This window comes from Paenibacillus sp. MAHUQ-45 (genome assembly GCF_058133325.1).
On the sequence record NZ_JBYUPV010000012.1, the window covers coordinates 115,344 to 218,547 of the forward strand.

Here is a 103,204-nt window from a genome sequence, read left to right on the forward strand (position 1 = left end):
ATGCATCAGCTTGGCGGCATCAGGAGGCGAATGCGAGAGGCAATATTGATTTCCGCCATTTTGTAAAGCTGGCACAAACGGCGGAGAGAGGGAAGCTCGACATGGTTTTTATTGCTGACGCTTTGGCCGTGGGACGCAGCCGTTCGTCCATTGGACATAACCTGGGCGGCGCACTGGAGCCCTTTAGCTTATTGTCGGCTTTAGCCTCTGTCACTGACAAGATCGGTTTGGTCGCAACCTCCTCTACGACCTACAACGAGCCTTTTCATACAGCCCGCAAGCTTGCTACATTGGATCATATAAGCGAAGGCCGTGCTGGCTGGAACATCGTGACGACCGGCACCGAAGCCGAAGCTCATAATTTTGGGCGAGAAACGAATCTGGCCCATGATCTACGTTACGACCGTGCGGATGAGTTTGTTCATGTCGTTAAGAAGCTATGGGACAGCTGGGAGGATACGGCGCTAATTGCGGATCAGCGCTCAGGCGTCTACACGGATCTAGACCAGGTCCGTGAGATTGACCATAAGGGGAACTGGTTCACTGTCAAAGGGCCGCTGGATGTGCCGCGTTCTCCTCAAGGTTACCCTGTTCTTATACAAGCCGGCTCTTCGACTGCGGGTCAGGCTTTTGCCGCACGGACGGCTGAGGTGGTATTTACAGCACAGCAGACAATAGAGGATGCGAAGCAATTTTATACGAGCGTGAAGGGACAGATGGCTGCTTTCGGTCGTGCCGAGCATGAGCTGTTAATTATGCCCGGCATCTCGCCGATCCTTGGAGAAACGGAGCAATTAGCGAGAGAAAAGCAGCATGAGCTTGATGCCTTGGTGCTTCCGCATGTAGCGATAGCTCAATTATCCGGTTTGTTGAATTATAATCTAGCTTCATTCGATCTGGATGGTCCATTGCCTGATATTCCGCTACCTGAATCTTCAACCAGCGGGGTAATCAGTCGAATTAAGATGCTCATAGGCATAGCTGAGAAAGATAACTTGACTATTCGTGAATTGAGTCAGCGCGTCATTGGAGCACGTGGTCACAAAACCTTCGTAGGAACACCTGCACAATTGGCGGATATGATGGAGGAATGGTTTTTGCAGGGGGCCTGCGACGGCTTTAATCTGATGCCGCCTTTGTTGCCAAATGGACTGGAGGAATTCGTAGACAAAGTGGTGCCGGAGTTGCAAAAAAGGAATTTGCTGCGCACTCGTTATACTGGAGTAACGCTTCGCGACCACTTAGGGTTGAAGCGTCCTTTAAATTCTTATCTTTGATAAAATGAAATCGGAAACGGCATGGATAAGTGCCGTTTGTTTTTTTAGGCTTTAGCCAGTTGAGTTGAGTGCGAGAAACGCGCGAAACAAAAAAACCACCCGGGTGGCATGTGAACCGGATTATGCTACGCTGCAGATTCTAACTACTGCTTCACGGGGAAATTCGCCTGCGCCTACGTTTGAGCTTAAGAGGGGGAATAGCAGGAAAAGATACCGTTAATTGTTTCCTTACCCTTTATTTATCATGAATAAAGGGATTTTGTCCTGTTAAAAAGCTCTTTTATCCATAGGTTGGGCAGGAATGAGATAATTAACGGGGGTTTTTATAATGGCTTTCGTTATTTTAGATCCAGAAGCAGCAGCCGTTATGTTCGAAGTGTACAGTATCCTCCAGCTATAGGTGTATAATCTTTGAAAGCTCAAGCACCGGACATTTTTAACTCATTCTCGGGCTTTTTAAATTCTTATTGGAAAAGTGGGATTTATATATTGAATATCTAAAATTAGCATGATATTATCTAATTGCAATAATTCATTACCTATATTTGATATTATTTTAGAAGGAGGAGAGTACACATGTCTAATAAGAAGAAATTGCAGTTTGATTCAAATCCAAGACGAGTAAGAGTGGAGTTTGAAGGGACAACGATTGCGGATAGCAAGAATGTGATCACGGTTCATGAGAGAGGGCATCTTCCGGTTTATTATTTTCCTGAAAGTGATGTTCGCAAGGATCTGTTCGTTGAATCGGAGCATCATTCCCATTGCCCATGGAAAGGTGCAGCATCATACTGGAGTATTCAGGTTGGGGATCGAATTGCAGAAAATGCAGTCTGGAGTTATCAGGATCCTATTCCAGAGAGTGAGCCCATCAAAGGATACATTTCATTCTATTGGAATCAAGTAGATGCCTGGTTCGAGGAAGATGAAGAAATCTTTGTTCACCCGCGTGATCCCTATAAGAGAGTAGATGCACTGCAGAGTTCTCGGCATATCCAGGTAGTGATTGATGGTGTAACGGTAGCAGATAGCAAACGTCCGATCATTGTGTTTGAGACAGGTGTTCCTGTTCGTTATTATTTACCGAAGGAAGATGTGAAGCAAGAGTTCCTGCAGGCAAGCGACTTGGAAACAAGATGCCCTTATAAAGGTAAGGCTTCTTATTGGTCCGCTGAAGTGAATGGTAACGTTCATGAGAATATTGTGTGGAGTTATCTTAATCCGATTCCCGAAATCCCTAAGATTAAGGAATATCTCTCCTTCTATAATGAACGTGTAGAGACTTATATTGACGGCGAGAAAGAAGGAGAGACTTCTTGGTATCGCTCTGCACTAGATTTTTTTAATGCCAATGAGATTAAACCGACGCTTGTTGAAAGTAATTAATTCTAATTCATTCATAGGAATAACTGTATAGTATACTCATATGGCTGACCTGTTCACAGGAGGTCTTTTTTTATGCCTTATAACATAAATCCTCCCCTGATCTGATCGAAATCCTTCCATTACTCAGAGCTAAATAGTACTATGAAAAAGAAAATTTAAATCCGATATGTTTACTTGTTTTTAATGATTGACAAAAAATTATACGTAATATAATATTGCATTAAAGTATTACATTACAGTATTGAATTATCGGATGTTAATAATATAAGAGGCTAACCTGACAAACGGAGGTCTCATTTCCCTTGCAATTATAAGTGGGAGATGTGATCTTTTTTTATACCTAAAAACCAACTAAATAAATGTAATAAGTTGGTTTATATTTTAGAAAAGGAAGAGTGATGGATATGGGGGCTGGCGTAGCCGCAGTAGAGTTCAAGCAAGTGACCAAAAACTATGGTTCAGGCAATGTGTTGGAGAATTTTGATCTAACCATACCTAGTGGTCAAATCGTTACGATTATCGGACCGTCAGGTTGCGGGAAGACAACCCTGCTTAAAATGATCAATCGACTGATTGAGCCGGAATCTGGCTCTGTGTTGGTAGAAGGTCAGGAAGTCAGCACGCTTAATCCGGTGGAGCTGCGGCGGAATATTGGTTATGTCATTCAACAGATCGGACTATTTCCGCATATGACCATTGAACAGAATATCTCTATCGTTCCAAGGCTTAAGGGTGAGAAGAAGAAGGATTTGGTTCATCGCACAGAAGAACTTCTGCAACTGATTGGTCTTGATCCGAAGCAATTTCGCAGCCGTTACCCACATGAGCTAAGTGGTGGACAACAACAGCGCATCGGTGTAGCACGTGCACTTGCTTCTAACCCTTCTATTATTCTCATGGATGAACCTTTCAGCGCATTAGACCCTATTAGCCGAGTACAGCTACAGAAGGAGCTTATTAAGCTGAATGAGAAAGTGCAGAAGACGATTGTGTTTGTAACGCATGATATCGATGAGGCACTTAAAATCGCTGACCAGGTCATTCTGCTGAAGGATGGTTTTATTGTTCAGACTGGAACGCCTGCGAATCTACTTGAGGAACCCGCTTCTGACTTCGTTCGTGAATTTCTCGGGGCAGAGCGGTTTGAACAATATTCAATTTGATCTTGATTATGAATGAAGGGCGTGGTTATGGGTGGATCAATTTTGGAATACCTTGCTAGCAGATTGGCCTATGATTTTGCAAAAGACAGGAGAGCACTTCAATCTGTCACTGATCTCGGTTGTGATTGCTTGCTTGATTGCAGTACCGACTGGAATTATTCTTACTGCCTATAAACGTGTAGCGAACGCGGTCATAACAACGGTATCTGTGATTCAAACCATTCCCAGTCTTGCGTTATTCGGATTTATGATCCCATTTCTGGGTATTGGAACAAAGCCTGCGATTATCGCGTTAACGCTGTATGCGTTACTTCCGATTCTTCAGAACACCTATGTAGGTATTGGAGGGGTGAATCAGGCCTTAATTGAAGCCGGCACGGGGATGGGAATGACCAGATGGCAGATTCTGTGGATGGTTCAACTTCCCATTGCGCGTAGCGTTATTATGGCCGGTGTAAGGCTAGTTGCGGTGCAGACGATCAGTATGGCTACTATTGCTACTTATATTGCTGCTGGAGGACTAGGCGATATTATTACCAGAGGGATCGCGATGATCAATACGGTAACTATTATGGAAGGTGCAATCCCAGTATCGTTACTCGTTATTATTGTTAATTTATTGTTGCTTGGATTGAATAAGTTGCTTACGCCAAAAGGCCTGCGTCAGTAAATCAGAAATTAAGGCAAACCAAGAGAGTGAGCGAATCTTGAATAGGCTCCTTAGAAACTTATGACATCGTGAAAGAGAAACTCAAAGCATAAAGGATGGTGTGTAGAGATGAGTAATAACAAACGACAAATGGCGCTGGGAGCTATGATGTTCTTTCCAGCAGGTGAGCATATCTCCAGTTGGAGACATCCAGAATCGGATGCGGCTGCTCTGCTTGATTTTAATTACTACAAGCATATTGTTCAGACTGCTGAGCGTGGGAAATTTGATATGTTCTTCTATGCAGATGAATTATATGTCTGGGACAGATTTCAGTCAGGGATTAGCGCGGCAAACAGCATTCGTCCAGAGCCATTCACCCTATTATCTGCGCTATCCGCGGTCACAGAGCGAATTGGTCTTGCAGCTACCGTATCCACGACGTATAACGAGCCGTATCATATTGCCCGAAAGTTAGCCACACTGGATTATTTAAGCAATGGACGTTCGGGATGGAATATTGTTACTTCGACGGCTGATGAAGAAGCCCGGAACTTTGGTAAAGATAAGCACTTGGAGCATGAGAACCGTTATGGAAGAGCTGGCGAGTTCGTCGATGTGACCCAGGGGCTGTGGGACAGTTGGGAAGATGATGCCATTGTGCTGGATAAGGCGTCAGGCATTTTTGCAGATAAAGATAAGCTTCATAATCTGAATTATAAGAGTGACGAGTTTCAAGTTCGGGGTCCGTTGAATGTATCCCGACCTCCGCAAGGGTATCCTGTATTGATTCAAGCAGGGGCTTCGGAAGCAGGCAAGGAACTGGCAGCTGCATCGGCAGAAGTTGTATTTGCACCTGGTACAGCCTTCGGACCCTTTGGAACCGTTGAAGAGGGAATTGAGCTTTATGAGGATATCAAATCAAGACTAGCTAAATACGGTAGATCACGTGATGATCTGAAGATTCTGCCGGGCTTTATGCCTGTTATCGGACGGACAGAGGAAGAAGCGGCTGAGCGGTTGGCAATTGTGGAGGATCTCACGCCTGAGAAGCTGGGACTGGATCTGCTCTCTCATTACTTGGGGCATGATGTATCACAGTATCCACTTGATGAGCCATTGCCGTTCACACCAAAGCTGGAGGGCTTCAATCAGAGCAAGAGCAGTCTGGCCAAAATCATTCAATTGCTGGAGCGGGAGACCCTGACTATTCGCCAGCTCTATAAACGTCTAAACTCACGCGGAATAGCCGGAACACCTACGCAAATTGCTGACCAGATGGAAGAATGGTTTGTTCGCGGCGCAGCGGATGGTTTTAATGTGATGTTCCCGCATTTGCCTGGCGGACTGGATGACTTTGTGAACTTGGTTGTCCCTGAATTGCAGCGGCGCGGGATCTTCCGCGAGGATTATGAAGGAACGACCCTTCGTGATCATTTGGGACTGCGTCGCCCTGCTAATCGTTATAGTGTGATCACTGCACGTTAATCTAGTATATAAAAGATTAACAAAAGAGAGTAACAAAAAGCGAGAAGGAACGAAGGGGGAAGTTTGGAACTGTAGGAGCGCAGCGTTCGCCTGAAAGCTTTCCGAAGGAAAGCTCGCATCGGAAGCACAAGCTGTTCCCAGATTTCAACCGCTAAAGGCGGTTTATAAAGAAGAAATCTGGCGACAACAGCGACCGGAAGTCCAAACATTCCACCGCAGTGACGACCAAGCTTTAAGTTGAAATCTTATGTTTATCTTATTTAGAAGACAATATTATACGAATAGATGGGAGATGAATTAGGATGACACATTATGACCCGCAATGGAATCTAAATGATGAATTTGATGGGGATTGGCAGATTCGAGCTGAAGTGAGTCCGAAATGGATTCGTGTAAAAATAGGCGAGACATTCGTGGCCGATAGCAAACGTGTGCTGATCGTTACGGAGACCGGCAAGCTGCCGGTGTACTATTTTCCCAAGGAGGATGTTCGGACCGAGTTCCTTCAAGAATCCTCTCATCGTAGAGAAGATCTACACAAAGGGGAAGCCGTCTATTGGAATATTGGAGTCGAGGATACGCTTGTAGAGAATGCTGTCTGGAGTCATCTGAGTCCGCCCGGGCCCAGTGCGATTATTGCAGGATACATTACGTTTATCTGGAAAAATAAAGAGATTAGATGGTTTGAAGAAGAGGAAGAGGTCATTAACCATGCCCGTGATCCTTATTCGAGACTGGATGCCATTCCTAGCTCCAGACATATAAAAGTAATCGTAGGCGGAAAGGTTGTTGCAGACAGTGATGATCCGGTTATCCTGTTTGAGACAGGATTGACGCCACGCTTTTATTTGCCAAAAGAGGATATTAACTTTGATTATCTAGTGCCAACAGATACAGTGACAACCTGCCCTTATAAAGGAGAGGCTACGTATCATTCGTTCAATAGTGACGGAGTGATTGCTGAGAATGTGTTGTGGAGCTATCAGAAGCCACTGCCCGAGGTTCATGAAATAGCGGGTAGATATAGTTTTTATAATGAAGAAGTTGAGGCGATCTACATTGATGGAGAGAAATGGTCCCTGCAGGAGAAAGACCGTCTGCCTTATAAATCAATCGCTCATAAGCAATGATATGTGCTTCTTCAGTTAATGTAGGGGAGTGCAGGTAATGTCGAGTTATAGATCGGCTATTGTTGGACTTATAGGGGCAACTCTGTGTTGGGGAATAAGCTATATCATGAGTGCGTATCTGATAAATTTTTTCTCTTCTTCATTTCTATCCTTTATACGCATGACTTTGACATGGCTGATTGTCCTATTGTTGCTGTATCGCGTGGGAAAATTAAGATGGCCAACCCGGCGGGAATGGTTGCTTTTGACGGCTAGTTCGTTGTTTGGCACTTTGGTTCAACAGCCACTCTATTTTTCAGGTCTCAAGCTGTCCTCAGCAGCCAACGCTTCCTTAATCTATGCAGTAGCACCATTGGTAGCCATCTTCATGGAGCGTCTATTCTATAAGGTATCGTTGACTGCGGGGAAGCTGGTTGGAGGCCTGCTTGGTGTAGTCGGTGTCGTTATTATTATCAGTTTTGGTGGAGGAAAGTTCAGTCTATCGTTAGGTGATTTGTATTTGGTACTGGCGATGCTGGGGATGACGATCGGTATGATGTTCACGCCACTGCTGGTAAAGACGATGTCACTATCAGCTATTAATATTATTTCTGGTGGCTTAGGCGCTATTCTGATATCGCCTATGGTAGCCATAGAGTCGTATAATGGTGGTTTGATAGCAACAAATGATGTTTATATCTGGTTAATGCTACTTCCGTTAGCCTTGATTACAGCAACCTCGGGGATATGGTGGACAAGGGGCGTAGCGGTCACAGGGCCTGGGACAGCTTCCATGTTCATGAACATCCCACCGTTTATCTCGCTGATCCTAGGGCATTTTTTGTTAGGAGATGAGATATACGTCAGTCAATTGCTTGGTGGAGCCCTGATTCTCATTGGAGTATTCATCTCTAATCGCAATGCTTCCAAAAATGTTACGCAGGTGAATGAGCCAACGACTACAACTTAAACTACGATTGAAGCTACAACATAAAGGAATCGAAATCCCTTCCTAAGTATCTTGCTAAGGAAGGGATTTTTGTTTGGAATGATTATATGGTGGGTGATATCGCTATGTCGCTAGTACGACTCATCATTAATTTATAACTTCAAATAATTCGAGCTTGTGATCACTATGTGCGCAATTCCAAAAATTACGGATGGAATCAGAACGACATAGTTCTTCATCCAAAGCCCGACAAAGAAGAAGTACAAAGGCGGCATGGCTGCAATCCCGATAATGAGTAACCACGGAGCAACCACCCCGTTGTAGTATAGGACCCATGCGATATAGTAGCCGATCAAAAACAGCAGCGCTAATCCGAGATAGATTGCACTATTTCTCTCGCTGCTTTTGTTTATCAGCAAGATCAATAGAGCAACAGTCATAATCCCAAAGACTTGTTCTGTTATGTTCAATATTGGATAGACAGAACTGTTCTTCGTAAGCACATTGTTGGCAGGCGGTGACAGCATCCATACAATATTGGGGAGTAGCTGTAATGCGTATAATAAAAGGCCTGTTAAAGAAAATCCGAGCACATAATTCTTCATCCTTTTCCCACCTTCATATTTTATAAAAGCGCTGGAAGTAGGAGTCGATAGTTGATGAGATTTTAGCATGAAACGCAAAAGAAGACGTTCCAAAATCGCACATTGGAGCGTCTTTTTTGTGATTTAGCACAGTGCTGTTCGATATTCGTGTAACTCGGATTTTCATAGTTTCTTCAGACGTTAACCTTAAACGGGCTTGACGGAGTCACGTATGACCAAACTTGTAGGCAACATGACTTTCTTATTACCGTAAGACGAGCCTTCGGCAATCTTGAACAACAAATCTGCACTCTCATAGCCGAGGACATCGAAATATTGCTTCACTGTGCTCAAGGCGACCTTGGCGAACTTGGCGCTCTCGAAATCGTCAAAGCCCATTAGTGATAATTGGTCGGGGATACGAATGCCAAGCGCGGTCAGCTGTTCGAGCGCTTCGAGGGCTCGTTTGTCGTTCGCGCAGAACAGCGCGGTCACCTCTCCGTTGTGTACAAGGCGTGCAAGCGCAGCATAATCCAATTTCTTCTCCAGGAACAAGAGCGAATCCTGTATTGGCACGGATGAATTCGACATGGCGTTGCAATAACCGTTGTATCTGTCGACCTCCGGACTTAGGTGGTAGTCGTAAGCTGCAAATGCGATCTTTCGATGACCTTGCTTTATCAAGTATTCTACGGCTTCATAGGCTCCGTCATGGTTGTTACACGTAACGACATTGACCGGATATCCGGAAGGGGAACGATCGAGCATGACGAATGGAATCGATTTACTGCGAATCTCCCCGAGATAGCTCTTTGCAGCGTCAGGATCAGAGGAATAGATGAGTAATCCTCTTAGTTCACTTTGAATCAGCTTCAGAACGAGCTCGCGTTCCTGTTCGAAGTCGTTCTCCACGAATTCTACGATCAGCTTGCAGCCATGCTTGCCCAGAAAGGACTGTATGCCCCTCATGATTTGCATATACGAGCTATCGTACAGGTCGACACCGGAGATGACGAGGGCCACCAGATTTGAGGTCTTCTCTGAGACGGCTGCTTGGCTGGCGACAAAGCTTCCCCTTCCCCTCACGCGATAGATCACACCTTCATTCACCAGCTCTGACAGTGCTTTACGCACAGTGATGGAGCTGACATCCAGCAGCTTGGAAAATTCCGATTCGCTAGGAATCCGATCGTCTATTGTAAATTCCTGATTCTCGATCTGGGATAAGACATAGTCTTTTACCATCTGGTACTTTGGCAGAGCCAAGTCTTTCTTGCTCAAGTAGATCCACCTCGTTTCAACATTTCTTCAATTGTAGCGCATTTCGCTTTAAAAAGTATACGTACTTGCAGCGCATTTCGAAAAAAAATTTGTCGGATAGGTGGGTAATTTTCAGGAATTTAGCAGGAATGAAGCGAAAATATATAAAAACTTTGAATTTTATGAGAGTCTGTATTATTATGGAGTCAAATAAAGTATGTGTTTTAATTTGCTTATCATAATAACTTCAAGGAGGAGTACTGTGCAAAATGAAGGGTACTAACCCACGGCGTAATGTGACATAAAAATGAGCCGCTGGGATAACCCAGCAGCTCGATGTTTGGTATTTTATCTAGAAGGTTACAATGGCGCCTTCACTTTCGAACGGGTAGTCGATGACGATGCGCCCAGCTTCTGTATCGCCGATACCGCTGTACAGATTAACCTTGCCGTCAGTACGCATTTCAATGCCAGCGGTGAACGCACAGTCGGCCAGATGTGCCTTCTTGGCAGGGCCATCCGGATAACAAGGACGGGTGCCGATGATTTTCAAATCCGAGAATTGATTGGTTTGCGGATCGAGTACGAATGACATGTTCATATAGGTTGCTTGATCTCCTTGAGCGTAGCAGATATGGCCGATGACGCCGATCTTTCCGCTCTCGAGCAAGTATGCCTGGTTGCAGCCGCCCCACTCATCCTTACGGAACAGTCCATTGATATTCGGTGCGTTCTCAATGACTTCCGGAGACAGTTCGTCCAGGCTGTCAATGACTGTGAATCCCACTAAGGATTCGCTTCCATATTGCTTGCGTATTTCTTCGCCCCGTGGTCTTGAGAAGACGCCGATCTTGCCGTCTCGAAGCTCTACGAGCCGAATGTCCTTCATATAATCCGGACCGGTCGTGAAGTAGAAGAGATCATGAAGATCATGCCCTTTGTAGAAATAACCGTAGAACGTATCGAGCTGTTCTTGCTTAAAACGAACATGTGTCCCGCCTAATACGAGCTGTTTGTTGATCACGCTAATGTAAGGATCTTCAAGCTGATAAATCATCGTATCTGGCACAGCTGTCCACTCATCCGGGCCGCTTTGCTCGAACAGGCGAACCCAAGATCTCGCCCACTCATCGCGTTTTTCCACGCGTCCATAAATGTAGTGCTTGCCGTTCCATTCGAACGGAATGGAAGGGTTGTAGACGTCGAAGTCTTCGACTCCGCGGAAGACAAGCTTGGCGCTCTCATAAATGCGTTTGTTTACTTCGAATTGCTGACGCAGTTCCAATAAGTTCATTTGTGGTAAATCTCCTTTCAGGCTTCAGTAACAACTCTATCCTAATCAAAAGTCTTGCTCTAAATCTTGCTCCATTTTTGAATGCATTATGGTATTTTGACATCGAATTATTGTACAAAACTAGGGAGGGATTGTATATGTTGAAACTTCTTGCGGCGGACGGTATTGATTCTGAGATTCAGGCTCACTATCGACTGATCGCTTCGGTGCGCGATACGATCGGCATGCATACTCACGACTTTTTTGAGTTGTTTCTTATCCTGAAGGGTAGCGTTGTGCATATCATTAACGGCAAACGGCAGCTGTTGCAGGAAAATACACTCGTGTTCATAAGGGATCGGGACGTTCATTACTATGAACAGACGACGGAAAGCGATTGTCAGTTCATCAATTTATCGTTCAATCGGGAGGTCCTGGACGATCTGATTGCTTTTTTGGGAGAAGGGTTCCCAAGCGAAAAGCTGCTTGAGCCGGTCATGCCGCCGTCGACTGTACTGTCCAAAATGGAAAAGGAATATGTGCGGTACCGGCTGGACCAGATTAGTTTGATTCCGCAGGAGAAGAAGCTGGCTGTTAAGGCGGAGGTAAGAGCGATCTTGACAGATCTGTTCTCCCGGTACATCAAGGCTGAAGCCGATCCGATTGAACTAACCGGACAGCCTGAATGGTTTAAGGATCTATGCAGAGAGGCGAGGAAGAAAGAGCACTTCACGCGGGGGGCAGCTGCGCTTGTTGAGCTGTCGGACAAATCGCATGCTTACATATGCAGAATGTTTAGAAAGCATCTCAGGATATCCCCGACCCAGTACATTAACGAATTGAGAATGTCCTATGCCGAGAATTTGCTGCTAAATACGGATATGGAAATCGTGGAAATCAGCTTAGAGATCGGACTCGATAACGTCAGTTACTTCTACGATTTATTCAAGCGGAGACATAGCTTAACGCCTCATCGGTATCGCCAGTTCGGGATCGTTCGAAGATAGTATACTAATTATTTTAGAATTTTGTGTATTGACGGATTAAATAGTATGTGTTATTTTTTTGCCTAGCATAATAACTTTTAGACACCAAGAGCATCAGATTTGTCTGGAACAGTAGCCAGAAGCTATTGCGTATCCGACGAACGAAAAAAAATATACTTTGGAGACGGTGGTGAATGCGCTTACATATAATGCGAATCAAATAACCAGGTTCATGTGTCTACGGGCAAAATATCGGCCGTAACTGATCTCGGGCATGTTAACAGTCAGGAGGTGCTTCTTTGAACGTAAGCAGTAACAGGCTAGTGGCCAGAATCCTCAAGCACCGTTATCTCTATCTTATGGTGCTTCCCGGCTTTCTGACAGTGTTAATCTTTAGTTATTTTCCCATGTATGGAATTTTAATCGCTTTCAAAGATTTTAACGCTTCTAAAGGGATATGGGGAAGCGAGTGGGTGGGATTAAAGTATTTCACTTCTTTCTTTAACGATCCCATGGCGTTTAGAGTTTTGAAGAACACATTGCTTCTAGGTGTGTATACCTTGTTTTGGTCATTTCCGGCGCCAATTATATTGGCTCTACTGTTTAATGAACTGAAAAACAAGCGTTTTAAGAAGGTTGTGCAGACGGTTTCTTATTTCCCGCATTTTATATCGGTCGTCATTGTTGCGGGGATGCTTAAGGAATTTACAGCGAGAGACGGTTTGTTTAATAGTATTGTCACCTTCTTCGGCGGAGATCCGGTGATGTTCCTTCTCGAGCCGAGCTTTTTCCGGACCATATTCATCTCTTCTGGCTTATGGCAGGGCGTCGGGTTCGGTACGATCATCTACCTTGCTGCATTAAGCGGAATAGATCCTACGTTGTATGACGTAGCCGAGGTAGACGGCGCAGGCCGATGGAAGAAGGTTGTACATGTCACATGGCCGTCGCTCAAGTCTACCTCCATAATTTTGCTGATTTTTGCCGTGGGAGGAATCCTCGGGAGCGATTTCCAGAAGATTATTCTGCTCTATTCGCCTGAGACTTACGAAGTAGCAGATGTCATCGGATCCTATGCTTATCGTCAAGGGATATTGGGCGCCCAATACGAGTACACAACGGCAATTGGATTATTTATGTCGGTTATATCATTTATTATTCTTTACTTGACCAATTGGATGAGCCGAAAAGTTTCCGAGACGAGTTTGTTTTAGGTGGTGAGATGTTGAAAAAGGATAGCATAGGCTCCAGAGCTTTCGACGTTGTAAATATTGTTTTCATGATATTTATCCTGATTGTGGTACTGTACCCGATTCTAAACATTATCGCGACATCGCTAAGTGGCGCACGTTACATTTCCTCTGGAAGCGTGACGATTTGGCCTAAGGGATTTAATCTGGAAGCGTACAAGACGGTATTTCAAGATCCATACATTTTTAAAGGGTATCTCAACTCAATTATTTATGCGGTCGGTTCTACGGGCATCATGCTGCTGTTTACTGCTCTGATGGCGTATCCGCTAACGATTCCCGGATTTGCGGGTAAGAAATTTTTTACCCTTTTCCTAATGATTACGATGTTTTTCAGCGGTGGCTTAATCCCGACCTATCTGCTTATGCGTAGTCTGCACCTGTTAGATACAGTATGGGTTATGATTCTCCCCGGCGCGATTAGTGCCTATAATGTGTTCCTGTTTCGAACATTCTTTCTGAATATTCCTTCCGAGCTGAAGGACTCCGCTTATATCGATGGAGCGAATGATGTGGTGGTTCTTTTCCGGATCGTACTGCCGTTGTCGAAGGCGCTGTTTGCGACCTTTGCTCTATTCGGTCTGGTCGGAAGCTGGAATAGTTGGTTTGATGCTTTGATTTATTTGCGGGATCAGGATAAATATCCTTTGCAGATGGTATTAAGAAACTACCTGTTCACCTTGGATACGACTGCGATTCAAGGACGGGTAGGCAGCGGTGCGGTTGCCATTAATGCTCCGGGGGCAGCGCTTGATCCGCAGGCGGTACGAATGAGTGTCATTATTATTACGATGTTTCCGATCATGTGTATCTATCCGATCTTCCAGAAGCATTTCACCAAAGGGATATTCGTAGGCTCTATCAAAGGCTAAGCTGCGGATAGCCGGTGAATAAGGTGAGTGGTAGAGAAATCATGATAGGTATTGAATAGTAGATTTGGAAAAGTAGTTCATTGAGCTAATTGGGGGGACGTTGAATGAACAAGCTGGCAAAAATGCTTGTCCTTGGGTTGGTCATGCTGATGGTTTTTTCTGGATGTTCGAATAATTCTAAAAATTCCGTTTCCAATGAAAATGATTCAGAAGTAATGCGCTTCTCGGTGACACTACCTGCGAGCGGTGTGGATAATCCGAATAGTCTGGTAGGCAAGGAATGGCACAAGCGTATGGAAGCCTATATGGGTAAAAAAGTAGAAATTAAATATAACTATATTCCGGCTTCTGAGTATGACGAGAAGGTCAAGCTCATGATTGCAAGTGCCGATCTGACAGACTTTTTCATAACGCCGTTATTTTATGATGTGAGCCAAATGGCCGGGCAAGGCCAGCTTCTTGAGCTAGCCCAATATAAAGATTTAATGCCGAACTATATGAACTACATTAGCAAGGTAAAGGACGGAATGAAGCGGGTAACGAATTCCGACGGAGAGATGTACGCCTTTAAAGAAACATCCACGCCTAGGTTCCCTGAGGATCGAGGCATGCTTATTCAGAATACAACGTCTTACCGCTATGATGTGTTCAAGGAACATAATATCAAAATTCCGGAAACGCTCGATGAATTTTATCAGGCTGCCAAAAAAGTTAAAGAGCTTTACCCTGACAAATATCCCGTCGCAACAAAATTTAATAGCCTGAGATCGTTGTTCTCTGCGAACCACATCCGGGATGAAATCTTCTGGGACGGAGAGAAGTATGTATACGGGGTTCTGGAAAAAGGATATAAAGATGCGCTCCAATTTGCGAATAAGCTCTATTCGGAGAAGCTGTTAGATCCGGAGTACACGATTGATACAGATGATACGGTGAAAAGAAAAGCACTGAATAGCGACAACTTCATGTGGCTGACTCAGTGGTTTACGACTCCGGCTGAGTACACAAGAACGGCTGACGATGGCAAGATTTTTGCAGTGTCGCTGTATCCCGACAATCCGGATTATGGGAAGGCTTGGCAGGAGGTTGTGAACGCCAATACCCCTGATTTGGGATGGGGGGCTTATGCTATTAACTCTAAAGTCAAAAATCCTGAGGAATTGATTAAATTCATCGATTATCAATATTCAGATGAAATGATCAGGCTCATCACTTGGGGTATCGAGGGTACGACCTATACCATCGGGGAAGACGGCCTTCCGACCTTTGTTGACTCGTTGAAAAATGCCAAGGATCCGTGGTTGGAAGGTGATAAATACGGCATGCGCGCAAGTCGAAACTATAACCCGGGACTACAAATGGTTAGTGACTCAAGAGCGTTCGTAGACTTTGCCGCGACAGACTATACGGTATTTAACGGCAAATACGAAGAGGTGCCGATTGAGAAGTCGGAATTCTTGACGAATCTGCCATTGCATGACAACGACTATATTCCTTCCTGGTTGAGCGAGCCGTCGATTCAACTCACGGGCAACGAAAGCCAGCGGATCTCGGAGATTATGAATCCGGTTAAGACGTTCGTTACCGAAGAGCAGGCCAAATTCGTAGCAGGCAAGAACAGCTTCGATAATTGGCAGGCATTCATTGATAAGGTGCAAAAAATGGGAGCCATTGATGAAGCGCTGAAAATTTATAACGATGCTGCACAAAGAGCAACAGCAAACTAATAGAGATCGTCCTTCGTGGCCGACCGCCACGAGGGCGGTATATCACATAGCGATAGGGTCAAAGATTATGAAACCATAGGATGTGAGAAGAACCTTGAAAGAGAAAAAAGAGATTTTATTCCATGTTGAAAAGCTGCTAAATAAAAGAGATCAATTTATGATTACAAAGCTCTCTTCAATCGATTTTTCCGGTTTTATGACCAAGGAACAGCTGTTCATTCATGAAATGGATGGACAACCTTTCCAAAGCATTACCCCGGGCCAACATTGGGGAGAAAAATGGGGATACGGCTGGTTTCACTCGACAGTTGTTGTTCCAGAAGAGGCCGAAGGCAAACGGCTTGTGGCTATGCTCGACTTTGGATCTGAAGCGACCGTGTATATTAACGGCATCGTGAGCGGTGCAAAGGACCTTAACCATCATTACCTAACTTTAACCCGTTCAGCGAAAACAGGTGAACAATTCGAAATTGTTGCAGAAGCGTACGCTGGTCATGCGGATTCCCAGCCGATATTTGGAAATTCGCAGCTCTGTATTTTTGAAGAGGAAGTGTACCAATTTTTCATCGATTTGGAATGCTTGTACGATCTGCGCAATCATCTTGATCCCAAATCCCTCCGCGTTGCGGAGATTGACCGTGGTCTGACTCAGGTGTTTGCGACGATCGACCTGACCCTGCGCCAGGACTTGTTGGGAGAGAACGTAAAGCAGTGCCGACTAATTATGGAGCCGCTTTTGGCCTGTGTGAACGGTTCAACGGCGCCAACGTTGTACCTTATGGGACAGTCTCACTTGGATATCGCCTGGCTGTGGCCGATTGCGGAGACGGAGCGGAAGATTGCACGGACGATGTCTAATCAGCTTGCACTCATGGACGAATATCCCGAGTATCGCTACACCCAGAGTCAGCCGTATTTGTTCCAGACCGTCAAGACATTGTATCCGGAGCTGTATGATCGCATTAAACAAGCGGTGAAGGAAGGTAAAATCATTCCTGAAGGTTCGATGTGGGTGGAGCCCGATACGAATTTACCGAGCGGTGAGAGCCTGATTCGCCAGGCGTTGCACGGTAAGCGTTTCTTCAAGGAAGAATTCGGTGTGGACAACGAGATGCTATGGCTGCCTGACGTATTCGGCTATGCCGGGAACCTGCCGCAAATTATGCAGGGTTGCGGGATCAAGTATTTCGCGTCTACAAAATTGTTCGGTACTTACGACAATATAGCAGATCCGTTCCCGCACAATACGTTCATGTGGGAGGGGATCGACGGTTCGCAAGTTTTGACCCATTTGATGAACTACGGTGATTACTACCCGATTCGCATCAATCCTTCGTTCTTAATCGATCAGTGGAACGATCGCGTTCAGCTTGAAGGCATTTCTACGCGGCTTACTCAGTTTGGGCACGGAGACGGGGGCGGAGGCTCTAATCGGGATGATATAGAGTTCATGCGCAGGCTCGGTGATTTAGAGGGCGTTCCCAAGACGAAGCATGGATCGCCGATCGAATTTTTTGAGGATCAGATTGAAAAGGGTATACCTGATGTGAAATATGTAGGAGAGCTCTATTATCCAGCTCACCGCGGGACTTACACGACGCAGGCAATCATTAAAAAGTTGAACCGGAAGGCGGAAATTGCTTTCCGCGAGGCGGAGCTTTGGGAAACTGCGGCGGCATTGCTAAATAACCGGACCTACCCTCACGAGGAACTGGACCGTCTATGGAAGATTCTGCTGCTGCATCAATTCCATGATATTTTGCCGGGCTCATCGATCCACCGCGTTCATGAAGAGGCGCAGATTGAGCTGAAGGAATTAAATAAGAACGTGTACGACATGGCTTCAGACGCAAGAGATGCGCTCACGAACGACGATGTCTCCCGCGTTACCGTCTTTAACTCGCTCTCCTGGGCAAGAAAGGAACTGGTCGCGTTACCAGCTGGCGTTCAGGGGATAGCGAACGAGAACGGAGACGTTCTGCCGGTGCAATTGCACGAAGGTATTCATTATACCGAGGTTGAGGCTCCTTCTATGGGCTGGTCAACGTATAAGGTAGAACCGGAAGTGGCGGATGTTCCTGCTGCGTCGACAATCATTGCCACAGAATCGCATTTGGAGAACGAGTGGATTTCAATCGAAATTAACGAACAGGGCGAGTTTACACGTATTTTTGACAAAGAGACCGGCATGGAATGGGCGGCGGACCGCTGCAACGTCATGCGGATGTATCGGGATCAGAATTCGGATTTTGATGCTTGGGAGATCGATCGGCGCTATCGCTTGGCACCTATCGAGTTGAACGCAGCTGCCAAGGTATCTGTTACCGCAAACGGCCCACTCTTCGCGAATATTCGGGTTGAGCGTGAATTGAACCATTCGACTATGATCCAGGATATCCGGCTACGTGCCGGCAGCCGAAGAGTTGAATTCCATACGACGGTTCACTGGCGCGAGAAGAATAAGCTGCTAAAAGTGGATTTCCCTGTCCGTGTTCATACGAACGAGTCGTTGCAGGAAATTCAGTTCGGTTACGTCAAGAGACCGAATCATGCTTCGCGTCCACATGATGCGGATCGTTACGAAGTGGTTCAGCACAAGTGGTCTGCGCTTGCAGAGGCGAATCGCGGCTTCGCGTTGCTGAACGATTGCAAATACGGCATATCGGTCAATGATAACACGATGAGCCTAACGCTGCTGCGGGCTCCGACATGGCCGGATGAGACATCCGATCAAGGAGAGCACCATTTCACCTATGGTTTTACGTTCTGGAACGGCGCGTTCATGGACAGTCCTGTTGTGCAGGAAGCCTATGAGCTTAACTATCCTGTAAGTCTCGCATCAGGAGGAAGCCAGGAGGGACAATCGCTGCTCAGTATCGATCAAGCCAATGTGATCGCGGAGACAGTCAAAATTGCCGAAGACGGATCGGGCGACTTAATCGTACGTCTGTATGAGAGTAAGGGAGCCTCTGTAGCTAGTAAGCTTCATATCGGGTTGACTGTTGCGGTGGTTCGTGAGGCAGATATGTTAGAGGAGAAGATTGGGGAATTATCTTACGAGGGCGAAGATGTATTGCTTCAGTTCCGTCCGTTCGAAGTGAAAACAATTCGTCTCCAACTGAATGGGAGGAATAAAGGATGAAGCTAGAAGGAGGACAACGCCTGGTCATGATCGGCGATTCGATCACGGACTGTGAACGTAGATATCCTTACGGAGAGGGGTTGTTCCAAGGTGTCGGTAAAGGATATGCCGCACTTGTGGAAGGAATGCTGCAGGTGGCATATCCGGAGCTCAACATTCGTGTGACCAATATGGGTATCGGCGGCAATACGGTTCGGGATTTGAAATCCAGATGGCAGAGTGACGTACTGGATCTGAAACCGGATTGGCTAACGGTCATGATTGGCATCAACGATGTATGGCGGCAGTTTGATCAACCCGCGATACCAGAATCACATGTGAATCTTGAAGAATATGAGCAGACCCTGGAAGAGCTGGTGCGTTCGGCCCTCCCTGGTCTGCAAGGACTCGTGATCATGACGCCGTTCTATCTGGAGCCGAATGCCGAAGATCGCATGCGGAGCCGGATGGATGAGTTCGGACTTGCAGCCAGAAGGGTTGCGGAGCGTACAGGTGCGTTGTTTATTGATACGCAGGCGGCTTTTGCCAGCCAATTTGACTACGTCCATCCTACTGCGCTGGCGTCCGACCGGGTGCATCCTAACTTGACCGGTCATCTATTGATCGCACGCGCGCTGCTGGAAGAGATCGGCTTTGATTGGTCGCGCATGCGTGTCGGCTCCTGATGTCAGTTGTCTTATTTGGTAGTATTGCTACTTCATCTTGGAAGGAACGGAAGAATTGTTACTTCCTACATTAGCGTAGTGCAGGTTGTCCGCAGTATGTATGCCGGGATCGGCGTGAGGTTCTTCGAACTTCGCGCCGAAGCGGACCTGTCTTGAGCGAGAAAGTATGATTCATGTGAACATCCGTGCAGTTTGTACGGATGTTACACATAAAGAATAATGTATACGCTTACATAAAAGTATCTACTTGTCTATCTTGATCCTTAACATCTTTGTATCACTCTTTATGCTTTTGAAAGGAGGTGGTTAGAAGGGGACTCTTTAACGACGAAGCCGTCGGCCCCTGCTATTGCATCTTGTTGCGAAATTGAAGAGTAGTCTCAGGCAAGAACTATCGTTTGGACAAGTGGTGACCGGTAGAGCAACGATTTCATGCTATGTAATACGACAAAAGCCGGGAGGTAAACGAATGGGAATGAAGCAGTGGAAAAGAGCAGGGATATGGACTAGCATCATGCTAATGGTTATGACGGCGCCTGGTGCCACGTTCGCAGCGCAGGCGGGGGAGAGCAATGCCAAGCAGAATGTGAACAGCGCAATGAAAATGACCCAACAGCCATTCAAGATCAAGGTCGTGGATGCCGAAACGGGCCGGGGTATTCCCCTGGTTGAGCTGAAGACGACGAATAACATCTTGTATTACACGGACAGCGCAGGTGTCGTGGCCTTCAACGAGCCCGGCCTGATGAATCAGTCGGTCTTCTTCCATCTATCGAGCGACGGCTACGATATTCCCGCAGATATGTTCGGCAACCGTGGACAGGCCGTACAGATTTCACCCGGGGGCAACATTACGATCGAGATGAACCGGGTTAATATCGCCGAACGGCTGTATCGGATTACAGGCCAAGGTATCTATCGCGACAGCGTGATGCTTGGTCTGAATGCGCCGATTCAGGAACCGCTGATCAACGGTCTGGTCATGGGGCAGGATTCTGTGCAGATGATCAAGTATAACAATCGGCTGTACTGGTTCTGGGGCGACACCGACAGGCCGGCTTATCCGCTGGGAAATTTCCGCGTGACAGGAGCGACTTCTAAATTGCCGCAACACGGTGGGTTGGATCCGGACGTAGGTGTCAATCTGAACTACTTTACGAATAACGACGGTTTCGTCAAAAGCTTGGTACCGCAGCTACCTGACGGTGCCGGAATCGCCTGGGTGTTCGGTTTAATGACCGCCAAGGATAACACCGGACATGAGCGCTTGCTCGCCGGCTACAGCACGCATAATCCCGCACTCAGTGCCTTTGGCATTCTTGTCTTTAACGACAATACTAAGGAGTTCGAGCAAGTCGTCCAGTTCCCTTCCAAAGACGATTGGCGCCATCCAGGTGGTCAGGCGACCTATTACGAGGAGAACGGGTTGGGTTACTGGCTCTTTACGGAACATCGGATGCCGAATTTACGCGTTGCTGCCAGCTATGATGCTATCATCGACTATACTAAGTACGAATCGTTTACTTGCCTGACTCCGGGAACGACATACAACGGGGCTCAAACGTCGTTGGAACGAGACGCGAACGGAAAGCTCGTATGGGGCTGGAAAAAGAACACTCCACCGCTTAGCCAGAGTCAAGAGAAGGAACTGATCGATTTAGGTCTGATCCAAGGTGGTGATCCCCGCTATTATCAATTGAAAGATGCTGATACCGGCGAAGATGTTGAAATTGCCTCAAGCTCCATCGAATGGAACGATTATCGGCAGCGGTACGTGATGATTGGGCAGCAGGTGAAAGGCAAAACTTCGTTGCTGGGTGAAATCTGGTACGCAGAAGCTCCTGCGCCTCAAGGCCCTTGGAGCACTGCCAAAAAGATCGTAACGCACACCGATTATACGTTTTATAACGTGGCACAGCACAAAAACTTCAGCAAGTATGGCGGTCGGGTTATCTACTTCGAAGGAACTTATACGAATACGTTCACGAATCATGTTCCAACACCACGCTATAACTACAATCAAGTTATGTATAAACTCGACTTGGCAAATCTGCAGTTAGGGCTTGAGCCGGTTCAAGGAACGATTGGTAAATAGAGTATCAGACCATTTTTAATACCGAAAAAGACCTTTCCGAAAAGCGCTGTAGGGCTTTACCGGAAAGGTCCTCTTTGACTTGAGTGTGTTCCTGCTCGATAGCGTCCTAACCCCTCGCTTCTCCATGACTAGCTGGGAAGGGCTAGAAGGAGTCCCCGTGGATTTCGCGATATTGCTTCGGGGTAAGATTCGTAAACTTCTTGAATGCGGAGAAGAAGTGTCCTTTGGATAAGAAGCCGCATTGATCCGCAATCTCTAGCACCGAGAGCTGGCTGGATACCAGCTTCTCCTTCACTCTTTCGATTCGTTCCTGAAGGATGTACTCGGACAATGACATGCTCATAATCTCCTTGAATAACTGCCTTATGTAGCTCACAGAGAAGGAGAAATTGTCGGCTACCTGCTCGATCGATAATTGCGCATCCTGCAAGTGGTTGTCCACGTATTCTTTGATCTCCAGAACCATCTCTTCCTTGCGGTTTGAAGATTTCGGAGCTTCGGTCTCGGATGCGAGCATCGTGACGATACTCTCCAGCCACGCTTGAAACTCGGACAGTGTGCTGTACCGCTCCAGCAGTTGATGGATGCTGCTGATTTCATGCAGAACGCTGGATTTGTTAAAGCCTTTGAGCAGATCGTAGGTAAAATAGGTCAGGTTAAGCTTCCAGTCACGATAAGGCAGCTCATGGATGCGGTTCATCTGTTGGCGTAGCAGAACGACAGCGCTCTCCGGGCGGCCGCGGCGGATCGACTTGATGATCTCGGTCGTCTCCAGTGCATCGGACGCTGAAGGATACCCGGCCATAAACTCTTCATAATCGCTCTCCAGAAAAATTTGCTTTTCTCCGTTAAGAAATCGCAGCATCGTCAATTCGTAGATATGATCATATACGTTTCGGATATTTGCGCCGAAATCATAGGCATTGCTAACTGCGATGGTTGTGTCGACGCTCAGAATGCGTGCTACCTGATTGTGCGTCTCTTCCAGAAGGTGTTGTAGTTCGAGCCCCTCCAGTTCATGGGCGCCGATGATCAGGATGAGATGGTCGCCACCCATATCCAAGCCTTCGGCTGCATAAGCGCCGGTGCCAATCACTTCTTCGCTAATATTGCGTATAGCGTACTTAATCAATTTCCGGGAAGGGAAATCGTAACGTTCGCAAAAGCCCGTATATGCTTCGATCCGCAGGACGGCCAAAAACAGAACTTTACAGGAAGCCAGCTTGGTTCGAGTCTGAATATATTCGTAGCTCTTGGTGCCCGGCGTCCCGTGCAGTACCCATTGGGCGAGAAACTCTGTTCGAACAAGCTCGGATTGATTTCGCATGGATACATGAAGCTGTTCCACATTGTTTAGCAGCATATCAATGCCATCGTTGATCCACTGGATATCTGGCTTGGCATCAGCCGTGGAGCCCGCCATTGCAATCTTCATCTTCATCTTATCCAACATAAAGGTGATGGGACGCAAGGAGTGGCGCGAGCTCCAGAAGAACAAAGCTGATAGAATTCCCAATAGTAGAGATGTATACGCTATCAATTTTTGCTGGAATGAGGTTATATGGCGAGTTAAAGTATGATACTCGTTCGAGTAGTATACCGACCAATTTTCGGTTGTCAGCGTGGCTGTATTGACGAACCATCTTTGATGTGGGAGTCGAAGCTGAAAATCGTTGCCTTGCTGCTCTCGCCCCGCTTGATAAAGCTGTTCGTTCAAAGTAGGATTTGACGCCCCTAATAAGAGTTGCCCATGCTCGTCCAGAATCCGAATGTCTTGTTCCGCGGAGACGGTTTGACCGAACAGAAGCTTCGACAGGAGCGGCTTATCAATCAGAAGTACTAGATAGAAGTCAGACGGCTTCTCGGGAGTTGCAGGCAAAATAAGGGCGAGGCGGTCTGAACCATCCAGCGAATGATTAATGAAGCGCAAATATTGGCGTTGGAATGATTTTACCCGCTCCAGCATGCTTTGGTCGGCAAAGGATTCATCACGGACGATTCCAGCTTTGGAGTCGACGACAAGATTGTTCTTCAAATTAATCAGATAGGATCGCTCGATGAGTGATTCGGTAGACATGAAGTTAGACTGAGCGACGAGTGCAGCATGGTCGATGAGCGGATCTTTGTTTGTATTGAAGAACCAGTTTTGAATATTCTGATCGGCGTACATGCTGAGCCCGTAAGCTTTCAAATTGCCAAGGATCATTTCGGTCTTCGATGCCAGGTTATTGACTTCGTTCTGCGAATTGCTGCGTACCTCTAGCATGGTGTATTTCGCGAATTCTGCAGACAGCAAATAGACGAAAGGTATAATTGAACAGATCAGAACAGTGGTGAGTAATAGAAAGGTGCGAAAATATGTTTTCTGTAATATCGGTTTGAACTTCATAATTCCAGAACCCCTTGCTTATTGATTGTCTGTTTAAGGGTATACCCTAACTGCATTACATAGAGAAACTAACCGGGACCTCCTTACTCAATCATATCCTGACCTTCCTGTGAAGTCCTGATTTTGACAAACTACAATTTAAGACAATACTGGAAGTTGAATTACCGCGCAATCCTTAAGTTTAGTACTCCCAGTGACACAATGAAGACTATTCCGGAATTATCTATCCACACATAATAGACACTGTCAGAACATGACCGCATCAAACAGAACAGATAGAAGGGAGTGATATATCATTGAGAATGCTGAAGGATTTATTCAAGAATCGGAACTTGTATTCGATGGCGATACCAGGAATCATCTTTCTGGTTGTCTTCTCTTACATTCCTCTGGTCGGACACCTGCTGGCGTTCAAGGACTTCCAGATCAGCAAGGGCATATGGGGTAGTGATTGGGTGGGGCTGGACAACTTTCGCTTCTTTTTCTCCAATCGGGATTGGATTCAAGTTACGGTCAATACAGTTTATTTAAATGCGCTGTTCATTATTTCCGAGCTGTTCTTTGCACTTATCATCGCGCTTCTTTTGAATGAGATTCGCCTGAAATGGTTTAAGCGTACGATCCAATCCGCCGTCTTCCTGCCTTATTTTATTTCATGGGTCGTCGTAGGGTACATGGCGTTCATTCTCTTCAACAACACGGACGGTCTGATTAACCGTGTTCTGGATATGAGTGGGCTTAACACCGTCGATTGGTACCAAACCCCATGGGTATGGCCGATTATTCTAACCTTAACACGGATCTGGAAGAGTGCCGGTTATTTCTCTATCATCTTGCTTGCTGCCATTACCGGTTTCTCCGCCGATTATTATGAGAGCGCACGCTTGGACGGAGCTACCAGGTTGCAACAGATGAGATTCATTACACTGCCATTGCTGAAGCCACAAATCATCATACTCGTACTTTTGGGGGTTGGACGAATCTTCTACGGGGATTTCGGCATGATCTACGGAATTATCGGAGATAACGGGATTCTATTCCCAACGACCGATGTCATCGATACATATTCATATCGGGCGTTAAGGCAGCTTGGCAATTTTAGCATGTCATCTGCCATCGTATTCTATCAGTCTATTATGGGGCTTATCGCCGTTGTTTCGTTTAATGCACTGGTTCGGAAAATCGATAAGGACTCTAGGTTATTTTAAATTCAGGGAATGTAAAGGGAGGTGAATTTTCTATGAATCGTCCAGTTGCTATGATTCCGTCCGCACAAATCCGCCAGAAAAGCGGTTTCCCCGATAAACTGGTGATGCTGTTGTTCGGGCTGTTTCTAATTCTATTTGCGCTGGTGTGTTTGCTTCCGTTCTGGCTGATGGTCATCAATTCGTTCGCCAGCACCCGAAGCTTGGCGCTCAACGGATACTCCATATGGCCCAATGAGTTCACGTTGGAGTCGTATCGCTTTCTCCTTCAAGGCAAGCAAATGTTTACCAGCTATGGCATCACCATTGCTGTAACCGCTATCGGAACCGTTATTGGTCTCGTTGTCACCATGTTGTTTGCTTACGTGCTGGCCCATCCGAAGAACCGATATGGCGGCTTCCTCTCGTTCATGACTTACGTGCCGATGGTATTCGGCTCGGGGCTCGTTGGCTTCTATCTTCTAGTCGTTCAGTGGCTGCATCTGAAAGATTCGCTATGGGCGCTTGTGCTCCCCTATGTCATGAATCCATTCTTTGCATTTATCTTAGTCTCGTTCTATCGCTCTCTGCCGTATGAGCTGAACGAGTCGGCTAATATTGACGGTGCTGGAGAGTGGACGATCTTCTTCAAAATTATCCGACCGATCTCAACGCCGGTTATAGCGACGATTAGTTTGTTCTATGCGCTGCAATATTGGAATGATTGGTGGCTGTCGCTTCTTTTTATTGATAATAGTGATATGTACCCGCTCCAGCTGCTTCTTCGGCAGCTTATGTCACAGATGCAGCTCACGTCGCTCAATCAAGGCAACGTACTGACACTGCCGCCAGCGGAAGGGGTCAAGCTGGCCACAATATGCCTGACCATCGGCCCGATTATATTGGTGTATCCGATGGTCCAGAAGTATTTTGTCAAAGGTCTGACCCTCGGCTCGGTGAAAGGTTGAATAAGGTCTGATATGTATTGCTGCACGTATCGTTATAGACTGGCTGGTTGCTTAATAAGATGACTATTTGAAGGGAGTAATTTATATGGCCAAATTAAAACGCAACTTCTTGGTGGTTGCATTGCTCGGAGTAGCAGTCACTTTATCCGGGTGCTCCGGCGCTGGCGGGGATGCTTCCGCTCCTAGCGATTCTGCAGGAAATGGCGGTGCATCCCTTGAACCGGTTACGTTGGAGGTTGTTATTCCAGGCGCGAAGGGGGCTAACTTCAACGAGGTACTGGCAGAAGTCAACAAGAGGCTGCAAGCCGAGATCAATACCCAGGTTAAATTTACAGTCATCGACTTTGCCGATCTAAGTCAGAAGACCAACGTGATGCTGGCTTCGGGGGAGAAGGTGGATTTGATTTTTGATGCCCCTTGGTTGCATCTGGAGACGATGGCTGCTCAGGGCTATTATGAGGAATTAAGTGGACTTCTGGATAAATACGGTTCCAATGTGAAAAAGACAAGACCGGAACAAATGTGGGATGCAAACAAAATTAACGGCAATATCTACGGCGTTCCCCTGGGAAGCGCCTATACCCAGCAGAGATCCGTCTTCATCCGGAAGGACTTGAGAGAACAACTGAACCTGCCGCCCGTGAAGACGTATGAGGATCTGAAAGCATATCTCTACGCCGTTCGTGACAGTAACTCCGGTATCACACCGCTTCTCGCAGGCGCAGACGACGTCACCTATAGTTGGGTCAACTGGTTAATTCGGGACGATACCAGCGTCAACATTCGTCCAACGAATTTTGCAGGAGCCAGCCTGATGCTGTATTACAAGGGGAATGACGGGAAGGTCTACAATTTCTTTGAAACCAAGGAGCCTAAGATCTGGTCCAACATTCAGGATGTCCGCAAGCTGTTCGTGGACAAAGTCATGTCGCAGGACGTGCTGACGAATAAAAGCGGTCCGGGGGAAATGCAGCTCCAGAACAAAGTTGCCGCCACGCCGCAAATGGTCTTTGGTGTTCCGAAATCGTATAATGACCAGTTGAAGCAGGTTGTACTTAATGGAGAGCTGGAGGCTGTTCGTCTATTCGATATGACCCCTGGTAAGAATCTTTCCAACTTTAAGATGGATAATTTCATTAGTATTGTAAAGACAAGCAAACATAAAGACCGTGCGATGATGTTCCTCGATTGGGCAAACCGGCAGGAGAATTATGATCTGCTAGAGCACGGTATTGAAGGTGTTAACTGGAAACCAGTCGGCGAGCATCAATACGAAACACTGAACAACGATGGCGGTATTGTCTCGTTTCAGCTCATACTGAACCCGACATTAGAACGGGAGTGGGTCGGCACGGACACTGAGACTCAAGAGTACAGTCAATTTATTACGCAAGCCGACAACTTCACGAAGGATGTTATGACCGGCTTTACCTTCGATCCCACTCCGGTGAAGAACGAAGTGGCCCAGTTCTCGACCATTCAAGCGAAGTATTATAGTGGATTATTTAATGGCGCGCTTGAACCGTACGACTATTTTGCCAAGTTCAAAGATGAAGGCGAAGCAGTGCTCAAGAAAATTCAGAATGAGTTGCAGAGCCAGGTAGACGCCTTCTTGGCCAAATAAAATTGTAGCTGTTCATCTGAACTACAACCCGCACAAAAAAAGGACTGATTCTTTTGAATCGGTCCTTTTGTGCGGGGATGTTATATTCTAACGACTAACGGAAAATGATGAATCGGATAGGGAACAAACTTGGCGGATCGTCTCGGCTAATTGCTCGGCCATTTGCTGATGCTTCTTGATGGAGGGGTGTCCACTGCCCCCCATGCCTTCTTCCAGTCGTTGAATGAGCGGAAATTCCACAAAATGAATGTGGGCATCGCCTTCTTCGTTGAGACTGTTTATTAGAGCCTTTAAATAGGGACTAGGATCAAGGGTCATCGGACCAATTGCACAGAATAATTCAGCAGACGGGTATCTTCCGCGAATAAAATTCGTCAATTTACGATACTGTTCCATATAATCCGAAGGCTGGATAGGCGCAGACCAATCATTGGTGCCGAGATTAATGACAATAATTTCAGGTTGGAAGAGATCCATTGCTTCTTGATCGAGATAAGGACAGATGGTTTCCATAAAATAATCCGACATGCGACCTTCCTTGCCACCGCCGAAATTCTGATAACAGCCAGTGCCCGACGCGCCCACGATCAAAGTTTCGGCATTCAAAAGTTGGCCTGTTAGCGAGCTGTAAGCAAGTGCGATATTTTCGCGTGAAGCATCGCAATCGCAGGGAATCTGAGCTTCGTTACCGAAGCCGCACGTGATCGAATCGCCGATGACGAGCAGCCGATGCGGAAGAGGCGCTGGCGGGCTCAGAAAAGTTCCGGTTTCTGTCTTCAAATCGGTAAATTTAATACTGCCAAATGCCGCTTCCGTGCGTTTCTGCAGTGTTAACGTATGAGGTGCGTCCTCAAGGTCATCTGCAAGCTGGTATAGCCTTTTTTCCGGATCTATTCTCATCACCCGGACCGGAAGATCATCGATATAGACGTTAACCCAGCTTTTTCCCTCACCGTTGATATCCTCGATTTCGGCATAAATTTCCCGCCCTTGAAAGCGCACGGTTATCGCACTTCCAGGAAGGAAACAGGAGATGCCATCCTGCTCTTGATGGAAAAGTCCGTGTCTCAAACTCAAATTCAAAAAGTCGAATTTCATAAAGTCTTACTTCCTTTCAATGATGAAATTGAGTAAACATTATGCGTAAGGGTTCTCACATGTAGACTCCCGGAGCACCAAAGAAACACCAGATAATATTTTCGAATTGCCTCCATAATTTTTGCCTTGAATAACCTGATTCAGTAAATTCGCAGCATTTCTGCCGATTTCCTCAAAGTTTTGCCGAACGGTAGACAATCCGAGCGACAGGTTACTAGAATGGTCCCAATCATCGAATCCCATAATGGATACATCCTGGGGGATGTTAACGCCGCGGTTGGTCAGTTGCTCGATCATTTCAATGGCAAGCTTGTCATTGGAGCAAAACAAAGCCGTGATATCCCGCTTCAAAATGCTGCCCGCTAGTCGGTCATAATCCATATGGGTCAATAAATGTTCATCGGTTACAGATAGCCCTGCCTGACGCATGGCGTTGGAAAACCCTGCGAACCGCTCCTGCTCGGATTGAAGGAAAAATTGAAAGCTGGCAAATTTTATTTTGGTATGCTTCAGGCGGATCAGCTCCCGGGTAGCCAAGACCGCTCCGTCGTAATTATTGCATCCGGAAAAATAGCACGGATGATCCACGTTATATCGATCAACCAACAGATAGGGGATATTGTTCTGTTCAATTAATAGGAAGTTATCCTTGCTTTGGATTGGATCGAATGGATAGATCAAGATTCCGTCGACTTTCCGGTCTAGCATTTTCTGAATGGATGCTTGTTCAACGGCCAAGTTTTCGTTGCTCCACTCCACGATTAAGGAGTAATTGAAGTCGGCGGCCACCTGTTGGGCGCCTTTGATGATTTTCATATACGACACATCGAAATTATCCTCTGCGGATAAGATGAATGCGATCAAATGACTCGAATTGTCCGCTGCTTGAACTCCATTTACAAAAGAGCCCTTCCTTTTAATGCGGGTTATTGCGCCCTCGTTGGCCAGTTCTGTCATCGCTTTTCGTACCGTTATTCCGCTTACATGAAATTGCTTCATAAGATCTTCTTCAGTGGGTAGTTTATCGCCAGGACGAAGCTTGCCAGCTTGAATCTGATGCAGCAGCGCTTGTTTAACCGTCTCGTATTTCGGCTCGTTCACAATAATTCTCCTCTATTACAGTCTGGTGGTAAAAATAGAACGACTCTCATTCTTTTTATAAAAGTATACTTTATTATTTGGTTTAAATCAAACTATTAACCTTAAAATAGATAATAAAAGTATAGTTTATCTTTTAAAACCCTCGTTTCAATTGACTTGATGTATATGTAATGATATCATAAATATAGATTTAAGATTAAATAAAGTATACTTTATTTACGTTTATTTTTGCGAAATTTCAGTAGTTTACGAGAAGCTGGAGGAGGAATTGCCTTGGAATTTAGCTTTACCAAATATGCCAGACTGATGGGGAGATTTGATCTAACCGAGAAAGAGTCTCCGAAATGCGGATGGGTTAACAGTGCTGTTTTTCTTACCTTCCGTGGTACAGCCATCTCTATGACGGCTGAGGATTCGGGCGGTCAGGATTATGTTGAAATCGTATTGGACGGTGTGGCCCGTAATTGGATTAATCTGAAGCAGGGGCTGCATGAGTACGTAATTGAACAGGGGCTATCTGATGGTGAGCACACGTTAGAAATCCATAAGCGAACGGGTATTCTAACCGGAAGTATTGTATTCCATTCTTTTTCTCTGCCTGAAGGTGGAGCCTTCCTCGCCCCACCAGCGGCAAAGCCTGTCCGGCTTGAATACTTTGGGGATTCCATTACCGATGGAGCAGGGATCGGCCATCCGCATGTGCTCGCTGAAGCTCCGGATCTTGACGACGGATACATGTCCTATGTCGGAATCAGCGCCAGAATGCTGAATGCGGAATATCACACGATGGCCGTTTGCGGAATCGGCGTTTGGCAGGACGCGATAGGAGGCAATCAAAGATTGCCGGAACATTTTTATGGAACGCTGGGTAAAGGGACAGAGCCATGGGATTTTTCCCAGTATACCCCTGATGGAGTGGTCATTAATTTGGGCCAGAATGATTATTCGACGCCAATTGATGATGAGGAGTATATAGCAGCTTATATCGAATTCATCCAAGCTATTCAAGAAAAATATAATGATCCCTATGTCTTTTGCTGTGTTGGAACGATGAATAATAACTATCTGGCCAGTGTGAATAAGGTGGTATCCTATTTCAATCAAAAAGGAAACTCGAAAGTGCTTGTGGTCGATCTAGGATTGATCCATCCAGAGGTAGAAGGGTGGGGCGGCCGATACCACCCGGGCTATCAAACGCATTACCGAATGGGGTCGGAACTTGCTGGTTTTATTTCCGCCAAGACTGGCTGGGAGCTGCTTAAGCGCCCATTGATCGCAACAGAATGTGTATTTTAAAATCAGTGAGCAAGAGACCTATATAAAAGTTAAGAGTGTCTGAACCTGTCATGGGTCAGGCACTCTTTTGCGTAAAATACACGCTTCTCAATATTATCCCACCATTTAAGAAGCCCTTATAATCATGGATTTCTTAAAAAAGAGTCTTTTTAGGTCACTACTCTCTGTATTTACCTCCATCTCATACCGATAATGTATAAATATATTATTAATAAAATTTGTTCTATATTCGGCTATATGGGCAATATTGGGATTGTTTATTATGATCTTATAATTCAGATTACAACAAATAACTGGGGGAAATAGCGATGAGTGTTGATCAAGGAATCATGTTTACAGCTATGGAACAATCACTTGCGATGATTGCTTTTGATACCTACGGAAAAGTGCTATGGGCGAACCCTATTTTCGCAGAAGTAATGGAACATGCAGTGGATGCTTTGCCAGGGATGCAGCATAGTAGTTTTTGTCCTCCTGAATTTGCAAGGAGCCAGGAATATGCAGACTTTTGGGGTAATCTACGCAATGGAGTAGCCTTTCATGACAAGGTACAGCGGGTGACACGAAGTGGAAGAGTACTCTGGCTGGAGGCTTTTTACACACCGGTATTAGATGAAGAAGGGCGCGTACAAAATGTGGTCAAAATTGCTACAGACATTACGGCCCGCCAACAGGTGCTGGTGGATAGTTCAAGTGAATTTATGTCGGTTGTTACGGCAATGACTGCACGGACGAATGAAGTGCATCATGCCTCACAAGGTATCGTTAATGATATAGAAGTTCTTAATAAAGAGTCACAGGTTGTGAAAAACAACGTGGAAACGATAAGCTCTGTAGCTGCTTTAGTCAAAGAGATCGCCACTCAATCGCATATGCTTGGACTGAATGCGGCTATTGAGGCGGCCCGGGCGAATGAATATGGGCGTGGTTTTGCTGTAATTGCTGAGGAAGTTCGCAAAATGGCGAATACCAGCAAAAATTCAGCGAATGAAATTTCTAATCAGCTAGATGAGATTTTGAAATCGTTATCTGTTATGATGAATATGGTAAATAATGTGACTGAGAAGATAGGGAATAACTGCGACTCTATTAACCAACTCAAAGATTCCTATGAGCATATTGTTCAGACTGCTGAGAAGCTCTCAGCTATTGTTTGATGATTATAAATGCATAAGTAAGAGTGCGAGGAGGTGATTCTATGAAACCAAAAGTAGTTTTCATTGAAGGTTTACCCGGCTCAGGGAAAACAACAACGGCCAGGCTTATTCAAGAAATTCTTATGGAGATGAATGTGAAGTCCCAGCTTTTTTTGGAGGGGGATTTGGATCATCCGGCAGATTATGATGGTGTGGCCTTCTTTGAGAATAACCAATGGGATGAATTATTGAGCACCAATGAAGAGTATAGAGCGTTACTGAGCCGTCATGGGATTCAACAGGGTGACGATGGTGTTTTTCTGGAATATCGCAAGTTAAAGAATACATACGGATCTGACTTCCCTGACGAGCTATTCAACATCGTGTTCCGAAATGATGTATACGAGTTGCCGCTAGAACCACATAAGAAGCTGATTGCAAAGCGATGGAAGTCTTTTGTGGACAATGTTCTGGGTGTATCGGATACCTTTGTGTTTGATTGTTGTTTTATTCAAAACCCTGTGACAATGGGGATGATTAAGTACGGCGCTGAGAAAGAAGAGGTTATAAGTTATGTTACGGACCTGAGTACCATCGTAGATCGTCTGGATCCATTGCTGATTTACGTGGAGCAGGATGACTTGGAGCATTCGTTCCGCAAGGCGATTCAGGAAAGACCGAAAGAATGGTCTACAGGATTTGTTGAATATTATACCAACCAAGGCTTTGGGCTGAAGAATGGATATAAGGAATTGGAAGGTACGCTACAGGTTTTAAAGGCAAGGCGTGAATGGGAGGAAGACATATTTAATAGATTACCTATCGCCAAGCACAAGGTGAATAACTCTTCGTATGCGATAGATCAATACAAGCAAGTGTTGGCGGGGATTGTATCGCAATATTTTAGATAACAGGCACAGAGTGACTTTTATTCGCTGCAGTGCAAGCTAGCTCTTACCTGCGCATAAGCTGTGGGGCAAGGGCTATTTTGTATATTGTAAATACGATGAAGCAAAAAAGGAGAAGTGGGACCATTATGAGAGTAAAGAGAGCGCAGAGCTCCGAACTAATCGTATGAGGGATAATGAGCAAGATAGAATGGACCATGTCGTTCAATATATCAAGGAGAACAGCCATAAGAAGCTCAATCTGGAGCTATTGGCGGGTGTTTCGCATTTGTCGAAGTATCATTTTTCGAGAATATTTACAGCCAAAATCGGTATGACCCCGGTGGCATTTGTAAATCGAGAACGCTTACATAAAGCTGTTCAGTTGCTGGCTGAGGGCAGCCATAAGACGATTCTGGAAATCTCAATTCAGTGTGGGTTTGAGTCGGTATCGACGTTCAATACGCTCTTCAAAAGACATTATGGGCAAACGCCAAGCGAAGTTCGTAGTCGTGCCAGGAAGAATAGCAATTATTCAGTAATCCTTAGCAATAAGCAGGCAGAATTACCTCCTGTGCAAAGATACAATAACCATAACACTGGTAATCAACTACTCAAGAGGGTTTGGGATAACATGATCACTACTCGTGTATTGCCGGGATATGAGGTGGCGTATGTTAGGCATGTCGGGAGCTATCTGGATACGCGGGATGCATGGGATAAGCTGGGGCAATGGGCAAGTGAACAAGGACTGGTACCAGGACAGCACTCTTTTATCGGCATATCTTTAGATGACTCGATTTTCATAGATGAAATGGCCTGCCGGTACGATGCCTGTGTCACATTACCCAGCGGATTTAAGCAGCAGCACGGACATGCCCTGCACATCCAATTCCAGACGTTATCTGGTGGACTGTATGCGGTATATCCCTACTACGATACTGTAGAAAAGTTTGTGCTGGCTTATCAAAATGTGTTTAGCCTCTGGTTGCCTAATAGCCAGTATGAGGTCGACGATCGCCCCTGCCTGGAGTTCTGTCTGAATGATCCTGCACAGGACCCGGAAGGGAAGGTGAAGGTTGAATTATACGTTCCGATAAAGCAAGCTACGAGCTGAATTTAATCCTTATATAAGGAAGGGAGGATCAACGTTGGGAAGCCTGATTACTGCTGTGAATTGGATTGAAAAAGAGGACACGCTAGATGCTCTCTTGAATCAGGTAGAGACACTTAGCAAGCAGCCTTTAAAGCAGGGGTTTGAAGCCGAGGTTCTACGAATACATATTGATCAAGAGGACTTTGTCTTAAAGATATGGAGCAAGGAGTCCAAACCGGATGTAGGTGCTCAGTACCATTTGCTTAAAATCCTTCATGAACGGGGAATCGCTGTTTCCAGGCCAATAGGTTGGGGCATCGATTCCGCTGGGGATCAGGCGTTGTTAACGACCTTTGATGGGACGCCTATTGAAAAAGTGAATGACAAGACTACAACTGAGGTGGCTGGATTATTATCCAGGTTGCACGAAGTCGATGTTTCTGAGCAGGGAGAGGCAGCGGGTCTTATTCCTAAGTATGATTTTCTCAATTATTTTTTCCCCGGGGCCAGTGAATTCCCAGATCTCTATGACACGGCAGTTTCCCTCATTCCATTGACCCACATGAAGCAGGATCGGATTATACATGGTGATTTTCATTCTAATAATATCCTGGAGAACAACGGACGATATACCATCATTGACTGGACGAATGGACAACTGGGGGACCCTAGATATGATTTTGCATGGACTTATGTTCTGCAGAAAATCTACTTGTTGCAGTCCCGTGCAGAGGCGTTTCGTTCAGCTTATCTATCCGATAAGGAGATTCCCAGAGGAGAGCTGGATGCCTTTGAAGCACTAGCTTGTCTGCGCTGGATTTTACTTAGCAGAAGGAATGGAGTTCCTAAAGGACGGGGAACAGCTGAGAAAGTCCGGAAGTTGATAGATAACAACCCATTTCTGAAAGAACGGGAGTTTAGTGATTTTTCTACACAGATAATCATTGAAAAGGGTGACGGAATGAACCTTGAGGCGGTTCTTGAACAATTTCCTGTGCTGAAGTCCGATGAATTGACACTAAAGAAGATAGAAGATGTCCACGTGGACGATGTTTTTGGAATCTACAGCAATGATAAGGTGTTTGAATACTGCGGCATCCTCCCCAAGCATAACAAAAACACGGTGAGCAACATGATCGGGCATTTTGCCAGAGATTTTCACAAGCGATCAAAGATCAAGTGGGGGATCTTCGCTAATGCGGAGCCTGAGCGCTTGCTGGGAATTATTGAAGCCTTCGATTTTAATCAGAAGGTGAATATGGTGACGATTGGTTACTTTTTGGATGAGGCCCATTGGGGCAAGGGTATTGCCAGCGCTGCGGTGAAGCTGTTAGTGCAATTTCTGTTTGAGGATGTCAACGTGAACAGAATTCAGGCAGAAGTGATGCCCAGGAATGATTCATCCAAGAAAGTTTTGGTGAAGAATGGCTTCTTGAAAGAGGGTACGCTTAGACAGGCAAGCCTGTGGGCGGGGAAAGGGATTGTGGATTTGGAGATTTACAGTATTTTAAAGGAAGATTATGTAGCAACAATCTAAGGAGACCCTATGAAAAAGGTTCTAATCATTGGGATTGTAGCTAGTGGTAAAACTACATTAGCCAAGCAATTATCTGAAAAAATGAATATTCCTTGGTATGAGCTGGATTCTATTGTTCATCATCAGACAGCAGAGGGGCGAATTAAACGTACAGCGCATCAGCAGCTTGAAGTGATCATGGATATTGATAAAGACGGACATTGGATATTCGAAGGAACGGATCGTGAATCCTATCAATGTCTATATGAGATGGCAGACACCATTATATTTCTGGATACACCGCTATGGAAGCGCAGAATTAGAATACTCGTACGCTTCCTTAAGCAAAATCTCGGTTTAGAAAAATGTCATTATAAACCTGATCTTAAGATGTTAAAAATGATGTATAAATGGACGAGGGATTTTGAGCGTAATAGAGACTGCTTTGAAGCCAAGCTACATTTGTTTCAAGATAAAGTTATCAGATTATACGATAATAAAAAACTTGAACTTAAAATAAAGGCCAACCAGAAAAGGGTTACGCTATGCTCTCGCCGGTAGGTGGGGGCTATTTGATTTTTATCAAGAAGATAACCAATGGGCAGGAACGTTTAAATAATGAGGTAACCGGGTATCTTTATTTCCTTTTGCCGAGTTAACTTGAGCTTGTGTCAAAAAAATACTTCCCGTGAGATTAGCGCCTGATAATTCAGCATCTCTTAAGTCTGCACCAATAAAATCTACCTTCCGCAAGTCGGCATCCCGCAAATTGGCTGCGATTAATAATGCCCCTCTGAAATTCGATCCTCGCAGGTGAGCCCCTCTTAAATTGGCCCCTAAAAAATCCTTCCGTGGCTTATTTTTCTTATGACTTTGAATATAGTCCTTTCGAATAAATTCGCTTGTGGCAAGTAATAACTGATTTACAGTTTCTCGATGAGCAGGTATGTCTAATTTGAGAATATCTTCGGGATCAAGATTGGATAGAGACTCAATTGTATTGAACGTGTTCTGCAGTTCATTGCGGATCGAGATCGTTTCTTCTAATTCTAGCGCTTGATTTAGGTAGAAAAGCATCTCATGCAATTGTTGGACGATTGGAAATACTGCAAACATGGTCTTTGAGGATGCTGGATTCTCTCTCCAACCTGTTCCTTTGAAGATTTTTTGTGAGACCTGTTGTCCCGCACCAAAACATTCATAAGCAACACAACCGTTAAAACCTCGGTCTCTCAGCTGCTCATGAATGCTACAACGGTGATCTGAACCCATGTTGCGACAAGGAGTGCCGCTATCTTTATCAAAAGCAAAATCTGCTGATTTGGCATACGGCAAAGCCACACAACATAACCCAAAACAATGTTCACAGTCAGACTGTAGTCTACTATTCATACAACACTTCCTAAATTAAATTGGAATATTATACGGACAATAATATAGATCCATATTTTGTGATTAATAATAACCTAAGAAGGATTTTTTTAAAAGTTAGATTCCAAGCATTCTGCAAAATAATTATCCCATTCGACAAAAGCCGCGAAAGCTTGATGCTACGCGGTTTTTGTCTCTTTTTTATCTAAATTTTTCATTATTCTTTTATTGACCCTCTATAGACTTATATATGGAAGCTATGAATTCCGTCTATGAACAAGATAACCGGGAAAGCCCAATACATGCAGTAGGGTAAGGATCGTTTTATGAAGGGGGAAATCATTTTGGGACAGCATTTTGCGAGAAAATGGAAGATCATTGTGTTCAATTGGCTTTTGATTGTGAGTATGCTCACGGGGACGCTGGAGCCTGTGATTGGCCTCGGCAGCAAAGCTGAGGCGGCGGGAAACGCGGCTTCAATCCCTGCGGATATCGCGGGCCATTGGGCGCAGCAGCCGCTCAGTGAATGGGTGGATAAAGGACTCATCAAAGGTTTTGAGGATGGCACCTTTCGTCCGAATGGAATCATCACGCGTGTAGAATTCGTTACGCTGGTGAATCGGTTGTTCGCTTATAAAGGGACAAGCGATGTGACCTTCAAAGACGTGCCAGCCGATGCCTGGTTTGCATCCCAGGTCAGCGCAGCTGTGCAGGCTGGCTTATTTGAAGGGGTTCCCTGACGGGAGCTTCCAGCCGGATAAATCACTGTCCCGCGTGGAAGCCGCGGTGATGGTCGCGAAGCTTGTTCCTCTCCTCCTCAAGGAGGGAGAGAACCCGCTGGAGGCGTTCAAGGACAAAGGCAGTGTGCCTGCCTATGGCCGCGATCCGCTGGCAGCCTTGCTGGCGGCGGGCTACATCAAGGGCTTCCCGGACCAAACGGTTGGTCCGGGCAAGCCGCTTACGCGGGCCGAAGCTGTAGTGCTGCTGGACCGCGTGATGAAACCATCGGCGACCAGTGCCGATGGGGGTGTCATTCCGGCGGCCAAGACGGTGGAATCAGGAGGCACTTATGGGCCGGCGACAGGCACATTTACAGTCGCCGGGGACCTTACCGTCAACGCGCCGGACACTACATTGCGTAATTTGGTGGTGAAAGGAAACCTGGTGATCGGCCAAAAAGTCGGGGAAGGCGATGTCTACCTTGATCATGTGACCGTGCTGGGGAAGACCTCGATCAACGGCGGCGGAGAACATAGTATACATATTGATGATTCTCAGCTCCAGACCGTTGTGGTTAACAGGGTGGATGGCCGGATTCGGGTTGTCATCGGAGGAACGACAGTCATCTCACAGATGGATGTTCAGTCGGATGCCAGTGTCGAGTCGAACGTGGGGCCATCCAGCGGCGGTATAGAGGGTATTACGATTTCTGCCACCGGGGAGGTTACATTATCCGGTAATTTCACTTTGGTTGAGGTCAAGAGCAATGTGAAGCTGAGCATCGACTCAGGAACGACTAGTCGCATCATCGTTAACGAGGGTGTGCAATCCTCAACGATTATGTTGAACAAAGGCGTAAAGGTAGACAGTATCGAATTCCACGGCACAGCCAGTGTTAAAGGTGAGGGAGAGATTCTCAAAGCGCTGGTGGATGCGCCGAATGTTACCTTCGAGACTAAGCCGGGCAGTGTGGAAACAACGGAGCGCGGAAAATCCTCCCCTACACTTTCGCCGAGTGCCGCTGCGGGTGGTAACGGTGGCGGGGGTGGAAGTGGTGGCGGCGGCGGAGGAACAACTCCGCCGACCCCAACTTCGCCAACCCCAACTCCGCCATCCAATACAATGGTGGAAGTAACGGTGACTGTTCCGGCCACAACAGGCTTCCGGCTGAATTTCAGCACTCCCATCACGAATCTTACGGCTGCGGATTTCTCGCTTAAAGATTCTAAGGGCCGTGCCCTGGAAGTCGGGTTCGTGGGCTCGTTAACCGGAGGAAGCTCCTACCGGGTAACAGCTAACTTAAATGAGGGCGAGATTTATTCCGTTGCACTGACTAAGCCAGGGTACGACTTCGGGGCTCCCGTAACCTTCAGTGTACCGGTCACACCGCCACAAGATATTGCTGTCACGAAGACGGTACAGAACATTAGTACTGCTGGCTTTAGGGTATTGTTCGACAAACCGGTGACCGGCTTGCAGACCTCGAATTTCTCACTCATACGTACTGGTAACGGCGAGAGAGTTACGATTGGGGAAGCCACATCGAATAGCGAAGGTACCTCTTATGACGTCACTGCCTCCCTGGAAGGGGGCGTCACGTATTCATTGATGGTTACGAAGCCAGGTTATGGCTTTGGACCAGCGGTAACGATTTTTGTGCCCGTCACAGATCCAGGCACGATTTCTGTAACTGCTGATGTGTACGGAATCAGTGAAGATGGCTTTAAAGTATCGTTCAGCCCAGCGGTGGCTGGATTGGACGCCTCGAGCTTTATCCTTTTGAATAAGGCTAATCAACCCGTTGCAATCCACGGAGCGGCAAGTGCAGACGACGGCAATTCCTATACGATGGATACAGCATTGACGAAGGGAGAAACCTACGGACTTTTCATCGAGAAGAGCGGCTACAGCTTCGGAGCGGCGTTGGCGTTTGCCGTGCCTGGCGAGGAGACGACGACGGTAACACCTTTGGCGAGGAACGTCAGACCCTATGGTTTTCTCCTGACGATGGACAAGACGTTGCCGGAATTGGATGCATTGAACTTCGTTTTGAAGAACGGGCGCAAAGAGAGTGTAAGCATAGATATGCTCAGCGTGGTGGTTGTAGGCAAGGAATACGAGGTGTGGTTCACGCTGGATAAGGCCGACACGTATACCCTCTCACTGGACAAGGAAGGATACGCCTTTAACGAGCCTGTTGTCCTGAAAGTAGAGGCAGAGAAATTGCCGTCTTCGATCGGCTGGGTCACGCATAGCGGCTTTGAAATTGTGTTCCAGAACGCCATTTCCGGTCTTGCTGCTGGAGACCTCAAGCTGGAGGATAACAATGGTCGGTCTATTCAGGTTGACGGTGTTCAGTTCAGTGCTGACGGCAAGTCAGCGGTTGTATCGGGAGATCTGTCTGCAGAAGGGATTTATCGCTACCGCCTGGATACAGAAGATGCGCGGTACTTCGAAGGAACGGTCAGTGTGCCTGCAATAGTGGAGATCAATAAGCATACGACCTATGAGGGTTTTCCCGGCATCTATACCGGACTTAAAGTTCATTTTGCCTTGCCGGTGCCGAGCTTAACCGCGGCTGCTTTTAAGCTGAAGGATGGAAGCGGCAATCCCATTGTCCTGGATTCCGTTACGAGCGACGATCAGGGCAGAAGCTATTTGCTGCAAACGTCACGGCTCAACTCGGGTGGCCCTTTTGTACTTGCAGTTACCGCTGCGGGGTACAGCTTCGGTGATCCGGCGACACTAGTCAGTGCTACCCTGAACGTCTGGAACGCCGGACGGCAGCCGACTCAGTTCATGGCGGGTCTTAACCCGGCTGTGCCAGGCCTGACCAAGGATAATTTCTTTGCGAAGGATGCCGCAGGCAATGAAGTAGCCATTACCAATGTGGCGTGGGACAGCGGTCAACGGATGTACATTGTTACTTTTGCCGGATCAGGGGGGCAGAGCTATACCGTCTCGGTAAAAGTAAACGGATATGACTTCGGGGCTCCGAAAACGATTTGGGTATTTGCCCAGAATAAGATTATTGAGCCTTCTTATACAGGGTTTAGATTAGTACTGGTTCCTCCTGTTGTGATCAATAAGGAGTTTGGATTTAAGCTGACGAAGCCGGACGGCACGCCAGTCGCTATTCAATCGGTCGTGACGGAAGATGAAGGCTCCAGCTACTGGATCTCAGCTAATTTGCAGCCGGGAATCTATCAATTGATGGTGGATGCGGAGATGGACAGCAATATTTTCACAGTCAAGGTTCCCGTGCTTGCGACAGTCTCGGTGAACCAGATTGCTAATAGCGGAGTTAACGTGAAGCTGAATTATGCGCTGGATGGTCTGAGCGCGAGCAACTTTGTTCTTGTCAATGCGGTTACGGGTAACCCTGTTGCTATCCAGTCTGTATTGACAGAGGACCAAGGCAGCAATTATCAGTTGGCAGCCAGTTTGCCGGGTGGAAAATATAATCTGAAGCTGACCGGCCATTTGCCGGAAGCCGGGGTTGATTTTCAGGTAGCGGATACGATTCACGCGGGGGCAACGAAGGTATCCAATATCACGAATGCGGGCTTTGATCTCTCATTTGAGAGCCCTGTGCCCGGCCTGCTTCCGTCCCATATCAGCATTCAAGACGCGCAGAATAACAAGGTTAGCGGACTGACGCTATCGACAGTCGATAACGGTGCATCCTATCATGTGCGTGTAGCTCTCGCTAACAACGCGGACTATACGATGACGCTGCACAAGAATTTTATCGTCTTTGATTCTCCCGTCACGTTCCACGTCAACCGATTTATCTCGGCCAGTGTGGCAGACGTAACGAGTGACGGACATCTGACCTTGAAGTTCACACCAGCTTTCCCGGAGATCGAGAATTACTTGGGCTTGTCGATCACGGATGAAGCCGGCACTGTTTATTATCCTAACCTGTTCGAATCGGCTGACGGCGGCGCGACCTATCAGCTCTATGTGCCGAGCCGGATTCAACCGGGTAGAGCCTATCAGATCAAGTTGAACAAGGATGAATTCTCGATGAACCCGGTGACGTTTATCACTCCGCCGGTACTTACCGTTAGCGAGGCGAATGTTTCGGGATTGAAGCTTAGGCTGGATACACCTATTCCAGGGCTGGACAAGAAACATTTTATCGTGAAAAACGACGCCGGTGAGACTCTAACGCTGACTTCGGCAGCTACAGACGACGCAGGAGCTACCTACCTGCTTCAGGGCACGCTGGAGAGCGGCAGGCATTATACCGTTCAGTACAAGTCGGATCTACTGTACCAAATCAATGACCCGGTGCCATTTACGATTGTCAAAAAAGTCAAGGCAACCATTAGCAGCGTGACAGCCTCCGGCTTCAAGCTTCAGTTCAGCTCCAGCGTCCCTGGCTTGACGCCGCAGCAGGTCATTTTGCATGATCCGCAGGGGAATGTGATCCAGGTATTGTCTTCTTTGAAGACTACGGATCAAGGCTTTAGCTATCTGGCTGCGCTGGATACTGTCTTGCCAGGTAAAGGTTACACCCTCGATTTGGCAAGAGACGAATTCAAACTGGATGCTCCTGTAGCCTTTGATGTTCCGGTCACAGCCAAGGTCAGTCTTGTGAGCACAGCAGTGAATAAAATCATTGTGTCTGTCACTCCAAGTCTGTCAGGTCTGACCACAGATCATTTCTCGCTGTTTGATAGCAAAGGAAGAAAGGTTGCTATCAGAGTAAGCAATCCCGGCAGCGGATTCTACAGCCTCGAAGGCGAATTTAATCCGGCAGAGCTATATACGCTCCAGACGGTCTATCCCGGTTATGTATTCGGAGCACCGCTGTCTATCGGGTTCAAGCTGTGGGTCGATGGCATCATCCATGCTGCTTCCACGAAGGGCTTCAAATTGGCCTTGGTCCCGTTCGTGCCGAATCTCAGTGCGTCTGACATTACAGTCACCGACGAGGCAGGAAATACGGTGGCGGTGCAATCCCTCCAGCCTGTGAGTGCATCTGTTGACTACTACATTGTCAGTGTACCGCTCTCCGGTGGTAAGACTTATCAAGTGACCATAGCAGATAAAGCCCCGTATGCCTTCGGCAAGCTGGACAAGATTAAGCTGAACTCCCGCACTGCCACCGTTGATGGGCTATCTGTGAAGGGCTTCAAGCTGCATATGTCATCAGCGCTCAGTCTGGGAGGACCCGAAGTTGTTCTAGTTGACGAACAGGGCCGGGAAGTCGCTATCGATTCGATCGTCAGCCGCAATGCCGGGCTGACTTATGAGATTGAGGCGACTCTCAAGGCAGGCGTGCACTATTCACTGGGACTGAACAAGCCGGAATATGATTTCGGAGCCAGCATTCCATTACTGGTGCAGCCAGTCGCGGCCACGTTTGAGGGAATGGAGAGAGGGAACAACCATGCCTTTATGCTCCGGTTCGATCATGCGGTGCCGGATATGCTGCCAAGCGAATTCAAGCTGCAGCGGGATGGTATTCAAGTTGCCACTGCTTCGAAGGTATCTACAGAGGACGGGGGCAACACGTATAAAGTGGAGTATGACTTCCGCGGCGCGGCGCAATATACGGTTCTTCCGGTCAAGGACGGTTACGACTTCGGCAAGCCGGTCGTCGTTGAGGTGCCGGTGATCGTAAGCTCCACCGTGCTGAACACGGGAGCCTCGTATATCGACATCGGTCTGAATCCGGTAGTGCCGGGCTTGACCGCAAGCGACTTCACGCTAAAGGATAGCACCGGGCAAGCCTTGGCTGCCACGTCCGTAGTCACGGAGGATGGCGGTGCAACTTACCGGATCAAGTCCTCCTTCATCGGGGGCAAGACGTATACGATTGCGCTAGCCAAGAATGGTTATGATTTTGGTGATGCGGTTTCTGCTGCGCTTCCGAGTGTCATCAAGGGCGAGGTTGGAGACATCGGGGACAAAGAATTTACGATTCTGCTCACCCCTGCTGTCGGAGGCCTCCAGGCCAGCAGCTTCATCCTTCAGAATGCCGGTGGTCAGACCGTGCCGCTTACATCCGTCAAAGCGTTGAACGGTGGATCAGGTTACACCTTGTCTGCGGCGCTGATGGCAGGAGACAGCTATTCGGTGAAGCTGGCAGCGGGCGGTTATACACTGGACGCTCCGCTTGTCTTGACGATGCCGGTACCGATCGAACTGACGACCGAGAATATCCATAGTGAGGGACTGACGGTCAGGCTCAACCGGGCGGTTCCCGGTCTGAACAGCGGGAATTTCCGATTGGCAGATGCTGAGGGGCAGGCCGTTACTGTCACTACTGCGACAACGATGGATGGCGGCTTGACCTATACCGTTCGTGCGGCCTTGCAATATGGCGGCACATACAGCGTGAAGATGACGAAGAACGGCTATGATTTCGGAATAGGATTGCCGTTCACCGTGCTGAAACGTGTTACGAAATCGGTGACGACGCTGTCCGGGAACGGGTTCGTGTTAAGTCTGCAGACGGCCGTTCCTGATCTGAAGACAAGCAATGTGATGTTGAAGGACAGCGCAGGAGAGTCTGTGATCATTGATTCTCTGGTAACCACGGACGGAGGCTTGACCTATGAGGCAGTAGCCAAGCTGACAGAAGGAACGGTGTACACGTTGTCCGTTACTGCGCAAGGCTATGATTTTGGTCCGCCGGTTCAACTGGATGTTAGGGAAATGCCGGTCTTGTCCGCTTCGGATATTACGACCGCGGGATTCAATCTGAATCTTAGCGTGGCGGTTCCGAATCTGAGTTACACGAAGGTGTATTTGACCGGGGCGGATCACCAGTTGATCAAGCTGGATAGCAGCAGGTTCTATGATCCGAACCAAAACACCGCGAAGGCAGGCAGGACGTATACCGTACGCGTGCCGCTAGTGGTTGGACAGACTTACATCCTGTCCATTAACGATCCAGCGCACCCGGCGAAAGGTCCGGTTGAAGTTGTTGTGCCGGTTGCGGTTAGTGCTAAAGTGACGAAATCGGCCGCAAGCGGAATCACATTATTGCTGGGTCAGGGAAAACTTGATCTCCAGGCAGCGGATGTTGAAATCCTGTCCGCAGGGGGTGATCCCGTAGCTGTAACAGGTGTCGCTGCCGGCGAAGCGGCAGGAACCTATACCATTCAAGCAGCACTTGCGGAAGGCAACACGTACTCCCTGCGCTTGAAGAAACAAGGCTACGACTTCGGGTCAGCGGTCAGCGTCTACGTTGCCTATCAGGTGACAGCCAAGTTGATCGGCGTCAACGAGAATGGTTTTACCCTTAGCTTGAATATTCCGGTACCGGAGCTTGGCCTAACTCTGCTCGACGCCGGGACTAAGGTTACGATTAGCTCGGCAAGTACGGCAGATTACGGTCAAACCTATCAGGTGAAGGCCAACCTGGCCTACAATAAAGAATTCAGGCTCAAGCTTAGCAAAGCTGGTTATGAATTTGAAAATGAGCTAGTGGTGAACAACATCAGCTCACCGCCACAACTGCTCAATGCCGTGTCTAACGAAAGCGGTACTCAGGTTATCCTTACCTTTGATAAGCTGCTGGAAAGCGTCATTGCCAGTTCCTCCTTCTCCGTGAAGATTGACGGGCAGTGGCAAAGCATGGTGAATGCTGCGCTTGGGAATGACAAGACGCAGATTATTTTAACCTGGAATGCTTCGGGCCGTGGAATAGGCTCTACTTCAACCGCCTGGGTCGCATATACCGGCGTGAATAGAGTAAAAGCGGTCAATCAGACGTATCTGCCGACGTTTAACGACATGCCGGTGACGAATGTAGCGACCATTCAAGGCTTGGTTACCAGCTATGCGTATAAGAATGATGCGGCCTATCCGGCGAGGGTACTGCATGAGCAATACGGCAAGACCGCGCTGGAGACTGCACAGCTGCTTAGTAACGGGGGCTTTAAGACGGCGAATATTTACAAAACGCTTGTTGCGGAATATATGCTGAGTCGCAGTGATCTTGCTCCGATTCTCTATAAGCTGGATGCTGACGCCATAACCATATTCGAAGCCTATGATTCGATAAGAAGATCCAATAGCGCCTTTGGTTCCGAACTCATTGGAGAGTTAATTGCAGCGGGCTATACAACAGATACACTTGGCCCTGCGCTGCGGAAATTTGGTTATTCCAGCAAGGATCTGACCGGCTACCTGAAGTATTACAAGGTGCCGGCAGCGCAAACCGCAAGTATTCTTCGGACGCATTATAGTGAGACAAGCGGCGGGACTACTGCATTGCTGCAATTCGCCCGTTATGACAAGAAGGAGATCGCTGGTGCCGTTCAAGCGGCCTACGGGTTAAGCTCATTTGATACGGTGCAGGCCCTTCAAGAAGGTCAGCAGACGGCAAGAGATACGGCTTCTCTTATTAAAGACCTGTATGGTGCGGATGCGATTACGGCGGCCACATGGCTGTCCCAAAGTGGATATCCCGATCATGAGGTCGCGGGTGCGATTGCGGAATTCTACAATTTTGCAAGTGCAGAAGAAGCGGTTCAGGCCTTCCTGGGCGCAGGCTTCTCCGTGCCGTATCTGTATTCGATGCTTAGAAAAAAATATCCGCAGCCAGAGGGCGCAGTTGCGCTGCTGAATGCGAAAATTGCACCTAGAACGGTAGCGGAGGCAGTTAAATCGACTGGTGACGGGGCCGGGGTCATAATCAGCGCACTGGGACGCAAGAATTATAGTGTGAAAGAAATTGCAGGTATCGTCAACGATCTGTGGGTAGCCGCAGGTGTAAGCCTGAACGACGTAATGGCTCAATTCGCTGCTAGCGGATATAATCTCTCGGCAAGAGCAGCTCTGCTGCGGGAAGAGTTCGGCGCTGACATCGGGACTGCGCTGGGAATTGTATATCCAGATGCACGGAATGCAACGATGAAGTATTTGCTCGTGGCGGGCTACGATCACGTTAGTCTGACTGATTATTATCTCAGACATGTGTATTCGGGCAATCGTTATGAAGTGTTCCGGCAGCTCCGGCTTGCCGGGCAGACAGCGACCAAATCACTGCAAAGCGTTCATGATGCCCTGATCCAGGCAGGAGAAGCGTTCACCCTGGACGATGCCATGAAGCTTTTCTTCAATGATTATACAAGCCGTTATGAGGCAGCCGATGTCTTGGCGGCCATCCGGTCGGTCTTCGCCGGGGATTTACAGGTCAAGCTGGATGCGGAAACTGTCGCCACAGCGATGAGTAACGTACAAATGTGGGACAAGTACGCGATCGGCAAAGCTCTAATCAGTCAGATGGGTGTAACCCTGGAACAATGGGTGGAGCTGGAGCGGACTAGCGCGTTCGCCAGATTTGGCTGTGCATGCTCCGTTGTTACTGTAGTCAAGGACGTTCAGTATTTGTTCTCCAAAGCTACGCTGCCCGATATCACTGTAGCCATGAGTATGTCCAAGCTGTACACCCTGGACCTTATCATTGAAGGCACGATTAATTTCTACTCCACGCAAGGAATTAGAGCTAAAGGGATGCCGTATCTGCTATCGGCCTTGAAGAATGCGGGGTACGCCTTCGAAGAAGTGGCAGCTGCCTTCGACAGCAAGGGTTGGAGTGAGTGGATTATGGCTTTCAGCAGTTATGGTATTGCTGCAAGCGACGTCACCGCTTATCTGAAGAGCACGGGACTGCCAATGGAGCAGGTTGTGGAGCGGCTGGCTCCCTATCCTCTGAAGGACAGAGCGCTTGTATTGCGTGAGGCTTATGGTCTGGATTCCAGCGCAGCTATGTCGGTGCTGCTTCAGCATACACAAGAAGACCAGGAGATCATCGGCTGGGCGTTGGCCTGGGCATACGGGAGTGATCCGATCACGTTATGGATTCAGACACTCCGGTCGCAAGGGGCAACGGCAACATCCGTGATTAACACTCTGGCCGCACGCTATCGCACGTATTGGGATTCCGAGATGGTGGGTCCCGCACTTGTCCAGGGCGGCTTTAGCCAAGAGGAGGTCATGAAAGGGCTGATTGTTCATTCCTCTAACCGCAACAACCTGCAAGCGACGATTGCTTTGCTGCAAAAGCTGTATGGACAGCAGCAGGTTACCATTGCACAGATTCTCAAAGCTTCCGCGATTGAATCGCCTGCTGAAGGAATCAGTTTCTTGCAAAAAGGCGGATACAAGCTGGGGGATATTGCCCGCGCTTTGAAGGACTATTACGGACTGGAGGCTGGAAAAGCGACGCAACTACTCGTCGCAGCTTATCCCAACAGCCAGAATATGATCCTGACAGGTATGGCCAGTGTCTATGGTCAGACCCTAGAGACGACAGTATTTGAGACCTTGCAGACGCAAGGCATCAGCAATGCCGACGAAGCGATAGATTATTTGCGCAACGCAGGCTTTGGCATCAAAGAAATCTCCGTCGTGGTCAAAGAGAAATTCGGACTAACCGCGGGCCAAACGGCGGCAGGTTTTCTGAAAAAGCCGGTAGGCGACAAGAATGCGCTGATCACAGCGATTGCTACTGCCTATAATCTGCCTGTGGAGACGGCCCTTTATAGTCTGCTTCAAGAGCAGGGAGTTACTTCTTTTGCAGAAGCCATCTCCTTCGTATTCCAGACCCATTTCAGTCTGGCTACCAGTATCAAGCTGGCTAAGGCGTATGGTCTATCGGCAGGCGGAGCCTTGCAGGCTCATCTGAATTCTAATCTGTACCGTCAATCGGATGTAGTGGCGGGTGTATCCGATATTTATGGAAGCACACAGCAGTCTAACATCGCGGATTCGCTGAAGGCAGGCGGTATGAACACACTTGACGCTGCGGTGCCATTCTTGCAGAAGATGCGCTATGACCTGGAGGGCATTGTCCGTGTGGGCAAGGAGCATTATAACCTGACGTCTGGAGAGACCATCGCTGCATTGATGGCAGAGGGTTCGTATGATCGGCCTGAAATTGAGGGGGCTGTAGCCAAGATATACAATCAGTCACTGGAGCAGACGAAGCTGGAGTCACTGAGTTCACTGGGAATCACCGTATTCTCCGATGCCCTGCCGAAATTGCAGCAAGCCGGATTCACGTTGACCGATCTCGTCCTGGCAGCCAAAACCTACTATAAGTTAATGGCTGGCGAAACGACGTATACGTTAATGCAAACACAGCATTATCTAGCAGCAGACATCCTATCTACAGTTGCGCAGGAATACGGCAAGCCGGTTCAGCAAAGTCTGGATCAGCTGCTGAAAGCGAGCGGTATTCCCTCGATTGCTGAGGCTGCACCTTACCTGCGTACCATGGGTTACACTCTGCAGGATGTAATCGAAGTGTCCAAAAATTATTACGGCAACACGTCCAAGGCTACGATAGAAGCACTGAAGGCTCTTCATTTTGAAGATGGGAATGTTATAGAATGGACGGTTCTTCATGTCTACGGGGAGGATTCACAGGAAGCTGTAGGCCGTTCACCGCAAAAGGTGCTGCAGGAAGCTGAGATTACGGAGGAGAAGGCCGTGGTCACTTATCTGTGGGAAGCTGGCTTTTCCCTGATTGAGATTGCAGACATGTTCAAGAACCACTACGGAAAATCCTCCGTGGAAACGGCCGGATTGCTCATTGCAAATGGAACGTTCTCAGCGACGGCAATTCTGAACAGTCTAAATACCGTCTATGGCTCAACGTTTGATGCAGGCTTAATGAATACTTTTAAGACGGCAGGGCTGTTCACGAGTGTGGATACTGCCGCTCTTCAACTGAGCAATGGCGGTTATCGGTTGACGTATGTTGCCGAGATGCTGAAGAAGAGTTACAGCAAGACGAGATCAGAGACAAAGGCTATTCTGACGGCACTGGGTCTGTATTCGGCAACGGCGATCCAATCGGCGGTAGAGCAGGTCTATGACGCAGTTAACACATCGTCAGGTACACTGCAGGATGTGCTTGATCTCTACGGGATCACGACGGCCGAAGGTGCCACAGCTTTCTTGATCAAGCAGAACGCTCCGGTTCAGGATATCCTTCAATATTTGAAGGATGCTTACAACATGGGGGCTGATCAGGCGACAGAAATGCTTGCTCCATCCTACAAAGGTCCGGAACTGGGGCTTGCCGTATTCAAGGTTTACTATAATGATGCCAATGTCGGTTATCTGGCGAAGATCCTTCCGGCAGGCAGCACCTCGTCTCCGGGCAGTGTCGCCAGCTTTATGCGGGGCAAGTTCAAGGATACGGATATCGTGCTGGCTTTGAAGGTGCTCTTCAATCTGGATGAGCTGGGGGTAACGGATGCAGTGTCTACGACAGTGATGTCAGCAGAACGTCTCCGTGCAGCCGTCCGTGAGGTGTTCGGAAGTGATCCTTTATTCGCTTATCTGAAACGGATGAAGGAGCGGGGAGCTAACGCGAACGACGTTGCCGCAGAGCTGGATATCCGGGGACTGCTGGAGCCAGCCCCATCGAGCTACTTGGTCAATACACTGTTGGCGCTGGGCTATGACAACGCCAGCGTGCTGAAGATGCGGTACAATTATTACAACGATTCCCGCAAGAATGCAGGTACTGAGGAAGAACAAGGTAAGCAATTGGTTCAGCTTGGTGTGGATACCCCGGCGGCCATTGTGCAGTACCTAAGAAAGTGGAATTTGCTGCCATACAAGGTCATTAACATTGTAAAAGCAGGATTGCCTAATGCTGCCATGACGGATATTGCACTCGCCATGCGTGAACAAGGATATGGCACCCAGGCTGTCATGGGCGGCCTAGAGGCGGTAGGCCAACGAGGCGATGATATTGCTGCGATTCTGAGACAGCTGGGATTGACGGCAGTGGAAGCCTTAAGCTTCCTGAGTAACCGCTCGTCGGATGATCAGCTTCACTGGCTAATCCGCAACGGCTATACGCCTACTGAATATATCAGATACAGAAGTGTTGGGAATGACAATACCATTGCTATCCTGAAGGCAACGGGTATGTCGGCAGTCGATTTGGCAAAGCTGCTCTCCAAGTACCTGAATATGGGCTACTTTACCATTGCCAAATCTCTATACGATGGCGGATTCAAGACCATCAAGGAGGTAGCAGCTGCGCTGCTTGCCGCAGGCTGCCGTCCGGGCTGGGTTCCGATGTATCTTCAGGAAATTGCGGGCTGGACGCTCAAGGAAATTGCTAAAGCTATGCTGGAATCGAATCTGATTACACTAACCGATTTGGTGACGGCGCTTCAGATAGCGAATGGTAACAACTTGAAGTATACGTTCCAGATTATCAAAGAAGTCTCGACCCGTGAGAGACAGGCTTATTACGATGGGCTGAACTCCGCAGAACGCAAGCTGCTGAACAACAATGAGATCGCACTGATCGTTACTGCTTCAGCTTTGCGCCATGCCAACATCAGTCTTTCCAAAATCACGGACCAGCTAAAAAATGACGGTGTATATGAACCGGAGATCGCGCTGAAAGTGTTGTTCTTATCCGGATTCAATGTGCTGGATGCTACGGATACTGTATGGGATGCCTATCGTGGGGTGATCGGTGCGATGATTATTCTGGCTATGCTCAAAAAAGCCGGAGGTGCGTATATCGCCGATTTCAGCAGATATTACACGCTGATCTCCAAGGTTACCAAAATCGTATATGAACTGAGTAAATAACGTTTGTCGCAAAAGTTTTCAGGGAGGCCGATCCGGTTACGGGTCGGTCTTTTGAAAATAAAAGAGGGATTACGCGGCTCTTCTCCTTGCGTTTATAATGGAACAAACGGGGAGGATAATGCTCCTGTTCTATGTGTAGATTGCAATTATTTGATATAAGGGAGACGCAGCTGTGGACACAAGATTATGGATGTCGGTCACACTTTTTTTCGCAACAGGACTTATGCTGTTCGTCTCTTTCCTGTCTTACCAGAAACGCCATCTGCCTGTTGCCAAAACGATGATTCTGATTATGCTGTCGGCGGCGTTCTATTCGCTGGGGTACGGATTTGAGGTGTTGAGCCGAACTTTGGAGCAAGTGAAGCTGTCGCTTCAAATCGAATATTTAGGTATTCCGTTCATTTCGACGCTCTGGTTCTTTCTAGCTCTCCAATTTACAGGGACGGGATTTCGTTATCGCAAAGTACTTGCACTGATCCTGTTCGCTATCCCCATGACAGTCTTCATCCTTCATCTCACCAATGATTGGCATCACCTGGTGTATGAGCGTTATATTCTGAATACAGAGTCTTCCATCCCCCTCTACACTACGGTCAAGGGAACCTGGTATAAGGTGCATACTGTTTATAATTATTCCGTTGTACTATGCGGTATTTCGCTGTTTATCCCCATGTACTGGAAGGCTTTGCCGATGGTACGGAAGCAGATTGTTGTTCTGCTGCTTGGCGCTGTGGCCCCATTTCTGCTTAATACGTTCTTTTGGTATGGCACGAATGTTGACCTGACACCCTTCGGGTTTGCTATTTCAGGTGTGGCATTCGTGTGGGGTATCCTGCGGTTCAATTTACTGCGATTAACGCCGCTTGCCCTCGCCAAGGTGTTCGAGACGATCAGGGACGGGGTAGTACTGCTGGATTATGATGATCGAATTGTCAGTTACAACAGTGCTGCGATAGAAGTACTCCCGGAGCTGGGATCGACGAAGCATTATCCGGTCGAGATGGAGAAAGTGTTGGGGAATAGCCCTGAACTGCTTGAACGTATTCGGGCGGCAGGGGAGGGGGAAGAGCGGTTCCCTTTTCAGCGATTTCAAGACAACCGCAACATGTACTATAACTGCAGCGTGTCGCTCATCTACGATTCGGGCCGGATTCTGATTGGCCGGATTCTGATGTTCAATGATATTACGGAGATCAAGGAAAGTGAGGCCCGGCTGCGCGAGAATGCCCGGCAGTTATCTGAGCTTAATGCGTTTAAGGACAAGCTATTCACGATCATGGCGCATGATATCCGTGATCCGATTGCTCTTCTCGTCAGTCTGACTGAGCTGCTGGATGATGAATTGACGGCTGCCGATTTCGAGAATGCCGAGTTGGTGCGTGAGCTTAAGGGCCAAGTCCAGAGCACCTTTCATCTGGTTGATAATTTACTGGATTGGTATCGCAGTCAAAAAGGCAAGGTGGCCTTTCGTCCATTAGGCTGGAATCTGCAGCAGGTCGTACGGCAGGCCTTGCTGCTGGCTGGCCCAAAGGCCGCTATGAAGCAGATTGAGCTGACAGAGGATATTAGTGAGAAGCTGGTGGTGAGGGCAGATAAAGAGATGTTGGATCTCATTTTGCGGAATTTGCTGTCCAACGCAATCAAGTTTACGGGGGTCGGCGGTAAGATTGATATCAGAGCTGTGCTGGAGGGTGAGCGGATCATCATCTCTGTCACCGACAACGGAGCCGGAATCGATGAAGAGACCTCGGAACTGCTCCGGCTGGAGGAGCCTTTCCTGAAGGCGATGGCTACCGGAGATGATTCGGGAGATGCGAGATTTGGACTGGCGCTCACCCGTGAATTTGTCCGCATTCATGGCGGAAGCCTTTGGTTCGAGAGCGAATCTGGCAGCGGAACGACCTTCTCATTCTCCTTGTCAGGCTCGCAGGGTGTGCCGGAGAGATTCGATAATAGTGATATGGAGGAGGAAGCCTATGAAAGTTATTTTGGTAGACGATGAGCCTACTATGCATTTGATTTTGCGAAAAATGCTGGTCAAATTGCCTGGCGTTCAGGTCGCAGGCGCTTTTACAGACACACGTGCTGCGACTTCTTTTCTACAGGACAATACCGATGTTGAGCTGGCTTTTGTAGACCTTTCCATGCCGGGCGAGAGTGGAATGAAATTTGCCGCCAGGATGGAAGCCGCAGCTTCTCCTGTACAAGTGGTATTTGTGACGTCGCACAAGGAATTTGCCCTGGAGGCTTACGAATTGTCTGTGGTCGATTATTTGGTGAAGCCAGTCTCCCAGGAGAGACTGGAACGGACGGTAAATCGCGTGCTGGCCAACCAACGGAGCATTCAATCCCCGGCGCAGCCCACTCCTGCTGCATCTGCTGCTGTTGCCCGCAGGAATATCCTTACGGCGCTGGGGGACGTCTCCGTGAGCAATGAGGCTGGACGGGTCAAATGGACCTCACGGAAGTGCGCGGAACTATTCGCTTATCTACTGCTGTACCAGGGCAAGCGAATTCCGCGTTCCAGGCTGGTGAAGGATATTTTTGGCGGGATGCACCAGACGAATGCCGAGAGCTACCTGAATACCACTGTCTATCAATTACGTAAATCACTGGAACCGCTAGGCATACGAGAGTGTGTCCGTTCGGAGAATGATGGTTACGCACTCGAATTGAAGGATTCGCAGATCGACTACGTGGAATTTGAACAAGAAGTAAAAAGTTTGTACTTTATTGATACGGAAAATATTGAACAGGCGCTGAATATTGAACGGATGTATACAGGGGATTTGTTCGGTGACAAAGCCTATGTATGGGCCATCCATGAGACAGAGCGGTATGCGGAAATGTATACAGCGTTTGTAAAACAGCTTGCCAGGGTGCTAATTACGGCGGGAGATACCGCTGCTGCGTCGAAGCTGCTGCTTAAGCTGAACGAGCGTAATCCGCTGGACGAAGACGTGGTTGGAGAGCTCATGACGATCCGGCAGATGACCGGGGATAAAAAAGGGCTGAACGCCCTTTACACCGATTATGTCCGGCTGCTCACCCGGGAGCTGGGCATTCGCCCGTCCCAGGAATTGATTCATCTGTATGATTCATTGATTAGCCGATTGAATGATCGAAAATAAAGTGGCTGGAGGGAGCAGAGACTAATTCTGCTCCCTCCAGCCGCAACAATCAGGTGTCATTACGACGATAATTCCTCTTCCGACGGCAGCTCGCCGTAGAGCTTCAGCGCTTTGATCGCCGATTCCTGCATCCGCTTCTTAAGGTAATTGCCCTTCACGACCCGGACCCGCTTGCCGAGAAAACGAAGCTTGGAGAGCAGATAATCACTGTCGTTCCCGGTTAGAATGATGCTGACACTGTAGGCGTCAGTATCCGCATCGTACGCAACGTCCTTTTCAAAGCTGGAGAAAGCATATAAAATGCGGGACAGCTCCCGGTTATAGTCAGGGACGATTTCAATAACAACCTCAAATTTACGTGCATCGCGCCTCAGGCTGATCTCATGAAGAATGCTCTCATATTTGGAGACAGCTATAGGATGGTGTGAGACGCTGACGATCTTGCTCAGCTTGGTGCTCATGAGCGAGCGCCGCCGCAGTTGGTACCAGAGCAAATACCACTCCCGTTTGACCATGGAGTACTCCAGTTTGTAAGGTACCCCCGCGTGCCCCTCTTGAACATTGCCGCGTTTGGTTCCGTACGTCAGTTGGACCGCTTCTTTAGCCATGATGTGGCGGTGTAAGGTGCGGAGGAGCGGGTGATACACCTGCTTTTCCCTGCTGCGGGCTTTTTGCACCAAGTGGTCGGCAGTATCCATCAGAGGATCAGACTCCAGCAGGGAGACCAGCTTCTCCAGCGTCCCGGCAGTGAATGCTTCCATGGCTGCGGGGTGTTCAAGCATGGTCTTCAGCCAGGCTCTTTCGTGGGAAGTGATCATGAAGGTGCCGTTGTCGTCCATACGGGAGATGATCTGATAGTTAAAAATTTTCTCGAACAGGTTCATAGTAGGCCAATATCTCCTTCCATTCAGCGATCATTTCGCGGCGCAGCCTCACGGGTTCAAGCACTTCACAGCTGGACCCGAAGCTCCGCAGCCAAGGCTTGATCTCGGTCGTCCCATTCACGGTGATTTCGTAGATAAAAGAATACGGGTCTTCGTCCACGATCTGTCCCCACTGTCCTTGCAGCAGCACCCGCTCCCTAACGAAATTCGGTTCGGAAACTCCGGGACTATAGAACCTCGCCCGCACCGTGACCGGCAGTCCAGTATCGATCAGCCAGCTAGTCTTCATTTTCTCGTCAAGCTTGTTACGTTTGGTCTGGAAGGCTTCCTCATTTACAGGCTGATCCTCGGTCTCCATCCGCGTGATCCCTTCCATGCGGTACTTGCGAAGGCCTTCCCGGCCGCTCGCGAGCAGATACCACCGTCCGTACTGATGGTCATAGACGACCTTCAGCGGCAGTGTCTTTATCGAGGAACCTTCGGTTTCGCGCTCGAACAATGGATTGGTGTTTTTGGAGCCGTAGCTTTTCTCGGACTTTGGAGAGAAGTAGAGAAAGGTGACGCTATGGCGCTGGCGAATGGCATTCAAAAGAGTGAACAAATGGGCTTCATCCAAGATGCGTGAATAATAATGATACTTATATAAAAAAGCTTCGATGGCTGGTTGTTCGGTCTGATTGCGCAAGAGATGCCTTTTCAATCCGTCACGCAGCAGATAGCCTTGTACAGAAGGAACCTGAGTGTTCGCCATGACATCCACAAAATCATACAAGTCGATAAGCTCTTCTTGGGTTAACTGCTGCACCAAATCGTTATGTACACGGTAGCGGAAAGGACGGGTGGTCCCTTCTTTGCGGATGACGCCCACCTCTTCCAGGTACTTCAGATCCGAACGGATCGTCTTCTCATCGGGCTGGGGAACACCTGCGGGCAGGCTGCCACAGCACATATCCAGAAGCTCCATCGCTGTCAGTGCCTCTGTATTCATGGCACCCAGCAGGAGAGAAAGGCGCTGGCTTTCGGTTTCTTTTACCGACTTGGCCCGGAAGAGAAATAACAGCATGGGGTCAGTAGAATCATAGTAGCTGTACTTTAGAGTCTCAGCGAATTCTTTACCCTGTTCCTCCGGGAGGTGCTGATAGGTAGCGCTCACGATATCCTTGAGCCGGCGGAGGGTCTTGTCAAAGGTATGCACGGAAATACCCAGCCGGTCAGCGAATTGCTGTCTGTTGAACGCGCCGCTCGTGAGCGCAAGCATTCGCAGGAATTGGATTTCTTTATCAAAGCTTTCCTTGGCCACCTGAATTCCCCGTTTCATGAAAGTCTTCCTTTCATTGTAACAGGGCAAGGGTAGGGGTGAAATGGCAAACTGTGCTCTGATCGTAATACTTTTGCCATGTTCGAACTTCCGGAAATAAGCGAAAATATGCGTAGTAATGGAGCTGAGCAGGAGGAGAGCCTTATGAGCGAAGTTAAAACGATCATTATAGAAGAGCTGAAAAAGATCGAAAGGGAAGAGAACGTCCGCATTCTGTATGCCTGCGAATCAGGTAGCCGGGCCTGGGGATTTCCTTCCAAGGACAGTGATTATGACGTAAGATTTCTATATATCCGGCCGCTGGATTGGTATCTGTCTATTTTTGAAAAACGGGATGTCATTGAACGACCGATCAGCAATATGTTGGACATCAACGGTTGGGATTTGAAGAAGGCCTTGAATCTATTCCGTAAATCCAATCCGCCGCTGCTAGAGTGGCTGCAATCTCCGATTGTCTATATGGAGGATGAAATCGTCGTCCGGCAAATCCGTGACATTTCTTCATTCATGTTCTCCCCCAAATCGTGCATGCACCACTATCTGCATATGGCTAAGGGGAACTATCGCGATTACCTGCAGGGCGATCATGTGAAAATAAAGAAGTATTTTTATGTGCTTCGTCCAGTGCTGGCCTGCGAATGGATCGAGCGATTCCATACGATACCACCTATTGAATTTCTAATATTAATGGAGACCCTGCTGCCGGAGGAGGGCTTGCTTAGAGCGGCCGTCGATGATTTGCTGGTCCGTAAAAGAGCAGGAGACGAGATGGATTACGGTCCGAGAATTCAACCCATTAATGAGTTTTTGGAGGAACGAATCAGCTACTACGAGCAGGTCGTATCCGGAATAGAGGCTGCTGAAGGCGGTCAGGATGGACGGCTCGATGAATTGTTTAGAACATTAGTAAAGTTACAGGAGTGGGTGTAAGATGACATATCAGAATATTGACGGTGTACGTGTTTGGGGAAAGCCTGACGAGGGAGCACTTGCTCAGGCGAGAACCTGTTCCAAGACGGGGAACGTAGTTCAGACGCTGCTTATGGCGGATCATCATAAAGGGTACAGTCAGCCTATTGGCGGTGTTGTTGTCTATGACGGGCAAATCTCGCCCTCCGGTGTGGGCTATGATATTGGATGTGGGAATAAAGCGGTGCGGACGCAGCTGTACGCAGCTGATGTAAAACCTGGGCTGGCCGGAATCATGAATGATATCGCTCGCCAGATTTCTTTTGGCGTGGGTCGTATCAATAACGAGAGATTGGATCATGAGTTGTTCGACGATCCGGACTGGGATGTATACCGAACTATAGGAAAGGCAGAGCACGATAAGCTGAAAACGTTGGCCCGTGATCAACTCGGAACGGTTGGTTCAGGGAATCATTATGTGGATCTCTTTGAGGAAACGGCGACAGGGCGGCTGTGGATCGGTAATCATTTTGGCAGCCGGGGCTTCGGGCATAAGACGGCAAGCGGTTTTATCAATCTGGCAGCAGGACGTGGATTCTTAGCCAACGCGCCGGGTGAAAAAATGGATCAGCCGCCACTCCTGCTGGATTTGAACAGTGAGCTAGGGGATATGTACTACCGTGCCATGAAGCTGGCAGGGCGTTATGCGTACGCAGGACGGGATTATGTAATGCGCAAAGTGCTGTCCATCTTGGGGACGGAGGCCGACTTTGAAGTACACAACCATCATAACTATGCCTGGAAGGAAACTCATGACGGGAAGGAGACAGTGGTGGTCCGCAAAGGTGCTACACCGTCTGCACCGGGACAGATGGGTTTTATCGGCGGGAGCATGGGAGACATTTCGGTAATCGTTAAAGGTAAGGATACCGCAGAGAATCGGGACGCTTATTACAGCACGGTTCACGGAGCCGGACGGATCATGAGCCGGACACAGGCCGCAGGCAAAATGAACTGGAAGACCCGAACCCGCAGCGGCGGAGTAATCTCGAAGGCGCAAATGCTGGACGCGGTGCAGGCATTTAATGTGGAGCTGCGCGGAGCCGGGACGGACGAAAGCCCGTTTGTATACCGGAAGCTCCAGGAAGTACTGGACGCTCACGCGGAGACGATTGAGGTTATGCATGTCTTAAAACCGATCGGAGTGTGTATGGCAGGAGCGGACGAGTTTGATCCGTATAAGGATTGATTATGGGCTTATAGGGATTGCTTTGAGTAAATAAGGATTAACTATGTGCGTATAGTGATTAAGCATGGACGTACGAAGATGAAGCATATTGTCCTATAAGGAAGGACCTCAGCTCCCACGTTATTGTGGAGCTTGAGGTCCTCTTTTGCAAACGGATTTTCATACCCTAGGTGCTGAACCACCGAAAGGCCTTTTCTGGGGAATTAAGGGACAAAAATGCACTTAATCACCCCATAATGGAAATATTGCGAAAAATAAGGTGCAATTTTGCCTTTAGTAGCTGAGTTTTGTACACTGTTGTCCAGCTTACTAGCTCAGCACTAGCACCCAGTTGACTAGCTCACTAGTTCAACAACCCACCAGCTTTTTCTGTCCACTAGCGTACCTACGCAGCAGCAGCAGCAGCACCCAGTCGACTAGCTCACTAGTTCAGCAACCCACCAGCTTTTCAGTCCACTAGCGTACCTACTCATCAGCACCCGACTAGTTCACCAACACAGAGGCCCACCACTCAGTTAACCAGCGCACCATTCCAGCGACCCATCCACCGGCCGACCAGTTTTAGAGTAGGCCAGTAATCATAAAACGCTCTGAGTTTGTCATAATTCCTTGCTCGGTTTGATTCTCTGCAATAAATCGCTCAAGAATCTGAAAATCCTCTTCGTTCTGGCCGAAGCCAGGAATGATCGGCGTATGCTTCAACAGAAATATCAGGTCTTCAGCGGTCTGGTAATACTCGGTGATGTTATATTCGTAGGACTGAATCTCCCTGAAGCCTGCTTCACTTAGCTCGGTCAGGTACTGCTGCTTGAGGGTGCCACCCGGTGTACCCCAAGCTTGCCCGCTCCCAAATGCTTCTTTAAGGTTCAACTTATCATTCTCGGCCACTTGCTGGGTCAGGAATACTCCATCCTTGGACAAGACTCGTGCTATTTCCTTGGCGGAATAAGGAGAATGTCTGCATGGGATCACATTAAAGAAGTGTGCCGGAAACTCCAACTGATCACCATTCATCTCCAGAAAACGGACATTTGTTCTGCCGGAGCTGGATAGATTCCTGTTTGCTGTCTCCATCATCCCAGTAGACTGGTCAATGCCCACCAGCAGCGCTGCTGAATCAGCTATGGATAAAATGGCTTCTCCGCCGCCTGTTCCGATATCCAGCAGGAGGTCGGAGGGGTGACATCTCTTCGTGACTTCACGGTAGAAGTCCCAAGGAGCTTCTTCGGACACGCATTTCACATGGCTGAAATCCCAACCGTTTAATACACCGACTCTATCATAAAATTCCTTATAATCTACCTTGTTCATTCTTAAATTCCACCTTCCAATGAGAATAAAATAATACGGAGTCTCCGCTGGCTATTGCTCAAGATTGCACTGGGTCAAAGGGCAGACTTCCCCCTTGACGGCTGGTACGCGTTTTATCCAGCCCGGCAGCTACATACCTCGAACGATGCGGAAAGACATCCATTTCACCCCGATTTAGAAGATTTTTCAATTATAAAATTCGGCGAGTGAGTGATCAAGAGGTAGAATGATTATAGTGGTTTTAGGCGAATCCGCTTGGACCCTAATTTAACCTCAGAGGAGTGAATACATCCAAGTGATAAGGGCTGTGCTGTTTGATCTGGACGGAACATTGCTGGACCGGGATACATCCTTGAAACGATTTGTTGAAATGCAGCATCAACGCTTGGGGCATTGCCTTGGCCATACTTCGAAGGAAGCTCTGATTAACCGATTTGTCGAGCTAGATGCAAGGGGCTATGTATGGAAGGATGTAGTCTATCGGCAATTGATAGATGAGTTTGGGATTCAGGGAACAACGTGGGAAGAACTACTTAAAGATTATGTGTCTCAGTTTCATCAGTCCTGTGTACCATTCCCTAATTTGGTTGAGTTGTTAGAAGAGTTACAGCGGCAGGGAATAGAGCTAGGTCTGATAACCAATGGCTTTACAGCACTACAAATGAGCAATATCCAAGCCTTGGGCATTGAACGATTTTTCTCGGCCATACTGGTATCAGAACAGGAAGGTCTAAGAAAGCCAGATCACCGAATATTTAATTTAGCAGTAGAGCGGCTGGGCGTAGCACCCGAAGAGAGTATATACGTAGGAGATCATCCGATAAATGATGTGCAGGCCTCCAGAGAGGCCGGAATGAGAGCGATTTGGAAAAAGGACCAGTACTGGGAGCCCCCTGTTGAGGCTGATGCGATCATTAATGATTTGTCCGAATTGGTAGGAGTGCTGGAGAATTTTATCCATCTCGAACCATTGAAGTGAGCTTTAAAGAGCTTGAAATAGCGCTAAATATAGAATGAGCCCAGAAATATATAACCATACTAACCATGCAGTGAAAGGAGGAATCATATGGATACGGACAAGCCTGTTTTTGAGACAATAGATGAATACATCTCGTTGTTCCCTACCGAAGTTCAGCAGACACTTCAGACGTTAAGAGGTGTTATACACGAAGCTGCACCGGAGGCGGTGGAGAAGATCAGTTATCAGATGCCCACCTTTGCGCTGCAAGGCAACCTGGTGCATTTTGCTGCTTACAAGAACCATATCGGCTTCTACCCGGGGGCCAGCGGAATTGCCGCTTTTAAGGAAGAACTGTCAGGGTATAAGGGAGCCAAAGGCTCTGTGCAATTTCCCATCGGCCAACCAATGCCCTATGAATTGATAAGCAGGATTGTAAAATTTAGGGTTGCAGATAATGCCAAACGAAGGGAAAATAAGGGAAGGAAGAAAAAGTAATCATATTGCATGTTAAGGAAGGGAGGGGCACCACATGGCTAGATTAGATCAGCGCTCTATGCAGAGTTTATTCTATAAACAACAAGCGGTTGTTTGCATAGAGCTGAATAGAAATAAGTAACCGCTTTTATATGACAGTGTTCATGTTTATAGAATAGACTTTGCTACCTTTAAGATTTCAACATTTAAAGGAGCGGAGCTATTATGAAATATGTAAATGCTGACCTAATCTTCCCGGAAGCCTTGCTGAAGGAAGTACAGAAATATGTCCATGGCGGGATGGTGTACATCCCCAAGCCGGATGGCGTGCGCAAGAAATGGGGCGAGAAATCCGGCAGCCGAAAGTATCTGGATCACAGAAATGAGACCATTCGTTTAGAATTTTCAACCGGGGTCACGATGGACCAGCTGGCCGACCGGTTTTGCCTATCCAGAGATAGTATTAAGAAGATTGTATATGCAAAAAAGTAGTCACATAAAGCCGCATTGGGACTTATTCTGATGTGGCTTTTTGCTGTGTAAAATACAGTTTTTAATCATTTATTGTATATTTCCGGGTGGCCCGTCATTGCTATAATGACCAACAGAACAGGGACGGCGTTATCGATCCCAGGCACAAGACACCGGGAGGACTAGGTATGGATGATTTTTCCAGGTATGACACAGCGCAGCATAGGCGTTCTTTATTGAACAAAGCCAGGACGATAGTTCTGTCGGCACTTATGCACTACGATATCGAATGGGAGGGCATCCAGTTCATTCAGCTATCGGACACCATCACGTATAAAATAGAGACGAAATCAACGGGCCATTATTTACTGCGTATTCATTCGGACCTCATGAGCAAAGAGCAAATTCAATCCGAGTTAACGCTGTTACAGGCGCTTAACTTATGTGATGATCTGACGGTTCCGGAAGGGATTGCAAGCCGTGATGGCTCGTATGTATTGGACATTGAGGTTGCTGGTGAGCAACGTCGTCCCTATTATGTGACCATGATGCGTTGGGTAGAGGGCAGCCACGTAGAAGGTGATTTTACCGACAGTTTGGCTAATAAAATGGGGATGCTGATGGGCAGGCTTCATGAAGCCGCTGTGAAGTTTGACCCGCCAGCAGATTTTACGCGCCCTGTATGGGGTGCCGGCAGCTTCCGGTCTGAGTTGGCTAAGCTGGAACAGCATTATTCCGTATTTTTGTCGGAGGAGGCTTGGAGATCCTATCAGGCAGCTGCTGAAAAAGTGTGCTCACAACTCGAAGAAATACCCTGCAACGATCGTAACCATGGTCTTATCCATGGCGATTTGCACAGCGGTAATATCGTTATTCTGGAGGATGAGCCCTACCCCATTGATTTCGGAAGATGTGGCTATGGCTATTATCTTTACGATATGGCAGGGGCGTTGTTGGGGCTTTGGCCGAAGCACCGCTGGATGTTCATACAGGGATATGAGAGCGTAAGGAAGCTTACAGGGGACTATGTCCGCGAGCTGGAATGCTTTTTCATCATGGTTATGATCGGAAATTACGCTCATCATGCCTCTAATCCGCTGGAGACAGCAAGTCTGATTGAGGAGCAACCCTACGCTCAGGCTTACATTAGGGAATTCTTGAGCGGCCGATCATTTCTGTTCGAGGTGGTCGATCTTGTGAGAAGTAATTAACAGTTCCCACAGTGTCAAAAGGTTTACGATATAAGGGTATGCTACTATTCCTTATCGGGGAGGCGGTCGTGTGCAGCCCAAACCGCATATTCAATCGATAATCGAATATATAGAACGGAATCTCGCTGCGGGGCTGGACATACAGCATCTTACGAAGCGGTGCTTCCTGTCGCCCATGCAGTTATATCGAGATTTTTATAGTGTGACAGGTCATTCGGTGAAGGAATACATCCGCAAGCGCCGACTCTCCAATGCGATGGCACTGGTGAAGCATTCAGAGATGCCGCTGGCGGATATCGCGATGGAATGGGGGTATAGCTCCCAGCAGGCTTTTTGCAAACATGTCAAATCCACGCTGGGACAGTCCCCTCTGGAATATCGGAACGGGGATTGCTATTATTATTTCCCGCCGTATAACAGCCAGAACGACAGGCAAGTGTCAGTGGCCTCAGAATGTATTCCGGAGACGGTGCGAGCAAGGTATTATCACAGTAGTCTGGAGAATATTGAACGGAATGCCATGCGGTCTCTGTTCTCCCTGCTTCCTGGCTACAGGGGGCGCATTTTTGGGAGGAACGGCAAGCAGGATGGGAATCGTTTTTGCTATGAGCTGTATATTCAGGGTATTGACGCAAGGGATTTGGCGGAGGGGGAATTTACAAGCTTGGAGACAGTTTCTTCGTTTAACAACAGTTTTGCGACCGTGATTGTCGATCATAAGGAAGATGCCATCTTCGAGGCCTGGAATTATCTCTGCATTGATTGGCTAAACAGGAGCATGTTCGTACAGAGTGAACGACCATACTTTGAGGAATACATAATCAGACAAGGCACATTCCAGAAGCTAAAGCTGTACCTGCCATTGCACAAGCGCAGTGACTTTCCCCGAATTACACTAACTTGTCCAGGTGAGATGGTCTTCTTGGTGTCGGAAAAAATGGGTCCGAGAGCGGAAGAGGCAGCAGCGGCAGCAGTCACAGGATTTGCAGCAGTCTATTTCCCTCACTTGCTGAAGAGTGAGCAGGAATTCTATGTCTCCCGAATGCCGGACGCTTGTATCTGCGGAATTAGAGTTGCAGAGGCACTGGAGCTTCCACAGAATTCTGAAATAAAGCTGCTGAGAGTGGAGGGCGATACTTGCTGCGCGATGTTGCAGGAAAGTGGCGGCGGCGATTATACGGTATATGATCAGATTCTTTCCGGATGGATTAATGACAATGGGTTGCTGTGCGAGGATGAACCTGCTTTTGCGGTATACCAGGCCATCAGCGATACTGGGAGCGTGCAGCAGAAATTATATCGCAGACTCAAAAAATGGTAAGAACGGATAATACTACGAAGTACGAAACGGCTACAATGGGTGACATCAGTGACGAATGGAGGAATCCTAATGAATACAGCCAAAAAGCTGGATGCAAGCCCCGAGGGTTATGGACCCAAGGTAAAACCAGTCATTATGAGCATGGTGGAGGAGGCAAACCGCATCAGTCAAGCAGAGGTATTGGTAGAACAGGTGAACGAATTCTGCGCTATTGTTGACAGAAGTGAAATCAAGATTGTCGGAATTGGCTTGACGATCACCTACGAGAGCCGTGGCTATGGTTATGGGCGAAGTGGAACGGCTGGCCGTGATTTAAATGATTATTTTTTTGCCCGAAAAATGATTGCTGAAGGAGAAACGGCGCTGCTAGCCGATATCCTTGGGGTGAAGCTGGCGGAACAGGAATTGCTGAGCGCACGTTATGATATCGCGGGGGATGGCAACTACAGAGTAGTTGTTGGGATTGCTGTGGACAGCTTGGCGAATCTGCCGGCTCATCTCCCGGAGAATACGGTAACGTTGACGATACCGGCCTGCCGCTATGCCAAGATGTTGATCAACGGGAAGAAGCAAGAAGGCAGAGCCGGATATGACGAACGGATGCAGGCTGACGAGTATTTTGTCAATGGCTTCCGTACCGATACAAAGTATGTTTATAACCCGGCAAGCTCCCCCCTCAATACCTATGATGAGGACGGGGATATGCTTGTGAAGTACGAGCCGATCAAGCTTCCGTCCAATGCTGGGGATTCTTTCGAGACTTTAAGATGCCGCCCGGTGACGCTTCCCGAGATGAAAATAGCATGCAGTGTGACCCCTCCTGACTCGGAGGAATTTGTAATTACCAAATACTTTGAAGTGGAGCAGCAGGTCTTTGCAGTAGAAGCGGCTCAATATTATCTGCATGATTACTATGGCTTTCCAGTTGATACGGGGGTGGAGGGACAAGTGAACAGTTGCTTTGGTACACGGGTTAGTTCCTTCGAGGGGCTGCCGGATGGTGTGGAAAAGATCACGCTGCCCGGTGGCATCTATCTGCATATCTCGCAACTGGAGTTCAACGGCGACAATCCGGCTATGCCGTATGATGCCGCATTTAACCATCTGGATGAGCTGTTTCTAGCCTCCCATCCACAATATGAGCGTGACTGGAGCAGGCACGTCATCGCTCGTTTTCGCCAAGCCAACTGTGCCTCGGTGTTTGTTCCGCTTCTATACAAAGGCATTTAGCTGAACCGCTTAATATCGCTCATTGGAGAGAAGCCGAACAAACGCGCATATTCCCGGCTGAATTGGGAGGGGCTCTCATAGCCTACCTCGAACGCAATATCTGCCACATGGGTAGATTCGGTTAACAGGCGGCGGCGAGCTTCCTGCAGTCGAATTTGCTTCTGATACTGGACTGGGGTCATGGCGGTCACTTCTTTGAAGTGACGATATAACGAGGAGGAGCTCATGTTCGCAAGCTCAGCTAATTCTTCGATGCGCAGCGGCTGGTTGTAATCCCTCTTGATCCGCTCGACCACCTCAGCAATGGAGGCGTAATTACTTCCAGCCATGGCAATCTGCTTGAACACATCTCCTTGATCATCGCTAAGGAGTCTGTAAATAATCTCCCGTATGACAAGGGGCGCCAGTGCCGGAATGTCCTTCGGCGTCTCTAACAGGCCTACCAGTCTGACGGCTGCGTCGAGGAGAGCATTATTCATTTTGCCTACGAATAATCCTCTATGGTATCTATTAGTGCTCTTGGGAAGTAGGTCCGTCTCCTTCATGATCTGAAAGATTTGGCTGGCCTCTAAATCCAGACGAATCGCTAAGTAGGGGGATTCAGGAGAGGGCTGAGTAGCCCGGCCGGTTATCGGCACATCCAGAGACACCGCGAGGTAGTCAGATACCCCGTATCGGTAGCGCTCATCTGCGAGCATAATAACCTTCTCACCTTGGGCAACGATGCATAGCGATGGTTTTTGAATTCTGCAGATCGGAACCTCGGAGTGGGAATCGCGAACCAGATGCAGTGAGGGGATGAGGGTAGCATGGTCGCCATCTTTACCGGAGAACTTCTCGACGAGCTTCGCTAGCTCCAGCTGTTTATAGTATGTTTTTTGAGCATCATCCAGCATGTGCATCCCTCCCATTACTGTGTTTCAGTATAAATTCTTGAACTGTGTTTGTTAAGTAAGGTGAGAATAATAGGCAAGAACGTGAGAGTAATATTCTAACGGAATTTCACCCGGCAGGAGCATAATAAGGTTGTTCCAACAGACCGGCGGCAATCGCCTATTACACAGTAATGATTATCCATTGGAGGGGAAAATATGCAACATGATAAAGTATGGTACGTGACCGGTGCTTCGAAAGGGCTGGGGCTGTCCTTGGTGAAAAAATTGATTGATAGCGGATATAGAGTCGCTGCAACTTCACGTAATATAGAAGATTTAAAGCAAGCCGTGGGTGAGGTGTCGGAAGGACAATTCCTGCCGCTCGCGGTCGATCTGACCCAAGCAGATTCGATCCAGGCATCCGTGACAAAGACGTATGAGCAGTTCGGGCAAATAGATGTAGCGGTTAACAATGCAGGGTATGGCATCGGTGGTGCAATCGAGGAGCTATCGCAGAAGGAGATCATGGCTAACTTTGAAGTCAATGTATTTGGTCCCATTAATGTCATTCAAAGTGTGCTGCCCTATATGCGGAAGCAGCGGTCAGGGCACATTTTCAATATCTCGTCTATCGCGGGCTTCGCTCCGCATTTGGGCTGGAGTGTGTATGCAGCGACGAAGTTCTCGCTAATGGGACTGACAGAAGTGCTTGCCCAGGATGTGCAATCTCTGGGGATCAAAGTGACGGCAGTAGTACCCGGAGGCTTCAGAACGGAGTTCAATAAGGCGGATTCCCTGGTTCTGTCTGCCAATAAAATTGAGGATTACAGCAAGCTTCACGCTGGACATAACCAGTTCGTAGCGGCAGATGGCAAGCAGCTTGGTGATCCTGAAAAAGCGGCAGAGGTGTTCATTGATCTGGCGGAATCACCGAATCCGCCGGCTCAATTGTTCCTGGGCAGTGATGCTTACCGGAGAGCATCCGAGAAGCTGGACCAACTGCGTGAAGAACTGGAAGCGAACAAGGACGTCAGCTTCCGAACTGATTTTGAATAAGTGGCGATCACTATCCTGAGAAGCAGGATGGAAGTAGTGTTCTAATTTTGTTAGATCATGATTAGCTGAAGCTAGTGGCAAATGCCGTAAAACCAAAAAAGACAACGAGTCCCGATAACGGATACTCGCTGTCTTTTTATATTTGCTGAAGACCAGTTCAATTTATAACCCGGTTTGTATTCTCTCCATGCTTATCTATTTGTACAACAACGATATTCGCGACCATCGACAAGCTGCGGATGTTCCCCCCAGTTTTCACCCCATGTACGCATTTGCGCAAGCACGGGGATATACTCCCGTCCTTTATCGGTTAGTGAGTATTCAACGGTTACTGGTACAGTAGGAAACACTTCGCGATTGATGACTTTATATTGCTCCAAATGACGCAGGACATCCGTTAAAGACTTGATGCTGATGTTATCTAAATTTCTTCGCATTTGATTAAATCGTTGCGGCCCCAGACTAAGTAAGGAAAGCACCAAAAAGGACCATTTTCCGCGAACAACCTCCAAAGCTTCACGAATAGAAATGAGGCATAGTTCGTCCCCTTTGCGTACATCCACAGAAATCACTCCTAACTAAAATATAGGTAGTCTACTTTATGAAGTTATATAAAAATAATGTGTCTCCTTTAAATTATATAGTTAATAATTTAGGATAACAACAGGACTTATTTTACTGTAATGGTTTAGTTTAAGCAGAGATAGTCTTATACAGCTTAGAGAGGAGCATGGGGATATGACTGATAAAAAGATATTGGTTTTAGGCGCAACGGGACAACAAGGAGGTGCCGCTGTTAGGCATTTAATCGCTGATGGCTGGAAGGTTCGTGCATTTGTTCGCGATTTATCAAGCGATAAGGCCCTGAAACTAGCCCAACAGGGAGCTGAGCTTTTTTTAGGTGATATGAACGATTTTGCCTCACTTGATGCCGCTATGCAGGGGGTATATGGCGTATTCAGTGTTCAAGCATCGGGCTGGAACCCTACTCTCGAAACCAATGCCGATGAAAGACGTATCGGGAAGGCTGTAGCGGACGCTGCCTTAAAGGCGAACATTCAGCACTTCATTTATACATCAGTTGGCGGTGCAGATGCGCAATCCCGTTATCGTGACATGCAGAAATGGGATATAGAGCAGTATATTCTTTCATTAGATTTGCCGGCTACCATATTGCGTCCCGCCACCTTTATGGAGAACTTCTCAGACCCGATGACAGCCGGTGTGCAGAACGGAATGATCGCACAAGCCTTCAAGCCAGATGGAGTGATCCCGCTTGTAGCTGTGGACGACATCGGCGCTTTCGTTGTGTTAGCACTTAGATTCCCAGACGACTATTTGGGCAGAACTGTCGAAATTGCCGGTGACATGCTAACACCCGTACAGATTGCTGATGCTATAGGCCGCATAACCAACCGAACCATTCCTTATGTTCAAGTTCCGCTGGAAACATTGCGTCAGCATAATGAAATCTTGGCCGGCGTGTTTCAGTGGCTAAACGAAGAAGGCCACGAGGTCGATATTTCTGTTGTGAGCAAGGCATTCCCGGCACTTACGGATTTCAATACCTGGATTGAAAAGCAAGGAAAAGCGAAGTTTGAGGCATTGTTTCTTCCAGAGCGTGTATGAGATTGTTAATTAACAGCTCTGGCATTCGAAGACCGCAGTCATAACCATCGGTTTAGTCGGTGGTTTGAAAAAAAGCGCGAGTAACAGGTTCATTTCACACCTGTCACTCGCGCTTTTTGGTGCGGGAGGATGTCGGATTGCACCCTCAATGAGGAGGTAAGTCCGAAGTGGCGGCATATTTGCCAAAGCAAGACACACATAGGGACGTTATGACGAAAATATTGCTGTGCAATACAACATTTGCGATGTAGAGATTTACAAATGTTTTACAACTCATTGACGCGGCGCGCATATATGGCTGATAGATTGGGGGGACAAGGGGTGATGGCTATGAAAAATTTTACAGAATCGGTCTCCACGACATCTCAGCCTGTTCTGGCAAGTGACAACCTGGGTTGGGATAAGGTCAAGGTCTCGCAATGGTACAGTCCGCAACAAGCGTTTAGTCCCTCGCCGGAGCCCAAGTATTTGGTAGGAATTCATTGTACGGCTTATTACGAAAATTATTATACGATTCATATTACCCCATGCAACGAGAGCCTCCTCTGCCCCTGGGGCAAGACGTCGTTATATTTCCTGAATATTGAGATCACTCCTTCTGTGATTGAAGAAGTTGCCCGTGAATCCGGATTTTTGACGGAAGGGCACATTCAATTAGACCGCAAATTCCATGTCAAAGATTCCAAGCTCCTGCAGTTAGGGCTCTGGATGCTGGAAGAATTGCAGAATGGCGGAGCGAAGGGGAAAATATACAGCGATTCACTGTCCAATATGCTAATCATTCACTTACTGCAGCACTATTCCTCTGTCATTCCCCAACATTCTGGTGCTAAAACGCTAGCGAACCAGGAGATTTTCCGCGTTATCCAATACATGCGAGAGAACCTGGAGGAAGATGCTCCGCTGGCTGAGCTGGCCGCGAAGGCCAATATGAGTCAGTCCCACTTTATCCGTGTCTTCAAGCAGCAGACCGGTTATACTCCCCATCACTATTTAATCCGCCTCCGTATTGAACGCTCCAAATTCCTGATCCGATCAGGCAAGGTAGGCTTGAAGGAAATTGCTGCTCAAGTCGGTTTTGCCGACCAAGGGCATTTTACCAGAGTCTTTAAACGGGAGACTGGATTGACTCCGAAGCTGTATGCTTATCAAATTTCAGCTAAACCCGGCTCCATGTCGGAATAAATATGCAAATGAGAGTTTTATTCAAGGAAAGAAGTATTTTGTTCAATAGGAGGGGGATGGATCAGCCCTAGAATGGGATTAAGGTCAGGCGTGAGGACGTGCTGGGCCAAGATAACACTAGGAGGAGAGAAGAACATGAAAGTTGCAAGGTTTTGGGGTCTGGTTGTTGCGGGAGTAATGGTGTCCAGTTCAGTGTCTATGTCTTCGGTACTTGCAGATCCGGTAGAAACGGAAAATCTGGGAAGTGATTTTGCAATTACAGCAGCAGCTGAACCCTGGCATGAAGTGTCCAAGCAAACTTTCTGGCTGTTAGATGCCCTGGAACGGGGGCAAGGGGTAACGACGGATGGGAACGCATGGATTTTCAGCTCACCTTATGGCCTGCTTCGTACAGCACTGGACGGCAAGACGGTAATCGCACGGAATCCTTTGGCGATTCCATCCCAGATATCCGCGCTTGGCGGGGATCACATCGGGGATATCTCCTATTATAACGGGAAGATTTATGCTCCTATTGAAGATGGGAAAAAATACGAGCATCCGTACATCGCCCTTTATGATGCCAATACCTTGCAGTATACCGGTACTTCTTATGCGCTGCCGCTAGATCTCCATCCTGGAGGTGTTCCATGGGTTGCTGTAGATGCTGCCCGCGGGCAGGTGTACACGGCAAAATGGAACAATGCTGATGTGTTAAACGTGTTCAGCCTTGACGACATGCACCTGATTAAGACGGTTCCGCTTACTCAAAGCATTGATCGGGTTCAAGGTGCTGCGATGTATAACGGATACCTCTATGCTTCTTCAGATAATAAGACCCAGACTCTCTATAAAGTCGATGTGGATAACGGTAATGTGTCCGTTGCAGTAGACCGTAATTTGCCTAGTGGTACCGAAGCTCAAGGTATTGCAGTGCTGCCAACGGCTGACGGAGCCCAGCTTCACATTCTCGATGTAGGTTCTAATCGCATAAGCGTGAACTTCCGTCACTATTCTTTCTAATCCAATCGAAGCTAAAAAGGAGCCTATAGAAATGATGAAGCAATCGAAACTGATGTTGTTCTTGATGGGATGTACTCTACTGGCCACAGGCTGTAGTCAATCTAATAATAATAGTGTTACAGAAGCTGCCGCAGACCCTACTGCGCAGCCTTCTGCAAGTGCAGAGGCCACTGAAGCACCGAGCACACAGAACGTAGAAATTACCTTCTATTATCCGGTTAACGTCGGGGGTCCACTGACCAAAGTTATCGATAATATGGCCAAATCCTTTATGGAGACGCATCCTGGAATTAAAGTGAATCCTGTATATACCGGCAATTATGGTGATAATACAGTGAAAATTCAAGCCGGTGTTCAGGCTAAGCAGCCGCCGGATGTAGCCGTGATGATGTCCACGGAATTGTACAGCATGCTGGATATGAATGCTATTGTTCCGCTGGATGATTGGATCGCTAAGGATACAGACGTTAATATGGATGATTTCTATCCTGCTTTTATGGAAGATACACAAACCGAAGGCAAAACCTACAGCCTTCCGTTCCAACGAAGCACAATTGTCATGTACTACAACAAAGAGATGTTCAAGGAAGCAGGCTTAGATCCTGAGAAGCCGCCGACAACCTGGGCTGAGCTTGTATCCTATGCCGGAAAGCTGAACAAAGACGGTCATGCTGGCCTGGAAATCCCGGGTAATGACGACTCCTACTGGATGTTCCAAATGCTTGCCCGGCAAAATGCCACAGATCCTAAGCAAAACATCATGTCCGATGACGGTAAAAAAGCAATGTTCAACACACCTGAGAATGTGGAAGCTCTGCAATTCTGGCTGGACCTGTCCCACAAAGACAAGGTAATGCCAGAAGGCGTAATTGACTGGGCTACCGTGCCTACTGACTTTATTCAAGGCAAGACAGCAATGATGATGCACACAAGCGGTAACCTGACGAATGTCAGAACAAATGCCAAGTTCGATTTCGGTGTGGCTTTCCCGCCTGCACAGAAACAATTCGGATCACCTACGGGCGGCGGCAACTTGTACATCTTTAAAGACACTTCGCCTGAGAAGCAAGCAGCAGCTTGGGAATTTGCTAAATATATGACTGCTCCAGAGCAGGCCGCACTGTTCAGCAGCTCCTCCGGCTATGTAGGCGTGCGCAAATCAGCCTATGATACAGAAGCCATGAAGAAATATACGGCTGATTTCCCGCAAGCACTTGTTGCGCGCGATCAACTGCAGTATGCCTTCAGAGAATTGTCTACGCATAACCACGGTAAAGTGTCGACAGCGATCACGAATCAGATTCAAGCTGCTTTAGCCGGACAAGTGGATGCTGCTGGTGCACTGCAGAAAGCGCAGGAAGAAGCCGATCAGGCGCTTGCCCCGTTCAATAAGTAACAAAGGCAACGGATAAGAAGGAGTTGTTGCGGAGTACGCCGGGAGGGTCTCTATCTCAAGGCGTACTCCATTCTATACCGTGAAATGGAATGATCCAGAGCCCGTGGCAGAAAGGACGGAAAGGCATGCTTGCCGGATGGAGTGAGAAGCTCAAACGAAATAGCTTTGGCTGGGGGCTGGTGTTGCCCTCACTGCTGTTTCTCTGTTTATTTACCTACTACCCGATGTTGAAATCCGTGTGGCTTAGTTTATATGAAAAGAATCTGGCGACCCCTGAACCTGTGTTCGTCGGGTTGGGGAATTATGCAAACCTGCTTAAAGATCAGGTGTTTAGAAAAGTGGTAGCAAACAATATTTGGTTTGCTGTCGGAACGGTTCCCGTTTCAGTAGGACTCGCGTTTGTCATGGCGCTGTTTGCCGACAAGGCGATTAAGGGACGCGGGGTTGCCCGCCTTGCTTTTTTTTATCCGAATATGATTCCAATGATCGCTGTGGCGAACATTTGGTTGTTTCTGTATACACCGCATTTCGGGCTGTTCGCCAGGTTTGCCGCCTGGATCGCAGATCAGCCGGTCAATCTGCTTGGGAACCCCGATACGGTAATGGGGGCGCTAATTGTCATGATGGTCTGGAAGGAAGCCGGTTACTTCATGATTTTCTATTTGGCGGGGATGCAGCAGATTCCGAAAGATCTGTATGAAGCCGCAGCGGTTAGCGGTGTTGGCACTTTCACCTCGATACGGCGGATTACCATACCGCTCACGATGCCAACTACGTTGTTCGTCATGGTAGTTGCGATTACGAATTCTTTCAAGCTGGTTGATCATCTATGGATTATGACCAAGGGTGGTCCGAACAATTCCAGCAACTTGCTATTGTACTATATCTACGATACCACCTTTAACTTCTACGATCAGGGAATGGCTGCTGCGATGACCGTCGTGATGATCGGTCTGCTGCTCATTATCTCGTCCCTCCAGTTCTTTGGGTGGGATCGTAAAATTCATTACGAATAGGACGGGGCTCATGGACAATCCATTAAAGCTGTCACTTCTGCCAAGGCAGAAGAAAAGCAGGTTGGCAGAAGAAGAGCGGGCTATGCACCGGGATCGGCGGTTCGGTCGAAGACTTCTTCAAGTGCTGTCGCATGGCATCGGCTTCGGTGTGGTGGCGCTCTGGATCATCCCTTTTTTATGGGTGGCCAGAACGGCCTTTTTGCCCAAAGCCTCGGCTGTGGATACAGGCTGGTCCTGGGGATGGACGCTCGATAACCTCACCCGGGTGTGGCAAGCGGCACCCTTTGGGCAATTCTTTTTAAATACGTTATTGGTCTGTACTGGCGTTCTTGCTGTTCAGCTGGTTACGTTGACCATGGCCGCCTACGCATTTGCACGGGTGCGCTTCGTGGGCAGAGAGTTAGTATTTATGTTGTTTTTAGTACAAATCATGGTACCGCCTGATGTTCTAATCTTCTCTAACTATCAGATTTTAAGTGACATGGGTCTGCTGGATACCAAGATCGGAATTATGCTGCCTTACTTCGCATCCGCCTTTGGTGTCTTCCTGCTTCGGCAGTCTTTCAAGCAATTACCGTATGAACTGGAGGAAGCTGCCCGTGTAGAAGGGGCTTCCCGTCTGCGCATCCTGGCGCAAATTTATGTTCCGTTGTCCCGGCCGGTCTATGTATCGTTCGCGATCGTCTCTTTCAGCTTCCACTGGAATGATTTCTTGTGGCCGTTGATCGTGACCAATTCCGAAGAGAACCGGCTGTTGACCGTAGGGCTGGCGATGTTCGCGAAATCTACCGAGTCAGGGGCACAATGGAGTGACGTAAGCGCGGCGACGCTAATTGTTTCGGCACCTCTTATGCTGGGGTTCTTATTGTTCCAGCGTAAGGTGATCGGCAGTTTTATGCACTCAGGAATCAAAGGCTAAGGGGGACTACGATTGAAGTTAGCTATAATTGGAGATTTGCATTACCCGTATGAACTAACCAGCGATGAGCCTTCGATAGCCGCTGCCCGTGATGCTTATTATGAACGCTTCATGGATCTGTTCTTATCCCTGGAGGCTGATTATTATATTTCGATCGGTGATTTAACGCATGCGGGAGAAGCCGCCGAATTCACGTATGTCATAGAGCACATTGAAAAGCGTGGTCTACGCGACCGTTTTCTTCATGTGCTGGGTAATCATGATACGTATACGCATCCGAAGAGCGATATTCTTGCGTTAACCGGGTTGAAGAGATATGAAGTGATCGAGGAGCATGACGCAAGAATTATACTGCTGGATACCGCGCGTGAAATTCGTGAGGATTGGAGCGGCACCATAGACGAGGAACAATGGAACTGGCTACACAGCCAATTGAGACAGGACCCGGACAAGCCGCTGATTATGATCGGCCATCATCCGCCTTACGGGACAACCGCAAGGTCGACCGAAACCATGATGTCTCTAGACCCTGACCTCGCGATCTGGCCGTTGCTTGAACAATGGCAGGGAAGCGGATTCTATTTTAACGGACATAATCACGTGAATTCCATTGTTCGCCAAGAACACTGGCACTTCATCCAGACGGCAGCTGTACCGGATGTACCCTCTGTGCGAATGGTGAACATTATAGACCAGAAGGTTAGCGTGGAAACGATCAGCTTCGCCAGCGAGGATCTATCCAACTGGGCGCGTGTCTATACGCCGCACATGTACGATTATGAGAGACATCCCAGCTGTGAAGGTGACTCGTCTGCGCTGGGACTCTTCGTCAATGCCCAAACAGCCCGCAAAGGAGTTGCAAGGAAATGAGCCGTAAGCCTGTAAAATTAGCCATTGTTGGCGGGAATCGGGGGGCCAGCTTTATGAACGCCCTATCCTCGCTCTCTGACCGAATTCAATTGACTGCAACCTGTGATTTGAATGAATGGGTGCTTCTTCAGTGGAAAGAGAAATTCCCAGAAATCCGTACCTATCGTGATTATCACGAAATGCTGAAAGACCCCTCGGTGGATGCTGTTTTTATATTAAGTCCTATGCATCTGCATGCCAGACAGTCCATCGACGCACTGAATGCTGGCAAGCATGTACTTAGTGAAGTTATTGCTACCCGAACGTTGGATGAAGCTTGGGAGCTGATCGAGACGGTAGAGCGGACAGGACTTAAATATATGATGTCCGAAAATTATTGCTTCTCCCGTTCCAATCTGACAATCAAGCATATGGCAGATCAGGGGATGTTCGGTGAGATTACATACCTGGAGGGCGGGTATATCCATGACCTGCGCCATTTGATCCACCATCCGGATGGCTCGCTCACTTGGCGGGGCCAGCTGCACCAACAATTTAATGGAATTAATTATCCTACACACTCCATTGGCCCCATTGCGCAGTGGATCAACCTGAACAAGGAGGGCGGAGACCGCTTGAAGCAAGTCTCTACCTTTGTGTCCAAATCAAGATCGCTGCAGCGCTACTTTAGTGAGCATTTTGGCAAGGATCATCCGGCTGCGGGGAACGGATTTTGGCAGCAGGGAGATAGCGCAGTAGCTATTTTGCAGACCGAGAAGGGTGTGCTGATCGAATTGCGTGTGGATTGGACCTCGGTAAGGCCGCACAATAAAACGCATTATTTACTCCAAGGTACGGAAGGTGCCTTTATTACAGGCCGGCATCAGCAGGAAGATGATTTGATCTGGTTCAAGAACCGTTCGCCTCAGCATGTAGAGGACGGGTCGGAGATGTGGGAACCCCTGCAGAACTACCAGCCTCAGTACGATCACCCAACGTGGAAACAATGGGGAGCATTCGCAGCAGGGACGAAGCATGGCGGGGGTGATTTTCTAGTATTGGAGGAATTTATTTCGGCCATCCAGGAGGATCGCGAGCCTTCAGTTGATGTATATGATGCGGTTACCTGGAGCTCGATCTTCTCCCTATCCATGGAATCGGTGAAAGCGGGCGGACAAGCCATTCCCTTTCCTGATTTTAAGGCGAAGAGGGGGGAGTAACGATGGGACAAGGACTGTCGAAGCTGATTATGCAGAAGGAGACGCTGGACGATTTGCCGCCATTTCTATGTCCAACGGGCTTTCGGATAATGTCCTACCAGCATGGAGACGAACGCAATTGGGAGGATCTCATCCGTCATTCTTTTACTAGAGACGTGAAGTTTGCGGATAAAATTGGCGACATCGTTCCGCTCTACGCTGATCGCTTATTATTTCTCTGTAAAGGCGACCAGCCTGTCGCTACTGCGACTGCCTGGGAGACAGCGAGTCACAACTGGTATCTGCACATGGTGGGTGTGCTGCCCGAGTATTCCGGAAGAGGCTTGGGGTTTGCGGCAAGCCTTGCCGCCCTGCATAAGATGCGTGAAGAGGGCGGGGGAACGGCCTATTTAGAAACAGATGATTTCAGATTGCCAGCCATTCAAATCTATCGGAAGTTGGGATTCACGCCAGTCCATATGGATGAGAGTCACCCTGGAAGATGGGAACGGATTCTCCAGCAGCTTGGCCCCTCTGTTTAACTGTAAAGAAAGCCTCCCTTCAGGGAGGCTTTTCTTCTTATGAGGGTGAACGTTAAGCCTTGTGCCTCTTCTCTACACGTTGTCCCCATAGCGTGATTAGTAATCCCAGCAGCGTCACCAAAGCAGCTACCCAGGTTAAGGATTGCAGTCCCAGCGGACTGTCCAGTACGATACCTCCGAGCCAGGCGCCGCCTGCACCGCCAAGATTAAAAGCGCCGATATTGAGTGCAGAGGCCAGGTTGGGTGCAGCACTGGCTTTATCCAGAACACGGATCTGGAACCCGGGTACTGTGCCAAAGGCGGCGAATCCCCAGATGAAGATCGTGATCACTGTAGCGATTTTGTTGTGGCTTGTGAATGTGAACAGGGTCATCACAACAGTAAGAAGGATCAGCATCCCGATCAGGGACGGCATCAGCTTCCAATCTGCTAATTTTCCACCTGTTATGTTCCCAAGGGTTAATCCTGCGCCGAACAGGAGCAGCAGAACCGTCACGGTGCTTTCCTGAAAGCCGGCAATTTCCGTCAGGAAGGGGGAAATGTAAGTGAAAATAACAAACACGCCTCCGAATCCCAGAACCGTCATCAGCAGGGTGAGCAGGACCTGAGGGCTGCGAAGAACACGTATTTCTTTTCGAAAACTGGGAGTCTCCTGACTCTTCAGCTTAGGAACGAATATGGCTAAGGTGATCAACGAGAACAAACCTAGCAGAGATACGACCCCGAAAGTCGAACGCCAGCCATGACTTTGGCCAATCCAGGTTCCTAAGGGAACGCCGAGGATGTTCGCTAGAGTGACGCCGATGAACATCATGGCGATCGCAGTAGCTTTTTTATCCGGACTGACGATACTGGCGGCGATAATAGAACCGATCCCGAATACCGTGCCATGAACGACAGCTGACAGAATACGTGCAATCATGAGAACTGTATAATCGCTGGCGACCATACTGATCAGGTTGGCTCCTACGAATAGAGCCATCAGTGCCAGGAGCAGAGTTTTCCTAGGTAGACGGACAGTTAATGCGGTCAGTAATGGCCCGCCAATGGCCACCCCCAGAGCATAACCTGACACCAGTAGCCCTGCTTTGCTGATGGAGATATGGAGATCATTGGCTACGTCAGGCAGAAGCCCCATAATAACAAATTCAGTTGTACCGATAGCAAACGCACTGATCATCAAGATATAGATGGCAATGGGATAAGATGTTTTGGCATTGTTAGTCGTAGTTGCTTGCATATGCTGTACTCCCCTCTTGCTGTTGATTATAAGAACGTATTTGATTATGCTTGAATGGTAGAGTTCTGAGAAGTACGCACTTTATTTCGCGTTAGTTTCTTTGAAGTAAGTGTAAGTGAAGGAGGTAATGCCGAATGAGGCCAACTGAATGTGATTATGCTGCGAACGTAACGCTTGGAATCATTGAGGGCAAATGGAAGCTATTGCTTCTCTGTCATCTGCGCAATGGGACCAAACGATTCAGTGAGTTTGCTCAACTGATACCCGGGATCACGCAGAAAGTGCTGACCTACCAGCTAAGAGAGTTAGAGGCACACGGGCTGATTAAGCGCGAGGTGTATCCGGTCATTCCGCCCAAAGTGGAATATTCATTAACCGAATACGGGGAAAGTTTAGTCCCGTTGATGGATTTGATGAATCTGTGGGGCGAGAATCACAGGGAACGAATTAAACCAACGGAACGGATCTGTTAATGATAGATAGAAGAATAGGCAGGAGGGCTCTGGAGTCGGGAGAATGACTTTCGGAGCCTTTTTGCAGCTAACATATAGAAGTGACTGATGATTGAGACAATTATAGATAGCATAGGAGTCAGTGAAGAAGGGGTTGCTATCAGAAGAATCAAGAATAAATGTATTATCAGGCATTCATAGAGCTGAGCCGGTACCATTGGCATACAAATGCCGAGGCATCCGGTCAGGTATTCAGAAGATCATTAGGAGGTTTTATTAATGACTCAATTTCATTACATCGGCTCACCGGTGGAGCTGCCGCTCGGCGAGAGGGGAAGCGTACGGTCTTCCAAAACGCGCAGCGAAATGTTAGCCTCCCCGGAATACCAAGCGAAGCGCGAGGAGCTTAAGCAACAGGGCATGGTTCCACTGGAGGATATTATTGACCTGTCCCATATTCGGGATGAGGACTGTCTCGTATATGATACGGAAGAAGATGCCGGGGGTATTTACATTGAAGCGCTGGGCTACTGGAATGAGGAAATCCGCAAGCATTTTCATAGTACTTATGTATACAAAATCTCTCCGAATTGGGGTAGTTTCACGGTAAAACCAGCAGATCAGGAGACTCGTCCTGATTCGGAGAACGCCTCACTCAAATGCTGCCGGGAATTGTTCAAGCTGATGCAGGATTTCGGCGTGTCTGGTTCAGTATTCGAGCTGTACAGCTGCTGGGCGGACGAGGAGGGTGAGCCGCGCAACAAGAAGCATGACCGCGTAATTGATCTCTCCACATTTAGCTTGGAGCAGGGATTTGACTTGCAAGAGAAAGGGTATATTGTGGTGAAGCTTCCTACGTAGATACAGGAGGGATGCAGGTGGAGCGGTTATTGGGTATTCCCGGCGCGAGCGCCTGGACGAAGATAGAGCCTGTCCTCAAGGGCTGGTCTAATGATAAAAAGTATTATATCGAGGACACCGGCGGCCGCAAGCTTCTGCTGCGGGTATCGGACGGGAAGAATCATGCACAGAAGCAAGCAGAGTATGAAATGATTCAGCGGGTCAATAAGCTCGACTTTCCAATGTCACGGGCGGTGGATTTCGGCGCGTGGGGTGAAGGTGCGGAGCGCAGTACATATATGCTTTTGACTTGGGTGGAGGGCCAGCCGCTGGAGGACTGTCTGCTCTCTGTGGCAGAAGAAGAACAGTATGCACTTGGGGTTGAAGCCGGGAGGATACTCAAGCAGATTCATACGATTTCGAACAACTGTGATCTTGCAGATTGGGAAAGTCGGATGCAGGCCAAGATATTACAGCGGGTACAGGAGTATGAGCAAGGCTGTCCCTTCAGGGTTGAAGGTGATAAGATGGCGATTGCTTTTGTGAGGGAGAATATCGGGGCGATTTCGCAAGTGAAAAAAGTATATCAGCACGGCGATTTCCACATCGGTAATCATATTTACACAAGTGAGGGCCGGATTGGTATCATCGATTTCAATCGTTGGGATAACGGGGATTATGCTGAAGAATTTTACAAGCTGCAAGCATTTGACCGAGAGCATAGCGTTGCTTTTACACGTGGAAAATTGGATGGTTACTTCGATGGGCCTCCTCCTCAGGATTTCTGGGTCAGACTCGCAGTGTATGTGGCCTATACTTCTATATTTTCGATCCAGTGGGCGATTCCATTCGGAAGTGCTGATATTGAGGGGATGCAGGCGCGCTGCCGGATGGCGTTCACGGACTATGATCACTTTCAAAGGCTGATCCCGCATTGGTATGCGGAAGGAAGAGCCGGGGAGCTGTAAGACGGGATTATTATTTGTTTGTCCAAAAGATTGATATTGGGGATAGCGGTACGGTAGAATTGGTACAGATTGATTATAGAAGGGAATTGTGACTTTTGAACAACGAAGAAGTGCAGCAAGAGCTGCCGGAAAATTATGAGCAGTTAAAAAAGGAAGCGGGTCGTTCCGCGGATTGGAAAGCCCGTTTGGCGGCAGTAGAAGAGCTTGGCCGTACACCGCATAAGCAGGTTATTGATATTTTGAAGCGTCTGGTGGAGAACGATCCTGTATATACCGTACAAGAGGCGGCTTACCGTGCATTAGTGGCTTTTGGCGAAGAGGTGCAAGAGCCGTCCAAAAACAAACCTGAACTATTTAAGGGTTTGTCCAAGATTCTACTGAGAATCAAGAAGAGTCTGCCGAAAGACCACTCATATGAGGACTTCAAAGAGAAGTTCAAGAAGATGAGAATCGACATCTACGACGCTTACGAAGGTGAAAAAGGCGCCGAATTTGATCAATGGCTGGAGAGCAAATGGCAATCGGCTAAATAGTTCTACACAGGAATGAGCCCTCTCTGATCAGAGAGGGTTTTTCGGCGTTACCCTCTGCTTGTTGTCTGTTCTTAACACAACACATCCAACCCTAAAGCTGCAGAGGGTGTTGACGAATTCCAATTATACCGTTAACTTATAACTAATTAGATAAGATAACCACTAGGGGAGCCTGAATAGGCTGAGACGGGAAAATTGCATTCCTGGACCCTTGAACCTGATCTGGATCATACCAGCGTAGGAAAGTGGAGACGGAACTTTTTTCTGTATAGCCAGGTCTATTTTTCTGGTTGTTCATGGATAAAGCCGCTCCATGTGGAGCGGCTTTTTTGGCGCTTGTCTTATTTATATCCCATAGTACAGGAGGATGCATAAGATGGCACATGAACACGAGCAGGACAAGAAACGAGAGTATGATAAGGTGGACCTTTCAGCTTTTCCGGGTAGTCGCAAAGTGTATGTGGAAGGGCAACATCCCGATATCCGGGTACCTATGCGGGAGATTAAGCTCAGACGGACCGAAGGGGTTGCTGGCGAAGAGGAGAACGTCCCTGTGCGTGTCTATGATACTAGCGGACCCTATACAGACAGTGACATTGAGAATGACATTCGCCAGGGGCTGCCGCCTCACCGTAAGTCCTGGATTGAGCAGCGTGGGGATGCCGAATGGTATCAGGGACGGACGCTTAAACCAGAAGATAACGGACATGCGATGGGAAAATCGGCCGTGGAGGCGTTCCCAGGATTGCAGCGACGTCCGCTTCGAGCAAAAGCTGGCCGGAATGTTACGCAGCTGCACTACGCGCGAAAAGGTATCATCACTTCCGAGATGGAGTTTATATCCATCCGAGAAAATGTAAGTCCTGAATTCGTTAGGGATGAGGTAGCGAGTGGACGCGCCATTATTCCAGCTAATATTAATCACCCTGAGAGTGAGTCGATGATTATTGGGCGCAACTTCCTTGTGAAGATCAACGCGAATATCGGAAACTCTGCTGTATCCTCTTCCATTGAGGAAGAAGTGGAGAAGATGAGGTGGGCCACCCGCTGGGGTGCTGACAACATTATGGATCTCTCTACGGGCAAAAATATTCATCATACCCGGGAATGGATTATCCGCAATTCTCCCGTGCCGATCGGTACTGTGCCGATCTATCAGGCTCTCGAAAAGGTGAATGGAAAAGCAGAGGATCTGACATGGGAAGTTTACCGTGATACGCTGATTGAGCAGGCGGAACAGGGAGTGGATTATTTTACAATTCATGCTGGGGTGCTGCTTCGTTACATCCCCCTGACAGCCGGACGAATGACGGGCATTGTCTCCCGTGGTGGGTCGATTATGGCGGCCTGGTGTCTGGCTCATCATCAGGAGAACTTCCTCTACACGCATTTCGAGGATATCTGTGAGATTATGAAAGCCTATGATGTCGCCTTCTCTCTGGGAGACGGGCTGCGGCCGGGATCTATCGCTGATGCCAATGACGAGGCCCAGTTCGCGGAGCTGGAGACGCTGGGTGAACTGACGACACTAGCTTGGAAGCATGATGTTCAGGTCATGGTAGAGGGGCCGGGCCATGTGCCGATGCATCTAATCAAGGAGAATATGGACAAGCAGCTTGAGCATTGTCATGGAGCGCCATTTTATACGCTGGGACCCTTAACCACGGACATTGCGCCGGGCTATGACCATATTACTTCCGCTATCGGGGCAGCCATGATCGGCTGGTTCGGGACGGCGATGTTATGCTACGTTACGCCCAAGGAGCATTTGGGACTGCCGAACAAGAACGACGTGCGTGAAGGTGTGATTGCCTACAAAATTGCTGCCCACGCCGCAGATTTGGCCAAAGGCCATCCGGGTGCCCAAGAGCGGGATAACGCGTTGTCCAAAGCACGCTTTGAATTCCGCTGGCGGGATCAATTCCATCTGTCGCTCGATCCTGAGCGGGCACTGGAGTACCATGATGAGACGCTGCCAGCAGAAGGTGCCAAGACAGCCCATTTCTGCTCCATGTGCGGCCCGAAGTTCTGCAGTATGCGTATTTCTCACGATATTCGCAACTCTGGAAGAGTGCAGGATGAACCCATACAGGAGCAGGAGGCCATCGTTGCTGGGATGCGCGAGAAATCTGCTGAGTTCAGAGGGGGCGGCAGCCAGATATATCAATAGAGGTAACGTCAGGAGTTGCATCGGCAAGCGCATTGGGGATAATAGAGAGTAGATAATACTACCTTACAGATGCAAAGGATGAAGACATGTCAGTTCAAAATTTAACGCAATTGTTTCAAGATTACCTTCAACTGTCGGACAGTCTGCGGCCTGGATACTCTGCCAGCCTGGGAACAGGACATGGGGGAAAAGACGACCAAATGGCGGCAATCGTGCCGGAAATCCCAGAGCTGCTAGCGGCTATATACAATACGGTGTCAGGCACAAACCGTGAGGAGGAAGAACCAAATCTGATTGAGTTTGTGCCGGGGTATCGCCTGATTCATCGGGATGAATATGAGCAGGAGATGCAAGTACTGGCGGGGATTTTGGCAGAGAAAGGCCATCCCGTTGAAGGGACCGTCCTGCCCATCCTGACTAACTATGGCAGTGATTTCATCTGCTACTATCGGTCTGCGGACGGTACGGAACGGATTTGTGATCTGCTCCATGACTTCGGCGATTTAGTGGTAATGTATGATTCTCCTGCGAAGTTCCTGGAGACGCTTAGCGAGTTTTACCGTCAAGAAGTGTACTTCTTGGACGAAGACGGTTATCTGGACTGCGATCTGATTAAGGAAGGCGAAGTAGGCGCGGAAATGAATCCGGAAGCCTCCTATTGGTCGGAGTAGCGGAGGACTAGTAATCTTCCTGTGTGTTTACATAGAAAAAGCAGCCCGATTGGGGGCTGCTTTTTCTATGATGATTAGCTCGAACTATCATACCGATATTCTCGCTTACTCCGCAGCGCGCTGCTCCTGCTGGCGCAGTTCCACCCGCCGGATTTTACCTGAGGCTGTCTTGGGGAGGTCAGCGACAAACTCGATTTTACGTGGATATTTATAAGGGGCAGTGATCTCCTTGACATGGGTCTGGAGTTCCTTAACCAGTTCGGCTGCGCCCTCATATTCATCCTTGAGCACGACAAAGGCTTTGACTACATGGCCGCGAATCTCATCAGGACTGGCGACAACGGCACATTCCTTGACAGCGGCATGTTTCATAAGCGCATCCTCTACTTCAAAAGGGCCAATCGTATAGCCTGAGCTGATGATAATGTCATCGCCACGGCCCTCGAACCAGAAATATCCGTCCTCGTCCTTGCGCGCCCGGTCTCCGGTGACGAAGTACTCGCCATGCGAGGCGTTGGACTTGCGTTCAGGGTCCTTGTAGTAGGTTTTGAACAAGGCCGGCATGCTGAGATGCACGGCAATATCCCCAACAACGCCAGCCGGCAGTGGGATACCATCCTCGTCAATGACCTCCACGAGGCCCGGCGCGATGGATTGGCCCATAGAGCCAATTCGGACAGGCTTGTCCTTAAGCGCGGCAATAATCAGCGTGCTTTCGGTCTGGCCATAGCCGTCACGGATCGTGATATCGAAGTGCCGCTGGAAGGTATGAATGACTTCCTGGTTCAGCGGTTCACCGGCAGAGACGGCGCAGCGGAGCTGAGACAGGTCGTAATGCTCCAGTCCTTCAGTCTTGGCCATTAGGCGGTATTCTGTCGGTGTGCAGCACAAAACTTGAATGCCCTGATCCTGCAGCAGTTGCAAAAAGCGTTTCGGCCCAAAAGCGCCATTATACACAAAGCCAGTTGCCCCGTTGCCCAGCACAGACAGGAAGGGACTCCAGATCCACTTCTGCCAACCCGGCGCAGCTGTTGCCCATACCGTATCCGACTCGCGAATATCGAGCCAGAGTGAGGAGGTAATTCGCAAGTGGGCATAACCCCAGCCATGGCTATGTACCACTGCCTTGGGATTGCCGGTTGTGCCGGAGGTATAAGCCAATATGGCGATATCGTCCCGATGGCTGGCTGCTGTTGGATAGACATCCGGCTGATCGGCCATGAGGCCCTCCAGATGTACCCAGCCTGTGGCACCTTCCTGATACTCCGTCGTTCCGGTCACGGCCAGACGGTAATCAAGGGCAGGCAGATCGTCAGCGATGAGATCTACTTCATTTGTAGTGTCGGACCAAGCGATGACAGCTCTAGCCTCCGAGTGCCGCAACCGGTAGGACAGATCCTTGGCACGCAGCATCTCTGATGAAGGAATGACAGCCAGTCCCAGCTTCAGACAAGCCAAATAGATTACATAAGCGATGATTCTTCTTGGAACCATGACCAGCACGCGGTCTCCCTGGTGGAGACCTAGACTCGACAGACCTCCAGCCAGACGGTTGGCCTGCTTGCGCAGCTCCCCGTAAGTGATTTCCTCGTAATCTCCGTGATCACTAAGCCATTTCAATGCTATTTTCTCCGGTGGATGGTGTTCCATCTCCGAAGTCAGATTATAAGTTTCCGGTGCGATCCAGTGTGGGTTGTTCAAGTTGAACCTCTCCTAATGAATAGAATGTGTGCAGCAGATTCATTAAGTATAGCACGTTATTTAAATTCCAGATGCTGGGAAGGTGTTCTCCAGGCTGATTAAAAAGAATATTTTGTGAAACAGCGACCGGAAGTCCAAACATTCACCGTAGTGACGACCGAGCCTTACGGCGGATCTTAAGTTGAGCTTAAATAGTCTTACGCCCCGCTGTGAAATACTTCTTTACATCATGGATACAGTTTGGAAACAACTCATTGGTTTAATAAGACTATGAAATGCAGCACAGCACACCAAACTTCAAGGAGACGATCTCAGATGAAAAGCAAAAAAATGATCATAGCAACAATGGTGTTCGGGATGGCAGTGACAGGTTCAGCGGGGGTTTATGCAGGAACCAATTTAGAAAAGATCAGTGCGTACCTTAATCATGGCCTTGGCTTCAAAGTTAACGGTTCCGCTTATACACCAGTCGATGGCAACGGCAACAAGCTGGCACCGATTACGTATAAGGATACGACCTACCTGCCAGTTCGGGCGCTGGCGGATGCGCTGAAGGTGCCGGTCACTTTTGACGGTAAGACTAATCAGGTCATTATCGGTAAAAACGATGGCGGCTCTGCACCAAGCAATGGTGGATCGACCAATGAGCTGTCAGCCATCCAATACACCGCTGCGCAAAAGCAGGCAATTCAGAAGGCCTTTGCCCAGTTCAAAGGCTTTGAGACAGCCTATGCCCCAACACAAATGACCAAAGGCGATGCTTTTGATAAAGTGGCCTCCTCCGATGATGGTGTGAGCTTCCTGTTCAAGCATATGAGAATCGTGATTTCGGCCAGAGACTATTCAGGCGGTTATGCCAGCCAAGCGGTCCAACTGTCCAATGGTGTTAAAGCCAAATGGTACAGCCCTTCCAGCGACACGCAACTGCTGGGCTTCAACCTGAATGACCGGGTGGTAACGATCAGTTCTCCGGATAAGAGCCTCAGCAAAGCACAATTGGAGAAAGTAGCAGTAGGTGTAGCAAAATTAAGCAAATAATCTCATTAAGCTTCACCTCATAAAAGATTCAGCCCATAAAACAGCCCGGCATATCTCTTCACGGATAGCCGGGCTGTTATGAGTTTGCGGGTAGGCCGCAGTCCAACTGCTGCGCTCCCGGATGCTTTTATTTTTTGGTGCTGTGCTGCTTGTTGGGTAGCTTTGCTTCAGGACTGCCTTGTCCCCGGTGCTTGCTCTTCTCCGCTTTTTTCTGCGTGTCATGCAGCTTCTCCACATACTCATGTGTATCATCCATTACTCCTTGCGCCTCCTCGCCTTGATAAACTTGCTGTTACTGTAACCAGATGGGCTGTAAAACATACATAATCCCTGCATGATCTTTAATTTTTGCAGAGAATCTTTAATTTTTGGGATAGTTTGCAAGACGAGCATTTCCGCAAGCGCTGTCATTTTCGTGATATACTATAGGATAGCAGTGCAAATGAAGCGCGGCTTCATCAAAAAACAGGAGGATGAACATGCTTCTGGGGAAGATGTACAGAAAATATTTTCAACATAATGTATTCATCAAGATCATCCTGTTGTTCTCGATCGTTGCGGTCGTCACTATCATTACGTTCTCTTATTTAATGTTTCACCTGATGTCTCAGGCGGCAGTACAGCGGCAAATGGAGATTCAGAAACGGACAGTTGAAAGCGTTAGTCATTATATCGGGCAGAAGTATGATCTGGTGCAGTCTATGATGATCGATATTTACCGGGATAGCGAGCTGACCTCGAATACGGCGTACTTGTTGGAGCATCCCTATGAGAATTACATCCGTTACCGGTTGGATCGGTATTTCAACGAGAGTAATTCAACCACCGACACCGTACAGTATTTCAAGAACAAACTTGAGGATGATCCCGGTATTCGTAACTTGATATTGTATAGCGCTGCAGAACAGCAGCTCTATGTCTTTAATTCGCACAAGCAGTTTGAGATCATCGCTGCGAATGCAGCCCATTCCTTTGTTCCCGATGCCATGTATGCGGAAGAAGCAGTCAATGTCTCAGTTCCGAATATTTGGGTACGCAAAAGCATTGCTCTTGCCGATACGCCGATGTTCTCGGTGCGCACTCCCATTAATAACAAGCAGTCGCTGCGCAATATTGGCCAACTGCTCGTCTATTTCGATGCTGAGCGAGTGTGGAACAGCATGGGCAACGATAAGAATGATTTCAAAGGCACCATTCTGGCGTTGTCGGCCGACGGCGATGTGCTATTCGATACTTCAGGTCGATATTATGGGGCCAAATATCCGAATATGGAGCTGGTAAGTTCTGCCTACACGGATGGTGAAGAGGTCAACGGCATGACGATTACGAAGCTGACACATGGCCAAGGCGGCTTTACTGTGCTTAGTATCGTTCCTAAGGAAGAACTTGCAGCCACTTATCGTGGCTTGGGGAATACAGTTCTTACGATTTGTTTATTATGTATTGCATTCGCGATTATTACGGCCTCACTCTTTATTAGTAATTTTGCCAAGCGTACACGGGGCATCATCAAATTCACTCGTAAGGTTAAGAACGGAGATCTGAATGCCCGGATTGCTGATGTTAAGGAAGATGAACTGGGTCAGATTTCTAAAAGCTTTAACGATATGTTGGATGAACTCAATCTTTACATTGATCGGGTATTTAAGGCCGAAATCAAGCAGAAGCACACGGAAATTGCGGCGCTAGAGGCCAGAGTGAATCCTCATTTTCTATATAACACCCTTGAGGTCATCCGAATGCGGGCCATTTCACAGGGAGCCGAAGATGTCGGTGAGATGATATATAGCTTGTCGGTACTTTTCAAAAGCTACGTGCATCCTAAGCCCAAGCATACGCTGAAAGATGAACTGGAAGCCTGCCGGCTGTATCTGGAGCTGTTCCGGATTCGTTACAAGGACAGGTTCTCTTACGAACTGCGTTGTGAGCGGGAGCTGGAGGGAAAAGTGGTCATGAAAATGTCGCTGCAGCCCATTATCGAGAATTACATTTTGCACGGCATGCGGGCGGATCGCAGTGATAATCACATCACTGTGACTGTGACCAAAGAAGAAGATATTCTTCGTACTGTAGTAACAGATAACGGGCGTGGCATCACCCCAGGTAGACTGGAGGAATTGCAGCAGAGGCTGCATCAGGCCGATGAATCATCGGAGTCCTTTGGCCTGCGCAGCATTCACGAGCGGCTCCAGCTGCTGTATGGGGCGCCGCATGGCCTTGAACTGAACAGCGAAGAGGGTAAGGGTACGACAGTGACGGTGTATTTCCCCGATTTGGGAGAGGATGAGTGAGCCATGTACAGAGTATTCATTGTGGATGATGAACCGTTCATCATCGAAGGATTGTATGATATTGTCGATTGGGCCAGCTTTGGCATGGAGATTGTTGGTCAGGCGGGCAATGGACAGGAAGCGCTGGAGTCACTGAGGTCGGTGCGGGTCGACGTACTGATCACAGACATTTCCATGCCGCAGATGAATGGACTGGATCTCATCCGTAGTGTTCGGGAATTTCAGCCGGAGATTAAAACGATTATTTTAAGCGGTTACGATGAATTTGGGTACTTAAAGGAAGGAATGGCCCTTGGCATTGAGAATTATCTTTTGAAGCCGATCAATCTGAAAGAATTTAAGGCTACGCTGAGTACCATCGCCGAGAAGCTGAATGAATCCAGAGCAGACTATAGGCTGAATGAACACAGCATTTCAATTTTAAGAGATAATGTTATGCACCGATGGTTGAGAAATCAGATTGCTCCGCAGGAATTTCAGGAACGGGCCGACTTTCTGGGGATTGTCATCGACAAGCCGCTGGCCCAGGTCGCATTGCTACGATCTGAGCAGCGCGTGTCCGAACTATTTTCTGCGGTTGTTGAGGCATTGAATGGTATTCCCGGCGTCATTCCGTTTCAGGATATGGATGGGGACATCGTGATGCTGCACATGCTCAGCGAATACCAACGCGGCAAGGAAGGGGCGGAATCTATTCATCAGCAATTGCTGGCCGCTCCGGCGCTAGCTACCTACCAGCAACTGTATCTTTCAGTAGGAAGTGTACAGGAAACCGAGGACAATGTAGCACTGAGCTATACACAGGCGAAGCGGGCACAGGAATATTTTATGTTGTTCCCCGAACACAGTTATATCTGCTATGAGAATTTGCAAGAAGGGCGAGAGGAGATTAGCTTGGAGCTTCCAGTTAACTGGGAAGAGGATCTCAAGCTGATTATGGCGAAGGACACGGAGGGTCTGCTGCAAAGGATTAATCAGAACTTTGAGCAGCTGCGGAGGATGGAGGGAATTACACCAGAATTGATCCAGGACGTAGCTACGGAATGGCTAATCCGCTTCAAAATGCAGCTCAAGGAGATCCGGCATGCGGAGGAACCCGAGTTTTTTAAAGAAGGACTTCATAAAATTCGTGCAACATCATCCATCGCCGATTGGGCGGATATTTTGAAGGAAGCGGCAGCATATACTATAGATGCACTGATCCGTGATGTGAAAAGCCCTGTAGTTCAGCAGGTGCTTAACCATATTCATCAATCCTACAGCGAAGATATCTCATTGAAGACCCTTGGGACACAATATAATATTCACCCCGTGTATCTGGGGCAATTGTTCCACAAAGAAGTTGGTGAATCCTTCACAGAGTATATTAACAAGTACCGGATTGAGAAAGCTAAGGAGCAACTGCGAACCGGTTCGCTCAAGGTTCATGAAATCGCTCGGAACGTGGGATATTGGGAGACTGGATACTTTTACAAGCAATTCAAAAAGCATGTAGGGATCTCTCCAACCGAATATAAAGGGCTTGTTTAGCACATAAGCTAAGCAAGTCCTTTTCTTTATTTTTTACACCTTTTATTTAGTTTAGCTTCTGTTTGAAAATGCTTTCATAAATTACAGTATAAATAGTCCTTGAAGGAAATATCGCGAGGTATAATTCCGGGTTATGCAGCGATACTGAGGTAAACATAAGGGGAGGTTATACGAACATGAGCAAGAACAAAAAAAGATTATCTCTGATGCTGACATCTATGATGGCGCTTTCGCTTGCGCTCACCGCTTGTGGTGGAGGCAATACCAACAATGAGAATGCTTCCGGGAACGGTGGTAAATCAGAAAAGCCAGTTGAACTGATCTGGTACACGATCGGGCCCCCACAAAAGGACATGAACATGGTTGTGGACGAGGTTAACAAATATATTCAGCCTAAGATCAACGCAACTCTGAAAATGAACATGATTGATTTCGGTGACTATACACAAAAAATGCAAGTGAAAGTCGCTTCTGGCGAGCCGATGGATCTTATGTTCACCAGCTCCTGGGCTTTCGATTATGTACAAAATGCCCGCAAAGGTGCATTTATGGAACTGGATGACTTGCTTGAGAAATACGGCAAAGGCATCAAAGACACCATTGACCCTGCTTTCCTGGAAGGTTCCAAAGTAGATGGTCATAACTATGCGGTGCCTGCGAACAAAGAGCTTCCAGCCCAAGAAGTATGGCGCTTTAATAAAGACCTGGTGGACAAGTACAAGCTGGACATTGATAAAGTCGACTCCTTAGAGAGCCTAGAGCCGCTGCTGAAGACTATCAAGGAAAATGAGCCTAACATCACGCCTTATGCGATGGTGAAGGATTTCATGCCGGTACTGCCGTTCGACTACATCATCGAGAAGATGCCGATGGCTGTATATATGGACACCAAGGACTATAAAGTCGTGAACATTCTGGAAACACCGGAATTGAAAAACAGTCTTGAAACCATTCGCAAATATTACAAGGCAGGTTATATTTCACCTGAGGTAGCAACAACGACTTCCGTAGACGATCTCTACAAGTCCAGCAACTGGTTCATGGATCGTGCAACCAGCCAACCGATGGCAGACAACCTGTGGTCAGCGAGCTACGGCTATCCGGTAGTCTCAAAACCAGCCAGCAAGCCGTACGTTTATAACTGGTCTGTTATGGGTTCCATGCAGGCTATCTCTGCCAACTCACCTAACCCAGATAAAGCTATGGAATTCCTGAACTTGCTGAATACCGATCCGGTACTTCGCAATATGATCGATTCCGGGATTGAAGGTGTGCACTATGAGAAAGTTGGCGAGAACCGGATGAAGAACTTGCCGGAATCCAAGAACTACGATATGCCTACCTTCTCGCTCGGTAACATCATGCTTAACTACCTGAACGAAGAAGACCCTGATGATAAATGGGAACTCTTCAAGAAATTCAACGATTCCGGTGTGAACGCTCCGCTCCTCGGATTCAACTTCGACACTTCGAAAGTAACAAGTGAGATTGCAGCTGTTCAGAACGTGAAGGAAGAATTCTGGGCGCCGCTGATGACCGGAACTGTAGATCCGAATGAATACCTGGCCAAGGCCAATGAGAAATTTAAAGCCGCTGGACTGGACAAGATCATTGCCGAAGCCCAATCGCAAATTGATGCTTGGAAAGCGGCGAACAACAAGTAATACATCATTGGAACAGAAGACGCGGGCGGGGTGAGACTCTTGCCCGGTCTTCTTTACCATTCAGGAGGGATTCACTGTGAGAATGGCCCGAGAATTTTTCGGAAATATCAACAAAAACAAGGTTATGCTGTTTATGGTTCTACCGGGTACCCTTTGGTTCCTCTTCTTTTCATATCTACCGATGCTAGGGACGGTTATCGCTTTTAAGGAGTATCGCTTTAGTAGAGACGGCTTTTGGGCCAGTATCGTCAACAGCAAATGGGTGGGGCTCGACAACTTCAAGTTCCTGTTTACCACCAATGATGCCTATATCATTACACGTAATACGCTGCTCTATAACGCGGCATTTATTATAGTAGGACTAGCTTTGTCTGTTCTGCTGGCAGTCGTGCTATCGGAAATCGTTAATAAAAAACTCGCTAAGGTCTATCAGACCGGAATGTTCCTGCCTTATTTTCTGTCATGGGTTGTCGTCGGCTACTTTGCCTTCAGCTTCCTCAGCTCCGAACGTGGCATGCTGAACCAGATTATGGGCTATTTCGGTGCGGAGTCTGTGCAATGGTATTCGGAAAAGAAATATTGGCCGCTGATCCTCATCCTCGTATATCTATGGAAAGCCGTCGGCTACAACAGTGTCGTCTATCTGGCTGCCATTATGGGGATCGACAAGTCACTCTATGAAGCGGCGATGATCGACGGGGCCAGCAAACTCCAACAGATCCGCAACATTACGCTGCCGCTTTTAAGACCGATTCTTACCATTATGACCCTGCTTGCTGTAGGGAAAATTTTCTATGCCGACTTCGGCCTCTTCTATCAGGTGCCTCGTAATTCCGGTACCTTGTACAGCGTCACGAACGTTATTGACACCTATGTCTATCAAGGTCTCAAGAGTACGGGTGAGATTGGCATGAGTACAGCGGCAGGTCTTTATCAGTCGCTCGTCGGGTTCACGCTCGTCATGTTCTCGAACTATGTGGTGCGCAAATACGACAAAGACAGCGCATTGTTCTAAATCACCTGAAAGGAGTGTGCCCATATGTCATCAATTACGCGTAAAGAACGCGATTTTCATCAATTGTCCAAACCAATGAATGTGTTATTTAACTTGATCGCCGGAATTTTTGCCTTTCTCTGCGTATTTCCGTTTCTGTTCGTTGTCATCATCTCCTTCACCGATGAAGGAGCGCTGGCAAGAGACGGCTACCGGTTAATCCCGTCCAAATGGAGCCTCGGAGCATACCGTTATGTTTTTGAGTCCGGGGATATGCTGCTTCGTTCCTATGGCGTTACTATTCTAGTTACTGTGCTCGGAACGATCGTCAGTCTGTTATTGATGTCTTTTTATGCTTATGCTATTTCGCGTAAAAGCTTCCGGTATCGTAATTTCTTTTCGTTCCTTGCTTTCTTCACTATGCTGTTCAACGGTGGTTTGGTACCGACTTATATCGTAGTCACTCAATTGCTGCACCTGAAGGATACCATCTGGGCGCTGGTGCTGCCGCTGGCTGTTAACGCGTTCTATATTATGATCTTGCGAACGTTCTATACGACCAGCGTGCCTGACGCTATTATCGAGTCGGGTAAAATCGACGGAGCCGGCGAGTTCCGGATTTTCCTCACGCTAGTGCTGCCGTTGTCGCTGCCAGGTCTGGCTACGATTGCGTTGTTCAGCACACTTGGCTACTGGAATGACTGGTTCAACGCCCTACTCTACATCGACACTCCGAATCTCGTACCGCTGCAATCCATGCTAATGCGAATCGAGACCAGTATGCAGTTCCTATTACAGAATTCACAGAACAGCTCGCTCAGCCTGGAAGCCTTGCGCTCGATGCCACAAGATACTTCTCGTATGGCGATGGTCGTGCTGGCTACAGGACCGATTATTTTCGCTTATCCGTTCTTCCAGCGCTATTTCATACAGGGGCTTACTGTAGGTGCGGTGAAAGAGTAATACATCTGAAAGTCTAAACATTTTCCGCAATGTTACCCCTGTAATTTTCCTGAGATCAATCTTAATCATTCGATAACATATATAAAAGGAGAGTATATTCCTTGGAACAATTCAGACTACCCAAAATAGCGATGCCACAACTTACTTTGCCAAAAGCAGTGCAGGAAGTGCTGGCGGAAGCTGAAGAAAAGCTGGCCCATCGTCCGAAGCTGCTACAGCTGTTCAAGAACTGTTTCCCAAATACGCTGGAGACGACCACAAAGCTATTGGATGACGGAACAACCTTTGTCATTACCGGAGACATTCCAGCTTCGTGGCTGCGCGATTCGGTAGAACAAGTAATTCATTATGTGCCACTGGCCAAGAATGATCCGGACTTGCAGCGCATCATCGGCGGGTTGATCAAGCGGCATATCCAATACATCCATGTTGATCCTTATGCGAATGCATTCAACGAATCAGCTAATGATTGGCACTGGAATACGACGGATGTGACTGAGATGTCGCCGTGGGTGTGGGAGCGGAAGTTCGAGATTGATTCGTTGTGCTTCGTGATTCGCCTGGCCTACACGTACTGGAAAGAGACAGGACTTACCGATTTCTTCGATGCCGGATTCAAGTCGGCCCTGCGCCTTATCGTAGATCTGTTCAAAAGAGAGCAGCATCATTTTGAGCAGTCTCCATACCGCTTCACTCGCAATAATGGCATTCCTGAGGACTCGCTGCGTAATGGAGGACTTGGCATGCCGGTCAACTATACCGGAATGATCTGGTCCGGCTTCCGCTCCAGTGATGATGCTTGTGATTTCCACTACAACATTCCAGGCAACATGTTCGCTGTGGTGGCGTTGCGTCAGATGCAGGAATTTGCAGAGTGGGTCTTCCGCGATCTCGATTTCCTGGCCGAGCTGAAGGAACTTGAATTCGAAGTGGATCATGGTATTAAGCTATACGGCATTTACCGTCACCCTGAATTTGGGCCGATTTATGCTTATGAGACAGATGGCTTCGGGAACTACTGTCTGATGGATGATGCGGGAACACCAGGACTGATCTCCATCCCTTACCTGGGGTATACCACAGCGGATGATCCAATATACCAGAACACGAGACGGTTCGCTCTTAGCAAGGAGAATCCGTTCTACTTTGAAGGAACCGCCGCTAAAGGTATCGGCAGCCCACATACACCGAAGGATTACGTCTGGCATATGGCCTTGTCCATGCAGGGCATTACGGCACAATCTGCTGAAGAGAAGCTGGAAATGATCAAGCTATTGGAAAGCACTGACGCTGGAACAGGATATATGCATGAAGGGTTCCATGCTGATGATCCGTCTGTCTTTACGAGAAGTTGGTTCGCTTGGTCGAACAGTCTCTTCTCGCAGCTCGTCTACCGGGCGATGAAAGAAGGGATTCTGTGAGCGCGACAGGAGTGATTGTTTTTTGTGATCCGCTGTTTCCGGGAGAACTTGCAACTGGAGCTGCGCAGGGAATTGAGACAGGCTTGCTGGGTGTCTCCGTGGCATCCGTTAATGGCCACGGGCTAGCGGAAGCGCTGGATACTGCTCCGGCAGGCGGGGTCTTCATTAACCTGCATGCGCCATACTTTCCTAAGGCAGCCTGGCCTTCTATTGTAGCTTTTTTGCAAAGAGGTGGGGGTTTGATCAGCGCTGGAGGCGCACCGTTCAAACATCCGGTGACCTGGGAAGCTGGGGAGTGGCATATCGAAGCAGAGCAGACGGCCTACCACCGTCAGCTTCATATTCATGAAGCGCTGCGGGTGAGCAGTAAGGAACGGGTCAGCGAGTATACCTCGCACCCGGATATCCCGCTCTTCGCTGGGCAGGAGCAGCTTCTGCCGGTTGCGAACACTTGGAATCTAGTACCGCATGTCACGAAGAGCAGTGATTTGCCAGAGCAAATGGGCTCTAGTGGACCGATGGATACGCGGATTTATGCGCTGCTGAAGGGCGTGTCGGCACAGGGGCGTGAAATCTCGGCTCCGGCGGTATTGTGGGAGCATGTCGGCGGTCCCTTTAAGGGAGGACGCTGGCTGTTCATTAACCAGCCGCTGGGGCAGAGCTTCTGGGAGAACGGTGGTGCGACAGCTTTGGCGGGCTGGACTGCTTTTGCCGCCAAGGGTGTAACCGAGCTGTGGCTGAAGTCGAATTATGCTTCCTATGAGCCGGGAGAACGTCCAGTGCTGAGTCTGCAAAGCCAGAACCTGAGCCGCAAGGCGTCCTCATCCAAGGAAGCTACTGAGTGGAAGCTATCCTTCACCCTGAACAAAGAGGGTGAAGAAGCTGGCGCTCTATTCAGCCATACGTGCGAGGTGAAAGTCACCCGGGAACTGAACATCCTGCGGATTCCAGTTCCAGTCGAGCTTCAACCCGGGCTGCACCGGCTGGTCTGCCGGGCGGAGTCAGAGGATGGAGAAGTACGCGTGCTGCTCCAAGGCCTGTGGGGCCATGATGAAGCCCTGCTGTCACAAGGTGAGCCCGTTTCAGCTGGCAGAGATTATTTTGTGAAGAATGGAAAGCCGTTGCCGGTGGTGGGCATGACTTATATGACCTCCGACGTAGCACGGAAGTTCTTGTTCCTGCCGAATGCGGACGTATGGGATCGGGATATGGCACAGATGAAGAAGGCGGGAATTAACTGGATTCGGACGGGGATTTGGACGGCTTACCGTAATGTAATGCAAGTGGATGGGCATGCCTCAGAAGAAGTACTGCGGGCCATTGACGCCTTTTTCCTGACTGCGAAACGGCATGACCTGCAAGTGACCTTCACCTTCTTCTCCTTCACACCAGAGACCTGGGAGGGTACGAATCCGTATCTTGATCCCCGCAGTGTGGAGGCTCAGAAGCGGTTTATTCGCTCAATTGTCTCCCGGCATCGTTCTACGACTCACGTGGATTGGGATCTTATTAATGAACCGTCGATGTTCGACCCGCCGCGCATTTTCTCGGACGGACCTAGCTCGGCCAGAGATATCCATGAGATCAAGGCCTTCTCAGCTTGGCTGGAAAAGCGTCACGGGAACATCTCCACTTTGCAGGAGCACTGGAACATGACACCACTGGAGCTGCCGGACTTCGCGGCTGCCCGTCCTCCAGAGCAAAGTGATATTAACTTCAGCATCCAGGATATTCACTCAGGCAAACGCGGTACGCGCTGGCTGGATTACTGCCTGTTCTCGATGGATATGCATAATGTCTGGGCGCAGGAGCTGTACGGAACGATTAAAGAGTTGTGTCCAAACCATATGGTTACCGTAGGCCAGGACGAAGCACTTGGTGCGCAGCGGCCATCGCCTTTCTTCTATGAACAGGCTGTGGATTACACGACCGTTCACACCTGGTGGCTGAACGACAGCCTGCTCTGGAGCGGCATCTTCGCCAAAACGGCAAACAAGCCGAATTTGGTTCAGGAGACTGGCATTATGTACGTGGAGACACCGGACGGACGGGCTAAACGGAGCGAGGAAGAACTGCAGTCCATTCTGGAGCGCAAATATGCGTATGCTTTTGCTACCGGTGGCGCTGGTGCCGTGCAATGGATCTGGAACACGAACTTCTATATGGACAATGCCAATGAATCGCAGATCGGCGCGGTTCGTGCGGACGGTACAGAGAAGCCTGAAGCTGATGTGTCTTATGATTTCGGCCGTTTTATCGGCGAAGCCGGAGGCGTGTTCGACGGACGCAAGCTGGAGGATATCGCTGTTATTTTCCCGTATTCCAATGATTTCTCCAACCGGAAGCTGGCTTACGATGCCACTACACGATTGACGCGGATCATGTCCTATCAGTTGCATCTGCCTTTCCGTGGAGTGTCGGAATATGATCTGGAGGTTCTGGAAGCCCAGCCGCCGAAGCTGATCATGCTGCCAAGCGCGCACAATCTCGATAATGAGGCGATGAAGAAACTGTTGTCATTCGTAGAGCGCACTGGAGCGACCTTGCTGGTAACTGGCAGCCTTGGCCTTGACGCGTACTGGCAGCCAACGGATCGTCTGGATCATTTGCTGGGTCGCCGGGAGCTTCACAATGTACGTAGAGAAGAGCGGCTGAACCTGAATGGGTTGACCTTCCCTGTGTCCTACGGACAGCGGCGGATTGCAGAGCTTATTAAAGAAGTGTCTGTGCAGGAGGTTCCGAAAGCCACTTCTCAATCTGTACAAGGTGATGCTGTAGTGGAAGTAGCTGTAGGCAAGGGGCGGTTGATCTGGAGCCCGCTACCGCTGGAGCTGAATGAACGGGATGAACCGATTGCGGCATTGTATCGCTATGCGGTGGCAGTTTCCGGAGTACGCGCAGAACTCGAATGGCAGGCCTCAGGTGATCTGCCGGGTGTCTACGGGCGGAAGCTCGACTTTAGCGAAGGAGCACTCTTTGTCTTTGTTTCGGAGTATGCCTGGGATACCGAGGTCAAAGTGAAGGATGTCGGAACAGGTACCGTGTACAGCTTTGTTTTGGAAAAAGAGCGTTCGGTGCTGTTCACGACCGATGCAGAAGGACACCTACTGTCCGTATATAGACCTGATGAAGTAACGATAACAAGCCACAAAGGCTGAACTAGAGAGGAGAGATGGATTTATGGCTAAAAAAAGAACAGCGCATATCGTATCCCACACGCATTGGGACCGGGAGTGGTATTTGCCTTACGAGAAGCATCATGTCCGTCTGATTCAACTGGTGGATGCACTCCTGAAGAAGCTTGATGAGGGATCGGCCTTTAAGAGCTTTTACCTGGATGGACAGACGATCATTCTGGAGGATTATCTCCAGGTTCGCCCGGAGAACAAAGAGAAACTGGAGCAGTATATCCGTGAAGGACGAATTCTGATTGGACCTTGGTACATTCTGCAAGATGCGTTCCTGACGAGCAGCGAAGCTAATGTGCGCAACATGCAGATCGGACACCAGGATGCTGAGAAATTCGGAACGCCGTCCAAAATCGGTTATTTCCCTGATACCTTTGGTCTGACCGGACAAATTCCGCAGCTGATGCTGCAATCTGGAATCTCCAACGCGTTCTTCGGACGCGGCGTGAAGCCAACTGGCTTCAATAACACCGTCTCCGACGGCGATTATGAATCCTCCTATTCCGAGCTGATCTGGGAGGGTCCAGATGGTTCTAAAATTCTCGGTATCCTGTTCGCTAATTGGTATTCCAACGGCAACGAGGTTCCAGTAGAAGAAGGGGCCGCCAAAGAATTCTGGGACCGTAAGCTTGCAGATGCTGAGAAATATGCTTCGACTAGCGAGCTGATGTTCATGAACGGATGCGACCACCAGCCGCTGCAGACTGATCTTCCGGAAGCTATTGAGACGGCAAAGGCTTTATACCCGGATACAGAGTTCGTTCATTCCAACTTCCCGGATTATCTGGATGCTCTGAAAGACAGTCTGAAAGATGAGCTTTCTTCTGTCAAAGGCGAGCTGCGTAGCCAGCGTACCGACGGATGGGGCACCCTGGTTAATACGGCCTCAGCCCGTGTCTATCTGAAGCAGATGAATCAGAAGGGACAGACTATTCTGGAAAAAGTGGCAGAGCCTTTGGCCTCTATCGCTAAGCTTGCAGGACAATCTTATCCACATCATCTGTTCACTTATGCTTGGAAGACGCTGATGCAGAACCATCCACATGACAGCATTTGCGGCTGTAGCGTGGATGAAGTGCACAGAGAAATGGTTACCCGGTTTGATAAAAGCCGTCATGTGGCCGAAAGCATTGTAGAGGATAGCGGCCGGTTTATTGCTGAAGCCGTTGATACTTCTGGCTATAGTAAATTCGGCAATGATGCTGTGCCATTTGTCGTTATGAATACAACAGGCTGGAACCGTACTGGTACGGTCAGCGTGGAATTGGATGCAGCGCGGTTGTACCTGCGTGAAGGCTTCTCTTTGGAAGAGACCGCTCGCCGCATGCGAGAGGTTTCCCTCGATGGACATCAATTGGTGGATGAGAACGGCATCGCTGTATCCTACACTATCGAAGACCTCGGGCTGAGCTTCGGCTATGATCTGCCAGACAATCAATTCCGTCAGCCTTATTCGTGCCGTAAAATCAAACTTACGTTTGAAGCGTCTGATGTACCTGCGCTTGGTCTTCGTACCTATGCTTGGGTGAAGTCGGCCGAGCCGGCTCCTGCCTTTGTATCCTTATTGGATGCAGCGCGAGTGCTTGAGAACGATGGAATTAAAGTGGAGATTGCCGATGATGGCTCCTTTACCTTGCACGATAAGAACAGCAATACTTCATATAATGATCTTGGCGTGTATGAGAATACCGGCGATATTGGTAATGAATACATGTACAGACAACCGGACGGCGAGGTTCCGCTGACCACCAAAGGCTTGAAAGCCGAAATTCGTGTGCTTGAAGATACTTCTTTCCGGGCTGCGATTGAAATACTTCATGACTGGGAGATTCCAGCCTCAGCTGATGAATTGCTGGACGCAGAGCAGCGGGCCCTAGTCTATTACCCGGAACGTAAGGCACAACGCAGCCGTGAGACCGTTACGTTGAAGCTTCGTACCGTACTGTCACTGGAACGTAAGGGCAGAGGTCTGTCTATCGAATCTACTATTAATAACAACGCTAAGGATCACCGGGTACGGATGCTGTTCCCGACCGATCTGGTAACTGATGTGCACCATGCTGACTCTATGTTCGAAATTGCTACGCGGGATAACGTTCCGGCGAGCGAATGGCTGAACCCGAGTAATACCCAGCATCAGCAGAACTTTGTTGATGTCAGCAGTGACCAAGCCGGACTTACGGTTGCTAATCTAGGGCTGAATGAGTACGAGATCTTGCGGGATGGCCGCAATACAGTGGCTGTTACCCTGCTGCGCAGCGTGGGCGAACTTGGAGACTGGGGCTGGTTCCCGACACCGGAAGCCCAGTGCTTGGGCGAGCATACGGTACAGCTGCAGCTAATTCCGCATAGCGGGGATCGCATTGCGTCCGGAGCATATACTGAGGCTTATCAATTCCAGGTGCCTTGGACTGTCTTCCAGACAGGGGTTCATGAGGGTAAGCTTGCCTCGGGCTATGCACCTTTCCAATGGAAGGGTACAGCAGCCGCATTTTCCTCTGTAAAAATGAACGAAAAGACTGGCGACCTGCTGGTTCGCTGGTACAACATGGCTGAGCAGCCTTTAGAGCTGGCTCTGGACGTCATTGCTCCGCATGAGCATCTGTATGAGACGACTATTCTGGAAGAGCGCACGGCGCCATGTGCAGATCCTGGAGATCGTCCGTATTCATTGAAGGTCGGTCCTTTCGGGATTGCGACCTATGGAATTCAAATTGGGGACGCACAGTAATAACGAAGTACGGAATGTTACCTTTAAAGCCAGTTTCCATCGTGGATGGAGACTGGCTTTTTCAAATTAAAGAATGTTTGAATTTGAAAGCTACAGTGATTGAAGTATTAATCAAAAGGGTAATGGGGCATAGTAGGGGAGATCACCTCCCAAGAGCTACTGAGTTTAATGATGGACATTCTTTATAGAAGGAACATAAGTGTGTCTTCTTACGAATCACTGAAATGCAGTGCTGTTGGCAGGACATGCAAAACCTTGTATACAGGGATAAATGGTCATGGCGCGGGTAATATTAAATAAAATAATAAAAAACACTTGCAATGGTCTTTTATCCATGGTATATTCTAATTCCGGCCAAGAAATAACGATGCCGAGCTCGAAAAAAGAAATTAAAAAAAGAGCTTGACATTAAAACGCCGGACATGATATAGTATAAGAGTTGCTGCTGAGACATTGAGTGGACAACGAGAACAGCTTGATCTTTGAAAACTGAACAACGAGTGAGTATCGAATTCACGCAAGTGAGTTCACAAATGAGAATTTAATTCTCGTCAGATGTTTCAAAATGAGCAATCGCTCTTTTCGATAAGTTTTCGGATGGTTATTTTCTTGGAGTAATTTCGAGGAAGTGAACGCTCGAAAAAACCTATTTGGAGAGTTTGATCCTGGCTCAGGACGAACGCTGGCGGCGTGCCTAATACATGCAAGTCGAGCGGGGTTGATTTGAAAGCTTGCTTTCAAATCAACTTAGCGGCGGACGGGTGAGTAACACGTAGGCAACCTGCCCCACAGACTGGGATAACTACCGGAAACG

The 103,204-nt window shown here is 48.2% G+C and carries 75 protein-coding genes, 1 rRNA gene, 1 pseudogene and 1 riboswitch (1 of these 78 running past the window's edge); of the genes and pseudogenes, 62 read left to right on the top strand and 15 right to left on the bottom strand.

What is annotated here, in order from left to right:
• The 7 genes from AC3Y23_RS22900 to AC3Y23_RS22930 form a co-directional block, all read left to right on the top strand.
• Positions 1 to 1,277, top strand: partial view of an LLM class flavin-dependent oxidoreductase gene (locus tag AC3Y23_RS22900; RefSeq protein ID WP_379203398.1) — the 3' portion only. 58 nt of this gene lie to the left of the window's left edge; the window shows 1,277 of its 1,335 coding nt (coding positions 59-1,335); its start codon lies off the left edge, out of view; it ends in the stop codon at positions 1,275 to 1,277.
• A 576-nt stretch (positions 1,278 to 1,853) separates the two neighbouring features.
• A complete protein-coding gene (locus tag AC3Y23_RS22905; RefSeq protein ID WP_379203400.1) occupies positions 1,854 to 2,663 on the top strand; it encodes a DUF427 domain-containing protein in 810 nt (269 codons plus the stop codon).
• Between the two features lie 398 nt (positions 2,664 to 3,061).
• Positions 3,062 to 3,826, top strand: a complete 765-nt coding sequence (locus AC3Y23_RS22910; protein WP_379203402.1) for an ABC transporter ATP-binding protein — start codon at positions 3,062 to 3,064, stop codon at positions 3,824 to 3,826.
• Between the two features lie 70 nt (positions 3,827 to 3,896).
• Entirely contained in the window at positions 3,897 to 4,496 is a 600-nt protein-coding gene (locus AC3Y23_RS22915; protein ID WP_379203404.1) for an ABC transporter permease, read from the top strand.
• 108 nt (positions 4,497 to 4,604) lie between these two features.
• On the top strand, positions 4,605 to 5,963 hold the full coding sequence (locus AC3Y23_RS22920) for an LLM class flavin-dependent oxidoreductase (RefSeq protein ID WP_379203406.1): 1,359 nt from the start codon (positions 4,605 to 4,607) through the stop codon (positions 5,961 to 5,963).
• A gap of 302 nt (positions 5,964 to 6,265) precedes the next feature.
• Entirely contained in the window at positions 6,266 to 7,093 is an 828-nt protein-coding gene (locus tag AC3Y23_RS22925; protein ID WP_379203408.1) for a DUF427 domain-containing protein, read from the top strand.
• 37 nt (positions 7,094 to 7,130) lie between these two features.
• Positions 7,131 to 8,042, top strand: a complete 912-nt coding sequence (locus tag AC3Y23_RS22930; RefSeq protein WP_379203410.1) for a DMT family transporter — start codon at positions 7,131 to 7,133, stop codon at positions 8,040 to 8,042.
• A 131-nt stretch (positions 8,043 to 8,173) separates the two neighbouring features.
• On the opposite strand, the gene AC3Y23_RS22935 is transcribed toward AC3Y23_RS22930, so the two are convergent.
• The 3 genes from AC3Y23_RS22935 to AC3Y23_RS22945 form a co-directional block, all read right to left on the bottom strand.
• Positions 8,174 to 8,626 (bottom strand): hypothetical protein, encoded by a 453-nt coding sequence (locus AC3Y23_RS22935; RefSeq protein ID WP_379203412.1) that lies wholly within the window; start codon positions 8,624 to 8,626, stop codon positions 8,174 to 8,176.
• Between the two features lie 186 nt (positions 8,627 to 8,812).
• Positions 8,813 to 9,886, bottom strand: a complete 1,074-nt coding sequence (locus AC3Y23_RS22940; RefSeq protein ID WP_379203414.1) for a substrate-binding domain-containing protein — start codon at positions 9,884 to 9,886, stop codon at positions 8,813 to 8,815.
• Positions 9,887 to 10,217: 331 nt separating this feature from the next.
• Positions 10,218 to 11,159: an MTP-1 family protein gene (locus AC3Y23_RS22945; protein ID WP_379203416.1), complete on the bottom strand. Its 942-nt coding sequence runs from the start codon at positions 11,157 to 11,159 to the stop codon at positions 10,218 to 10,220.
• A 137-nt stretch (positions 11,160 to 11,296) separates the two neighbouring features.
• On the opposite strand from AC3Y23_RS22945, the gene AC3Y23_RS22950 reads away from it, so the two are divergent.
• The 7 genes from AC3Y23_RS22950 (at position 11,297) to AC3Y23_RS22980 (ending at position 21,875) form a co-directional block, all read left to right on the top strand.
• Complete coding sequence (locus AC3Y23_RS22950) at positions 11,297 to 12,145, top strand: helix-turn-helix domain-containing protein (RefSeq protein ID WP_379203418.1); 849 nt, start codon at positions 11,297 to 11,299, stop codon at positions 12,143 to 12,145.
• 338 nt (positions 12,146 to 12,483) lie between these two features.
• Positions 12,484 to 13,338: an ABC transporter permease gene (locus AC3Y23_RS22955; RefSeq protein ID WP_379203545.1), complete on the top strand. Its 855-nt coding sequence runs from the start codon at positions 12,484 to 12,486 to the stop codon at positions 13,336 to 13,338.
• Between the two features lie 11 nt (positions 13,339 to 13,349).
• Positions 13,350 to 14,246, top strand: coding sequence for a carbohydrate ABC transporter permease (locus AC3Y23_RS22960; RefSeq protein WP_379203547.1), 897 nt, complete (start codon positions 13,350 to 13,352; stop codon positions 14,244 to 14,246).
• Between the two features lie 104 nt (positions 14,247 to 14,350).
• On the top strand, positions 14,351 to 15,973 hold the full coding sequence (locus AC3Y23_RS22965; RefSeq protein ID WP_379203420.1) for an extracellular solute-binding protein: 1,623 nt from the start codon (positions 14,351 to 14,353) through the stop codon (positions 15,971 to 15,973).
• 157 nt (positions 15,974 to 16,130) lie between these two features.
• Positions 16,131 to 19,115 carry an alpha-mannosidase gene (locus AC3Y23_RS22970; RefSeq protein WP_379203422.1) on the top strand — a complete coding sequence of 995 codons (2,985 nt, stop codon included), beginning with the start codon at positions 16,131 to 16,133 and terminating at the stop codon, positions 19,113 to 19,115.
• Entirely contained in the window at positions 19,112 to 19,780 is a 669-nt protein-coding gene (locus AC3Y23_RS22975) for an SGNH/GDSL hydrolase family protein (RefSeq protein ID WP_379203424.1), read from the top strand. The genes AC3Y23_RS22970 and AC3Y23_RS22975 overlap by 4 nt, the downstream gene beginning before the upstream one ends.
• A 469-nt stretch (positions 19,781 to 20,249) precedes the next feature.
• A complete protein-coding gene (locus AC3Y23_RS22980) occupies positions 20,250 to 21,875 on the top strand; it encodes a hypothetical protein (RefSeq protein ID WP_379203426.1) in 1,626 nt (541 codons plus the stop codon).
• A gap of 142 nt (positions 21,876 to 22,017) precedes the next feature.
• On the opposite strand, the gene AC3Y23_RS22985 is transcribed toward AC3Y23_RS22980, so the two are convergent.
• Positions 22,018 to 24,264 carry an AraC family transcriptional regulator gene (locus tag AC3Y23_RS22985; RefSeq protein WP_379203428.1) on the bottom strand — a complete coding sequence of 749 codons (2,247 nt, stop codon included), beginning with the start codon at positions 24,262 to 24,264 and terminating at the stop codon, positions 22,018 to 22,020.
• Between the two features lie 302 nt (positions 24,265 to 24,566).
• Between AC3Y23_RS22985 and AC3Y23_RS22990 the strand changes: the two genes are divergently transcribed.
• From AC3Y23_RS22990 to AC3Y23_RS23000, 3 genes are all read left to right on the top strand, one after another.
• Entirely contained in the window at positions 24,567 to 25,472 is a 906-nt protein-coding gene (locus AC3Y23_RS22990) for an ABC transporter permease (RefSeq protein WP_379203549.1), read from the top strand.
• A 32-nt stretch (positions 25,473 to 25,504) separates the two neighbouring features.
• A complete protein-coding gene (locus AC3Y23_RS22995) occupies positions 25,505 to 26,416 on the top strand; it encodes a carbohydrate ABC transporter permease (RefSeq protein ID WP_379203431.1) in 912 nt (303 codons plus the stop codon).
• An 85-nt stretch (positions 26,417 to 26,501) separates the two neighbouring features.
• The gene (locus AC3Y23_RS23000) at positions 26,502 to 28,040 is read left to right on the top strand and encodes an extracellular solute-binding protein (RefSeq protein WP_379203433.1); all 1,539 of its coding nucleotides are present in this window, start codon (positions 26,502 to 26,504) and stop codon (positions 28,038 to 28,040) included.
• 87 nt (positions 28,041 to 28,127) lie between these two features.
• On the opposite strand, the gene AC3Y23_RS23005 is transcribed toward AC3Y23_RS23000, so the two are convergent.
• Complete coding sequence (locus AC3Y23_RS23005) at positions 28,128 to 29,138, bottom strand: SGNH/GDSL hydrolase family protein (protein WP_379203435.1); 1,011 nt, start codon at positions 29,136 to 29,138, stop codon at positions 28,128 to 28,130.
• 39 nt (positions 29,139 to 29,177) lie between these two features.
• The gene (locus AC3Y23_RS23010; RefSeq protein WP_379203437.1) at positions 29,178 to 30,239 is read right to left on the bottom strand and encodes a GntR family transcriptional regulator; all 1,062 of its coding nucleotides are present in this window, start codon (positions 30,237 to 30,239) and stop codon (positions 29,178 to 29,180) included.
• A 273-nt stretch (positions 30,240 to 30,512) separates the two neighbouring features.
• Here AC3Y23_RS23010 and AC3Y23_RS23015 point away from each other — a divergent pair, with 273 nt between their 5' ends.
• From AC3Y23_RS23015 to AC3Y23_RS23045, 7 genes and pseudogenes are all read left to right on the top strand, one after another.
• Entirely contained in the window at positions 30,513 to 31,535 is a 1,023-nt protein-coding gene (locus tag AC3Y23_RS23015; protein WP_379203439.1) for an SGNH/GDSL hydrolase family protein, read from the top strand.
• 308 nt (positions 31,536 to 31,843) lie between these two features.
• Positions 31,844 to 32,692: a methyl-accepting chemotaxis protein gene (locus AC3Y23_RS23020; protein WP_379203441.1), complete on the top strand. Its 849-nt coding sequence runs from the start codon at positions 31,844 to 31,846 to the stop codon at positions 32,690 to 32,692.
• Positions 32,693 to 32,733: 41 nt separating this feature from the next.
• Positions 32,734 to 33,582 (top strand): P-loop NTPase family protein, encoded by an 849-nt coding sequence (locus AC3Y23_RS23025; RefSeq protein ID WP_379203443.1) that lies wholly within the window; start codon positions 32,734 to 32,736, stop codon positions 33,580 to 33,582.
• A 163-nt stretch (positions 33,583 to 33,745) separates the two neighbouring features.
• On the top strand, positions 33,746 to 34,675 hold the full coding sequence (locus AC3Y23_RS23030) for an AraC family transcriptional regulator (protein WP_379203445.1): 930 nt from the start codon (positions 33,746 to 33,748) through the stop codon (positions 34,673 to 34,675).
• A 55-nt stretch (positions 34,676 to 34,730) separates the two neighbouring features.
• A pseudogene (locus AC3Y23_RS23035) lies at positions 34,731 to 35,348 on the top strand (phosphotransferase family protein); the annotation flags it as partial.
• A gap of 267 nt (positions 35,349 to 35,615) precedes the next feature.
• Complete coding sequence (locus tag AC3Y23_RS23040; RefSeq protein WP_379203551.1) at positions 35,616 to 36,191, top strand: GNAT family N-acetyltransferase; 576 nt, start codon at positions 35,616 to 35,618, stop codon at positions 36,189 to 36,191.
• A gap of 9 nt (positions 36,192 to 36,200) precedes the next feature.
• Complete coding sequence (locus AC3Y23_RS23045) at positions 36,201 to 36,731, top strand: P-loop NTPase family protein (protein WP_379203447.1); 531 nt, start codon at positions 36,201 to 36,203, stop codon at positions 36,729 to 36,731.
• 21 nt (positions 36,732 to 36,752) lie between these two features.
• On the opposite strand, the gene AC3Y23_RS23050 is transcribed toward AC3Y23_RS23045, so the two are convergent.
• Entirely contained in the window at positions 36,753 to 37,562 is an 810-nt protein-coding gene (locus tag AC3Y23_RS23050) for a pentapeptide repeat-containing protein (RefSeq protein WP_379203449.1), read from the bottom strand.
• Between the two features lie 323 nt (positions 37,563 to 37,885).
• Here AC3Y23_RS23050 and AC3Y23_RS23055 point away from each other — a divergent pair, with 323 nt between their 5' ends.
• From AC3Y23_RS23055 to AC3Y23_RS23070, 4 genes are all read left to right on the top strand, one after another.
• Complete coding sequence (locus tag AC3Y23_RS23055; RefSeq protein WP_379203451.1) at positions 37,886 to 38,281, top strand: S-layer homology domain-containing protein; 396 nt, start codon at positions 37,886 to 37,888, stop codon at positions 38,279 to 38,281.
• Entirely contained in the window at positions 38,265 to 51,857 is a 13,593-nt protein-coding gene (locus AC3Y23_RS23060; protein WP_379203453.1) for an S-layer homology domain-containing protein, read from the top strand. Before AC3Y23_RS23055 ends, AC3Y23_RS23060 begins: the two co-directional genes overlap by 17 nt.
• A 172-nt stretch (positions 51,858 to 52,029) precedes the next feature.
• Positions 52,030 to 53,859 (top strand): sensor histidine kinase, encoded by a 1,830-nt coding sequence (locus AC3Y23_RS23065; RefSeq protein WP_379203455.1) that lies wholly within the window; start codon positions 52,030 to 52,032, stop codon positions 53,857 to 53,859.
• A complete protein-coding gene (locus tag AC3Y23_RS23070) occupies positions 53,834 to 54,988 on the top strand; it encodes a response regulator (protein WP_379203457.1) in 1,155 nt (384 codons plus the stop codon). The genes AC3Y23_RS23065 and AC3Y23_RS23070 overlap by 26 nt, the downstream gene beginning before the upstream one ends.
• Before the next feature lie 59 nt (positions 54,989 to 55,047).
• On the opposite strand, the gene AC3Y23_RS23075 is transcribed toward AC3Y23_RS23070, so the two are convergent.
• On the bottom strand, positions 55,048 to 55,872 hold the full coding sequence (locus AC3Y23_RS23075) for a WYL domain-containing protein (RefSeq protein ID WP_379203459.1): 825 nt from the start codon (positions 55,870 to 55,872) through the stop codon (positions 55,048 to 55,050).
• Positions 55,847 to 57,172, bottom strand: a complete 1,326-nt coding sequence (locus tag AC3Y23_RS23080) for a helix-turn-helix transcriptional regulator (RefSeq protein WP_379203553.1) — start codon at positions 57,170 to 57,172, stop codon at positions 55,847 to 55,849. Before AC3Y23_RS23080 ends, AC3Y23_RS23075 begins: the two co-directional genes overlap by 26 nt.
• Before the next feature lie 162 nt (positions 57,173 to 57,334).
• Here AC3Y23_RS23080 and AC3Y23_RS23085 point away from each other — a divergent pair, with 162 nt between their 5' ends.
• Both AC3Y23_RS23085 and AC3Y23_RS23090 read left to right on the top strand, forming a co-directional pair.
• Positions 57,335 to 58,120, top strand: a complete 786-nt coding sequence (locus tag AC3Y23_RS23085; RefSeq protein ID WP_379203461.1) for a nucleotidyltransferase domain-containing protein — start codon at positions 57,335 to 57,337, stop codon at positions 58,118 to 58,120.
• A 1-nt stretch (position 58,121) separates the two neighbouring features.
• Positions 58,122 to 59,348 carry an RtcB family protein gene (locus AC3Y23_RS23090; protein ID WP_379203463.1) on the top strand — a complete coding sequence of 409 codons (1,227 nt, stop codon included), beginning with the start codon at positions 58,122 to 58,124 and terminating at the stop codon, positions 59,346 to 59,348.
• 561 nt (positions 59,349 to 59,909) lie between these two features.
• On the opposite strand, the gene AC3Y23_RS23095 is transcribed toward AC3Y23_RS23090, so the two are convergent.
• A complete protein-coding gene (locus AC3Y23_RS23095) occupies positions 59,910 to 60,659 on the bottom strand; it encodes a class I SAM-dependent methyltransferase (RefSeq protein ID WP_379203466.1) in 750 nt (249 codons plus the stop codon).
• Between the two features lie 295 nt (positions 60,660 to 60,954).
• Between AC3Y23_RS23095 and AC3Y23_RS23100 the strand changes: the two genes are divergently transcribed.
• The 6 genes from AC3Y23_RS23100 to AC3Y23_RS23125 all read left to right on the top strand — a co-directional run bounded on the left by AC3Y23_RS23100 (position 60,955) and on the right by AC3Y23_RS23125 (position 66,327).
• Positions 60,955 to 61,638 (top strand): HAD family hydrolase, encoded by a 684-nt coding sequence (locus tag AC3Y23_RS23100; RefSeq protein WP_379203468.1) that lies wholly within the window; start codon positions 60,955 to 60,957, stop codon positions 61,636 to 61,638.
• A gap of 87 nt (positions 61,639 to 61,725) precedes the next feature.
• Positions 61,726 to 62,115, top strand: a complete 390-nt coding sequence (locus AC3Y23_RS23105; RefSeq protein ID WP_379203470.1) for an iron chaperone — start codon at positions 61,726 to 61,728, stop codon at positions 62,113 to 62,115.
• A 204-nt stretch (positions 62,116 to 62,319) separates the two neighbouring features.
• Positions 62,320 to 62,586 carry a CD3324 family protein gene (locus AC3Y23_RS23110; RefSeq protein ID WP_379203472.1) on the top strand — a complete coding sequence of 89 codons (267 nt, stop codon included), beginning with the start codon at positions 62,320 to 62,322 and terminating at the stop codon, positions 62,584 to 62,586.
• A 167-nt stretch (positions 62,587 to 62,753) separates the two neighbouring features.
• Entirely contained in the window at positions 62,754 to 63,776 is a 1,023-nt protein-coding gene (locus tag AC3Y23_RS23115) for a phosphotransferase enzyme family protein (RefSeq protein ID WP_379203474.1), read from the top strand.
• Between the two features lie 70 nt (positions 63,777 to 63,846).
• Positions 63,847 to 65,097 carry a helix-turn-helix transcriptional regulator gene (locus tag AC3Y23_RS23120; protein ID WP_379203476.1) on the top strand — a complete coding sequence of 417 codons (1,251 nt, stop codon included), beginning with the start codon at positions 63,847 to 63,849 and terminating at the stop codon, positions 65,095 to 65,097.
• A gap of 69 nt (positions 65,098 to 65,166) precedes the next feature.
• Entirely contained in the window at positions 65,167 to 66,327 is a 1,161-nt protein-coding gene (locus AC3Y23_RS23125; protein WP_379203478.1) for a hypothetical protein, read from the top strand.
• Here AC3Y23_RS23125 and AC3Y23_RS23130 read toward each other — a convergent pair.
• Positions 66,324 to 67,229 (bottom strand): AraC family transcriptional regulator, encoded by a 906-nt coding sequence (locus AC3Y23_RS23130; protein WP_379203480.1) that lies wholly within the window; start codon positions 67,227 to 67,229, stop codon positions 66,324 to 66,326. The two genes, AC3Y23_RS23125 and AC3Y23_RS23130, sit on opposite strands and share 4 nt — an antisense overlap.
• Positions 67,230 to 67,418: 189 nt before the next feature.
• On the opposite strand from AC3Y23_RS23130, the gene AC3Y23_RS23135 reads away from it, so the two are divergent.
• Positions 67,419 to 68,258 carry an SDR family NAD(P)-dependent oxidoreductase gene (locus tag AC3Y23_RS23135; RefSeq protein ID WP_379203482.1) on the top strand — a complete coding sequence of 280 codons (840 nt, stop codon included), beginning with the start codon at positions 67,419 to 67,421 and terminating at the stop codon, positions 68,256 to 68,258.
• A gap of 191 nt (positions 68,259 to 68,449) precedes the next feature.
• On the opposite strand, the gene AC3Y23_RS23140 is transcribed toward AC3Y23_RS23135, so the two are convergent.
• Positions 68,450 to 68,821, bottom strand: coding sequence for a winged helix-turn-helix transcriptional regulator (locus AC3Y23_RS23140; protein ID WP_379203484.1), 372 nt, complete (start codon positions 68,819 to 68,821; stop codon positions 68,450 to 68,452).
• 175 nt (positions 68,822 to 68,996) lie between these two features.
• Between AC3Y23_RS23140 and AC3Y23_RS23145 the strand changes: the two genes are divergently transcribed.
• From AC3Y23_RS23145 to AC3Y23_RS23185, 9 genes are all read left to right on the top strand, one after another.
• Positions 68,997 to 69,887 carry an NmrA/HSCARG family protein gene (locus tag AC3Y23_RS23145; RefSeq protein ID WP_379203486.1) on the top strand — a complete coding sequence of 297 codons (891 nt, stop codon included), beginning with the start codon at positions 68,997 to 68,999 and terminating at the stop codon, positions 69,885 to 69,887.
• A gap of 330 nt (positions 69,888 to 70,217) precedes the next feature.
• Positions 70,218 to 71,072 carry an AraC family transcriptional regulator gene (locus AC3Y23_RS23150; RefSeq protein WP_379203488.1) on the top strand — a complete coding sequence of 285 codons (855 nt, stop codon included), beginning with the start codon at positions 70,218 to 70,220 and terminating at the stop codon, positions 71,070 to 71,072.
• 135 nt (positions 71,073 to 71,207) lie between these two features.
• Positions 71,208 to 72,074, top strand: coding sequence for a DUF6923 family protein (locus AC3Y23_RS23155; RefSeq protein WP_379203490.1), 867 nt, complete (start codon positions 71,208 to 71,210; stop codon positions 72,072 to 72,074).
• A gap of 31 nt (positions 72,075 to 72,105) precedes the next feature.
• Positions 72,106 to 73,470, top strand: coding sequence for an ABC transporter substrate-binding protein (locus AC3Y23_RS23160; protein WP_379203492.1), 1,365 nt, complete (start codon positions 72,106 to 72,108; stop codon positions 73,468 to 73,470).
• A gap of 89 nt (positions 73,471 to 73,559) precedes the next feature.
• Positions 73,560 to 74,486, top strand: a complete 927-nt coding sequence (locus AC3Y23_RS23165) for a carbohydrate ABC transporter permease (protein ID WP_379203494.1) — start codon at positions 73,560 to 73,562, stop codon at positions 74,484 to 74,486.
• A gap of 82 nt (positions 74,487 to 74,568) precedes the next feature.
• A complete protein-coding gene (locus AC3Y23_RS23170) occupies positions 74,569 to 75,405 on the top strand; it encodes a carbohydrate ABC transporter permease (RefSeq protein WP_379203555.1) in 837 nt (278 codons plus the stop codon).
• A gap of 12 nt (positions 75,406 to 75,417) precedes the next feature.
• Positions 75,418 to 76,275 (top strand): metallophosphoesterase family protein, encoded by an 858-nt coding sequence (locus AC3Y23_RS23175; RefSeq protein WP_379203496.1) that lies wholly within the window; start codon positions 75,418 to 75,420, stop codon positions 76,273 to 76,275.
• Positions 76,272 to 77,474 (top strand): Gfo/Idh/MocA family protein, encoded by a 1,203-nt coding sequence (locus tag AC3Y23_RS23180; protein WP_379203499.1) that lies wholly within the window; start codon positions 76,272 to 76,274, stop codon positions 77,472 to 77,474. Before AC3Y23_RS23175 ends, AC3Y23_RS23180 begins: the two co-directional genes overlap by 4 nt.
• Before the next feature lie 2 nt (positions 77,475 to 77,476).
• Positions 77,477 to 77,995, top strand: a complete 519-nt coding sequence (locus AC3Y23_RS23185; RefSeq protein ID WP_379203501.1) for a GNAT family N-acetyltransferase — start codon at positions 77,477 to 77,479, stop codon at positions 77,993 to 77,995.
• Positions 77,996 to 78,047: 52 nt separating this feature from the next.
• Here AC3Y23_RS23185 and AC3Y23_RS23190 read toward each other — a convergent pair whose 3' ends face one another.
• Positions 78,048 to 79,235, bottom strand: coding sequence for an MFS transporter (locus AC3Y23_RS23190; protein ID WP_379203504.1), 1,188 nt, complete (start codon positions 79,233 to 79,235; stop codon positions 78,048 to 78,050).
• A 134-nt stretch (positions 79,236 to 79,369) separates the two neighbouring features.
• Here AC3Y23_RS23190 and AC3Y23_RS23195 point away from each other — a divergent pair, with 134 nt between their 5' ends.
• From AC3Y23_RS23195 to AC3Y23_RS23220, 6 genes are all read left to right on the top strand, one after another.
• Positions 79,370 to 79,708 carry a winged helix-turn-helix transcriptional regulator gene (locus AC3Y23_RS23195; protein WP_379203506.1) on the top strand — a complete coding sequence of 113 codons (339 nt, stop codon included), beginning with the start codon at positions 79,370 to 79,372 and terminating at the stop codon, positions 79,706 to 79,708.
• A gap of 258 nt (positions 79,709 to 79,966) precedes the next feature.
• Positions 79,967 to 80,548 carry a hypothetical protein gene (locus AC3Y23_RS23200; RefSeq protein WP_379203508.1) on the top strand — a complete coding sequence of 194 codons (582 nt, stop codon included), beginning with the start codon at positions 79,967 to 79,969 and terminating at the stop codon, positions 80,546 to 80,548.
• A gap of 17 nt (positions 80,549 to 80,565) precedes the next feature.
• Entirely contained in the window at positions 80,566 to 81,495 is a 930-nt protein-coding gene (locus AC3Y23_RS23205; protein WP_379203510.1) for an aminoglycoside phosphotransferase family protein, read from the top strand.
• Between the two features lie 95 nt (positions 81,496 to 81,590).
• Entirely contained in the window at positions 81,591 to 82,028 is a 438-nt protein-coding gene (locus AC3Y23_RS23210; RefSeq protein ID WP_379203512.1) for a HEAT repeat domain-containing protein, read from the top strand.
• Positions 82,029 to 82,182: 154 nt separating this feature from the next.
• A riboswitch (TPP riboswitch) is annotated at positions 82,183 to 82,289 on the top strand.
• 115 nt (positions 82,290 to 82,404) lie between these two features.
• Positions 82,405 to 84,198 carry a phosphomethylpyrimidine synthase ThiC gene (gene thiC / locus AC3Y23_RS23215; protein ID WP_379203514.1) on the top strand — a complete coding sequence of 598 codons (1,794 nt, stop codon included), beginning with the start codon at positions 82,405 to 82,407 and terminating at the stop codon, positions 84,196 to 84,198.
• Positions 84,199 to 84,284: 86 nt separating this feature from the next.
• The gene (locus AC3Y23_RS23220; protein WP_379203516.1) at positions 84,285 to 84,869 is read left to right on the top strand and encodes a hypothetical protein; all 585 of its coding nucleotides are present in this window, start codon (positions 84,285 to 84,287) and stop codon (positions 84,867 to 84,869) included.
• A 105-nt stretch (positions 84,870 to 84,974) separates the two neighbouring features.
• Here the strand turns inward: AC3Y23_RS23220 and AC3Y23_RS23225 are convergent, their stop codons facing one another.
• Complete coding sequence (locus AC3Y23_RS23225) at positions 84,975 to 86,519, bottom strand: acetate--CoA ligase (protein WP_379203557.1); 1,545 nt, start codon at positions 86,517 to 86,519, stop codon at positions 84,975 to 84,977.
• A gap of 366 nt (positions 86,520 to 86,885) precedes the next feature.
• Between AC3Y23_RS23225 and AC3Y23_RS23230 the strand changes: the two genes are divergently transcribed.
• Positions 86,886 to 87,608, top strand: coding sequence for a stalk domain-containing protein (locus AC3Y23_RS23230; RefSeq protein WP_379203518.1), 723 nt, complete (start codon positions 86,886 to 86,888; stop codon positions 87,606 to 87,608).
• A 127-nt stretch (positions 87,609 to 87,735) separates the two neighbouring features.
• Here the strand turns inward: AC3Y23_RS23230 and AC3Y23_RS23235 are convergent, their stop codons facing one another.
• Positions 87,736 to 87,864, bottom strand: coding sequence for a DUF4023 family protein (locus AC3Y23_RS23235; RefSeq protein WP_083205578.1), 129 nt, complete (start codon positions 87,862 to 87,864; stop codon positions 87,736 to 87,738).
• 223 nt (positions 87,865 to 88,087) lie between these two features.
• Here AC3Y23_RS23235 and AC3Y23_RS23240 point away from each other — a divergent pair, with 223 nt between their 5' ends.
• The 9 genes from AC3Y23_RS23240 to AC3Y23_RS23280 form a co-directional block, all read left to right on the top strand.
• Positions 88,088 to 89,899 (top strand): sensor histidine kinase, encoded by a 1,812-nt coding sequence (locus AC3Y23_RS23240; RefSeq protein WP_379203521.1) that lies wholly within the window; start codon positions 88,088 to 88,090, stop codon positions 89,897 to 89,899.
• Between the two features lie 3 nt (positions 89,900 to 89,902).
• Complete coding sequence (locus AC3Y23_RS23245; protein WP_379203523.1) at positions 89,903 to 91,429, top strand: response regulator; 1,527 nt, start codon at positions 89,903 to 89,905, stop codon at positions 91,427 to 91,429.
• Between the two features lie 176 nt (positions 91,430 to 91,605).
• A complete protein-coding gene (locus tag AC3Y23_RS23250) occupies positions 91,606 to 93,093 on the top strand; it encodes an ABC transporter substrate-binding protein (protein ID WP_379203525.1) in 1,488 nt (495 codons plus the stop codon).
• An 82-nt stretch (positions 93,094 to 93,175) separates the two neighbouring features.
• On the top strand, positions 93,176 to 94,108 hold the full coding sequence (locus AC3Y23_RS23255) for an ABC transporter permease (protein WP_379203559.1): 933 nt from the start codon (positions 93,176 to 93,178) through the stop codon (positions 94,106 to 94,108).
• A gap of 24 nt (positions 94,109 to 94,132) precedes the next feature.
• Positions 94,133 to 95,050 carry a carbohydrate ABC transporter permease gene (locus AC3Y23_RS23260; RefSeq protein WP_379203527.1) on the top strand — a complete coding sequence of 306 codons (918 nt, stop codon included), beginning with the start codon at positions 94,133 to 94,135 and terminating at the stop codon, positions 95,048 to 95,050.
• Positions 95,051 to 95,151: 101 nt separating this feature from the next.
• The gene (locus AC3Y23_RS23265) at positions 95,152 to 96,471 is read left to right on the top strand and encodes a glycoside hydrolase family 125 protein (RefSeq protein ID WP_379203529.1); all 1,320 of its coding nucleotides are present in this window, start codon (positions 95,152 to 95,154) and stop codon (positions 96,469 to 96,471) included.
• A complete protein-coding gene (locus AC3Y23_RS23270) occupies positions 96,468 to 99,629 on the top strand; it encodes a beta-galactosidase (RefSeq protein ID WP_379203531.1) in 3,162 nt (1,053 codons plus the stop codon). The genes AC3Y23_RS23265 and AC3Y23_RS23270 overlap by 4 nt, the downstream gene beginning before the upstream one ends.
• Before the next feature lie 22 nt (positions 99,630 to 99,651).
• Positions 99,652 to 102,390 carry an alpha-mannosidase gene (locus tag AC3Y23_RS23275; RefSeq protein WP_379203533.1) on the top strand — a complete coding sequence of 913 codons (2,739 nt, stop codon included), beginning with the start codon at positions 99,652 to 99,654 and terminating at the stop codon, positions 102,388 to 102,390.
• Positions 102,391 to 103,037: 647 nt separating this feature from the next.
• Positions 103,038 to 103,204: ribosomal RNA gene (locus AC3Y23_RS23280) — 16S ribosomal RNA — on the top strand; the annotation flags it as partial.

Coding starts and splice junctions, on each gene's coding strand:
- AC3Y23_RS22905 (WP_379203400.1), top strand. CDS start 1,854: ATGTCTAATAAGAAGAAATTGCAGTTTGATTCAAATCCAAGACGAGTA.
- AC3Y23_RS22910 (WP_379203402.1), top strand. CDS start 3,062: ATGGATATGGGGGCTGGCGTAGCCGCAGTAGAGTTCAAGCAAGTGACC.
- AC3Y23_RS22915 (WP_379203404.1), top strand. CDS start 3,897: ATGATTTTGCAAAAGACAGGAGAGCACTTCAATCTGTCACTGATCTCG.
- AC3Y23_RS22920 (WP_379203406.1), top strand. CDS start 4,605: ATGAGTAATAACAAACGACAAATGGCGCTGGGAGCTATGATGTTCTTT.
- AC3Y23_RS22925 (WP_379203408.1), top strand. CDS start 6,266: ATGACACATTATGACCCGCAATGGAATCTAAATGATGAATTTGATGGG.
- AC3Y23_RS22930 (WP_379203410.1), top strand. CDS start 7,131: ATGTCGAGTTATAGATCGGCTATTGTTGGACTTATAGGGGCAACTCTG.
- AC3Y23_RS22935 (WP_379203412.1), bottom strand. CDS start 8,626: ATGAAGAATTATGTGCTCGGATTTTCTTTAACAGGCCTTTTATTATAC.
- AC3Y23_RS22945 (WP_379203416.1), bottom strand. CDS start 11,159: ATGAACTTATTGGAACTGCGTCAGCAATTCGAAGTAAACAAACGCATT.
- AC3Y23_RS22950 (WP_379203418.1), top strand. CDS start 11,297: ATGTTGAAACTTCTTGCGGCGGACGGTATTGATTCTGAGATTCAGGCT.
- AC3Y23_RS22955 (WP_379203545.1), top strand. CDS start 12,484: ATGGTGCTTCCCGGCTTTCTGACAGTGTTAATCTTTAGTTATTTTCCC.
- AC3Y23_RS22965 (WP_379203420.1), top strand. CDS start 14,351: ATGAACAAGCTGGCAAAAATGCTTGTCCTTGGGTTGGTCATGCTGATG.
- AC3Y23_RS22970 (WP_379203422.1), top strand. CDS start 16,131: ATGATTACAAAGCTCTCTTCAATCGATTTTTCCGGTTTTATGACCAAG.
- AC3Y23_RS22975 (WP_379203424.1), top strand. CDS start 19,112: ATGAAGCTAGAAGGAGGACAACGCCTGGTCATGATCGGCGATTCGATC.
- AC3Y23_RS22980 (WP_379203426.1), top strand. CDS start 20,250: ATGGGAATGAAGCAGTGGAAAAGAGCAGGGATATGGACTAGCATCATG.
- AC3Y23_RS22985 (WP_379203428.1), bottom strand. CDS start 24,264: ATGAAGTTCAAACCGATATTACAGAAAACATATTTTCGCACCTTTCTA.
- AC3Y23_RS22990 (WP_379203549.1), top strand. CDS start 24,567: ATGCTGAAGGATTTATTCAAGAATCGGAACTTGTATTCGATGGCGATA.
- AC3Y23_RS22995 (WP_379203431.1), top strand. CDS start 25,505: ATGAATCGTCCAGTTGCTATGATTCCGTCCGCACAAATCCGCCAGAAA.
- AC3Y23_RS23000 (WP_379203433.1), top strand. CDS start 26,502: ATGGCCAAATTAAAACGCAACTTCTTGGTGGTTGCATTGCTCGGAGTA.
- AC3Y23_RS23005 (WP_379203435.1), bottom strand. CDS start 29,138: ATGAAATTCGACTTTTTGAATTTGAGTTTGAGACACGGACTTTTCCAT.
- AC3Y23_RS23020 (WP_379203441.1), top strand. CDS start 31,844: ATGAGTGTTGATCAAGGAATCATGTTTACAGCTATGGAACAATCACTT.
- AC3Y23_RS23025 (WP_379203443.1), top strand. CDS start 32,734: ATGAAACCAAAAGTAGTTTTCATTGAAGGTTTACCCGGCTCAGGGAAA.
- AC3Y23_RS23030 (WP_379203445.1), top strand. CDS start 33,746: ATGAGGGATAATGAGCAAGATAGAATGGACCATGTCGTTCAATATATC.
- AC3Y23_RS23040 (WP_379203551.1), top strand. CDS start 35,616: ATGAACCTTGAGGCGGTTCTTGAACAATTTCCTGTGCTGAAGTCCGAT.
- AC3Y23_RS23045 (WP_379203447.1), top strand. CDS start 36,201: ATGAAAAAGGTTCTAATCATTGGGATTGTAGCTAGTGGTAAAACTACA.
- AC3Y23_RS23050 (WP_379203449.1), bottom strand. CDS start 37,562: ATGAATAGTAGACTACAGTCTGACTGTGAACATTGTTTTGGGTTATGT.
- AC3Y23_RS23070 (WP_379203457.1), top strand. CDS start 53,834: ATGAAAGTTATTTTGGTAGACGATGAGCCTACTATGCATTTGATTTTG.
- AC3Y23_RS23075 (WP_379203459.1), bottom strand. CDS start 55,872: ATGAACCTGTTCGAGAAAATTTTTAACTATCAGATCATCTCCCGTATG.
- AC3Y23_RS23085 (WP_379203461.1), top strand. CDS start 57,335: ATGAGCGAAGTTAAAACGATCATTATAGAAGAGCTGAAAAAGATCGAA.
- AC3Y23_RS23090 (WP_379203463.1), top strand. CDS start 58,122: ATGACATATCAGAATATTGACGGTGTACGTGTTTGGGGAAAGCCTGAC.
- AC3Y23_RS23095 (WP_379203466.1), bottom strand. CDS start 60,659: ATGAACAAGGTAGATTATAAGGAATTTTATGATAGAGTCGGTGTATTA.
- AC3Y23_RS23105 (WP_379203470.1), top strand. CDS start 61,726: ATGGATACGGACAAGCCTGTTTTTGAGACAATAGATGAATACATCTCG.
- AC3Y23_RS23110 (WP_379203472.1), top strand. CDS start 62,320: ATGAAATATGTAAATGCTGACCTAATCTTCCCGGAAGCCTTGCTGAAG.
- AC3Y23_RS23115 (WP_379203474.1), top strand. CDS start 62,754: ATGGATGATTTTTCCAGGTATGACACAGCGCAGCATAGGCGTTCTTTA.
- AC3Y23_RS23125 (WP_379203478.1), top strand. CDS start 65,167: ATGAATACAGCCAAAAAGCTGGATGCAAGCCCCGAGGGTTATGGACCC.
- AC3Y23_RS23130 (WP_379203480.1), bottom strand. CDS start 67,229: ATGCACATGCTGGATGATGCTCAAAAAACATACTATAAACAGCTGGAG.
- AC3Y23_RS23135 (WP_379203482.1), top strand. CDS start 67,419: ATGCAACATGATAAAGTATGGTACGTGACCGGTGCTTCGAAAGGGCTG.
- AC3Y23_RS23145 (WP_379203486.1), top strand. CDS start 68,997: ATGACTGATAAAAAGATATTGGTTTTAGGCGCAACGGGACAACAAGGA.
- AC3Y23_RS23150 (WP_379203488.1), top strand. CDS start 70,218: ATGAAAAATTTTACAGAATCGGTCTCCACGACATCTCAGCCTGTTCTG.
- AC3Y23_RS23155 (WP_379203490.1), top strand. CDS start 71,208: ATGAAAGTTGCAAGGTTTTGGGGTCTGGTTGTTGCGGGAGTAATGGTG.
- AC3Y23_RS23160 (WP_379203492.1), top strand. CDS start 72,106: ATGATGAAGCAATCGAAACTGATGTTGTTCTTGATGGGATGTACTCTA.
- AC3Y23_RS23165 (WP_379203494.1), top strand. CDS start 73,560: ATGATCCAGAGCCCGTGGCAGAAAGGACGGAAAGGCATGCTTGCCGGA.
- AC3Y23_RS23170 (WP_379203555.1), top strand. CDS start 74,569: ATGCACCGGGATCGGCGGTTCGGTCGAAGACTTCTTCAAGTGCTGTCG.
- AC3Y23_RS23180 (WP_379203499.1), top strand. CDS start 76,272: ATGAGCCGTAAGCCTGTAAAATTAGCCATTGTTGGCGGGAATCGGGGG.
- AC3Y23_RS23185 (WP_379203501.1), top strand. CDS start 77,477: ATGGGACAAGGACTGTCGAAGCTGATTATGCAGAAGGAGACGCTGGAC.
- AC3Y23_RS23190 (WP_379203504.1), bottom strand. CDS start 79,235: ATGCAAGCAACTACGACTAACAATGCCAAAACATCTTATCCCATTGCC.
- AC3Y23_RS23195 (WP_379203506.1), top strand. CDS start 79,370: ATGAGGCCAACTGAATGTGATTATGCTGCGAACGTAACGCTTGGAATC.
- AC3Y23_RS23200 (WP_379203508.1), top strand. CDS start 79,967: ATGACTCAATTTCATTACATCGGCTCACCGGTGGAGCTGCCGCTCGGC.
- thiC (WP_379203514.1), top strand. CDS start 82,405: ATGGCACATGAACACGAGCAGGACAAGAAACGAGAGTATGATAAGGTG.
- AC3Y23_RS23220 (WP_379203516.1), top strand. CDS start 84,285: ATGTCAGTTCAAAATTTAACGCAATTGTTTCAAGATTACCTTCAACTG.
- AC3Y23_RS23225 (WP_379203557.1), bottom strand. CDS start 86,519: ATGGAACACCATCCACCGGAGAAAATAGCATTGAAATGGCTTAGTGAT.
- AC3Y23_RS23230 (WP_379203518.1), top strand. CDS start 86,886: ATGAAAAGCAAAAAAATGATCATAGCAACAATGGTGTTCGGGATGGCA.
- AC3Y23_RS23235 (WP_083205578.1), bottom strand. CDS start 87,864: ATGGATGATACACATGAGTATGTGGAGAAGCTGCATGACACGCAGAAA.
- AC3Y23_RS23240 (WP_379203521.1), top strand. CDS start 88,088: ATGCTTCTGGGGAAGATGTACAGAAAATATTTTCAACATAATGTATTC.
- AC3Y23_RS23245 (WP_379203523.1), top strand. CDS start 89,903: ATGTACAGAGTATTCATTGTGGATGATGAACCGTTCATCATCGAAGGA.
- AC3Y23_RS23250 (WP_379203525.1), top strand. CDS start 91,606: ATGAGCAAGAACAAAAAAAGATTATCTCTGATGCTGACATCTATGATG.
- AC3Y23_RS23255 (WP_379203559.1), top strand. CDS start 93,176: ATGGCCCGAGAATTTTTCGGAAATATCAACAAAAACAAGGTTATGCTG.
- AC3Y23_RS23260 (WP_379203527.1), top strand. CDS start 94,133: ATGTCATCAATTACGCGTAAAGAACGCGATTTTCATCAATTGTCCAAA.
- AC3Y23_RS23275 (WP_379203533.1), top strand. CDS start 99,652: ATGGCTAAAAAAAGAACAGCGCATATCGTATCCCACACGCATTGGGAC.